General features: G+C 38.7%; 87 protein-coding genes and 2 tRNA genes (1 of these 89 running past the window's edge). 28 read left to right on the forward strand and 61 right to left on the reverse strand.

Annotation, left to right across the window (positions count from 1 at the left end; genetic code table 11):
* Positions 1 to 89 precede the first annotated feature (89 nt).
* Together AC04Q1_RS11345 and folK are read right to left on the reverse strand one after the other, a co-directional pair.
* Entirely contained in the window at positions 90 to 458 is a 369-nt protein-coding gene (locus tag AC04Q1_RS11345) for an Hpt domain-containing protein (protein ID WP_478364655.1), read from the reverse strand.
* 18 nt (positions 459 to 476) lie between these two features.
* A complete protein-coding gene (gene folK / locus AC04Q1_RS11350) occupies positions 477 to 983 on the reverse strand; it encodes a 2-amino-4-hydroxy-6-hydroxymethyldihydropteridine diphosphokinase (RefSeq protein ID WP_478364657.1) in 507 nt (168 codons plus the stop codon).
* A 40-nt stretch (positions 984 to 1023) separates the two neighbouring features.
* Between folK and sppA the strand changes: the two genes are divergently transcribed.
* The gene (gene sppA, locus AC04Q1_RS11355) at positions 1024 to 2790 is read left to right on the forward strand and encodes a signal peptide peptidase SppA (protein WP_478364659.1); all 1767 of its coding nucleotides are present in this window, start codon (positions 1024 to 1026) and stop codon (positions 2788 to 2790) included.
* Positions 2791 to 2869: 79 nt separating this feature from the next.
* On the opposite strand, the gene AC04Q1_RS11360 is transcribed toward sppA, so the two are convergent.
* A complete protein-coding gene (locus AC04Q1_RS11360) occupies positions 2870 to 3499 on the reverse strand; it encodes a hypothetical protein (protein WP_478364661.1) in 630 nt (209 codons plus the stop codon).
* 88 nt (positions 3500 to 3587) lie between these two features.
* Between AC04Q1_RS11360 and AC04Q1_RS11365 the strand changes: the two genes are divergently transcribed.
* From AC04Q1_RS11365 to murA, 6 genes are all read left to right on the forward strand, one after another.
* Entirely contained in the window at positions 3588 to 5264 is a 1677-nt protein-coding gene (locus AC04Q1_RS11365) for a helix-hairpin-helix domain-containing protein (RefSeq protein WP_478364662.1), read from the forward strand.
* Between the two features lie 208 nt (positions 5265 to 5472).
* Positions 5473 to 6075, forward strand: coding sequence for a DUF4254 domain-containing protein (locus tag AC04Q1_RS11370; protein WP_478364664.1), 603 nt, complete (start codon positions 5473 to 5475; stop codon positions 6073 to 6075).
* Between the two features lie 108 nt (positions 6076 to 6183).
* Positions 6184 to 7215, forward strand: coding sequence for a glycosyltransferase family 9 protein (locus tag AC04Q1_RS11375; protein WP_478364666.1), 1032 nt, complete (start codon positions 6184 to 6186; stop codon positions 7213 to 7215).
* Positions 7208 to 7705, forward strand: coding sequence for a SixA phosphatase family protein (locus AC04Q1_RS11380; protein WP_478364668.1), 498 nt, complete (start codon positions 7208 to 7210; stop codon positions 7703 to 7705). The genes AC04Q1_RS11375 and AC04Q1_RS11380 overlap by 8 nt, the downstream gene beginning before the upstream one ends.
* A gap of 349 nt (positions 7706 to 8054) precedes the next feature.
* Positions 8055 to 8741 (forward strand): DUF4290 domain-containing protein, encoded by a 687-nt coding sequence (locus AC04Q1_RS11385; RefSeq protein ID WP_478364670.1) that lies wholly within the window; start codon positions 8055 to 8057, stop codon positions 8739 to 8741.
* A 91-nt stretch (positions 8742 to 8832) separates the two neighbouring features.
* A complete protein-coding gene (gene murA / locus AC04Q1_RS11390) occupies positions 8833 to 10158 on the forward strand; it encodes a UDP-N-acetylglucosamine 1-carboxyvinyltransferase (RefSeq protein WP_478364672.1) in 1326 nt (441 codons plus the stop codon).
* A 169-nt stretch (positions 10159 to 10327) separates the two neighbouring features.
* On the opposite strand, the gene AC04Q1_RS11395 is transcribed toward murA, so the two are convergent.
* From AC04Q1_RS11395 to AC04Q1_RS11425, 7 genes are all read right to left on the reverse strand, one after another.
* Positions 10328 to 11689, reverse strand: coding sequence for a pyridoxal-phosphate dependent enzyme (locus AC04Q1_RS11395; RefSeq protein ID WP_478364674.1), 1362 nt, complete (start codon positions 11687 to 11689; stop codon positions 10328 to 10330).
* A gap of 156 nt (positions 11690 to 11845) precedes the next feature.
* Positions 11846 to 12940: a DNA-processing protein DprA gene (gene dprA, locus AC04Q1_RS11400; protein ID WP_478364676.1), complete on the reverse strand. Its 1095-nt coding sequence runs from the start codon at positions 12938 to 12940 to the stop codon at positions 11846 to 11848.
* A gap of 51 nt (positions 12941 to 12991) precedes the next feature.
* A complete protein-coding gene (locus AC04Q1_RS11405) occupies positions 12992 to 13258 on the reverse strand; it encodes a hypothetical protein (protein WP_316844574.1) in 267 nt (88 codons plus the stop codon).
* A 147-nt stretch (positions 13259 to 13405) separates the two neighbouring features.
* Positions 13406 to 14896 carry a S41 family peptidase gene (locus tag AC04Q1_RS11410; protein WP_478364679.1) on the reverse strand — a complete coding sequence of 497 codons (1491 nt, stop codon included), beginning with the start codon at positions 14894 to 14896 and terminating at the stop codon, positions 13406 to 13408.
* A gap of 2 nt (positions 14897 to 14898) precedes the next feature.
* Positions 14899 to 15507, reverse strand: coding sequence for an HAD family hydrolase (locus AC04Q1_RS11415; protein WP_478364681.1), 609 nt, complete (start codon positions 15505 to 15507; stop codon positions 14899 to 14901).
* 1 nt (position 15508) lies between these two features.
* Positions 15509 to 15988 (reverse strand): hypothetical protein, encoded by a 480-nt coding sequence (locus AC04Q1_RS11420; protein ID WP_478364683.1) that lies wholly within the window; start codon positions 15986 to 15988, stop codon positions 15509 to 15511.
* Between the two features lie 80 nt (positions 15989 to 16068).
* Positions 16069 to 16719 (reverse strand): ABC transporter ATP-binding protein, encoded by a 651-nt coding sequence (locus AC04Q1_RS11425; RefSeq protein ID WP_478364685.1) that lies wholly within the window; start codon positions 16717 to 16719, stop codon positions 16069 to 16071.
* Between the two features lie 376 nt (positions 16720 to 17095).
* Between AC04Q1_RS11425 and AC04Q1_RS11430 the strand changes: the two genes are divergently transcribed.
* The 9 genes from AC04Q1_RS11430 to sucC all read left to right on the forward strand — a co-directional run bounded on the left by AC04Q1_RS11430 (position 17096) and on the right by sucC (position 23408).
* Entirely contained in the window at positions 17096 to 17731 is a 636-nt protein-coding gene (locus AC04Q1_RS11430) for a hypothetical protein (protein WP_478364687.1), read from the forward strand.
* 2 nt (positions 17732 to 17733) lie between these two features.
* Positions 17734 to 18030, forward strand: a complete 297-nt coding sequence (locus AC04Q1_RS11435) for a winged helix-turn-helix domain-containing protein (protein ID WP_478364689.1) — start codon at positions 17734 to 17736, stop codon at positions 18028 to 18030.
* A 47-nt stretch (positions 18031 to 18077) separates the two neighbouring features.
* Positions 18078 to 18398, forward strand: a complete 321-nt coding sequence (locus tag AC04Q1_RS11440; protein ID WP_478364691.1) for a hypothetical protein — start codon at positions 18078 to 18080, stop codon at positions 18396 to 18398.
* 4 nt (positions 18399 to 18402) lie between these two features.
* Positions 18403 to 18894, forward strand: coding sequence for a hypothetical protein (locus tag AC04Q1_RS11445; RefSeq protein ID WP_478364693.1), 492 nt, complete (start codon positions 18403 to 18405; stop codon positions 18892 to 18894).
* Positions 18895 to 18899: 5 nt separating this feature from the next.
* Positions 18900 to 19970 (forward strand): DUF4153 domain-containing protein, encoded by a 1071-nt coding sequence (locus AC04Q1_RS11450; RefSeq protein ID WP_478364695.1) that lies wholly within the window; start codon positions 18900 to 18902, stop codon positions 19968 to 19970.
* A gap of 49 nt (positions 19971 to 20019) precedes the next feature.
* On the forward strand, positions 20020 to 20793 hold the full coding sequence (locus tag AC04Q1_RS11455) for a ferritin-like domain-containing protein (protein WP_478364697.1): 774 nt from the start codon (positions 20020 to 20022) through the stop codon (positions 20791 to 20793).
* A 116-nt stretch (positions 20794 to 20909) separates the two neighbouring features.
* A complete protein-coding gene (locus tag AC04Q1_RS11460; RefSeq protein ID WP_478364699.1) occupies positions 20910 to 21218 on the forward strand; it encodes a hypothetical protein in 309 nt (102 codons plus the stop codon).
* A 107-nt stretch (positions 21219 to 21325) separates the two neighbouring features.
* A complete protein-coding gene (locus AC04Q1_RS11465) occupies positions 21326 to 22021 on the forward strand; it encodes a hypothetical protein (RefSeq protein WP_478364701.1) in 696 nt (231 codons plus the stop codon).
* A 187-nt stretch (positions 22022 to 22208) separates the two neighbouring features.
* Complete coding sequence (sucC, locus tag AC04Q1_RS11470; RefSeq protein ID WP_316844564.1) at positions 22209 to 23408, forward strand: ADP-forming succinate--CoA ligase subunit beta; 1200 nt, start codon at positions 22209 to 22211, stop codon at positions 23406 to 23408.
* Between the two features lie 327 nt (positions 23409 to 23735).
* Here sucC and AC04Q1_RS11475 read toward each other — a convergent pair whose 3' ends face one another.
* From AC04Q1_RS11475 to AC04Q1_RS11490, 4 genes are read right to left on the reverse strand one after another with little or no spacing between them, the layout of a single operon-like run.
* On the reverse strand, positions 23736 to 23942 hold the full coding sequence (locus AC04Q1_RS11475; protein ID WP_478364703.1) for a helix-turn-helix domain-containing protein: 207 nt from the start codon (positions 23940 to 23942) through the stop codon (positions 23736 to 23738).
* A gap of 4 nt (positions 23943 to 23946) precedes the next feature.
* Complete coding sequence (locus tag AC04Q1_RS11480; RefSeq protein ID WP_478364705.1) at positions 23947 to 24558, reverse strand: DUF2975 domain-containing protein; 612 nt, start codon at positions 24556 to 24558, stop codon at positions 23947 to 23949.
* 2 nt (positions 24559 to 24560) lie between these two features.
* Positions 24561 to 25373 (reverse strand): DUF2975 domain-containing protein, encoded by an 813-nt coding sequence (locus AC04Q1_RS11485; RefSeq protein WP_478364707.1) that lies wholly within the window; start codon positions 25371 to 25373, stop codon positions 24561 to 24563.
* 2 nt (positions 25374 to 25375) lie between these two features.
* Positions 25376 to 25867, reverse strand: coding sequence for a DUF2975 domain-containing protein (locus AC04Q1_RS11490; protein WP_478364709.1), 492 nt, complete (start codon positions 25865 to 25867; stop codon positions 25376 to 25378).
* 790 nt (positions 25868 to 26657) lie between these two features.
* Between AC04Q1_RS11490 and AC04Q1_RS11495 the strand changes: the two genes are divergently transcribed.
* Together AC04Q1_RS11495 and AC04Q1_RS11500 are read left to right on the forward strand one after the other, a co-directional pair.
* Complete coding sequence (locus AC04Q1_RS11495; RefSeq protein WP_187070491.1) at positions 26658 to 27518, forward strand: sigma-70 family RNA polymerase sigma factor; 861 nt, start codon at positions 26658 to 26660, stop codon at positions 27516 to 27518.
* A gap of 403 nt (positions 27519 to 27921) precedes the next feature.
* Entirely contained in the window at positions 27922 to 28581 is a 660-nt protein-coding gene (locus AC04Q1_RS11500) for an ATP-binding cassette domain-containing protein (protein ID WP_478364712.1), read from the forward strand.
* Positions 28582 to 28663: 82 nt separating this feature from the next.
* Here the strand turns inward: AC04Q1_RS11500 and AC04Q1_RS11505 are convergent, their stop codons facing one another.
* From AC04Q1_RS11505 to AC04Q1_RS11595, 19 genes are all read right to left on the reverse strand, one after another.
* Positions 28664 to 29527, reverse strand: a complete 864-nt coding sequence (locus tag AC04Q1_RS11505; protein WP_478364714.1) for an AMP nucleosidase — start codon at positions 29525 to 29527, stop codon at positions 28664 to 28666.
* Positions 29528 to 29619: 92 nt separating this feature from the next.
* Complete coding sequence (gene clpX / locus AC04Q1_RS11510) at positions 29620 to 30858, reverse strand: ATP-dependent Clp protease ATP-binding subunit ClpX (protein WP_478364715.1); 1239 nt, start codon at positions 30856 to 30858, stop codon at positions 29620 to 29622.
* Entirely contained in the window at positions 30842 to 31549 is a 708-nt protein-coding gene (gene clpP / locus AC04Q1_RS11515) for an ATP-dependent Clp endopeptidase proteolytic subunit ClpP (protein WP_316844556.1), read from the reverse strand. Before clpP ends, clpX begins: the two co-directional genes overlap by 17 nt.
* Before the next feature lie 556 nt (positions 31550 to 32105).
* Positions 32106 to 33458, reverse strand: coding sequence for a trigger factor (gene tig, locus AC04Q1_RS11520; protein ID WP_478364718.1), 1353 nt, complete (start codon positions 33456 to 33458; stop codon positions 32106 to 32108).
* Between the two features lie 174 nt (positions 33459 to 33632).
* A tRNA-Leu gene (locus tag AC04Q1_RS11525) sits at positions 33633 to 33714 on the reverse strand.
* Between the two features lie 231 nt (positions 33715 to 33945).
* Positions 33946 to 34027: transfer RNA gene (locus tag AC04Q1_RS11530), tRNA-Leu, on the reverse strand.
* 171 nt (positions 34028 to 34198) lie between these two features.
* A complete protein-coding gene (locus tag AC04Q1_RS11535) occupies positions 34199 to 34501 on the reverse strand; it encodes a hypothetical protein (protein WP_478364720.1) in 303 nt (100 codons plus the stop codon).
* Between the two features lie 73 nt (positions 34502 to 34574).
* Complete coding sequence (locus AC04Q1_RS11540; RefSeq protein WP_478364722.1) at positions 34575 to 35372, reverse strand: helical backbone metal receptor; 798 nt, start codon at positions 35370 to 35372, stop codon at positions 34575 to 34577.
* A gap of 95 nt (positions 35373 to 35467) precedes the next feature.
* On the reverse strand, positions 35468 to 36151 hold the full coding sequence (locus AC04Q1_RS11545) for an ABC transporter ATP-binding protein (RefSeq protein WP_478364724.1): 684 nt from the start codon (positions 36149 to 36151) through the stop codon (positions 35468 to 35470).
* A gap of 67 nt (positions 36152 to 36218) precedes the next feature.
* Positions 36219 to 38639, reverse strand: a complete 2421-nt coding sequence (locus tag AC04Q1_RS11550; RefSeq protein WP_478364726.1) for an ABC transporter permease — start codon at positions 38637 to 38639, stop codon at positions 36219 to 36221.
* Between the two features lie 76 nt (positions 38640 to 38715).
* Complete coding sequence (locus AC04Q1_RS11555; RefSeq protein WP_478364728.1) at positions 38716 to 41115, reverse strand: ABC transporter permease; 2400 nt, start codon at positions 41113 to 41115, stop codon at positions 38716 to 38718.
* 221 nt (positions 41116 to 41336) lie between these two features.
* Positions 41337 to 43709 (reverse strand): ABC transporter permease, encoded by a 2373-nt coding sequence (locus AC04Q1_RS11560; RefSeq protein WP_478364730.1) that lies wholly within the window; start codon positions 43707 to 43709, stop codon positions 41337 to 41339.
* A gap of 77 nt (positions 43710 to 43786) precedes the next feature.
* Positions 43787 to 46168 (reverse strand): ABC transporter permease, encoded by a 2382-nt coding sequence (locus AC04Q1_RS11565; RefSeq protein ID WP_478364732.1) that lies wholly within the window; start codon positions 46166 to 46168, stop codon positions 43787 to 43789.
* A gap of 80 nt (positions 46169 to 46248) precedes the next feature.
* On the reverse strand, positions 46249 to 48621 hold the full coding sequence (locus tag AC04Q1_RS11570; protein ID WP_478364734.1) for an ABC transporter permease: 2373 nt from the start codon (positions 48619 to 48621) through the stop codon (positions 46249 to 46251).
* A 69-nt stretch (positions 48622 to 48690) separates the two neighbouring features.
* Positions 48691 to 51078: an ABC transporter permease gene (locus tag AC04Q1_RS11575; RefSeq protein ID WP_478364736.1), complete on the reverse strand. Its 2388-nt coding sequence runs from the start codon at positions 51076 to 51078 to the stop codon at positions 48691 to 48693.
* Between the two features lie 72 nt (positions 51079 to 51150).
* On the reverse strand, positions 51151 to 53511 hold the full coding sequence (locus tag AC04Q1_RS11580) for an ABC transporter permease (protein ID WP_478364738.1): 2361 nt from the start codon (positions 53509 to 53511) through the stop codon (positions 51151 to 51153).
* Between the two features lie 74 nt (positions 53512 to 53585).
* Positions 53586 to 55958: an ABC transporter permease gene (locus AC04Q1_RS11585; protein WP_478364740.1), complete on the reverse strand. Its 2373-nt coding sequence runs from the start codon at positions 55956 to 55958 to the stop codon at positions 53586 to 53588.
* Positions 55959 to 56250: 292 nt separating this feature from the next.
* Positions 56251 to 56949: an ABC transporter ATP-binding protein gene (locus AC04Q1_RS11590; RefSeq protein ID WP_478364742.1), complete on the reverse strand. Its 699-nt coding sequence runs from the start codon at positions 56947 to 56949 to the stop codon at positions 56251 to 56253.
* 118 nt (positions 56950 to 57067) lie between these two features.
* The gene (locus tag AC04Q1_RS11595; RefSeq protein ID WP_478364744.1) at positions 57068 to 58312 is read right to left on the reverse strand and encodes an efflux RND transporter periplasmic adaptor subunit; all 1245 of its coding nucleotides are present in this window, start codon (positions 58310 to 58312) and stop codon (positions 57068 to 57070) included.
* 181 nt (positions 58313 to 58493) lie between these two features.
* Here AC04Q1_RS11595 and AC04Q1_RS11600 point away from each other — a divergent pair, with 181 nt between their 5' ends.
* From AC04Q1_RS11600 to AC04Q1_RS11610, 3 genes are all read left to right on the forward strand, one after another.
* A complete protein-coding gene (locus AC04Q1_RS11600) occupies positions 58494 to 59864 on the forward strand; it encodes a sigma-54-dependent transcriptional regulator (protein ID WP_478364746.1) in 1371 nt (456 codons plus the stop codon).
* Between the two features lie 90 nt (positions 59865 to 59954).
* A complete protein-coding gene (locus AC04Q1_RS11605) occupies positions 59955 to 61310 on the forward strand; it encodes a sensor histidine kinase (RefSeq protein WP_478364748.1) in 1356 nt (451 codons plus the stop codon).
* A gap of 84 nt (positions 61311 to 61394) precedes the next feature.
* Positions 61395 to 63584 carry a bifunctional alpha,alpha-trehalose-phosphate synthase (UDP-forming)/trehalose-phosphatase gene (locus AC04Q1_RS11610; protein ID WP_478364750.1) on the forward strand — a complete coding sequence of 730 codons (2190 nt, stop codon included), beginning with the start codon at positions 61395 to 61397 and terminating at the stop codon, positions 63582 to 63584.
* A gap of 158 nt (positions 63585 to 63742) precedes the next feature.
* On the opposite strand, the gene AC04Q1_RS11615 is transcribed toward AC04Q1_RS11610, so the two are convergent.
* The 12 genes from AC04Q1_RS11615 to AC04Q1_RS11670 form a co-directional block, all read right to left on the reverse strand.
* Positions 63743 to 65527, reverse strand: a complete 1785-nt coding sequence (locus AC04Q1_RS11615) for a glycoside hydrolase family 15 protein (RefSeq protein ID WP_478364752.1) — start codon at positions 65525 to 65527, stop codon at positions 63743 to 63745.
* A 285-nt stretch (positions 65528 to 65812) separates the two neighbouring features.
* Positions 65813 to 67081, reverse strand: a complete 1269-nt coding sequence (locus AC04Q1_RS11620; RefSeq protein ID WP_478364754.1) for a glucose-1-phosphate adenylyltransferase — start codon at positions 67079 to 67081, stop codon at positions 65813 to 65815.
* Between the two features lie 8 nt (positions 67082 to 67089).
* The gene (locus AC04Q1_RS11625) at positions 67090 to 68502 is read right to left on the reverse strand and encodes a glycogen synthase (RefSeq protein WP_478364756.1); all 1413 of its coding nucleotides are present in this window, start codon (positions 68500 to 68502) and stop codon (positions 67090 to 67092) included.
* Positions 68503 to 68889: 387 nt separating this feature from the next.
* Positions 68890 to 69684, reverse strand: coding sequence for a uroporphyrinogen-III C-methyltransferase (gene cobA / locus AC04Q1_RS11630; RefSeq protein ID WP_478364758.1), 795 nt, complete (start codon positions 69682 to 69684; stop codon positions 68890 to 68892).
* 216 nt (positions 69685 to 69900) lie between these two features.
* Positions 69901 to 70365, reverse strand: a complete 465-nt coding sequence (locus AC04Q1_RS11635; RefSeq protein WP_478364760.1) for a hypothetical protein — start codon at positions 70363 to 70365, stop codon at positions 69901 to 69903.
* Positions 70366 to 70652: 287 nt separating this feature from the next.
* Positions 70653 to 71903 carry a sulfate adenylyltransferase subunit 1 gene (locus AC04Q1_RS11640; protein ID WP_478364762.1) on the reverse strand — a complete coding sequence of 417 codons (1251 nt, stop codon included), beginning with the start codon at positions 71901 to 71903 and terminating at the stop codon, positions 70653 to 70655.
* An 84-nt stretch (positions 71904 to 71987) separates the two neighbouring features.
* On the reverse strand, positions 71988 to 72893 hold the full coding sequence (gene cysD, locus AC04Q1_RS11645) for a sulfate adenylyltransferase subunit CysD (protein WP_025142980.1): 906 nt from the start codon (positions 72891 to 72893) through the stop codon (positions 71988 to 71990).
* Positions 72894 to 73101: 208 nt separating this feature from the next.
* Entirely contained in the window at positions 73102 to 73803 is a 702-nt protein-coding gene (locus AC04Q1_RS11650) for a phosphoadenylyl-sulfate reductase (protein ID WP_478364764.1), read from the reverse strand.
* Between the two features lie 7 nt (positions 73804 to 73810).
* Complete coding sequence (locus tag AC04Q1_RS11655; protein ID WP_478364765.1) at positions 73811 to 75316, reverse strand: TSUP family transporter; 1506 nt, start codon at positions 75314 to 75316, stop codon at positions 73811 to 73813.
* Entirely contained in the window at positions 75300 to 76076 is a 777-nt protein-coding gene (gene cobA / locus AC04Q1_RS11660; protein ID WP_478364767.1) for a uroporphyrinogen-III C-methyltransferase, read from the reverse strand. The genes AC04Q1_RS11655 and cobA (AC04Q1_RS11660) overlap by 17 nt, the downstream gene beginning before the upstream one ends.
* An 86-nt stretch (positions 76077 to 76162) precedes the next feature.
* Positions 76163 to 78253, reverse strand: a complete 2091-nt coding sequence (locus tag AC04Q1_RS11665) for a nitrite reductase (RefSeq protein ID WP_478364769.1) — start codon at positions 78251 to 78253, stop codon at positions 76163 to 76165.
* A 579-nt stretch (positions 78254 to 78832) separates the two neighbouring features.
* Positions 78833 to 79279 (reverse strand): RrF2 family transcriptional regulator, encoded by a 447-nt coding sequence (locus tag AC04Q1_RS11670; protein WP_086545362.1) that lies wholly within the window; start codon positions 79277 to 79279, stop codon positions 78833 to 78835.
* Positions 79280 to 79493: 214 nt separating this feature from the next.
* Here AC04Q1_RS11670 and AC04Q1_RS11675 point away from each other — a divergent pair, with 214 nt between their 5' ends.
* Positions 79494 to 80714, forward strand: coding sequence for a metallophosphoesterase (locus tag AC04Q1_RS11675; RefSeq protein WP_478364771.1), 1221 nt, complete (start codon positions 79494 to 79496; stop codon positions 80712 to 80714).
* 138 nt (positions 80715 to 80852) lie between these two features.
* On the opposite strand, the gene AC04Q1_RS11680 is transcribed toward AC04Q1_RS11675, so the two are convergent.
* The gene (locus tag AC04Q1_RS11680) at positions 80853 to 83288 is read right to left on the reverse strand and encodes a TonB-dependent receptor (RefSeq protein WP_478364773.1); all 2436 of its coding nucleotides are present in this window, start codon (positions 83286 to 83288) and stop codon (positions 80853 to 80855) included.
* A gap of 320 nt (positions 83289 to 83608) precedes the next feature.
* On the opposite strand from AC04Q1_RS11680, the gene AC04Q1_RS11685 reads away from it, so the two are divergent.
* The 6 genes from AC04Q1_RS11685 (at position 83609) to AC04Q1_RS11710 (ending at position 92785) form a co-directional block, all read left to right on the forward strand.
* Positions 83609 to 85150, forward strand: a complete 1542-nt coding sequence (locus AC04Q1_RS11685) for a pyridoxal phosphate-dependent decarboxylase family protein (protein ID WP_478364775.1) — start codon at positions 83609 to 83611, stop codon at positions 85148 to 85150.
* Positions 85095 to 87554 (forward strand): GNAT family N-acetyltransferase, encoded by a 2460-nt coding sequence (locus tag AC04Q1_RS11690; protein ID WP_478364777.1) that lies wholly within the window; start codon positions 85095 to 85097, stop codon positions 87552 to 87554. Before AC04Q1_RS11685 ends, AC04Q1_RS11690 begins: the two co-directional genes overlap by 56 nt.
* Entirely contained in the window at positions 87555 to 88895 is a 1341-nt protein-coding gene (locus AC04Q1_RS11695; protein WP_478364779.1) for a lysine N(6)-hydroxylase/L-ornithine N(5)-oxygenase family protein, read from the forward strand.
* A gap of 207 nt (positions 88896 to 89102) precedes the next feature.
* A complete protein-coding gene (locus AC04Q1_RS11700; RefSeq protein ID WP_478364781.1) occupies positions 89103 to 90914 on the forward strand; it encodes an IucA/IucC family protein in 1812 nt (603 codons plus the stop codon).
* Between the two features lie 154 nt (positions 90915 to 91068).
* Positions 91069 to 91695, forward strand: a complete 627-nt coding sequence (locus AC04Q1_RS11705; protein WP_478364783.1) for a M23 family metallopeptidase — start codon at positions 91069 to 91071, stop codon at positions 91693 to 91695.
* Between the two features lie 217 nt (positions 91696 to 91912).
* A complete protein-coding gene (locus AC04Q1_RS11710) occupies positions 91913 to 92785 on the forward strand; it encodes an NmrA family NAD(P)-binding protein (RefSeq protein WP_478364785.1) in 873 nt (290 codons plus the stop codon).
* A gap of 76 nt (positions 92786 to 92861) precedes the next feature.
* On the opposite strand, the gene AC04Q1_RS11715 is transcribed toward AC04Q1_RS11710, so the two are convergent.
* From AC04Q1_RS11715 to AC04Q1_RS11785, 15 genes are all read right to left on the reverse strand, one after another.
* On the reverse strand, positions 92862 to 93260 hold the full coding sequence (locus AC04Q1_RS11715; protein WP_478364787.1) for a hypothetical protein: 399 nt from the start codon (positions 93258 to 93260) through the stop codon (positions 92862 to 92864).
* A 144-nt stretch (positions 93261 to 93404) separates the two neighbouring features.
* A complete protein-coding gene (locus AC04Q1_RS11720; protein WP_478364789.1) occupies positions 93405 to 93722 on the reverse strand; it encodes a hypothetical protein in 318 nt (105 codons plus the stop codon).
* Between the two features lie 36 nt (positions 93723 to 93758).
* On the reverse strand, positions 93759 to 95267 hold the full coding sequence (locus AC04Q1_RS11725; protein ID WP_478364791.1) for a M60 family metallopeptidase: 1509 nt from the start codon (positions 95265 to 95267) through the stop codon (positions 93759 to 93761).
* A 27-nt stretch (positions 95268 to 95294) separates the two neighbouring features.
* Entirely contained in the window at positions 95295 to 96494 is a 1200-nt protein-coding gene (locus tag AC04Q1_RS11730; RefSeq protein ID WP_478364793.1) for a glycoside hydrolase family 27 protein, read from the reverse strand.
* A gap of 78 nt (positions 96495 to 96572) precedes the next feature.
* A complete protein-coding gene (gene lacZ, locus AC04Q1_RS11735; RefSeq protein WP_478364794.1) occupies positions 96573 to 99737 on the reverse strand; it encodes a beta-galactosidase, LacZ type in 3165 nt (1054 codons plus the stop codon).
* A gap of 224 nt (positions 99738 to 99961) precedes the next feature.
* Positions 99962 to 101665, reverse strand: a complete 1704-nt coding sequence (locus AC04Q1_RS11740; RefSeq protein ID WP_478364795.1) for an alkaline phosphatase family protein — start codon at positions 101663 to 101665, stop codon at positions 99962 to 99964.
* A gap of 12 nt (positions 101666 to 101677) precedes the next feature.
* A complete protein-coding gene (locus AC04Q1_RS11745; protein ID WP_478364796.1) occupies positions 101678 to 103636 on the reverse strand; it encodes a M60 family metallopeptidase in 1959 nt (652 codons plus the stop codon).
* A gap of 17 nt (positions 103637 to 103653) precedes the next feature.
* A complete protein-coding gene (locus tag AC04Q1_RS11750; RefSeq protein WP_478364797.1) occupies positions 103654 to 105387 on the reverse strand; it encodes a DUF4983 domain-containing protein in 1734 nt (577 codons plus the stop codon).
* A 27-nt stretch (positions 105388 to 105414) separates the two neighbouring features.
* A complete protein-coding gene (locus AC04Q1_RS11755; protein WP_478364798.1) occupies positions 105415 to 107097 on the reverse strand; it encodes a DUF5008 domain-containing protein in 1683 nt (560 codons plus the stop codon).
* Between the two features lie 30 nt (positions 107098 to 107127).
* Positions 107128 to 107793, reverse strand: a complete 666-nt coding sequence (locus AC04Q1_RS11760; RefSeq protein WP_478364799.1) for a fasciclin domain-containing protein — start codon at positions 107791 to 107793, stop codon at positions 107128 to 107130.
* Positions 107794 to 107879: 86 nt separating this feature from the next.
* Positions 107880 to 109421 (reverse strand): RagB/SusD family nutrient uptake outer membrane protein, encoded by a 1542-nt coding sequence (locus AC04Q1_RS11765; RefSeq protein WP_478364800.1) that lies wholly within the window; start codon positions 109419 to 109421, stop codon positions 107880 to 107882.
* Between the two features lie 12 nt (positions 109422 to 109433).
* Positions 109434 to 112592, reverse strand: a complete 3159-nt coding sequence (locus AC04Q1_RS11770) for a SusC/RagA family TonB-linked outer membrane protein (protein WP_478364801.1) — start codon at positions 112590 to 112592, stop codon at positions 109434 to 109436.
* A 35-nt stretch (positions 112593 to 112627) separates the two neighbouring features.
* The gene (locus AC04Q1_RS11775) at positions 112628 to 113668 is read right to left on the reverse strand and encodes a DUF5007 domain-containing protein (RefSeq protein ID WP_478364802.1); all 1041 of its coding nucleotides are present in this window, start codon (positions 113666 to 113668) and stop codon (positions 112628 to 112630) included.
* 10 nt (positions 113669 to 113678) lie between these two features.
* Positions 113679 to 114353, reverse strand: a complete 675-nt coding sequence (locus AC04Q1_RS11780) for a hypothetical protein (RefSeq protein WP_478364803.1) — start codon at positions 114351 to 114353, stop codon at positions 113679 to 113681.
* A 14-nt stretch (positions 114354 to 114367) separates the two neighbouring features.
* Positions 114368 to 115343, reverse strand: partial view of a RagB/SusD family nutrient uptake outer membrane protein gene (locus tag AC04Q1_RS11785; RefSeq protein WP_478364804.1) — the 3' portion only. The gene runs 623 nt beyond the window's last position; 976 of the gene's 1599 nt are visible here — the last part of the coding sequence; its start codon lies beyond the right edge, outside the window — the gene reads right to left on this strand; it ends in the stop codon at positions 114368 to 114370.

Raw genomic sequence — 115343 nt, forward strand, 5'->3', positions numbered from 1 at the left:
AGTAATGTAAAGCCCGATTCTTCATCGGCTTGAAATGTATAGCAGGACTATCGGGACCAATAATAACAGAACCTTGCTTTCCTACTCTTTTATAATCTGGTTTGATTTTCTTTTTTAGCTTCCTCCAACTGCTCGTAAATCTGTAATAACAAAAACTCAAGCCGGTGAATATCGATAGCAATTTTTTCTAAAAAAATCATATTCCTTGCATTGTGTTCAATCGTCTGCACAAACTCTTTTACATCATTGCGCCCTATATAACTGAATGTAGGCTTAATTTTATGTGCACAACTGGCTACTTTGCCCCAGTTCGAATGTAACAAAGCCTCATTCATCTCCCCAAGATAAATCGGCGTTTGTTTGATAAAGGTTTCGAAAAAATCGATTAAAAATGCAGGATCGTCACCAACCATTTCGATGAGATAGGAAAAATCAAGCGGCTGTTGGTGATCTTGCATATCATCAAATTTAATATGTTAAAGCTTTTTAACCTCGAGCGGGTCTTCAATAAGCTGAGAAATCGAAAGTATCGTTTTGCCCAATACAGGGTGTACCATCTCTGGTGCAATCTCGGCCAAAGGCTCCATCACAAATTTCCGATTCTGCATATGTGGGTGCGGTACCTGGAGTTTATCTGGGATATTGATGATTTCATCTCCAAAAAGAATAAGATCAATATCAATCAAACGTTCGCCCCACTTATCTTTTCTTACCCTACCCAATTCCTGTTCGATACTTAATGCAAGGTCCAAAACTGCTATTGCACTTAAATTAGTCTGTAAACCCACCGCCTGGTTTAAAAAAGCCGGTTGATCGGTTTTGCCCCAGGCCGCAGTTTCATAAAGAGAGGAAACCGCTGTTACTTCGCCAATTTTCTCGTTTAACAAGTCGATGGCCCGTTTTAAATTCCTTTCTCTATCCCCTAAATTCCCACCCAGTAACAAATAAGCCGTATGGTACTCTAAAGCTTTATTAAGCATCATGTATTTTTATATCTTTACTGCACAAAATTAAAACATTTAAATGAGAGAATTCTTTAAGTATTTATTTGCCTCCATATTGGGCTTTTTCATATCGATGATTATCATCTTTATCATCTGCTTTGTCATCGTAGTGGGTGCGATATCATCAATCGATAGCGATAAAACCGTTGTTGTATCCAACAACTCGGTACTGTTTTTAAATTTAGATCAGGCCATTACCGAGCGTACACCTAAAAATCCATTCGGAAACCTACCGATTGTTGGTGGTGAAGAAAAAGATGGTATTGGTTTAAACGACTTTTTAAAAGCGGTACAGAAAGCTAAAACAGACGATAATATAAAATGTATTTACCTGAATGTGAGCAGTCCGAATGCCGGTTATGCTACTTTGCGTGAGGTGAGAAATGCATTGATTGATTTCAAAAAATCACATAAAAAAATTATCGCCTATAGCGAGGTGTACACACAAGGGGCTTATTATCTGGCTTCGGTGGCCGATAAAGTATATTTAAATCCAGAGGGTGCTTTAGAATTTAAAGGATTTAGTTCAGAACTGACCTTCTTTAAAGGAACTTTAGAAAAAGTGGGCGTAGAAATGCAGGTGATCCGGGTAGGAAATTATAAAAGTGCAGTAGAGCCTTTTATTTTAGATAAAATGAGCGATTATAACCGCAAACAGGTTACTGCTTATGTTGGTGGTTTGTACAATACTTTCTTAACCGATATCGCACAAAGTAGAAATATCCAAAAAGACAGTCTTTACAGCATTGCCGATAATTATAAAGTACAACAGCCACAGGATGCGGTAAACTTTAAAATGATTGATGCCCTGAAATATAAAGATCAGATTTTAGAAGAGCTGAAAGGTTTATCCGGAAGGACCAGGGGTGAGAATATTCGTACGGTAAGCATTAATGATTACGCCAAAAACAACACCGATACCGGCGATGGAAAAGATAAAGTAGCCGTAATTTATGCCAATGGTGAAATTAATGGCGGTGAAGGTTCTGATAACCAGATCGGCTCGGAACGCATTTCGAGGGCCATTAGAAAAGCGCGTTTGGATGACGATATCAAAGCTGTTGTTTTGCGCGTAAACTCTCCTGGAGGCAGCGCATTGGCTTCTGATGTAATCTGGAGGGAAATTGTTTTAACCAAAAAAGAAAAACCGGTTATTGCCTCCTTCGGTGATGTGGCCGCATCTGGTGGTTATTATATTGGTTGTGCTGCGGATAGTATATTTGTTCAGCCGAATACCATTACAGGCTCTATCGGTGTGTTTGGTATCATACCGAACTTTCAAAACCTCATGACCAATAAACTGGGCATTACCTTTGATGGCGTTAAAACCGGTAAATATGCAGATATTATGGCCACTAACCGCCCTATGACTGCTGGCGAAAAATTCATTATCCAAAACGAATTAAACAGAATCTATAGCGGCTTTGTGAGTCGTGTAGCCGATGGCAGAAAGAAAAGCAAAGCTTATATTGATAGTATTGGCGGTGGCCACGTTTGGATCGGAACAGATGCCGTTCAGATTGGATTGGCGGATAGAATAGGGAGTTTTAACGATGCGATTAAAGCTGCCGCTAAAAAAGCTAAATTAAAGAAATATAAGGTGGTAGAATATCCTGATGTAATTGATCCATGGAAATCGTTAATGGAAGAAGGTACTGACAAGGTTAAAACCTATTATACCAAACAAGAACTTGGCGACAATTACATGCTCTACCAGCAAATGAAAAAGGTAATTGCAAGTTCAGGGATTCAGGCCAGAATGCCATTTGAGGCCGTTATTAAATAATAGTTAGTCCTCGCAGGTCCCGAAACCTGCGAGGACTATATAAAATTATCCATCTCACGACTCCAATCTCACATCTTCCTTACTCAATCAATTTCCATTCCGGATGCAGGGTTAAATAAGTCGCGTTAACCGGAATATTTATGGGATGAACGGTTAAAGAAATACTTTTCCCTTTTAAAAATTCAAAGCCAATTCCATCTTTTTTGGCATCATAAACCGTAATGGTATCTTTATCTTCATTTAGATAGGCAGAAAGTTTTTCAATAGCTGGGAATTTCTGTTTTGTTTCTTCCAAAGTGCTGCCCGTTGACAAACCTTCCTGTGTTTTAAACTTATTGGAAGTAATCCGGATCTGTTTTACATCCTTTATCCGCATACTGGTATCGCGATAGGATGAATATACCGCAATTTCGTTGCGGTGCTTTGCGGTAGAATCGTCGCTATACCAGATACCCCAGGCTTTGCCCATAGCGGCATCTCCTGCATTTGGCCGGCCCAGTTTTTTGCCAACCTGTTCCATATCTTCTCCAAGCGCAATTTCACCGACAGAATGACCAGCTACAACCAAAAACCGCTCATCAGTAGCTTGCACCGGGGCAGAACTTGTATCGGCTACCGAATCCGTTTGCTTATCCTCATTTTTTGTTGCGGATTGACAAGCCGCCAAACTTATAGTTAAGCTCAAAAGGGCAAATTTTATATTTTTCATGAGTGTAAAACAACGCTTTACTAAAATTGTGTTTTAATTTTATGAGCACGGCAAAAATTTGAGGCATTATTTCCTAATTTTACCCCTTATGGAAAATAAGACCATCGCCCGCACCTTACGCCTGTTATCGCAGCTCATGGAACTGCATGAAGAAAATCCCTTCAAGATTAAATCTGTTGCAAATGCCTATTTTAAAGTAGATAAATTGCCTTTTGCCTTAAAGGATAAACCCTTGGATGAACTGGATAAAATTGAAGGTATTGGTAAAGGACTGGCTTCCAAAATTATTGAGTTGCTCCATACGGGAGAATTAAAAGAGCTGAATGAAATTCTGGAGAAAACGCCTGAAGGTGTAGTAGACATGCTGGCCATAAAGGGCATCGGACCTAAAAAGATTTTTATTATCTGGCGTACCCTCGGAATAGAAAGTATAGGCGAGTTGTATTATGCCTGTAACGAAAATCGGTTAATTGAAGCCAAGGGTTTTGGTTTAAAAACACAGGAGGAAATTAAGAATGCCATCGAATTTAAACTGGCCGCCAATGGACGGTTTTTATATGCCCAGGTTGAAGGTTTTGCCAAAACCTTGTTTACACAACTTTCTGATTGGACTGCAAAGATTGATCAAAATGCGTTTTTAGGTTTCGCTGGTCAATACCGCCGTGCCTGTGAGATTATCGATGAGCTAGAACTGGTGATCGGTACTGAACAAATTGATGTACTAAAACAAAACTTACCCGCTTTCGCGCCACTTTCACTAATCGAAGCCGAAAATGCTTTCATCTGTACCACCGAAGCAGGTTTTAGAATAAAAATCCATGTGGTAGAAAAAGCTGGTTTCTACTTACAATGGTTCAAACTCACCGGGAATACCGAACATGTAGAAAAGGTTTTAGCCTTAGCCGGTAGTGGCCCCTTTCTAAATGAAGAAGAAATTTACAGCAAAGCAGGATTGTCTTTTGTTGCACCAGAGCTTCGTGAAGATTCTGATGAAATTGAACTGGCGAAAGCAAATAAACTCCCAACGTTAATCGAATACGAAGATTTGAAGGGTAGTTTACACAACCACTCTACCTGGAGTGATGGCGTGCATACGTTAGAACAAATGGCTATATATTGTAAAGAGAATCTAAACCTTCAATATTTAGGCATCTGCGACCACTCCAAAACAGCGGTTTATGCGAAGGGATTAAATGAACAACGTGTTTTTGGGCAGCACCAGGAAATTGACGAACTGAACAAAAAACTGGCGCCATTTAAAATTTTTAAAGGCATTGAGAGTGATATTTTAAGCGATGGTTCACTCGATTATTCAGACGATATTTTAAAAACATTTGATTTCGTGGTGGCCTCGGTACACAGTAACCTGCGCATGGACGAAGCCAAAGCAACTACGCGTTTGCTAAAAGCCATCGAAAATCCCTATACCACTATTTTAGGGCACCCAACTGGTCGCTTATTGTTAAGCAGGGCCGGATACCCGATCGATTATAAAAAAATTATTGATGCCTGTGCGGCAAACAAAGTGGTCATCGAAATCAATGCCAATCCCTTACGTTTAGATTTAGACTGGCGCTGGCACCGCTATGCATTAGAAAAGGGCGTTTTACTTTCCGTAAATCCCGATGCCCATCGCACCGAGGGTTTCCACGATATGCATTATGGTATTTTAGTTGCCCGTAAAGGCGGATTAAGCGCTGATAAATGTTTGAATGCTTTTTCATTGGAGGAGATCATGGAGTATTTTGAGCGTAAGAAGCGTTAGACGTTAGACGTTAGACGTTAGACGTTAGACGAAAACAGTCCTTCTAATACCTTGTTTCAATTTTATAAAAAATAAATCAGTGCAATCCATTAATCTGTGTAATCAAACCGCCAGGAAAAAATCTGTGTAATCTAACAAGCTGTGTAATCAAACCGAAGGAAATAATCAGTGTAATCACCCATAAAAATCTTTTAATATCTTTGCCCCTATGATAAGTGAAATTGCCAACCGTATATTTAATCAGGTTATTACAGACTACCATAAGTTTGATAATATTGACCATCCGGTTGAAAACCCATACGACGCCGAAAGTTTAGAGCATCTCTTATATGTTAAAAACTGGATTGATACTGCTCAATGGCACATGGAAGATGTAGTGCGTAATCCACAGATTGATCCTGTGGAAGGCTTGAGCTGGAAAAGACGCATTGACGCACAAAACCAGGTGCGTACCGATATGGTAGAGTTTATTGATGGTTATTTCTTAAATCTTTACCAGGGGATTTCAGCTTTACCCGATGCTAAAATCAATACGGAAAGTCCGGCCTGGGCGATAGACAGGCTTTCTATTTTGGCTTTGAAAATTTACCACATGCAGGAAGAAGCTGAACGCGAAAATGCATCAGCAGAACACCGCGCACAATGCCAGACTAAATTAAATGTTCTTTTGTCACAGCGTGCTGATCTATCGACCAGCATCGACGAATTATTGACAGATATCGAAGCCGGCAAAAAATATATGAAAGTGTACAAACAAATGAAAATGTACAACGACCCGAGTTTGAATCCAGTGTTGTATAATAAAGTTTAGTTACAAATCGTCAGTGCGAGACACGAAGCAATCCTACTACTTTAGCTATTCAAACCCATAGCTTTAAAATTGCTTCGTACCTTGCAATGACGAACTATTTAAAAACATATGGCCGCAATCAAAAGAATTATCGTTTTACGTTTTTCGGCAATGGGCGATGTGGCCATGGTAGCCTCCGTTTTACGCGAATTTTCTGAGCAAAACCCATCTGTTGAACTCATCATGGTAAGCAGACCTGCTTTTAAACCATTTTTTGATGGCATCCCAAAGCTCATCTTCCATCCTATTCAGCCTAAAACCATACACAAAGGAATTGATGGTTTATATAAACTCTATCAGGAACTTCGCCGCTATAAGCCGGATGCAATAGCCGATTTACATGATAATTTAAGAAGCAGAGCCATATCTACTTTCTTCCGTATAACAGGCCTAAAGATCAGGCGAATTGATAAAGGCAGGGCGGAGAAAAAAGCACTAACCCGTATACACAACAAGATTTTGAAGCCACTCCGCCAAACAGTAGAGCGTTATGCCGATGTTTTACGCGAATTGGGGCTGGACATTAAACTTAGCCATCAAATCAATAAATCGCCACTCGCCATCCCGGCTAAAGCACAAAGTTTATTTACAGGTAAAATCACAAAAAAAATAGGCATCTCGCCTTTCGCACAGCATGTTTACAAAGTATATGCTTTAGCAAAAATGGAAGAAGTAATCGCTGCCATAGCTCATCTTGGTTACGAGCTTTTTATTTTTGGCGGAGGTAAAACAGAACAGGTTATTGCTGAGCAATGGGCAGAAAGACATCTCAACACCCACAATTTAATTGGCAATTATAATTTAACAGAGGAACTCGCCATCATTTCGAACCTGGATGTGATGTTGAGCATGGATTCGTCAGGTATGCATATGGCATCGTTGATGGGGATACCTGTTGTTTCTGTTTGGGGACCAACACATCCCTGGGCGGGGTTTTTAGGCTATGGGCAATTGGAAAGTGATTGCATCCAGATTGATCACCCATCACGCCCAAATTCTATTTATGGAAACAAACCTTGCCTCTGTGGTGTTGAAAACTGTATAGACTTAATACAGCCTGAAACTATTGTAAACAAAATTAAGGAGAAACTAAATGGCTAAACAATTACTTCTGGTCCGCCACGGAAAATCGGACTGGGGAAATTTAGATTTGAAGGATTTCGACCGTCCGTTGAATAAACGCGGCAAGGAAAATGCCCCGGAAATGGCAGAGCGACTGGTAAATAAAGGTTTCAAACCGGATTTGATTGTGAGCAGTCCGGCAAAAAGAGCCAAATCTACCGCTAAGTATTTTGCTGAAGCTTACAATATCGACCAGATCCAATTCGAAGAATCTATTTACGAAGCCAATACCGCTGCCTTACTTAAAGTGATCAATAATCTGAATAATGGCGCAGACCGCATCGTGATGTTTGGCCATAACCCCGGTTTTACTGATTTTGCAAACGAACTGTGCGATGCAGATATTTACAATATCCCTACTGCAGGTATGGTATTAATCTCTTTTCCTTTTGACTCATGGCAGATGGTGAGTATGGGAACGGGAGAACTGGTATTTTTCGATTATCCGAAGAATAGTGATGAGGTATAATTAGCAATTCGCAACGGAAACACGTATTACACGGAAAAGGTTTCTCATAAAGCACAAATCTCAGTTGAATAAACCCGGTAGTAGCGGCAGCCCCCGATCCTTTATCGGGGCTATAGCGAATAACGGGGCTGAAGAAGCCAAGAACTACTGGCAGACGTTTCCATAAAAATAACAATTAAAAATATCACAATTTAGATAGGAATATCTCTAATCAAATAATTTTATTACCTTTGAATATATAAAAAACGAAAATCTGGCAATAGACATTTCGGTGAATTCATAACCTCATCTCCTCTGGTTATTTCATAATTCGTATCGCCAGAAAATTTATCCATTAATTTATCTGTACATGAATTTTGATTATAATACTACACGTAGCCATTTAATTTTATCGGAATATGGCCGTAACGTACAAAACATGGTGAAGTATATCTGCGAATTACCAACCATTGAAGAACGTAATAAATATGCCCAGGCGGTTATCGACCTGATGGGTTTTTTGCAACCACATTTACGTGATGTTGCCGATTTTAAGCACAAACTCTGGGATCACTTACACATTATTTCTGGCTACCAGATTGATGTAGACAGCCCATATCCAAAACCCTTATTGGAAAATGCTTATATCAAACCAGAGCCTTTGGCTTACCCTCAGCAACGGATTACTTATAAACATTATGGAAAAACGGTTGAGAATTTGATCGAGAAAGCCATGCGGGAAGAGAATCCTGAGCAGAAAAAAGCTATGGTTCAGGGTATTGCAAACTTTATGAAGATGGCTTATGTTACCTGGAACAAAGATAATGTGAGCGATGATACGATTATAAAAGACTTAAAATACCTGTCTGGCGGATTATTATCTCTTGATGAGGGTGTTAACCTGGCAAAAGTTGAGTTTAGGGCACAAAATCCGCGTCAAAACAATAATAACAATAATAATCGCGGCAGAAGCAATAACAACAACGGAAAAAACCGTCAAAACAATAACAACAACAATAATCGCAGGCCGAACAATAACAATAAACCTAAATATTAATAACCATACGTCATTCTGAACTTGATTCAGAATCTTTAATATAGATGCTGTAATACATTCAGCATGACAACTGGGTTAGCAAGAAAAGTATATGAACGCATTTGAAATAACAGGCGGAATTAAATTAAAAGGCGAAATCACCCCTCAGGGAGCCAAAAACGAAGCATTACAGATTTTATCGGCTGTGTTGCTTACCAAAGAGAAAGTTACCATCAGCAATATCCCGGATATTAAGGATGTAAACAAACTGATTGAACTGCTTGGCGATTTAGGTGTTACCGTTGAGCGCATCAATAAAGATACCTATACTTTTGAAGCTAAAAACATTGATTTAAACTTCTTCGAATCGGATACTTTTAAGGCCAAAGGTGGTGGCTTACGCGGTTCGATTATGATTGTTGGCCCATTATTGGCACGTTTTGGTAAAGCGGCAATCCCAAAACCAGGTGGCGATAAAATTGGCCGCAGAAGATTGGATACCCACTTTATCGGTTTCGAAAAGTTAGGGGCAAAATTCGTATACGATAGCAAAAAAGCTTTCTTTAATGTGGATGCAACCAATTTACAGGGTGCTTACATTCTATTAGATGAGGCATCGGTAACCGGTACGGCAAACATTGTAATGGCGGCTGTTTTAGCCAAAGGTACGACCACCATTTATAATGCTGCCTGTGAACCTTATTTACAACAACTTTGCAAAATGCTTAACCGCATGGGTGCAAAAATTTCGGGTATTGGATCGAATTTATTAACGATTGAAGGAGTTACCGTTTTAGGTGGAACTGAACATAGAATGTTGCCCGATATGATTGAGATCGGCTCTTTCATCGGGATGGCAGCGATGACCGAATCTGAAATCACCATCAAAAATGTTTGTTATGATGAACTTGGTGTAATACCTGAGGTTTTTAAAAAACTGGGTATAAAGTTGGAACGCCGTGGCGATGATATTTATGTTCCTTCACAAAAACACTATGAAATTGATACGTTTATTGATGGCTCGATTTTAACCATTGCCGATTCTCCCTGGCCAGGTTTTACGCCAGACTTATTGAGCATCGTGTTGGTCGTGGCCACACAAGCAAAAGGAAACGTGTTGATCCACCAGAAAATGTTCGAGAGCCGTTTATTCTTTGTGGATAAACTGATCGACATGGGTGCTCAGATCATTTTATGCGACCCACACCGCGCAACAGTTAATGGTATCGACAAAAAATATAAACTTCGCGGAATCAGCATGACTTCTCCCGACATCCGTGCCGGGGTTTCCTTACTAATTGCAGCTTTATCTGCTGAAGGAAAATCGACCATTTATAACATCGAACAGATTGAACGTGGCTATCAGGACATCGATACCCGCTTACGTGCCTTAGGCGCCCAGATTAAGCGTGTAAACGCTGATGCACCGAGCCACTAAGATTAGCTTAAAGAGAAATAACATATAGTAAAAACGCCCGGATAAAATTTTACCCGGGCGTTTTTTATGAATCTTGTCATCCTCTTTAAAAGATTTCTCGGCTGCGCTCGAAATGACGATAAAAATACTCCATCATCCATCCTACATCATCCATCTCACGTCTTCCATTCTAGCCCGATATCGCATTAATAATATCGTACTGGGTAATAATTTCAATTTTCCCGGTTTCATCTTCTACTAAAACAGCCGAGTTTTCTCTATTGATTAACGAAGAAATTTTATCAATCGATGTATTCAGATCAACAAACGGGAATGTTGCCGTCATGATTTCAGAAATCGGAGCAGATTTTAATCCCGGATTTTCCAGCAAAGCACTTAAAATATCACTTTCCGCAATTTTACCCACAATCATCCCCTGTTGTGTTACCGGAATTTGAGAGATATTCATGGATTTAATGGTATTGATTGCTTCCAGTACTGATTTTTGAGCATCTAAGGTTACAATTTCCGTGCTGTCTTTTTTAGCCAGGATAGATTTAGCCGTTAACTTTTCGTCCTGTAAAAACCCGCGTTCCCTTAACCAGTCTTCATTGTACATTTTACCCATGTAACGGCTCCCATGATCGTGAAAAATCACGACCACCACATCTTCAGGTTTTAATTTATCTTTTAACTGGATTAATCCACCTATAGCGGCACCTGCAGAGTTACCCACAAATATACCTTCTTTACGGGCGATATCACGCGTCATTAAAGCTGCGTCTTTATCAGTAACCTTTTCGAATAAATCGATTACATCAAAATTTACGTTCGCCGGAAGAAAATCTTCCCCAATACCTTCGGTGATGTATGGATAAATTTCATCTTTATCGAATATGCCTGTTTCCTTATATTTTTTAAAAACTGATCCATAGGTATCAATTCCCCAAACCTTAATATCTGGATTTTTCTCTTTCAGGTATTTTCCGGTTCCGGATATGGTACCACCTGTACCCACACCAACTACTAAATGTGTTATTTTGCCTTCAGTCTGTTCCCAAATTTCAGGTCCGGTTTGTTCGTAATGGGCTTGCGAATTGGCCAGATTATCATACTGGTTAGGCTTCCATGAATTTGGCACTTCACGCTCTAAACGCGAAGAAACCGAATAATAAGACCTGGGATCCTCAGGTTCCACATTTGTAGGACAAACAATTACTTCGGCACCAAAGGCACGTAAAGCATCAACCTTTTCTTTCGATTGTTTATCAGTGGTGGTAAAAATACACTTGTAACCTTTGATAATGGCAGCCATGGCCAAACCCATACCTGTATTACCTGATGTTCCTTCAATAATGGTTCCGCCTGGTTTAAGTTTGCCACTTTTCTCGGCGTCTTCAATCATTTTAACCGCCATACGGTCTTTAATCGAGTTGCCTGGATTGGTAGTCTCTATCTTGGCGAGTATTGTTCCCGGAACTCCTTTTGTTATCGTATTTAATTTAACCAATGGCGTATTGCCAATGGTTTCTAAAATATTATTGTACCACATTCCACAAAATTAAGCAAAGGCATTAAGTATTTTATAAACTAATATTTATTTGAAACATAATTTCGAAAATGAAATTTTTAAAGAATTTTATTGCATAATCTATTATTATGATAGGCATTATAGATTGATTATTGGGCGAATTACAATTTCAATATCTTATGCCAGCTTATAAATCTTTCCGGGTAAGGAAACAATAATACCCTGCATTTCCAGGGTAAGCACCACAATGGCTAATTTGCTTTGTTGGATATTCAATTGAATACAAAGTTCGTCGATAGAAAGCGGCCCGTTTTGTAAAGCGTTAACAACCTTATGTTCGTTCGGGGTGAGACTAAGCTGAAGGGTAGTTTGAGCTACTTTTTGCTTTTCCTTTACCTCGTCATCCCAACCCAGGTAATAAATCAGATCGTTGGCATTGTTGATCAATCCTGCCCTATTTGTTTTAATGAGAAAATTACAACCTTCAGAATAAACATCATTTGTTCTGCCCGGGAAAGCAAAAACATCTTTATTATATGAATTGGCAATTTCGGCAGTAATTAAGGCGCCTCCTTTTATAGAGGCTTCCACCACAATAGTGGCATCTGCTACACCTGCAATAATCCGGTTTCTTTGCGGAAAATTAGTCCGGTCGGGATTGGTCAGAATTGGAAATTCTGTGAGTAAACCACCATTAAGCACCATTTTCTGTGAAATCGGTTGATGGATTTTTGGATACAAGCGGTCTAAGCCATGGCCAAGAACTCCTACTGTGGGAATATGATTAACTAAACATTCTTTATGTGCAGTTACATCGATCCCGTATGCAAGGCCACTTACAATTAATACATTGTATGGCGCTAAAACTTCGCACAATTCCTTACAGAGGTTTTTACCATAGGATGTGGCATTTCTCGTTCCAACAATGCTAATAATGCGTTGATGGTTTAAATCAGCCGTACCTTTAGCATAAAGCAGTATGGGAGAATCAATACAGTTTTTTAGCCGTTTGGGGTATTTTTCATCGGAGAAAAACAGTACTTCTATTCCATGTTTTTCAACAAAATCCAATTCTTGCTGTGCCCTTACGAGGGCATCGGTACTTCGGATGGCTTCAATTGTTTTCTCTCCAACACCCGGAATTTCCAGAAGCTGCTTTTTGCGGGCTGAAAATATTTTTTCTGCACTTCCGCAATAAGCAAGAAGGTTTTTAGCCGTTACCGGGCCAATAGACTTAATAAATGTTAAGGCAATTTTGTGAAGCGTGCTCATAGTATGATCAGGTTAAATAAATGCGGGATGATTTATTTCCTTCAAGCAAGCTTAAAAATCAATATCGATTAAACTTTTTAATGGAATGTGAATGTTGTTTTTTAACTGTATATATTTCTCTGTAACGGCCCAAACTGTAGTATCAACACGCTTTGGACCAATGGTGGTATTAAAGGTGATCACGGCTTTCGATTTAAATTCGTTACCCAGCCGTTGTGCTTCATCAAGTTTTGTTTTTAATTCATTGGTGTGATCTTCTTTTGCATTGATGATGTTTAAATAGCTAATATGTTCCTTTTCTACAATTTCTATTGGCATGGTATCTCTCTAACGATTAATGTTAAACAAGCTTATCAATTTTTTAGAAAAAAAGCAACTCTTATTTATTCGATTTTTGTAATTAATATATAAAAAAGGCCAGTTTTGAAATACAAAACCAGCCTTTCTTGTAAAAACTATAGTTAATTACTTCAATTTCAGCTTCCTGGTTTCAATCATTCCTTTAAATCCGTGATCAAGCTTTTCATTTGCAGCGTCTATCTGAACCCTCGTAGCGCCTGAAGTGCTGCTTAAAACATTATCCTTTGCAAGTGCTGAGAAGTTATTGTTAGCAGAATAATATAAAGCCTGTGCCAACATTTTTTCGGCTGGATCGCCAAAGTCTTTTGTTAGATCATCTGCCACATCTTTATCAACGGTCATACCCGAAAAATAATCACCCTGGTCTAATTGGTTTTTCGTTTGGAACTGTGGAATGTATAAATCGTTTTTATCAATCCGAATAGAGAAAAAACCAACAGGTTTACCGTAAGTGGTTTTACCAATCAACTTCACATCCATAACGGGTTTTAAATTGTTGATCAACAATTCACTAGCAGAAGCAGTACCTCTCGTAACCAAAAAATAAACCCTTGTTAAACCATTTAAGGCACCTCTTTTAACAAATTTTTCCTGATTTCCGGCCGCTAGTGTTGGTTTATAAGATAAATCAGCGTAAGAATAAAGCCTGGTTACACCATCATTACCCTTTGCATAGAATTTCTGGTTTTCCAGAATAGTTGCAGCTCCATCCTGCATGGTTTTGGTCCAATAGGTGGTATACATTACTTTCCCATTCTGAATAGGCGGAGCGATTAGGTTTGTAAATGCTTCAGAAGTAGAAACTGAGCCACCGCCATTATACCTTAAATCTACCACCAATTCAGTTGCTCCATCAGTTGAAAACTTTGCAAAGGCCGCGTCCAAAGCAGGAAGTGCATTGCTGGTAAAACTGTTAAACACGATATAACCAACTTTTTTTGCACCAATGGTATAGGTATTACTGTATAAAACGGGGTTTATGTCATATTCAGCACGGTTAATCACAATATCTGCTGCAATATTGCCCGGTTTTAAAAAGGTTAATGAAATAGAAGGATTATTGCCAAATATTGAAGCATTTAAGTTGGCAATATCAGCACTGCTCGATCTGGAAGTTCCGCCACCATTCACTTTAGTAATCTGGTAACCTCTCTTCAATCCCTTTAAATCAGCAGGAGAACCTGGGTATACATACGTTACCCTTAATAGATCGGAAGCATCGAAATTAGCAGCAAAACCGTAGTCATCACCTTCACCACCTAGTTGACTGGCAACCGATCCATCGTCAATAAAAGAGTACTTATCTTTCCCGCCTGTGCTTGGCAAAGCTTTTAGTGCAGCTAAAATAGCATTATTTGAACCATACTGCCTTGGGTTAAACGATGCGTAACTTGGCATCCCTACATTCCAGAAGTAGGTTTGCTGTGCATACAGGTAAATCGAATCCTTGGTCAATTCTGCCCGGGTTCCAGATGTACCTTGTGGCACCCCGTTACCATCTGGATCACTATTCGATTTTTTACAAGATACTGTAAATCCAACCACAACAAGCAAAGCATACAAAAATGCATTTTGCGAAATAAATTTTCTAAGCATATTTATCTGTAAATTTCTAGTGACACAATATACGGCAAATTAATTAATTTGGATTGTTGCTCATCAAATTTATTTGCACCAACAACTAACGCCTGATTAGATGATAAATTGTTGTCGTTTAATATGTTCTGGAAAATTTCAGCTTTAGGTAAATTCAGTTCATCGGCAAAGAATACCCTAAGATATTGCTCAAGTCCGTTCCACTCGGTTTGTTTAATTTTATTCAATTGCTGCTCGGGATTTCCGGCAGTTACAATAAATATCTGTTTACGGTCTACTACAAGTTCCTGCATAAACTCAAGCATGTTTTTATAAAGCAAAAGCTTAAGCGGCAAACGGGCGTTTTGATGTAAAAGATCGAAATTGTATTCGTATTTTGTATCAATATGAAATTGAGATGCGGTTTTTTCGAAAAGTTTTTCTGTTCCTCTGTTCTCATATTCGGAACGCATAAATTCGATAATAGGCTGCGCGGCCTTTTGTTCGGTGTACTCTATAAATTGGGCAAACAGATAATACACCTGCAGTAAATAATCTTTTTCCGGAAAAAGTACATCGTCTAGCTCAAAAATTACGACCTGTTTGTCTTTAACGTATTGATATGCTTCCATATTAAAGGGTAAAAAGTTTTAAATCGTTGGCACCATTATAGCCGAATACCCCATTAAACGTGGGCGGTAGTTTTTTAGCAACCGGATTGCTTCCGCTCGAGAAAATACAATCGCCATGGATAAATACCGAAAAATTTTGATAACTGGCTTTTTCTTCGCCGATATAACCCGTAATTACATCGGCATCTGGCAGCAAAACCTGAATGCCATATTCTCCAAAAAGAACCGCTGATTTGGCTAAGGGCTCAACCTCATAATGGTGCAATGGAATGATGCAGTCTATACCTTCTGTGATGCAGAAATTTAGTAAAATATGCGCAATACTATCTTTGTTTAACTCACCTAATGAGGCAAAAGCATATTTTTCAGTAATAATGCCTGGTACGTCGCCATAATCGGCCAGCAAAATAAAATGGCTGGGAAAGGCTTTCATCAGTTTTAAAGCTTTGGCATTATTCCCCCCTGTGATGAGTATTTTCAAGATTTAATTATTTGAATGAATGATTGATTGAATTTTGAGTGATTGAATGATATTTCTTAAAATCATAAGATTTTTTAATCCTAGACAATTAGTCCATCTTTCATGCTTACCACGCGGTCGCTGGTTTTTGCCAGGTGTTCGTTGTGTGTTACAATAACAAAGGTTTGATGAAAATTATCGCGTAAGGTCAAAAACAATTGATGTAAGCCCGCGGCATTTTCAGAGTCTAAATTGCCTGAAGGTTCATCCGCTAAAATAATTGATGGATTATTGATCAAAGCCCTTGCAATGGCCACGCGCTGTTGCTCTCCACCTGATAACTGATTGGGTTTGTGTTGCGCTCTATCTTTCAACCCAAAAAGATCTAACAGTTCGAGTGCCCTGGTTTCGGCCTGTTTTTTATTGGTTTTAGCGATAAATGCCGGAATACAGATATTTTCAATCGCGCTAAATTCTGGTAATAAATGGTGAAACTGAAATACAAAACCGATATTCTGATTACGAAATGTACTCAACAGATCGCCACTCAACTTATTCATTACCGTGCCTTTTAACTCCACTGCACCATCATCAGGTTTATCCAAAGTACCCAAAATATGCAAAAGTGTACTCTTTCCGGCGCCAGATGGCCCAATAATACTTACGATCTCCCCCTTTTGTACTTCAAAATTTACGCCTTTTAAAATTTGTAGATTTCCGTACGATTTTCTTATTCCAGTGGCTTTTAACATGCGTCAAATTTAGTAAAATGGTTGGTTAGTTCAATAGTTCATTAGTCATTGGTACCTTGGTCAATCGGTGATTAATGTCATGTTCATGGTTGAAAGCCTAATCGTTCATTGTCCAGTAGTTCAACAGACTTTAGTCCGTTGAGTACTGCAATTAATTATTATTCTCAATTGATATAGTTCTTTAAGGATGGTTAAATAGGTAATAATCCTTTGGGAACTGATTATTGATTATCGATCATTAACTATCTCAGGAACACCAAGACTACCAATTATCATCCATTAACTATCCGATCTTAAACATCAAACCAATAAAAAACAAAAAAGATTTGCAGATATCAATTTTCTATTTAACTTTGAAAAACAAAGCACTTTCAAAATGAGCAATCAAGAAGAACAATTAAATGCCTTAAAGGATATCAGACAAATGATGGACCGATCGTCGAGATTTATCTCTTTAAGCGGTTTATCTGGTGTTTTTGCCGGTGTTACTGCTTTAATCGGTGCATATTTCGCTAACGATGAGATTGATAAGTTTGTGAATAAACGGGGGTATGGTTATGGGGTAGATGGCGAAATGGATCTCGAATTCAACCTCATCAAACTTGGCATTTTTGTGTTGATCATTGCTTTAGCGGGCGGTATTTTGTTCACTTACAGAAAAAGCCAGAAAAATAATCTTCCAATCTGGGATAAAACCTCGAAATCACTTTTGATCAACCTCATGATTCCTTTGGTTGCCGGCGGACTCTTCATTATTGCATTGCTGATCAATCACCCGAATACTTACAGCATTATTGCGCCCAGCTGTTTAATTTTTTATGGACTATCTCTCATCAATGCCAGTAAGTTTACCTATAGTGATATCCGGTATCTGGGTTTCTGCGAAGTAATACTTGGATTAATCTGTATGTTTTATATCGGTTATGGCTTAATTTTCTGGGCTTTCGGCTTTGGTGTGCTGCACATTGTTTACGGTCTTTTAATGTATTTTAAATATGAGAGAGGTCAGTAAGGATGAAGAACCCGATAGCAGATTTAAATAAAATATTCGATAGCCGGATCAGGCTGGGCGTAATGTCTATGCTGGTGGTTAACGATGAAATTGGTTTTAACGACCTGAAACAGATGCTCGAATTAACTGATGGCAACCTGGCCTCGCACCTGAATACTTTGGAGCAGGTAGAATTTATTAAGGTACATAAAGGTTTTATCGGTAGAAAAACCAGTACCACCTACTCGATTACAATTTTGGGCAAACAAGCCTTTAAAGCACATTTGGATGCACTTGAAAAAATGATCAAAAAAATATAAGCTATTTTTTTTAACTATTTACTTTGAAATTCAAAGCACTTTTAAGAATGAAAACAGAAGAAATAAAAAGACCTAAACTCATTGAAACCGGTAAGTGGATGGCAGCACTTTCTGCCGCAATCGGCACCATAATACTTTTAGCATACTTTGCGCTAAGAATTAACGAACTGATGTTCGTTGGACTATTTTACATTTATTTTGCGACCGTCATAAATGGCGTATTCTTTCTTGTTCTTCTCCTCGAATGCTTCAGGCAACAGAATCACTGGCGAAAAATTGCGGCCATCATGTTCTTCATGCTCCTAAACATTCCTCTAAGCATACTTTATTGCTTTTTAGCCCTAAACCTCAATCATCAAAACTTTTAAAAAAATGAAAACAAAATCCAACCTCTTATTGCTTTCTACCTTAATTGGTGGCCTGCTTTTTAGCTACATTTTCTGGAAAGAATGGTTAGCATTAAACCAATTGATTTACAGTATTTTTATCATTACAGTTACCATCTTTAATAGCGAGGTAATTAAAAGCACCAGGTTTAAAATATATGCACTGGCACATCTACTGGCGGCCATATTGGTGGTGGTAAATAATTCTGCACTAACCTCCGTAACGTATTACATCAGCTTAGTCCTGTTTGTCGGCTTCGCACACTACCAATCCATACGCACCATTTACATTGCAGGTATGGCTACTGTAATGCAGATGATCACAGTCCCTGCAAGTCTGCTAAAAAGATTGTCGGATATTCAAATTGGGAAATTCAATTTAAGACCGGTTTTCAGACCGGTTAAATACATTATACTCCCATTAATTATTTTGTTCATATTTACAGTGGTGCCAATGAAGTTTTTGCGCATTATCTAGATCTGGTGCTCACCAATATTTCCAACTTTTTAAACAATATTTTTGGATTTATATTTCAGGATTTAAGTCTGCCCCGCTTCTTTCACTTCTGTTTGGGCATATTTATAACTGCAGGTTTAGTGATCACTTTTTACAACAAAAGCATCGAAAAACTGGAAGCCGGTTGCAATGAAAAGCTTTTAAGGATAAGACGCAGCCAGAAAGCCAGAAGCATTTGGTATGAAGTTGCACACACCTTTACAAGTCAGATTATTACTAAAAAAATGGCTTTGAAAACGGAGTATATCATCGGGTTCATTTCTTTTATTTCTTTGAACCTCTTGCTACTCAGTGTAAACCTGATTGATATTTCTACACTTTGGTTTGGACACAAACCTGCCGGAAATTTCTCTGCCGACCTTCATGATGGCACAAATGCCTTAATTTTCAGCATCATACTGGCCATGGCCGTAATTCTATATTTTTTCCGCGGAAACTTGAATTTTTATAGTAAAAGCAAGACCCTTAAAATTTTGGCCTTTACCTGGATGGTTCAAAATTTCATCCTCATCATTTCTGTTTTCATCCGTGATGGTTATTATATCGAATTTCATGGTTTAACCCACAAACGGATCGGTGTATTGGTTTTTGCGATACTCTGTGTCATTGGACTTGCTACCGTGTATTTCAAAGTAGCTAAACAGCGAACCTTATTTTATCTATTTAAAGTAAACGGAAATATCTGGATTGCCCTGTTACTAGCTTTTAGTTTAATAAACTGGGATGTTTTTATAGTGAAATACAATTTAGCTAAAAGTGATCAGGTGGGTATTGATGCCGATTACCTGCTATCATTATCAGACAAAACCTTACCTCTTTTAGATCAAAACCGATCAAAACTGGCGTATAGTCCTTCAAAAGATCTATATGGAAAAGAGATTGCCAAAGCCCAAACAGCAGACTTTTACAGAGACCAGCTGGACAGGCGCATTGGTTATTTTAAAGACCGTTACAATGAAGTTAGCTGGTTATCATGGAATTTACAGGATTGGAATACAGCAGCATATTTTGGATTGAACAAGCACAGTAGGAGATAAAACAAGCCATATTAATATCAATCCATTTACGATTAAACCTATTCATCATATGAAAACGCATAGCTCCACACACTGGATAAATTATTTCAGAGAAAATGCCTCGATTAAAAGGATAGACTGGACATTAAAGCCAAACTTAACTGACAAAGAAAAAAATAATATTATGAAGTCGTTAAAGGCTTGGCAACTTGGCGAAACCTCAGAAGGTAAACATTTGATCCATGCATCAGAAAAATATGCTGGAGCAATAAACGACAATGAATACCTGATTGCTGTAAAACTCTTTATAAAGGAAGAACAAAAACACGGAAATAACCTGGGCATATATCTTGATTTAATTGAAGAAAAAAGAATTAAAAAAGATTGGGGCGATACCCTATTCCGAAAAATAAGATATTTCAACACAAACATGGAACTTTGGACCATCGCTGTAATTACCGTGGAAAGCGCGGCACAAATATTTTACCAGGCATTAAAAGATGCCACAAATTGTACTTTACTCAAACAGATTTGCACCGACATCTTAATTGATGAGGCTGCTCATATTACTTTCCAAAGAGAACGTTTATATATCATTTTTAATCAAAAAAATGCTTTCTCTAAGTGGATTGCTTACCATGCCTATTCTTGCTTCTTCATCTGCACAAGTATTGTGGTTTGGTTGGCACATCAAACATTATTTAAAGCTGGTAAGCTTAACTTTTATCGCTATTTAAACAAAATGAATTTTAAACTTGGTAAGATTGCGGGTAAATCCGTCCTATATAAAGAAGAAGAACGATTACCATTTTTATTTAAAGGATTAAATCAAAATATTTCATAATTAACCTCTCACCTTTGCTAAACTTTTGTTGGATTTAGTTTTCCCGGTGCATTACGCATCGGGGAGCAAAGGTTTAATCATTAACGATTTAACTGTAAAATTTAAATAATAAAATCATGAAAAATCAAACATCACTTAGTTCAGGTAGACTAAGAATTATCATCATTTTAAGTGTAACAGCTTTTATATTGGCCATTCCATTGGTTGCTATGCAATTTACAAATGAGGTGGTATGGACACTCTCCGATTTTGTAACTGCAGGAATTTTATTGCTCAGTACAGGTTTAGCCATAGAATTGGTGATCAGAAATCTAAAAACAGGCACTTTTAGGACGGTAGTGCTTGTTATGATATTATTGGCTTTATTTCTCATCTGGGCAGAACTAGCGGTCGGTATCTTCGGAACTCCCTTTGCAGGGAGTTAAAATTATGTTTTATCTGTTGTCTAATCATGTCCAACGTCCTGTGCATCAGAAGGTAGTTCCACAATACCCTTATTATAATTAAATTTCACTGACAAAAATTAACGACTATGAAAAAAGCAATCTCAATAGTATTAATAGGCATAATAATATTAGCCTCAGCCTGTACCGAAGAAAGCAAAACCCTTTCCACTGACGAAATAATCAGTACACAAACCAAGAAACAACCTAAAGTAGAATACGATTCTCCTGTTCTTGTTAACAAAACAGATATCGTTCTGTACCCATTGAAATTAAATGATGGTGACTTCGACAGTTATAAGAGGGGAGCAAACGTCAACTATTGGAATCTCATTTTTCATAATATCGTTTCAGGAAAAAGTGAACTGTTAACGAACGAAAAAATGATTATTAATTCATTCAACATTGGTCATTCAGAAAATGCTCCAAATCAAAAGGCAATGCTATCCGACCAATTTATCTATTATAACATTACCGATTCGGATGATGATGGAGATAAAAAATTAACGGCAAAAGATCCTAATAAACTTTACCTCTCTAATCTGGAAGGAAAATCTTTTACCAGAATATCTCTAAATAATTATCACCTGAGCAGATGGAAGATAGATGATAAACATGATTCAATATTAATGGATCTGATTAAAGATTCGAATGGCGATAAAGAATTTAACGACAAAGATGAAATTGAATATTTTGTTTACAACTTGAAAACCGGTGTTTTGAAAGCCGTTTTCGACCAAAAATTTAAAGATGAAATTAAAAATTTAGCCAAAAAAGTATTGTAGAACATTCACAAACCATGCTTTGATTTTTAAAAATTAAGCGTAATAAACGAGGTTCAAACAAAATAACCGCAGTACTCGTGTCGCGCTTTTTCCCGATTAACATAAAACGTTCATTTTCTGAAAAAATCGGCAATTTCTATTTGTTTAAAGGCTTTGAAATTGTAGCTTTGGGCAAATTTTGTAGCAAATGAATATTCACGAATACCAGGGTAAACAAATATTAAAAAGTTTCGGTGTTAACGTTCAAGAAGGAATAGTTGCCGATACTCCTGAGCAAGCTGTTGAAGCTGCTAAGCAACTGAAAATAGATTACAATTCTGATTGGGTTGTAATCAAAGCGCAAATCCATGCCGGTGGACGCGGTAAAGGTGGAGGTGTTAAATTAGCCAAAAACCTCGAAGAAGTGAAGCAACGTGCAACCGATATTATTGGTATGCAATTGGTTACCCCTCAAACCGGTCCTGAAGGTAAATTAGTGAGTAAAATTTTAGTGGCTCAAGATGTTTATTATCCAGGTGCTTCTGAAACCAAAGAATTCTACATTTCAGTATTGTTAGACCGTGCAAAAGGCCGTAACATCATCATGTACAGTACCGAAGGGGGTATGGATATTGAAGAAGTTGCCGAGCACACTCCACATTTAATTTTCAAAGAAGAAATTGATCCTAAAGTTGGTTTACAAGGTTTTCAGGCACGTAAAATTGCTTTCAAATTAGGCCTTAGTGGTGTTGCACATAAAGAAATGGTTAAATTCGTAAGCGCTTTATACAAAGCTTATGATGCAACTGATTCTTCAATGTTTGAAATTAACCCGGTGTTAAAAACAAGTGATGATAAAATTATCGCTGTTGATGCTAAAGTTGATTTAGATGAAAATGCATTATTCCGTCATCCTGATTACGCAGCAATGCGCGATACCATGGAAGAGGATCCAATGGAAGTTGAAGCAAGCGCTTCTAACCTCAACTTTGTGAACCTTGACGGTAACGTAGGTTGTATGGTTAACGGTGCTGGTTTGGCAATGGCTACCATGGATATCATTAAATTGGCTGGTGGTGAACCTGCTAACTTCTTAGACGTAGGTGGAACCGCAAATGCGCAAACCGTTAAAGCGGCTTTCAACATCATTTTAAAAGATAAAAATGTTAAAGCTATTTTGATTAATATTTTCGGCGGTATTGTTCGTTGTGATCGTGTTGCACAAGGTGTTATTGACGCTTACCAGGAAATTGGTAACATTCCGGTGCCGATTATCTGCCGTTTACAAGGTACAAATGCAGTAGAAGCTAAAAAATTAATTGACGAGTCTGGCCTTCAGGTTTATTCGGCAATTGCTTTAAAAGAAGCTGCCGATTTAGTAACTAAAGTATTGGCTGAACAAGCATAGTTTAAGCTTAAAGCAAAATCATATTCAAAGCCTTTCAGTTAAAACTGGAAGGCTTCTCTTTTAGAGGGGTGTCCGCAGGGACGGGATGTTTATTACAAGAACCCTATCAGGTTTGAAATAGGCGAACAATATAATTTTGAAAATGGGTGGTTCTGTTATTATAGCGGCCTCCTCTCCTGCTATCTCTTCAATCTTTTTGTGTTCGTCAGTCTGAATGGAGTCGAAGGCCCTGCAGCAAAAAGTATTTCCGTTCTATCAGTTTTATTAACCGGGGATTGTGGCTCCTGGTTTTGAACAAACCTTGAATGTTGCTAAAACCTGCGAGGTTTATTCTGCACGGAATTCTAAAATATCACCCGGCTGGCACTCTAAAACTGCACAGATAGACTCCAAAGTCTCTAAACGAATTGCTTTCGCTTTACCGGTTTTTAATATCGATAAATTAGACATCGTAATCCCTACCCGCTCACTCAATTCGGTAAGCGACATTTTGCGACGGGCAAGCATGACATCTAAATTTATAATTATGGGCATGGGCTTATATCGTTAAATCGTTTTCTCGCTGCAAATCCTTTGCTCTATTTAACATAAAAGCAAAGTAACCAATAAGCAGCACCCAAATATTAAATCCTAAATTCGGCTGAATTGAATATACTCCTGTATAGTTATCATCCGTTAACATTTCAATTGCCAGGCTACATAAAAGTGGTTTTAAGTAGATTAAGAGAAAAGGGTATATCAATATAAAAAAGCCAATAATCCTTAGTTTACCTATACTCTTTGAAGAAAAAATAGCATCATCGCCAACATTATTAAAGAGGATAATAGCTAATATTACAACAATAAAAAAATAAGCTAAATCAACTATAATGGATCTTTCACTATCTGCTAACATCAGAAGAAAGATTTCTCTTTTATTCTTGGGCTTCCACTGTAATCTTCCAATATCTTGTTTGACCAATGTATTACCGTCGCTTAATTTCACCAAATTGGATTTATCGTTCACATTAAATACCGGTTTTACACTCATATGGCCTACAAATCTATCGGTTAAAAACCTAGGTACTGTTAAAAAAGAATATAAAATAATAAAAGTCAATGCCATCCAAAATTTTACTTTTATACCAAAAAAAGAACTAGAGTTATTCATCGCTATATCGTTAAGTCGTTTTCTTGTTTAATTAACACCGCATCTTTAATAACTTTTGATAGGATGATAATGATGATGCCTACTCCAACATTAGAAAAACTAACCGTGGATCCTCCACTATTAAAACTCATTTCAACATTGTCTATCACCTGATTTCCAATTAAGGATTTTGTGTTTAATGATACATTATTTACAATTGCACCAGCCGTGTAAACATAAATTATTTCAATTACCTCACGCAAAACAAACAGTATCCCAAGCCATGTTATTAACCTAAAACTTCTAACAACCAAAAAGTTGCCTTTTAAATAAACATTGATGAGCTTAATTAATATTACAAACAAAGTAAATATGAATACCCCTCTAACTAAGGCAAACAATGCCCATAAAAACGTATAAGTACTTTGATTAGAATTAACTTTTAAAAGCGCATAGCCATTTAACGTTATATTATTTGATATATCCACGTTGTAATCGGCGGGTCCATTCACTAGCTTATTTACGAATTTATTTATAACAGTAGAATCGTGATATTTTTTATAGGAAGTTTGATCAGCAACCTTAAAAATTCTTAAATCTTCTATTGTTTTACCATTTTTATATCGAACAACTGTATCCGGAATACTTGTACGGAAATACATAGGCACTAAATACCCTTTCTCTTTATCTCCAAACTGCCCACTTCCAGGTATTTTTATGTAGCTGGGGAAGTTAAAGATATTGCTTCCAACCTGGAGAATTATCGAGAAGCTAAAAAGAATGAGTAATAACATTAAAAAGGCCTTAATAATTCTGGCAAGTATTCTATATTTCATGATTATATCGTTAAATCGTTTTCTTGTTGCAACTGAATTCCTTTTCTAAATACAAATGCTATTGTTAAAAGGGTTAGACCAAAAATCAACAACCAGATCTGAAAATCAACATTTTCAATTATCTTAAATACTAAATCCTGGCGATTGTTTAATTGATTTGCATATATCATAGCGTTGTAAATAAACAGCAGAAATGGAATCATAGTACAATACCATCCCATATGCGTAAGTCGCCCTACATTTTCAGCACTGAAAACATTGCCCATCTCTATCGAATTAATAAAACGATATAGATAAACTAATACCCTTGAACTAAAGAACATAATTGTCAATATAAATAAACCCTCTACCAGACCCAACAGACCGCCTCTACTTCCATCTGTATATCCTTCTTCAAAGCTCTTGGATGCGTCTTTAAGCGAAAACAGTATTACGATTAAAAGTGTTGCCACATAACCTATTTTAATCAGTTTAATTTGATTCTGCGTTTTCATATTAAATCGTTAAATCGTTTTCCTCTTTTAGCTGCTTATTCCTAACGAGTATCGCTGAAGCATAAAAAATTAGCAGGGTGATAATGATAAAACTTAAATTTGGGATAAAAACCATTGGCCACACCCGGGTGTAAGAATAAATTACATATTCAACAGTTTCTTTTGGCCAGATAAAGGAGTTAAGTTTCGCCGTTAAACATACTAAGATCACTGTAAGACAAAGTGGAACCCATTTTAAAATATTAAGCCATTTAAGCACCTCATTCTTTTGATCATTTTTTAATGAAGCTTTTAAATACCATTCTAGAAACACAAAAAATAGTGCATAAAAAATTGTAGAAATTAAGTTATAGAGATACTTTGTCCCATTCGCTCTTTCAGAATCCAAGCAGACCAAAAAGTAAAAAACGGTTATTACGCCGAGTAATCTGACAAAAAATCTTAAGGCCAAAATCACCCAATAATTGACAGGCACATTTTTTAACCTGAAAAATAGAAATTTAAGAAACGTCATATTTATTTAATTATTTACAAGACAAACATAAAAAAATATTTATTACAAATCAAAACATATTTATTGATTTACAATAAATAAATATTGATATACAGCTACACCGTGTTGTATCGGAAGAAATATGCCAAAAACTTTCTTGGAATGATTTTTGTTGTAAGTAAAAGTGTAAAAAACATGTGCAAACAGTAACATTTTCAGCATTTTATCCTTTCGGATTGCCATACAATTTCGTAACTTTGCACACTTCAATAATTAAAGAGCACACAAAACGTATAAATGAGACAACTCAAGATAACGCAATCCATAACCAACCGTGAAAGTCAGTCGTTAGATAAATACCTACACGAAATTGGTAAAGTAGATTTAATCACAGCAGAAGAAGAAGTAATTTTAGCAAGGAAAATCCGTGAAGGCGATCAGGCCGCATTAGAGCGCTTAACTAAAACCAACTTACGTTTCGTTGTGTCTGTTGCAAAACAATATCAAAATCAAGGTTTAACTCTAGGAGATTTAATTAACGAAGGTAACTTAGGCTTAATTAAAGCAGCAAAACGTTTTGATGAAACCAAAGGTTTCAAATTCATTTCCTATGCCGTTTGGTGGATCCGTCAGTCTATTTTGCAGGCAATTGCCGAGCAAAGCCGTATTGTTCGTTTGCCTTTAAACCAGGTAGGTTCGTTAAGTAAAATCAGTAAGGCCTTCTCTAAATTAGAGCAGGAATTTGAACGTGAGCCATCTCCTGAAGAATTAGCAGATATTTTAGAAACCACGGTAGATAAGATATCAGATACCTTAAGTAACTCTGGCCGCCATGTATCAATGGATGCTCCTTTTGTTCAAGGCGAAGAAAATACGTTGTTGGATGTACTGGAAAACCATGAGCCAAATACCGATAGCTCATTGATCAACGAGTCTTTATCTGAAGAAATCAAACGTTCTTTATCTACTTTAACGGAAAGAGAAAGAGAAATTATCGTTTTATTCTTTGGTTTAGGTTCTAACCACCCACTTTCTTTAGAGGAAATTGGCGAGAAATTTAACTTAACACGCGAGCGCGTTCGTCAGATTAAAGATAAAGCGCTACAACGCTTACGTCATACTTCAAGAAGTAAAATCTTAAAATCTTATTTAGGATAGAAAATTATCTTCACACAAATATTAAAAGACCGGCTAATGCCGGTCTTTTTTTTTCATAAACAACTAAGTTTATCGTTATGATTTCATATCTTTAAATCATGTCGATTAACCTGCTCAAGAAATCCATATCTATTTACAAACCCATTTTCATATGGAACATATTGGTGAGCATTTTAACATCAGTATTTTTCATTTTAAATGGCTTTAAACAACCAGGTATATATTCTTTTGCCATATTCCTCAAACTTATAGGCTGGTTATTTTCAATAGGGATCTACTTTATGTTTTATTTACCTACCTCCTACTTCTTCAAGAACCAGGGTATAAGCTTAAAAAAAATCATCACAAACTTAGTGCTGTATGATTTAATTATATTTATCGGAATCTTAATCATATCATGGATATGCAAGGACTTTTTATTGATAGCGTTAACCAATCTTTTGCAGACCGGGAAGTATTAAGCAGCGTTTACCTCAATTGTGAAGTTGGTGAGGTAGTGGGCTTACTGGGCAGAAACGGATCGGGCAAATCAACCTTGCTGAAAATCATTTTCGGAAGCGTAAAAGCAAACTTCAAGTACCTCAATATCAATAATAAGATCTATAACAAAGGTTACTTATCAAAGAACTTGTCTTACCTACCTCAAGACAGATTTATTCCGGACCAGATCAATGTAGCGCAGGCGATCGATATTTTTTGTAAAAAGCACCAGTCCGAATTACATCAAATTGAGTTTATTGCTCATCATCTGCATTCGAAGTTTTATAATTTGTCAGGTGGTGAATGCCGTTTTATTGAATGCCTGTTGATGATTTATAGCGATGCCGAATTTGTACTGTTAGACGAGCCGTTTTCACAATTGTCGCCTTTATGGGTAGAGGAATTGAAGAGCCATATTAACCGGGTAAAAGCCTATAAAGGATTTATCATCACCGATCATTATTATAAATCAATCCTAGCTGTTTCTGATCGGATTGTGCTCTTGCACAATAGATGCAATTATAACATTAAGACTGAAGATGATTTGGTCTTGCATGGATACTTACCAGGATTTACAGCTTAACGCAGCATTTTACCACCAAGACACGAAGGCACGAAGAAATATCCTGGTACGCTTTGAGTCTTGTGGCCTGCCTGATGATAGGTTAAAACAACAAATGTTTAACCGTTAATCCGTTATTGATAAGTTGTTTCAGCGAATCGATACCGATACGTAAATGTGTTTCCACATATTTCTCCGTAACAGCGCTATCACTTTCTGCCGTTTTAACACCTTCAGGAATCATTGGTTGATCTGAAACCAAAAGCAATGCGCCAGCCGGAATTTTATTTGCAAATGCTGTAGTAAAGATGGTAGCGGTTTCCATATCTACCGCCATGGCCCTTAAAGATTTCAAATATCTCTTAAATTCTTTATCGTGCTCCCAAACCCTGCGGTTAGTGGTATAACAGGTTCCGGTCCAGTAATCTCTACCGTGATCGCGTATGGTGGTTGAAATCGCTTTCTGCAAGGCAAAGGCTGGCAATGCGGGCACTTCAGCCGGAAGGTAATCATTTGATGTCCCTTCGCCTCTGATGGCCGCAATCGGCAGGATTAAATCGCCCAATTGATTCTTCTTTTTCAAACCGCCACATTTACCCAAAAACAAAACTGCCTTAGGTTTAATCGCGGTTAATAAATCCATCATGGTTGCCGCCAACGGACTGCCCATACCAAAGTTAATAATGGTGATGCCATTTGCCGTTACACTCTGCATGGGCTTGTCTAAGCCCATAATCGGGGCATTATCATTCCATTCAGAAAACATGGTTACATACTTGCTGAAATTGGTTAACAGAATATAATCGCCAAATTGATCTAAAGATCTGCCTGTATAACGCGGCAACCAATTTTTAACAATTTCATCTTTCGATTTTAATCCAGATTTGACCGGACTTTCTACTTCTTTTACTTTTTTTGATTTCTCTACAATGGCCTCGTCTTTTTTTACGTCTTTTTCTTCGTTCATATTCTTTTAGTTTTGAGCATAGCGCAGGGCGCTTAGCGTTAATAAATATTATAAAAAAAAATCCCCCCGCTTTCGCGAGAGGATTTGAATTTTTATGCGGCCTGCAACTTTTTAAAGTCGGCCTTTTCAAATTTTTCTATCGCATAATCGAGGTTGATGTGCAATTCCTTGACATCCGTCTGCGTTGGTGTATCAAACATCGCATCCAACATAATCGCTTCACAGATCGATCTTAATCCACGTGCCCCGAGTTTATATTCCATTGCCTTATCCACAATAAAATCCAAAACATCATCTTCAAAAACCAATTTAACATCTTCGTAAGCAAAAAGCTTAATATATTGTTTGATCAATGAATTTTTAGGTGCGGTTAAAATGTTTCTTAAAGATTCTTTATCTAGCGGATTTAAGTGAGAAAGAACTGGTATACGGCCAATTAATTCTGGAATCAATCCGAAAGATTTTAAATCCTGAGGTGTAATATACTTATAAAGATTTTTAAGATCCAATACGGTCTCATCTTTCTTTACCCTATACCCTACAGCCTGTGTGCGTAAACGGTTTGCAATTTTGCGTTCAATACCATCAAATGCACCACCACAGATAAACAGGATATTGTTGGTGTTTACCGGGATCATTTTTTGATCAGGATGCTTACGTCCGCCCTGAGGTGGAACATTAACCACTGTTCCTTCTAAAATCTTCAATAAAGCCTGCTGAACACCTTCTCCTGATACATCGCGTGTAATGGAAGGGTTATCACTTTTACGCGCCACCTTATCCACTTCATCGATATATACAATACCGCGTTCTGCAGCTGCTACATCATAATCTGCAGCCTGAAGCAAACGGGTTAAAATGCTTTCAACATCTTCACCTACATAGCCAGCTTCTGTTAAAACAGTTGCATCGCAGATACAGAAAGGCACATGCAAAATTTTTGCAATGGTTTTGGCCAGAAGCGTTTTACCGGTTCCGGTTTCACCCACCAACATGATGTTCGATTTTTCAATCTCGATCTCGTCTTTATCAACTTTTTGATTTAAACGTTTATAGTGGTTGTAAACAGCAACAGCCAATACTTTTTTAGCATCATCCTGACCGATTACATACTGATCGATGTGCTGTTTAATTTCAAGAGGCTTTAATAAATTAATCGCCTCCTGAATATTTTTTGTCCCTTTGGTTCCTAATTCTTGTGCAAGCAATTGGTTGGCCTGGGTTACACACTTATCACAGATAAATGCATCCATCCCTTCAATCAACATTAAAGTTTCATGCTTGCCAGAATGGCAGAATGAGCAACGGGATTCTTTATTTTGTTTCGCCATTTTTTCTTGCGTTTCTCGATAACACTTCATCAATCATACCAAAGCCTTTGGCTTCTTCAGCACTCATCCAGTAATCACGATCTGAAGCTTTCTCAACCCAATCGTAAGTTTGACCAGAGTGCTCTGAAATGATATCGTATAATTCTTTTTTCAATTTCAACATTTCTCTCAAGTTGATCTCCATATCAGATGCCACACCTTGTGCACCTCCTGATGGCTGGTGAATCATTACCCTTGAGTGAGGTAAGGCAGAACGTTTTCCTTCTGCACCAGCAACCAATAAAACAGCACCCATTGATGCGGCCATACCTGTACAGATGGTGGCTACATCTGGCTGAATATATTGCATGGTATCATAAATACCTAAACCAGCATAAACTGAGCCTCCTGGCGAGTTAATATAGATCTGAATGTCTCTTTCAGCATCTGTTGATTGCAAAAACAACAACTGCGCCTGAATGATATTTGCATTCTGATCGTAAATCGCATCTCCTAAAAAGATGATCCGGTCCATCATTAACCTTGAAAAAACATCCATCTGCGCTACGTTCATCTGGCGTTCTTCAATAATATATGGCGTCATAGATTGCGGCGAAAGATTAGCCTGTGCAATAAATTTATCTACGTGTAAACCGCCAATCCCCTGATGTTTAACGGCAAATTTTCTGAATTCTTGTGAATCTATGTTCATTATGTGAGTTTTTAGCAGGGAATAGAGTTTTAAGCTCCTGTTCCCCATCGTTTCGTGAATAATAAAAAAACCAAAATATAAATAATATTTCAATTATGTAATGATTAGACAAAGAGCATACCATATCAAAATCTATGACAATATAGCACGCCCTCTATTTCAAACTTTTTGAAAAGCTAGAAATCATCATCGCTAAAATATCTAAATCTTCTAACAAACCTGCCAAATCCTTGTCAGAAACTAGTAATCTTAATTTTAACACCAAAAGAGTATTGGCATTTTTAAAAGCAGATCGGTGTGCAAAATTGCAGAATCTTCGAAAGTCGGCTGAGGATTGGAGCCGGAACCTTATACAATATTATTTAGATACGCTAAGAGCAGCCCTCGAAGCTGCTCTTAGCGTATCTAAACTTTTTTATTTCTTCTAATTACTCAGAAATATCAATCAATTTATTACCTACAATTATCGCTCTCTGCCAAATTAGCAAATCTAAATTTTGCCATACAGTAAAATAAGATTTTATATCATGACATTAAAATCGCTTGGCGCTATGCCCTATGCCTTTTTATCCAGCGCAATAAACTTATCGTAATCAATATCTTTCTGATCTAAAGTAACGATAGATTTAATCTGTTCGAAAGTTTTTAAAGCTTTTACCTCTTCAAAAACACGGTTGGCATTTTCTTTTTCCTGTAAAAACTGAACGGCATATTGTGCCAATTGATCTTCAGGAAGCGGGCTTGGGCTGTACATTCTAAATTGAGCATCTAATTTGGCTTTAGCTGCCTGAACTACATCCTCATATTTAATTTCGATAGCATTGTCTTTAATGATTTTGTTTTCGATTAAAGTCCATTTAAGGTTTTTGGCAAAATCATCATAACCTTCAGCCAATTCTTCGTCGGTTAATTTTTCGTTTGTGGCTTTTAACCAGCGACGTAAAAATTCATCCGGCAATTCGAAGTTGTGTTTAACTAAAAGCGCTTCGTAAATATCGTTTGATAATTTACGTTCAGCATCTTGTTTAAACATGCTTTCTACCTCTTCAGTAATTTTTGCTTTAAAACCAGCTTCGTCGGTCACTACACCTTCACCAAATATTTTATCAAAAAACTCCTGGTTTAAATCTGATTCTTCTAAACGGTTCACATTTTTAACCTGAAGTTTGAAGTTCGCTTTCAACTCAGCCGCTTCTTCTTCCGAAATGTTTAAAGCTTTAGCGATTACCGCAGCATCTTCAAATGCTTTTTGGATATCGATCGTCACTTCATCATCTTTCTTTAAACCGATTAGCGATTTAAGGATTTTTTTATCTTTTATCTGGTCCAAACGCACACTTCCTGTACTGGTAATACCACCTTCTACTGCAGTACCATCTGCAGCTACCTGGGTTAATTCTGCATAAAGCACGTCGTCATCAGCCGAAATTTCAGGGTTGGTCATTTTACCGTAGCTACGACGGATGTTTTTAATGCGGCTTTCTAAAGTTTCTTTATCAGCCTTAACTACGTATTCGGTAAATTTATCTTTAGATGAAACGTTTACATCAAAGGCAGGTGCTAAACCCAACTCATAATCAAATTCGAAATCATCTGTATTGTCCCATTTAAATTCGCGCTCATCATCCATTTTAGGAAGTGGTTGACCTAAAATTTCTAATTTTTGCTCAGCGATATAATTAGATAAAGTATCGTTTAACAAATTGTTCACTTCCTCTACCAAAATACTTTTGCCATACATTTTTTTAATGTGGGCAGCAGGAACCATTCCTTTACGGAAACCAGGTAATTGTGCTTTTTTAGCTTGATCTTTAATGGCTTTATCTACTTTTCCACTATAATCAGCAGGTGCGATTTTGATTTTTACAACAGCATTTAAGTTGCCGGTTTTTTCCTGTGTAATATTCATTTTTTTGAGATATGAGTATTGAGATGTGCAATTAGCTTTGAGTATCGAGACATGGGATTTTAGAAAAATAGCACATATCGTTTCAATTAAAACAGCACATCAATTTTTATTAATCAATGTTTTTAAAAACAAAACCGTTCCGATGTTTAAATCGAAACGGCCTTTATCTTGTTGTGCGGAAGAAGGGACTCGAACCCCCACGCCGTGAAGCGCCAGATCCTAAGTCTGGTGCGGCTACCAATTACGCCACTTCCGCAGTTAGGATGTTGTAAGGACTGCAAAGATAGAAACAAGATTGAATAATCAAAAGGCATCCGCAATTTTTTATTGATTATTTTGATCAATAAACGCTAACTCTTTAATTTTTAAGGAGAAAAACTTAAACAAGAATCAATTTACGCAATATTTAGTGGCGATACGGATGATGAGATGAAGGTATAGCGCACAAAAAAGCCGTTCTGATATCATCGGAACGGCTTTATTATTGTGCGGAAGAAGGGACTCGAACCCCCACGCCGTGAAGCGCCAGATCCTAAGTCTGGTGCGGCTACCAATTACGCCACTTCCGCAGTTAGGATGTTGTAAGGACTGCAAAGATAGAAACTAAATTGATTAATCAAATTTTTGAGATGCTTTGTTGAAGCACAAAATTGATTAATTTATGATGGCCTGTGACACACAGGACATTAGAGAAATAGAAAATTCAACATGATCTGCTTTAACATCATCCGTTTTATATCTTAAAATTTCACAAGCGTCACATCAACCAGTTCCGGTCCACCGTCAACAGGGTAACCCGCAACCTTTTTTCCTTTAATGGTAACTTTTTTATCTAAATAGGTATCAAGATTTATAGAACCACTTTTTAAAGCATAGGTTTTATTGTCGGCTTTTAACAGATGTGTGCCATACTGAAAGGTGCTCATACCTATTTTTTCTATTGTTCCGCTTGCCGTAACAGCAGCGCCTCTGTTTGCATTGTTCATGGAGCTACAGCCTGAAATTACGGAAACAAATAGGGATAATATTAATATTTTTTTCATCGGTGATTAATTTTATGGGTAACGGAATGATTTAGCTTTATGCTACAAATTACCAAAATTTAATTACCAAAAGCTAATAAAGTTCTTTCTGGAATTCGAAAAAATATTGAACGGCCTTAACCAATCTGCTTCCGTACCAGCTAAACATCTCTCCATCAACCAACATAATTTTTGCATCAGGAATAACCGTCTGTATTTCTTCAATGTGTTTTTCACCAAAAGGATAAGGCTCAGATGAAAGTAATATCAGTTCGCAGTTTAAAGTTTTCAGTTGATGCAGTGTTACAGACGGATAGCGCGCTTCCTTAATTACATTTGTCATACCATTAGTCAACAGAATATCATCAATAAAAGTATTCTTTCCGGCCGCCATATAAGGCTTACGCCAGATCAGATAAGCAATCTTTTTATCAATACCATGTTGGAGCGCGAGAGTTTTGAGGTCGTTAAAGCCGGCAGAAATCAAATGGTTAAGATAACTTGCTTCAGGCTCACGGTCTACCAGCGCGCCTATCTCAGCGATGGTTTTCATCGCATCATCCAAAGTAAAAATATCGCTCATCCAAATCGGGAAATGTTCAGAAAGCTCTTCAATATCACTTTGTGTATTCTCCTCTTTGTTGCCAATGATCAGATCAGGCTTTAAATCTTTAATTAAGTCTATATTGAGTTTCTTTGTTCCACCAACCTTGGTTCTTTCTGCAAATTTTTCTATCGGATGGATGCAAAACTTGGTCAATCCGATAATTTCCTGATCCAGTCCTAAATCAAATAACAATTCAGTCTGTGATGGAACGATGGAAACAATCCTTTTCGGTGGAAAATTAATAGTGATTTCCCTTCCCATCTGATCAGTAAATGATTTTTGCATGAAGCAAAGATAATTTAACCACAGTCAAAAAAGGTAAATACAGATAGAAATTGTTGAATTCCAAAACCGCATTTACCTCATTTTTTCATATGGGTCTAACTTAATACCGCTACATCCTCCTTTACCACGCCATCGGCAATATGTAAAATCCGGTTTCCGTACTGCGCATTTTTCTCTGAGTGCGTTACCTGGATAATGGTAATTCCATCTTCCTGGTTTAACTTTTTAAACAGCGTCATTATTTCTTCGGCCTGGGCAGATTGCAGGTTGCCGGTTGGTTCATCTGCCAAGATAATTGACGGTTGGGCCGCTAATGCCCTTGCAATGCCAACCAATTGCTGTTGTCCGCCAGAAAGCTGGTTTGGAAACAGATCTTTTTTGGCCACAATGTTAAAACGGTCTAAAAGATCGGCTATTCTGCTTGCACGTTCTGAGCTACCCACTTTTTTGTACAACAATGGTGCTTCTATATTTTCGTAAACCGTCATTTCATCAATTAAATGATAGGCCTGAAATACAAAGCCGATATGGTTGCGGTAGAGCTCTATACGCTTACGTTCATTTAGTGAAGTTACGTCCTCGCCCAGAAACTCATAAGTTCCATAGGTTGGCTCTTCCAGCATACCAATAATGTTCAGCAGGGTCGATTTTCCGGCTCCGGAAGGCCCCATGATGGAAACAAATTCTCCCTGCTTAATGGTTGTGGTGACCAAACGCAGTACATAATTTTTAATGCCTTTGTTTGCGTAGTATTTTTCGATGTTGGTTAATTGTATCATATTTTTGGGTTTAGCGAAACGCGATTTGCGCGAGGCGTGAATTTCGCCAAACGCTATCCGCAGGTCTTTATTCATATTTAAGTGCATTTACGGGATCGCCTATAGCTGCCTTACGGGCCTGAATGCTTACCGTTAAAACTGCTATTATGATTGAAACAATGGTTGCAATAAAGAAAGGAAAAACGGGCATTTCTATTCTGTAGGCAAAACCTTCGAGCCATCTTTTAACTAAAATGTAGGCGATGGGCCAACTGATTAAATTGGCCACTATGACCAAAATTAAGAATGATTTATTTAAAAGATTTACAATCTGGATATTTGATGCACCCAAGATTTTTCTCACGGCAATCTCTTTGGTGCGGCGTTTGGCAATAAAAGTAGATAACGCAAAGAGGCCTAATAGCGATAAAGAAACAGAAACCATGCTGAATAGGATAATCATGTTCATAAAGCGATTGTTTTCCTCTAGAATTTCCGAAAATGCTTCATCCATAGACTGGTAGCGAAAAGGAAAATCAGGATAAAGTTTTTTCCACTCAGTTTCTATATTATCGATAATTCCTTTATAGTTTTTTGTGTCGAAACGCACTAACAGATTGTTTGTATTAGATGTTCCGCCTAAACCTGTTACTTTATACACTGTTGGCAACACCGTTTTGTCAAAACCCTCATTATGGTAATTTTTGATCACGCCAACAATTTGAAAAGTATTGACTTTACCTTCATAATCAACTTTACCATAGGTTTTCCCAACCATATTTTTACCGAGTAAATTTGCTGCAGCTTCGTTAAGTATAACTGAGTTAATGGTATCTTGTTTATACTCTTTAGCAAACAGGCGGCCTGAAATTAACTTAACGCCCAGGGTTTGTAAGGCATCCATAGTAACGGTTACGCCGTTGAAGTTGAAGTTATTACCTTTATAAACGATTTCACTCTTATTATTAAATGCATTCCCCATTACCTGGGTAGTTGTAGATACGTATTGAACACCTGGAATACGTTTTATCTTATCTGCAAAATTTTGATCGTAGCCAGTTTGAAGGTTGATCAGCCGATCGCGTTCAAAACCCAAATCTTTATTACTGATGTATTTAGTCTGCATCTGCATTACGCCAATTGCAATAATAAAGGTTACCGAAATAATAAACTGAAAAACAACGAGCACATTGCGTAGTGCAAGGCCTTTTAAACTGTTTCCGTAATTGCCCTTAAGAACATCAACCGGATTATAGTTCGAAAGGATCCACGCTGGATAGAAACCGGCCAAAAGGGTAACAAAAGCAAAAAGCCCCAAAAGCTGGGCAATTAAAACGGGTAAATGCTCGTTGTGCCAGAAACTTAATTCTACATGAAACTGCTGGTTGAAAGCAGGCAATAAAATTTCGATTAAAATAACACTTAAAAACAACGAAATGATACTCTGCAAAGCTGATTCTATTAAAAACTGGGCCATAAGCTGTTTTTTATATGAACCTAGTACTTTCCGGACCCCAACCTCTTTGGCTCTTTGCACAGACTGTGCAGTTGCGAGATTAACAAAATTGATAATGGATACAAGTAGTAAAAAGATGGAGATCCCGATAACAGGTTTAAGTTTTGTTAACCAGTTAATCGCAAAAGGAGGATTGGCATGAACATCTTTTAATGCAATGGCTTTGAGCCCCGGCATTTTTCCATTTTTGTAAACGTCTTTAAAATTAATTTTCTGCTCAGCAAATGATTTTTTCTTATATGCCACATACACTTTTTGTAAACTGTTATTCGCTGATAAGGTGTCTATTTTTCTAGTTGATTTTGCGTAAATCTGGTTATAATGCGAACTGCCAGGCTGATCGGGGTCGTGATCCTGATCGCCGGTATGGCTTATTGCATTAAAGTTTACACTCTGTGGTGTGTTCGCATCGGCAACCACTCCGGTTATTTTCATTGGTGTGCCCTTATCTTCCCTCCATCTCACCAACTTAAATTGTTTACCTAAAACCTGATCGGTTCCGTAAAGTTTAACAGCTAAACTTTGCTTCAAAACGATAGTATTAGGCTCTTTTAAGGCTCTTTCCTGGTCTCCTTGAATAAATTTATAGGGGAAAACATTAAAAAAAGCTGAGTCGGCATCTTTAATTGCCTTTATCAGTATTGGATCGGCATGATCTATCTTAACAGAAAATCCATTTCCCCATTCCGAATCTACTTTTGTAATTGCGGTAAATTGGGGAACATTTTGTTTAATAAGCGCTGCAACACGCGAATTGCTGATGTCTTGCCAATGGTCTCGATTATCGGGCGTAAAGAAATCATGCTTTTCTCTGATCTGATAAACATGCTGCAGATCAGGTGACCAGGTATCGTAACTTTCTTCGTAGTTAATATACAAAAGCATCAGCAGGAATGCTGTTAAACCCAAAGCCAAGCCACCAATATTAATGGCTGCATAGGTTTTATTTTTCCAGAGGTTTCGCCACGCGATTTTTAAATTCAGTTTAAACATCGTTTTTAGGTTTAGCGCAAAGCGTTTAGCGCATGGCGTGGATTTACTGCCAAGCACCAAACGCTATCCGCAGGTATTATTCGTATTTAAGCGCATCAATGGTATTGGCAACCGCAGCTTTATAAGAGCGGATGCTTACAGTTATTAATGTAATTACCATCGAAATGATCATCGCAAATACAAATGGCCAGATATTCAAATCAATACGATAGGTAAAAGTGGCCAGCCATTTGGCCACGAATAAATAGGCAAGCGGCCAGGCCACCAAATTGGCCAGAAAAACCATTAACAGGAAAGAACCATTTAACATTTTAACCAATTCTAGTGTTGAAGCGCCTAAAACCTTTCTGATGGCTACTTCACGGGTTCTTTGGGTGGCCACAAAAGAGATTAATCCAAAAAGTCCGATAAAGGAAATAAAGATAATTACCCCGGCAAACACTTTAAACAGGGCGCCCATTATTTTTTCGGTCTGATAATATTCACTGATTTTATCATCCATAAAAGTAGAACCATATACATACTCGGGCAGCACATTGTTCCAGGTACTTTCTATAGCCTGCATGGCAGGTAAAATAAGTTTGCTATCGAGCTTAACGGCAATGGTGGTATAGGATTCTTTATCACTGCTGATTACAATCGGTGAAATCGCTTCATGCAGACTCTTATTGTTAAAATCTTTAACCACGCCGATAATATTGCCTATTTTACCATGAATTCTGATCGGTTTCCCAAGTGCATCGTTATAGTTTACTACATTGAGTTTTTTTAGTATGGTTTCATTTACCACAAACTCTTTGAGTGTATCGCTTTTTGATAAACCTTTACCCGCTATAATTTCCAGGCCAAATGTTTTAAAATAGTTTTCGTCTCCGGTTTTGGTATTGGCCTGAAAAGTGGATTGTACCGTTCCATTGTACCTGAAATTACTTTCATTATTAAAATCAGAAGAAGGTGCTGCACCACAATAACTGCTTGATATAACCCCTGGAATTTTATTGATCCGATCCTGCAAAGTATGATACCGGGTAATTGCCATGCTATCAGAAGGAACATCAATCAGGGCAATTGCTGTAGGGATAAAACCAAGAGGTTTTTCACGCATATAACTCATCTGCCTCAGCACAACCAAAGTGCCTATAATCAGTATAATGGTAATGGCAAACTGCACTACCACAAGAATTTTCCTCAAACTTAAACCTGCAGCATTTGCGGTGATTTTATTTTTGATCGCTAATGCAGGACTATAACCCGACATCACCATTGCCGGATAAAAACCGGCCAAAAAGCTCACCACCAACACCAAAAGAACCATAAATACAAATATGATCGGGTGTTCGATAATGCTAAATGAAATATGATCCTTAAACAGGCTTTGCATCCCTGGTAAGGCCACTTCTGTTAACACGCAACCTACCAACAGCGATATCACGGTTATTGTTAGTGTCTCGGTTAAAAATTGTACAATTAATTGCCTGCGCAAACTGCCCATCACTTTACGCACACCAACTTCTTTCCCACGGCTTACTGCCTGTGCAGTAGCAAGGTTGATAAAATTGATACAGGCGGTTAACAGTAAAAAAGCACCAATGATGGCCAATCCGTAAAGTTCTTTTTTAGGCATCACTTTATTTGCAAAATTGCCGAGATCTGCATTATAATGAATATCTCTTAGCGGTTGAAAACGATGCCCTTCCTTCGAAACCGCGTCTCTCTGATAGTATTTATTGATAAACTGAGGGAGGTTTTTACTCGCATCATCAATAGAAGTACCTTCCTTTAATAACACATAACATTCGGAAGTAGAAGAAACTGTTCCCCAGGTGGCCGACTCTGGTCTGTTCTGATTTAGATAAGTTTTATATGAGATGATTACCTTTAGTGGAAAAGAACTGTTATCAGGTGTTTTTGCTATGATACCCGTAACTTTAAGGTCTTCTTTATTCTGAAAATTAATGCTCTGTCCTACTGCCTTGTGCCAGTCTCCGAAAAGTTTATCAGCCATTTCATCTGATAACACAACCGTATTGGGCTGACTGAGTGATTGACGTGGATTTCCCTCTAGCCATTTAAAGCTCAGGATTTCAAAAAAATCGGGCTCTGCATAATGCACGCTTTCAGAAGTTTTAATTTTTTCTTTTCCGGATGCATCTTTTACTTTAATAATGCCACCACCCGCCTGAATGGCCGCAACTTTATCAAACTGTTGCTTAAAATCATTCCGCATGGCTGCAGGAAGCGGACGTGGCGTGCCTGCCGATTCGAAATAACTGTCAGGAGTAGTCCAACCACTGATCACCCGGTATATACGGCTTTCGTTTTTAAAGTTTTCGTCAAAACTGAGCTGGTAACGGATGAAAATAAAGATGAGGATGCAACTCGCCATTCCGATAGAAAGGCCCAAGATATTGATGAAGGTATAACCTTTGTTCTTCCAAAGGTTTCGCCAGGCAATTTTCAAATTTAATTTAAACATGTATCGAATAATTAATTGAATGAAATCTGCAGATCCTTATGCTAATTTTATACCAAGAGCAAAACAAAACGCAATCAACTCAATATCAACAATATACAAATAAGCGAAAAGAAAAAATGTCCGTTTATGAACAGTAGCTGTACGCTACCGAACGGAGAATAGCACTGAGCGTTTGGCGTTAAGTGATACATCCACAAAATTGCCAAACGCCTCCGCTGGTCTTACTCGTATTTAAGCGCGTCAACAGGATTAGCCTTTACAGCACCGTTGGCCTGAATACTTACTGTAATTATCGTTAATAAAATGGTCAATGCAGCACTTAGCATAAATGGTAAAAAGGGCAGATCAATACGGTAAGCAAAGGTTTCGAGCCATTTTTTGGTTAAAATATAAGCCAATGGCCATGAAATGAGGTTGGCGATAACCACTAAAATAAAAAACGAGCTATTGATCAGCTTAAAGATTTGGAGATTACTTGCACCTAAAATTTTTCTTACAGCAATCTCTTTAATCCTGCCAGTGGTAATGTATTTTGCAAAGGCAAAAAGACCAAGTACAGCAATAAAGATCGTAAGTATAGCTGCTGCAAAAAATACGGATTGTAATTGTTCTTGTTTTTTGAAAAGCTTCCCATACAGCTCATCCAAAAACTCATATCTAAAATCTTCACCATCGAGGGGATTTATTTGCGGCCATTGCGCTTTCAGGGTAGCCAAAGCATCTGCCATTCTGTTTTCCTCAATTTTGAGCATAATTTGCGTTTTAAAACCTCCGCAAGGATTTTTAATCGCATATACGGTGGGCTGAACAGGGCTTTCAAATCCTTGTGTTTTAAAATCTTTAATTACACCAATTATTTTATAGTCGATATTGCAGCCCCGAATCGTCTCTCCGATAGGATTTTTAATACCATATTTAATTGCGGCACTTTCATTTATGACCGCAGCATTTGCAGTATCTGTTTTAAATTCATTCGAAAAAAACCGACCTTCCTTTAGTTTAATACCTAAGGTTTTAAGATAGTCAAAATCTACATCTACAAAATCAATATTTGCCTTTAAGCCATTAGCAGCGTAGCTATTCACTCCGTTTTGTCCACCAGGTATAAAAGTTGCCACAGTGGCTGATTTAATTCCCGGTATTTTTAAAATTTTATCCCGGACAGGTTCAAATTTTTCCGGTTTGTTAAAAAGGGTAAGGTTTTTAATGTAAACCACCTGGTTGGCGGTAAAACCTAAATCCTGATGATGCATGTATTTCAATTGCGAACTAATAATAAACAGACCAATAATGAAGATCACCGCAATGCTGAACTGAAAAACCAATAATCCATTTCTCAGCCATGAAATTTGCCTGCTGGTAGAAAAATTTCCCTTAAGTACCCTTGCTGGTTTAAACCCTGATAATACCAAAGCTGGATAGATACCGGCAATAATGGTAATCAGGCATAATATTGATGGCAATTGCCAAAACAAAGCGTTATCGAGATGCCAGATTAATAAGTTAACCTGAAAGAGACTATTAAAACTCGGAAGCGCTAACTCAGCCAAAATTAACGCCAATATTGTCGCTACAACACATTGTATAAATATTTCGGTAAGAAACTGAAAGGTAAGTTGTGAACGATAGGCACCCATCACCTTTTTGATCCCAACCTCTTTGGCTCTTTTTGCGGCTTGTGCAATACTTAAATTGGTAAAGTTGATGCAGGCAATAACCAGGATTAAAATTCCAAGCACTGAAAGGGCGATCAATATTTTGTATGGTGCATCATTCCCTGCTTTTGGCCTTAAATGCTGATTGGATAACGGATCTAAAAATGTAGAAACACCCTTTAGTTCATCAATTGCTTTTTTATCGGTTTTACTTTTTAATAATTCTGTTCTATATAAACCCGTAATTTTCCGCTCAAGATTCTCCACATCTGTCCCTTGTTTTAACTGAAGATAGATGCTGTAGTCGTTCATATCATAATTATCTCCCGTGCCTAACTCGCCAGCAATAGAAACACCATCAAAGGTAAAGTTTGAATGCAAATCGTTCTTGACCGAACCCGCTATAATTCCCGTGATCCCCGAATTGCTCGGCCCATACCCCACCATTTCCGGCTTGTTGTCTGTTTTTTTTGGGAATAGCGTTTTTATGCTTTCCTTGCTCAAGTAATTTAGCCTTTCAACATCCCCCGCTGGTTTTACAAGGCCATTTTCAGGTTTTATATTGAGTATTTTGGCAGCATTATAATCAACCGCCAGAATCCTCTTGGTAAAAAGGGTGTTCTTGCCATTTTTAATGGTTAGTTCAAAGGAACCTTCCTTGATAAGACCCACCGATTCGACCTCAGGAAAATTTTGTTTGATGGCTTTCGCAAATGGAGCAGCGATGTAATTGGTTTTAAATTCTGGATAAGATACACCAACAACATAAACCTTCTTGTAATTAGGATTGGTCTTATCAAAACCTGTTTCATAGGTAAAATACATGGTAACCAAAATAAACGCGGCCAAAGCAATAGCCAGTCCACCAATATTAATCGAGGTGATTACCTTGTTTCTCCAAAGGTTACGTAGTGCGATTTTTAAGTTTAATTTAAACATAAGGCTTAGGTTTTGGCGTAGGGGGTTAGGTTTTAAGCGATAAATCCGGTCTGATTGCCTAATGCGCTACGCAGGTCTTATTCATATTTTAGTGCATCCACAGCATTTGCTTTGGCTACTTTAAAGGTTTGCAGGCTCACCGTTAAAATGGCTATAATTACTGAAGTTAAAAGCGCGAGCAAAAATGGCCATGGATTAATGCTAATCTTATAATCGTATTTCTCCAGCCATTTGGCAACAAGAATGTAAGCTACAGGAATGGCAATAACGTTGGATATGATCACCAGTTTCATAAAATCTTTATTCAACAATACCAGGATATCGGAAAGATTGGCACCCAGTACTTTACGGATACTGATTTCTTTGCTGCGCTGCTCAGCGGTATATAACGCTAAACCCAATAAACCTAAGCAGGAAATGAAAATGGCAAAGCCACCAAAAATATTCGAAAGCGCACTGAGCAATCTCTCGCTCCGAAGTTTTTCGGCCATGCCCTGACTAACAAGTTTCACTTCGATCGGATAAGCAGGATTTAAACGTTGACTTACTGATTTTATCGCGTCAATCGAATTGGAAAGCGATTGTTTTGGATTGAGTTTAAGCAATAAAACACGGCTTGTTTTAACGTTATAGTAATAAACTGTGGGTTGTATTTTTGAAGCCAGGGATTCGTTGGAATAGTCCTGCACCACGCCTACCACTTTAAGCGGGGGATTATCGCCCCAATGGAGAATGGTACCTATGGGATTTTTTAGTCCCATTATTTTAACAGCAGTTTGATTGAGTAATAACGATGTTGAGGTATCAGCCGGAAATTTAGCATCAAAATCCCTACCGGCAATAATCTTTACACCAGTTGTTTTGGCAAAATCGAAACCTGTACTTCTGTAATTAATGATCGAAACATCATTTTTAGGCTTTCCTGGCCACTGGATGTCACTGGTAATTGAACCGGAATTCGTAAAGGAACCTGCATATTCTGTTGTGGCAATTGTAGCTCCTGCCCTTTCTAGTTCATTTTTAAACGTTTTTAGTTTTTCCGGCTTTGTCCATTCTCCTTCTAAATCGATCTGTGCCAGCGCAGCCTGATCAAAGCCCAGGGGCTTATTCTTTAAATGTTGAATCTGGCTGTAAATGACAATTGCAGAAATGATCATACAGATAGAAAGGCTAAACTGTACCACCACCAAAGTTTTACGGATAGACAATGAACCTGTTGAACCTTTAAAGCCTTTTAACACCTTTACGGGTATGAAAGAGGAAAGATAAAATGCGGGATAACTCCCTGCGAGTAAACCGGTGATCAGCACCATTGCAAGCAATACACTCCAAAACTGATAGGCATTATAATCGATACTAATTGAAATATTAAGCAGGTTATTAAAATAAGGTAAAGATACTTCGAGCAGTGTAAAGGCAATTAACATAGCTAAAAACGACAACAGCAACGATTCTATCATGAACTGCCCCATAATGGTATTGCGCGTAGAACCTAATGCTTTCCTTACCCCTACTTCTCTCGCTCTTTTCTCTGATTTGGCGGTAGAAAGATTCATGTAGTTGATACAGGCGATAAACAGCACGCAAATGGCCAGAAACACGAACAGCCTTAACTGATCGATTTTACCCCCTACCGCTTTTCCGTTTTCAAAATCGTCGTATAAGTGAAGTTTGCTTAACGGAAAAAGGAAAGGTTCATAGGTCATTTCTTTTAGGTTAGGCTCCTTGTTGACGATGAAATGTTTTAATGCCGCATTGGTTGCTTCTAGAGAAGCATGATCTTTTAGCTGAAATAAGGTTAAACAGGTAATTGCACCCCATCCATTTTCTTTTTCAGAAGGATTTTCCTGTTCGAAAAATGCCCAGGGCTGTAAAACATCGTACTGCATACTTTGATTTTTTGGCAGGTCTTGTATTACGGCAGTCACTTTTAAAGTTACCCTGTTATCGTATTTAATACTTTGTCCGATCGGGTCCTGATCACCAAATAATTTCTTAGCCGTAGATTCGCTGATCAGTACATTATTCGGTTCGGATAATGCCGTATTGCGATCGCCGTAGATAAATTTATGGTCAAGGATTTTTAAAAAATCGGGATCTACATTAAGGGCAACGAATTTAAAATGATTTTCATTATGGCTATACAATTTTTGTCCATTGTTCATTGAGATGCGGGCGGCGCTTTTAATACCCGGTAATTCTGAAACCCCGGCTTTGGCCAGCTTATTAGGAACTGCCATTGTGGTAGCCAGTTTACCGTTAAACTTTAAATTTAATGCTGCCAGATATACTTTATCTGCATCTTTATAGTGTTTATCGAAACTCCACTCGTAGTTTACATAAAGAAGCAACATTAAACAACAGGCCATGCCGATTGCAAGGCCACCAACATTGATCAGTGTAAAACCTTTGTTTTTCCAAAGGTTACGCAGTGCTATTTTTAGGTTTAATCTGAACATTTTTGGAGGTTTAGGTGTAGAGGGTATGGCATTAGGTGTTAGCGTTTCAAACGCTTAGCACCACACGCCTTTCGCAGGTTTTATTCGTATTTAAGTGCATCAACAGGATTAGCATGAGCCGTTTTATAGGCTTGTAAACTTACGGTAATCAGGGCCATCATCAAGGTTCCAAACCCGGCAACTGGCATAATCCACCATGATATTTCGGTGTGGAATTCGAACTTCATCAGCCATTTATTCATCAGCAAATAACTCAAGGGAATAGCGATGACGATAGAAACCACGATCATTTTCACAAAAGAGAGCGATAACAATTGCATCAGATTAAACAATGATGCCCCTAATACCTTGCGCACGCCAAATTCTTTTGTTCGTTGCTCTGCACTATAGGTAACCAACCCAAATAAGCCTAAACAGGAAACGAAAATGGCCAAGCCACCGAAAAGATTGGAAAGTATGCCCAAAGTTTTTTCAGCATTGTACTTTTCAGAGTATACGTTATTCAAAAAATTAATCTCTAACGGATATGCTGGATTTAAAGCTTTTGTAATCTTGCTGATGGTTTCCATATTGCTTTGAATACTGTTCTTTTCGTTCAAACGCATCGTAATATTTCCTGTTTGTTTCTTATCGAAGAATATTACCATTGGATTATTTGATTTGTAAGGCGAATCCCAAACATAATCATCAAAAACACCTATAATATTGAACTTATCATCATTAATGGTGACCGTTTTTCCAATCGGATTTTTATAACCAAAAATCTCAACAGCCGAAGCGCTCACCATCACCGCACTGCTATCTGAAGCGAAATTTTCTGAAAAGTCTCTTCCACTGGTTAATTTGATGCCATTGGTTTTGATAAAATCGTAGGTGGTAATGACCTGGTTAAACAATTGGTTGTTTGTAGCTTTCAACATCCCTTCCCATTCTATGCCTGAAAAATTACGGCCATGATGAGATAAGCTCACCGACGATTGAAACATCGACGTAACCGCACCTGATTTTAACAGCTGCGAACGCAACAACTCATATTTTGTTTTCAATTCGCCATCTTGCGGCATTTCTACCAAAGCGTTCACATCAAAGCCTACAAACCTGTTTTTAATGTACTGAATCTGTTTGTAAATAACCAATGTGGAGATAATCAGAATAATGGCAAAACAGAATTGCCCTACGACCAATACTTGCCTTAAACTAATTGAAAAGAAACCTTTCGCCTTAATTTTTCTTTTTAAGGTTTGGATCGGGTTAAAAGATGAAAGGTAAAATGCAGGATAACTACCTGCAATTAGCCCTGTAGCAATCACAATTCCTAAAATACCTCCCCAGCTGGTACTGTTGAAGTACGACATATTTAGCTTGATGTTCAAAAGATGATTAAAGGTTGGAAGAAATAATTCGAGGATGGCAATGGAAAAAACCACTGCAATAAATGTCAACATCATCGATTCGGTTAAGAACTGTATAATCAGCGAACTTCTATTGGCACCAATGGTCTTTTTTATACCCACCTCCTTTGCACGTTTTTCTGATTTGGCCGTGGCCATGTTCATAAAATTAATGCAGGCGATCAACAGGATGCCGAAAGCGAGTCCAACAAACAGATAAATTTGCTCTATTGCCCCGCCAACACTTTTACCGTCTTCAAACTTGCCATATAAATGTAATTTGGCCAAAGGAAATAATACTTCAGATTGCTGATTGTTGGTATTATTTTTTTTCTCTATCTGATTTATTTTTTGGTTAACCAGGTCTAAATTTACACCGCTTTTTAGCATTACAAGTGTTATAAAACTATAATTGCTCCAGTTGAGGTCCTTAGCACTTTGATCAATCGTTTCGTAAAAAGCCCAGGGCATCAGGTAATCAAATTTATTTGAGCTGTTGTCGTGCTGATCTTTAACTACACCGGTAATATTCAAATCGAAGCGGTCTTTGAAACGTACGGATTTATTCAGAACATCAGTGGTTCCAAATAGTAATTTAGCGGTAGATTCGTTTAAAATAACCGAGTTCGGATTACTTAAAGCAGTATTCGCATTTCCCTGAACAAATTCATAATCGTACATTTTCAGGATGTCGGGCTCAGCGAATTTAGATTGACGCTTAAATGCGTTTTGTCCGTTGGCAATTAAATTCCTGCCACCGTAATCCATCCTTGCCATATACTTAAGCTCGGGAAGGCCCTGTTTAATTGCAGGACCAAATGCGGTAGTGGAGCCTTCAAAAGTTCCGGAAATTTTGCCATTATCGCCGGGTATATTGGTCATGGTGGTATATACATCGGCCGAATTTTTAGCCTGCTTATCAAAATTCCATTCGTAGGTAACATACAGCAGTAACGTTAAACAGGCAGCCAAACCAATAGCCAGGCCAATAACATTAATAAATGAGCTTACCTTATTCTTCCAAAGGTTGCGCAGTGCTATTTTTAAGTTTAATTTAAACATCGTTTGGGGAACTGTATAAATTGTTAAACTGGTTAACTGTTAAATTTTAATTTAAAACCTATCAATGCCCTATTCGTATTTTAAGGCCTCAACAGGATTAGTATGTGCAACTCTATACGACTGTAAACTCACAATAATAACCGTAAGGAAAAGCGTAATCAATCCTGACAAAACAAAAGGCAAAACAGGCATGGCTATTCTAAAGGCAAAACCGTCAAGCCATTCTTTTAATATTAAATAGGCAATGGGCCAGGCAATTAAGTTTGCCAGAATAATAAGCTTGGCGAATCCTTTATTTAATAAACCCAGGATATCAAAAACTGAGGCTCCAAGAACTTTTCTGATGTTAATCTCTTTACTTCTGCGCTGGGTGGTAAATGTTGCAATGGCAAAAATTCCCATCAAAGCAAGCGCAACAGTAATGATCGATAAAAATGCTACAACACTTCGGAGCTGCACCTGTTTTTGCAATAGCTTTTCGAACGATTTATCGAGCAAGCTATATTTAATCGGAAAATCGGGCTCAAGTTTTGTCCATTCTTTTTCTATCTGTGCAATAACCGCTGCCGATTTTTGCGCGGAAATATTGAGCAGAACATATCGGAGTGGATTTCCTTTAATATATTGGAAAACAATCGGCTGATAAGCTTTTTCAGGACTATAATGATTAAAATCTTTGACCAGGCCAATTACTTTCACATCCCTCTCATGGAATTTAAGCATTTTGCCAACAGGATTTTGAAGGTTAAAAATTTTAGCAGCAGTTTCAGTCAGGATCAGCGAATTTAACGTATCTGTTGTTATGGCAGCACTAAATGGCCTTCCATCTACAATTTTCATCCCCATCGTATTAAAATAATCAACATCAATAGAGATAAAACTGGCGTTGTAGGTTTTTCCCTGGTTGGTATAACTATTTCCACCCATATCCTCACCCGGAATATGATCGGCCCTGCTAATGCTGTTTACACCACTGATGCTTTTTAATGTATTTTTTACTTTCTGGTAATGTGCCTCACTATTGTCCTGTAAATTGATGGCCATTACCTGTTGTGGCTTATAGCCCAGATCCCGTTGCTGCATATAGTTCAACTGATTATTGATGATCCAAATGCCCGAAATAAATAAAACCGCAATGGCAAACTGAAGTACGATCAACCCGTTTCTAATCCAGTAACCATTATTGCTGTTCGCAAAATTCCCTTTTAATACCTTAGCAGGAATGATATTGCTAATAAGTAATGCCGGATAAAGCCCAACAATTAAGGTTACGGTTAATAGCAATAATAAAACCTGACCAGCTATCTGGCCATAATCAGAAAAATTATTGAGTTGAATAGACGATCCAATGGTATTATTGAAGCCAGGCAAAAAGAGTTCCACCATGATAACCGCCATAATCAGACTTAACAGGCACTGAAAGCCTGTTTCTAAAATAAACTGTATGCCAATCTGCATTTTATGTGCACCTAAAACTTTCCTTACCCCAGTTTCTTTGGCCCTTCTTGTGGCAATAGTAATAGATAAATTGGTAAAATTAACAGCGGCAATAATCAAAACGAGTGTAGCTACAATAAACATCAGATACATATAACGGCCCATTCCATTACCTGTAAATTCGTACTCTACGCTGGATTTGGTTAAATGTATCTCTTTTATCGGCTGCAGATAAAGTTTATTTTGGGTGATGAATTCAGAAAAGCTGTTTTTCTCTTCGTTCGGTAATTTGGCTAGTTCCGCATTTAATATTTCTGTGCGGTTCTTATTCAATAAATCTGTTGTTTGCGCAACATTGCTATTTGCATTTAATTTAACATAAGTGTAAAAATTATTGCTGTAATACTCAGCATTGGCACTCTTTTTAAATCTCCGTATAAGTTTAAAATGAAAATGTGAGGGAAATTTGGCTTCATCTATTACAGCTGCTACGGTACAAGGCAGGATTTGATCAAGCACAATAGTTTCACCAACCGGATTTACCCCTATCCCAAAAAGCGTTTCACTCATTGTTTTGCTTAAGATCAGCGTCTGTGGTTTGCTAAATGCTGTCTCCGAATTGCCGTAAACCAATGGGTAATTAAATACCTTTAAAAAGTTACTATCGGCAAGTAAAACATCATTTACGTATAAACTCTTTGTTTTTGTTTTAAGCAACAGATCTCCAAACCAATAATCCTGTATCCGCGTTGCGGCTTCAACCGCAGGAATTTTCTCCTTACTTACGGTTGCCATATTACCAGGGCTTAAAGCAACATTTTCGGTTGATGACTTATAATTTACGCGATAAATATGCTCATAACCCGGATTCCATGAATCATATCCTTTTTCATAATCCGCATATAACATGGTTAAAATAAAGATGGTTAAGGCCACTGCCAAACCGAATATGCTGATCATTGCATAGCTTTTATTCTTCCAAAGGTTACGCAGTGCTATTTTTAAGTTTAATCTGAACATCTTTTTATGGTTTGGCGTTAAGCGTTTGGAGTTGAGCGTTATCCGCCGAACACCATTTGCTTAACACAGGTGCTATTCATATTTAAGTGCATCAACAGGGTTTGCTTTCGCTACTTTAACCGATTGTATACTTACGGTAAGTACCGCAATAATAACTGATAAACTAATGGCGGCAATAAAAGGCAACATAGAAATCGAAATGCGGTATTCGTAACCTGAAAGCCATTTGTTAATCATAATATAGGCCAGTGGAAATGCAATTACATTTGCTATTGCCACCAGTTTGATAAAATCTTTATTTAATAAAGTAAGGATGTTGGCTGTAGTGGCTCCCAAAACTTTGCGGATGCTGATTTCCTTTTTACGTTGCTCGGCCATAAACAAAGCTAATCCCAATAAGCCCAAACACGAAATAAAGATAGCGAAGCCACTAAACCAGTTTGATAGTGTTCCCAAAAGTTTTTCATTCTTGAATTTGAGCTCAAAATTATCATCAACAAATCTGATCGTTGCCGGATAAGCCGGATTTAATTTTTTGGCCACTTCATTGACCTGGTTAACCGAAGTTGTAATGTTATTTTTATCATTCAAACGCATGATTATTGTGGTAGCGCGACTTGGATTTTGCGCAATAAGCAATGGCTTTGCTTTCTGATAAGGCGATTCCATTACGTAATCCTTTACCACTCCGATAATCCTGATCGGCTGGTCCCAACTGATCATTTTACCTACAGGATCTTTCATACCCATTACCTTTACCAAAGCTTCGTTAACCAGCACATTGGCGGTATCTACGAAATCTTTCGAAAAATCGCGGCCCTTTAAAATTTCCATTCCAGTGGTTTTGGTGAGATCGAGATTGGTAAACCTAAAATTGACCAGGATTTTGTCCTGCTCATTTTTACCAGGCCAACTGATACCATAAGTATTGTTTCCGCCACCCGTTAACGACATGCTATACTCTGTAAAGGCCGTTATGGCACCCGATTTCATCAATTCGTCTTTCAGTATTGCTCTTTTTTCTGGTTTCGAAAATTCGCCTTCGGTAGAAATCTGAACCAGATTTGCCTTGTTGTAGCCGATCGGTTTATTTTTGATATAATTTAACTGCTGATAAATTACTGCTGTACAAACAATTAAACAGGCAGCAAAAACAAATTGAAACACAACCAAAAATTTACGGATCGATAGAGAAGACCCTCCAGATATTTTAAATCCTTTTAATACTTTAACCGGATCGAAGGAGGAGAGATAAAACGCGGGATAACTGCCAGCCATTAGGGCCGTAAAAAAAGTTAAACCTAAAAATACAGACCAAAATTTATAATCTTTATAATCAATACCCAAGGTAATGCCCAACAGATTATTAAAATATGGCAAGCTCACCTCAATCAATACAAAAGCCACTAACATACTTAAAGTGGTGAGCAGAACAGACTCGAACATAAACTGACCTACAAGGTTATTTCTGGAAGATCCAATGGCCTTGCGTACACCAACTTCACGTGCTCTCTTTTCTGACTTGGCTGTAGAAAGGTTCATAAAATTAACACAGGCAATTAAAAGAATACAGAATGCAAGCAGGAAAAATATCCTCAGCTGATCGATTTTTCCGCCTACATTTTTTCCATTTTCAAATCTATCGTACAGATGCCATTTAGAAAGCGGATGCATAAAAGGTTCTCCATTCACCTCTTTATCATGTGCCTTGATCATCCCTTTTAACTGGTGATTGGCCTGGTCAAAAAATGAATTGTTCTGAAGTTGCATAAACAGCATACAATAATTATTGCCCCATCCGCTGTTTTTTGTCCAGGTATTCAACTTCTCATACAGCTTCCACGACAGGATATAATCCAGCTCTAAAGTCGAATTTCTAGGACGGTCTGCAATAATACCTTCCACTTTTAAGTTTTCATTGTTATCCAGTTTAACAACTTTATTGATCGGGTCCTCATTTCCAAAAAGATTTTTGGCCAGCGTTTCTGTTAAAATAACTCCATCAACACTGTTCAGAAATGTATTTGAATTTCCCTTCAAAACTTTATAATCGAACATGTTAAGAAAATCCGGATCACCAAAAACGGCGTTCATCTTAAAATTATTCTGATGATAAGAGATTAGTGTTGGTTCGGGATATGATAATCGGCTTACTTTGGCTACACCGGGAACTTTCTCTTTAATTTCGTCCTTTAACTGACCGGGAAAAGCCATAAAACTAAAAGTTTCTGAAGCTGTTTTCTGGTTATTGTAAAGCACATAGGTTTTATCGTAATCCGTAAACTGTTTATCGTAACCATATTCGTAGGCTACATAAAGCAAAAGGATCATACAGCTGGCCAAACCAATGGCCAATCCTCCAAGGTTAATCAGGGTGAAGCCTTTGTTGCGCCACAGGTTGCGTAATGCTATTTTTAGGTTTAATTTTAACATCGTTTTATAGTTTAGCCCTAAGCGTTTGGAGTTGAGCGGTTTCTACACCAAACGCCATTTGCTTTCCGCAGGTATTATTCGTATTTAAGTGCATCAATAGGGTTTGCTTTCGCTACTTTGACTGATTGTAAGCTGACTGTTAAAACCGCAATAATTACCGATATGCCTACAGCGGCAACAAATGGCAATGCCGAAATGGAAACCCGGTACTCAAAACCAGATAGCCATTTGTTTATGATAATATAAGCCAGGGGAAAGGCAATAATATTGGCGATGGCCACCAGTTTTATAAAATCTTTATTTAATAAAGTGAGGATGTTGGCTGTACTGGCACCCAGAACCTTGCGGATACTAATTTCTTTTTTACGTTGCTCGGCCATAAACAGGGCTAAGCCCAACAAACCCAGACAGGAAATAAAGATGGCAAAACCTCCAAACCAGTTGGAAAGTGTGCCTAAAAGTTTCTCATTTTTAAATTTTATTTCAAAAGATTCGTTAACAAATTTGCGGTTAACAGGATAATTAGGTTCGATCTGCTTTACTAAATCATCAATTTTAGCCAGTGATGAACTGATGTTCTGATTTGGATTTAAACGTCCAATGATAACCCTTGCATCGTCCTTTCCATTTACCCTAAAAATCATTGGGGCCACTCTTTGGTAAACACTTTCTACCACAAAATCTTTTACAATACCAACTATAGTTAGTTTTTTATCTCCCCAGAAAGTAATTACTTTGCCAATTGGATTTTTCAGCTGCATCATTCTCACAGCCGCCTCATTTAGCAGTACGCTCGCTGTATCATTAGGAAATTTCGCAGAAAATTCCCTACCACTGATCATTTTAGTGCCAATGGTTTCAACAAAATCATATCCTATACTTCTATGGTTGAATGAAATTTTCTCATTCGGATTTTTACCTTCCCACTCTATACCGGTAGTATTATCTCCTCCTTCGGTAAAATCGGTACTAAAAGTAGTAACATTACTTGTTGCTCCAGCTGCCATGAGTTGTGTTTTAAGCAATTCTATTTTGGCTGCATCGTTCATTCTGCCCACTACTGCGATCTGGATTAAATTGGATTGATCGTACCCAATAGGCTTGTTTTTTACATAGTTAAGCTGCTGATAAATTACTGCGGTACAAATAATTAAACCCGCAGCAAAAACGAATTGGCCAACCACTAATACTTTCCTCACCGAAGCGGATGAATCTGTTTTAAGGGTGAAACCTTTTAATACTTTAATCGGCTCGAAAGAAGATAAATAAAGTGCCGGATAACTACCTGCTAACAAGCCAGTTAAGACCATTAGCCCCACAAGCGTTAACCAAAACGGGCCATTATGGTAATCGATTGTTAATTTAATATCCAACAAATTATTAAAATATGGTAAACTAACCTCAATTAAGATAAAAGCTAAAACGGTGGCGATAAACGTGATGAGCAGGGATTCTAAAAAAAACTGGTTGATCAACGATTTGCGTGTTGATCCGATTGCTTTACGGACGCCTACTTCTTTTGCTCTTCGCTCTGAGCGTGCCGTAGATAAATTCATAAAATTTACACAGGCAATAAGCAAGATGCAAAAGGCCAGAAGTAAAAATATTCTAAGCTGATCTATTTTTCCACCTACCGATTTACCGTTTTGAAAATCGTCGTACAAGTGCCATTTGGTTAGAGGATGTAATAAAGCTACTGATGTATTATCTTTTTGATTGCGTTTGTAAATACCATGCATCAAATCATTTGCAGTAGTGAAAAAGTTATTATCCTTTAACTGAACAAGGGTTAAACACATGTTATTGCCCCAATTGCCTTCTTTTACCCAGGATTGATGCTTTTCAAACAATGCCCAAGGCATAATACATTCAAAAATTAAGCTGCTGTTTGCTGGTACATCTTCTATTATCGCTTCAACTTTTAATACTTCTTCGTTTTCGAATTTTACTGTTTTATTAATAGGATTTTCATTTCCAAATAGTTTTTTCGCAAAAGATCTGGTCAGAATAATGGTATTTACATTTTGTAAAACTGTGGCCGCATTACCTTCAATAAATTTATAATCCAATATTTTAATAAAATTCTGATCGGCAAATACGGCATTGCTATTGATCTTATTGTCGCCAACTGTAACGAGTTGTTTTCTTGGATAAGTAGTATGAGAAGCATATTTAACGCCAGGGATTTTTTCTTGCACTTCTTTAGCCATAACATTTGGTGTCCACGCCCAGCTAAAAGTTTTACCACTTGCCTCCATATTTTGATAAACCACATAAGTTTTATCGTGATTTGAAAACTGTTTATCATAGCTCCATTCGTAAGCAACATACAGCAACAAAACCATACAACTGGCCAAACCAATGGCCAATCCCCCAATGTTAATTAAGGAGAAGCCCTTGTTTTTCCAAAGGTTACGTAAGGCTATTTTTAGGTTTAATTTGAACATTTTCGTCGTGTTAGGTAATTGGTTTCGGTATCAAGAGGTTAGGATTAGGTATCAAGACGCTAGTATCAAGCATTAAGAGTATTTGCTATCAAAATTTCTGGCCAAATGTTTAAGCCTTGATTTAACTTTTCTTTGCGCCAATCCCAAATCTCCCCATCCGGGAAGATTGTTGGGCGGCTATCATTAACTAAACTAAAATTTCATTAGCGGTTGAAGGAGGCAAGGTGGAGAGTTAAAGATTGATAAAACTCAACCTTCCACCTTAAAATCTTTGACCTTCTCCCTTATACCCTTATATCAGTTCCTCGTTCCGGCTTTTGTTGACCTTTTCAGAAATCACATGTCCATCCTTCAGGTTGATGATTCTGTTCGAAAAACTGGCGTCATGGCTGGAGTGGGTAACCATCACAATGGTGGTTCCGGTTTCATTCAGTTCGCAAAGCAGTTCCATTACCTCGTTACCATGTGAGCTATCCAAGTTTCCGGTGGGCTCATCGGCTAAAACCAGTTTAGGTTTCGTAACCAATGCCCTTGCCACCGCTACACGTTGTTGTTGTCCACCTGATAATTGTTGCGGGAAGTGCCCACTACGGTTTACAATATTCATTCTCTCAATAATTTCATTCACCAGTTTTTTACGTTCACCAGCTGCAATCTTATTGTAGATTAATGGCAGTTCAATGTTTTCGAAAACGGTTAATTCATCAATTAAATTGAAATTCTGGAAAACAAAACCCATATTCCGCTTACGGAAATTTGAGCGTTCTCTATCGTTAAGCGTTAAAAGCTCGGTATCGATAAATTTATAACTTCCACTTTCGGGCTTATCCAACAAACCCATTACATTTAATAAAGTAGACTTTCCACAGCCAGAAGGCCCCATAATGGAAACAAACTCTCCCGCCGCAACATGAAGGTTAATTCCGTTAAGTGCAGTGGTTTCTACTTCTTCAGTTTTGTAAACTTTTTCCAGATTTTCTATTTTAATCATAGTATCAAGTGTTATTCTAGTATCAAGTATTTAGTATCAAGTATTTGGTATCAAGTATCAAGACCTGATTGTATTAATTTCTAACTTTAGAGCTTATTTTTCCTAAACGCCAAACGCTCTACTTATTAATCTCCACCTGATCGTATTGGTTAAACTGATCATAAGAAGAGGTAATTACTTCGTCGCCTTTCTGCAAACCATCCAATATTTCATAGTACAGATAATTTTTTCTGCCAATTTTCACATTTTTCTTGATCGCTTTGCCATTGTTTACCACAAACACCCACGATCCGCCTGTACTTTGGAAAAACTGTCCCTGAGCTAAAAGCAGCGATTTGCTGTTATCCGACAAGGTTAACTTAGTTTGCAACGATAAACCTCGGCGTAAACCTTCGGGTGCTGCGCCTTTAAAGACCATTTCTACCTGAAATTGTCCGGCTGTAACCTCTGGAATCACTTTACTTACTGTTAAATTATAGGTTTTACCATTAAATTCGCAGTTAGCTGTTTGTCCTTCTTTAACCCTATTGATATAATATTCGTCTACACCAGCCTGAAGTTTATAACCTTGCAGCACGTCGATTTTTCCAATCATTTCATTAGAATTGTAAGATTTTCCAATTACAGGATCGTAAGAAGACAATTTACCTGAAACAGGCGCTTTAATGGTCATATTTTCAATGTTTTTACGGATCATTTCTAAACTTTCGTTCATCTGTCCCATCGATTGATCGATCTGCGCCAACTGCATTTTCCTGCTCTGGTTTTCCTGTTTAACAGCCTGACGCACAATTTTAAGTTTACCCTGATAGTATTCAAAATCCTGACTCGATTTATTAAATTCCTGTAGTGTAATTACTTTTTTGGCAAACAACGAACTGTCTAATCTATATTGACGGGTGGCGGTTCTTAAACTGTTTTCTACATCTAAAACATCCTGATTTAAAACCCTTTGATTTTGCTCCAGGTCTAGCCTCGATTTACGCAGCTGATTGATCTGCTCGGTGGCTGCCGTTTGACTTGAGGTATAACTCAACATGGCATTTGAATTAGAGATTCTTAACAAAGGTGTTCCTTTTACAACAGAAGCGCCGTTTTCGGTAAAAATTTCTGCAACAGTACCGCCTTCTGATGAACTTACAATTACCGAAGTTAATGGCACAACACTGGCATTTAACAAAACGACATCCTCAAAATCCCCATATTCTACTTTACTGATGGTTAATTTATCGGCATCTGCACTATAAACTTTTTTTAGTGATAAAGTATAGCCATAAATTACAACTGCTACAAAAGCAATTGCTCCACCTATAATTAACAAGGTTTTAGTGCTAAATCTTTTTTTCTCTATTTTCTTATCCATGTGTTCGGTTGTACTGTTCGGTTTCTCTAATAACCAAGCTTGTGCCAAAAGCGCAAACACAACCTAAAATACTAAATAACAGATAATTAAATATTAATATCATTTCAATATGTTCATTATCGAACAGTTTATGTGCGGGAACGGACAGTTTTGTTAAATTAGCGGATCAAAATTTCAATTTATGCTTGATGCCACAGTTTTAATTATCGATGACGACGACGACATTCTGCTCAGTGCCCGTTTGTTTCTAAAGCAACAGGTTAAGCAGGTCATTACCTGTAAGTCGCCAAAGGAAATCAATGTATTGCTGAGTAAAAATGAAATAGACATCATTTTACTCGACATGAATTATCAGAAAGGGGCCAGCGATGGTCGCGAAGGATTATATTGGCTTGAACATATCTTATCAATTGATAAAGATTATGTAGTAATCTTAATGACGGCTTTCGGCAATGTTGAACTGGCCGTTAAAGCAATCAAAAAGGGAGCGACCGATTTTATTTTGAAGCCCTGGGAAAATGAAAAGCTTTTCGCTACCATTTCTGCTGCTTCTAAACTACGCGAATCGACCAGAAAGGTAAAGAAACTCGAGAAAATACATTCATCCTTACAAAAAGACCTGACAAGAGGCTTTGAGAACATTGTTGGGCAAGCCGATGGCATAAAACAATTACAATCTACTTTATTAAAAGTTGCACCGACTGATGCAAACGTCCTTATTTTAGGCGAAAACGGTACCGGAAAGCAGGTTTTTGCTTATGAAATCCACGGAAATTCGCAACGCAAAAATCAGGTTTTTATGCATGTTGATTTAGGTTCTCTAAACGAAAATCTATTCGAGAGTGAACTCTTCGGTTATGCCAAAGGTGCTTTTACCGATGCGAAGGAAGATAAACCCGGTCGTTTTGAGCTAGCCGATGGCGGAACGATCTTTTTAGATGAGATTGGCAACTTAACGCTACCCCTACAGGCTAAACTGCTTAGTGTTTTGCAAAACCGCACGGTTACCCGCTTAGGAGAAAGTAAAGAGCGAAAAATAAATGTCCGCTTAATTACCGCTACAAACATGCCGCTAAATGAAATGGTGGCTAAAAATACCTTTAGGCAGGATTTACTTTTCCGGATTAATACTGTCGAGCTTTTATTGCCGCCTTTACGTAAACGTGGAAGTGATATCTTACTGCTGGCCAATCATTTTATGCAGGTTTTCAGTTCAAAATACCATAAAGAGATCAGAAACATAAACAATAAGGCACAAGATGTACTTTTAAATTATAAATGGCCCGGTAACGTGCGTGAATTGCAGCATGTTTTGGAACGGGCTGTGATCATGAGCGATGGGAATGATATTTCTGAAGAAGATTTGCAGTTAAGTCCACAGCGTTTTGCCCAGAACAACTCTATCCCTGATGAAATGGCATTAGAGGATATGGAAAAAATGATGGTGCAGAAAGCAATAGATAAACACAAAGGAAACATATCAAAAGCAGCAGCAGAACTTGGCTTAACCAGGGCCGCATTGTACAGAAGAATCGAGAAATTTGGAATCTAACAGAGGTGTACGGTATAAGGTTTAAGGCATAAGGTTATAAACACCTCTCATCAACCCTAAACCCTAAACCTTAAGCCCTAAACCTTAAACATGTTTTATCAACGCTTTACTTTCCGTTTAATATCCCGCCTGCTGATTATCAATCTGCTGGGTTATCTTTTATTTTACCTGATCAAAAACACGCAACTTTGGTTTACCATTATCGGCGTGGCATTAATCTTTTTGGGTACGGTGGTTTCCCTTTACTACTATATCAATCAAATCCGCTCTGATATTAACCGCTTCATTTTAGCCGTTAAAACGCGGGATCATACCTTAAATTTTAAAAACAAGGTAACTAAAGGCAGTTTTCCAGAACTGTACGAATCCTTTAGCGATATTTTACAGGTACATAAACAGATTAGGTTAGAACAGGAAGCAATGTTTCAACTGATCAAAACCATTTTGGAGCAGGTTCCTGTTGGTGTAATTGTGGTAAACAATACCGAAAAGGAACAGGGCGAGGAGGTGGCATTTTTTAATCAGGCCGCTTCAAACCTTTTGGCTGTTCCGGCTTATAAATATTGGCACAGGCTAAAACAACATCTTCCAGCGTTTGGAACAGAAATAGAGCAGATTTTATCTGGAGGGAAAAGGTTTTTAGAATTAAAGATCCAGGATAAACTGATCCAGCTTTCAACCGAAGTGATTCCATTAAATCTTTATGGGAACAACTATACTATTATCAGTTTCCAAAACATCAAAGATGAAATTGAGCAAAAAGAAACAGAAGCATGGAACAGATTAATTGGTGTGATTTCGCACGAGATTTTAAACTCCATTACACCTATCAGTTCATTGTCGGATACGATCAACCGGATGGTAACCGATAAAGAGAACCTCACAGAAGATGAAATGGACGATCTGAAGACAGCACTACAAACCATTCAAAGACGATCTTCCGGTTTGCTCGATTTTGTTAAGGACTACCGATTAATCGCTGAATTGCCCACGCCAAATCTCGAATCGCACACCATTGGTGAAATACTGAAACACATTAAAGTATTGATGCAGCCTTTTGCCAAAGTTAAAAACGTGGTACTGGATGTAGAACAAACCTCTTCAAAAATCACCATTCAGCTCGATCTGAAATTGGTTGAACAAGTGTTGATTAACCTGATTACCAATAGCATTTACGCTGTAGAAAATAGAGAGCTCCCATACATTAACGTAAATTACCGCTTAGAAAACACCAAACTTTATATCGATGTTACCGACAATGGAAAAGGTATCGATCCAAGTGAACTGGAGAAAATTTTCGTTCCATTTTATACCACCAGAAAAACCGGATCCGGAATAGGTTTAACCATTAGCCGCAATATTATGAAAATGCACAGAGGCAGTATTGAGGTAATCTCTACTCCTGGTGAAGGCGCTACTTTTTCATTGGTATTTAACTATATTTAATCATTTCAATGTTTTTTTGACCTAAAAAATCAAACAAAACCTACCTGATATGCTTTTAATGATGTGGATACATCAAATACAAGCATGAAGACAGTTATAATATCGAACAGACTACCCGTTAAAATCATCGAAGAAAATGACGAATACACATTTATACCGAGTGAAGGCGGCTTAGCCACCGGACTAGGGGATGTGTATAAATCAGGTAATTCCATCTGGATAGGATGGCCAGGAATAGAAGTGCCTGAAGGACGTCAGCAAGAAGTTACACAAAAACTCGCCGAGTTAAATCTCTACCCCGTTTTCCTTACCCAAAACGAAATCAACTTATATTACGAAGGCTTTTCCAATGAAGTATTATGGCCTGTTTTTCATTACGTAGTTACCTACGCCCATTACGAACAAAGTTATTGGGACTGCTACCAATCTGTTAATGAGAAGTTTGCCAAAAGCGCCATGCAAGTGCTGGGCAGAAAGGATAAAATTTGGATTCAAGATTACCAATTACTCCTTTTACCGGGCATTCTAAGAGAAAAACTTCCCGCTGCAACCATCGGTTTTTTCCAGCATATCCCCTTTCCATCATACGAAATATTCAGGCTGATTCCCTGGCGTGAAGAATTATTAAATGGATTAATCGGCGCAGATTTAATCGGTTTCCATACCTATGACGATGTCCGGCATTTTATTAGCACCGCAACCCGCCTGCTCCCTGTAAATTCATCGTCGAACGTACTTAACAGCAACGAAAGGCAAATTGTAGTAGAAGCTTTCCCGATGGGAATCGATTTTGATAAATTTTCGGATTTAACTGCTACGGAAGCGGTAAAAAAAGAAATCGATTATTTCAGGACAGGGAAAGAAGAGATGAAGGTAATCCTTTCTATCGACCGCCTGGATTATAGTAAAGGTATCTTGGAAAGATTAAAAGCTTTGGAGCTCTTGTTACAGCTTCATCCAGAATATATTGGCAAAATAGAACTTTTTATGATCGTGGTTCCTTCTCGCGATACAGTACCCCAATACAGCGAATTAAGAGATCAGATCGATCAGTTTGTGGGGAATTTAAATGCACGGTACCGCTCGATGAACTGGATCCCGGTAAATTATTTTTACCGCTCCTTCCCTATCGAAGTACTTTCTGCACTCTATTCTACTGCTGATATCTGTTTAGTTACGCCTATGCGGGATGGAATGAACCTGGTAAGTAAGGAATATATTGCCAGTAGGAACAATAATGATGGGGTACTTATTTTAAGTGAAATGGCTGGTGCATCTAAAGAATTAACAGATGCTGTAATTGTAAACCCAAATAACCTGGGCGACATTATGGAAGCCATTGTAACCGCACTTAAAATGCCTATTGAAGAACAACAGCAACGCATGAAAGCCATGCGTGCAATTGTAGAAAAATTCAATGTAAAACATTGGGTAAATAATTTTATTTTAAGATTAAACGAAGTGAAAGATTCTCAAAAATCGCTGTTAACAAAACATGCAGTAAATGCCATCAATGAAATAATTGCCACCAAATATGCCAAAACGACTGATCGGGTCCTATTTTTAGATTATGATGGAACACTGGTGGATTTTACCGGAAATATTGACGATGCCTCTCCTGATGCAGAGCTTTACGACCTGATTGAAAACCTTACGATCGATCATGCCAACAAAGTGGTTATTATTAGTGGCAGAAGACACGAAACCTTAGAACAATGGTTTGGACATTTAAAAGTTGATCTGATCGCTGAACATGGTGCCTGGCAGAAATCATTTGGCGATAAATGGAACAGTCTGCCCCTGCTTACAGATCAGTGGAAACAGGAAATAAAGACTTTATTGGAAACCTACACAGACCGCACACCCGGATCATTTATTGAGGAAAAAAGTTACTCATTAGTTTGGCACTACAGAAAAGCTGAAGAAGGTCTTGGCGATTTAAGGGCAAATGAAATCATCAGTCACATGAAAATTTTAGCTGCAGATAAGGGTTTACAACTGATGCCGGGTAATAAAGTAATCGAATTTAAAAACATGGAGGTAAATAAAGGTAAAGCAGCATTAAACTGGCTATACGATAAACATCCTGACTTTATTTTGGCACTCGGCGACGATCATACTGATGAAGATATTTTTAAGGTATTGCCCGATGAGGCTTTCACCATTAAAGTTGGCAACAACATTTCGGAAGCTAAATATTACCTGAATGATTTTAAAGAAGTGAGGAAATTGCTTTGGAGTTTGATTAAGGAGGAGTTTGTAGCGCGGAGTTAAATATATCATCATTTCGCGGAGTGCAACGCAGTCGAGAAATCTAAAACAAGAATCCTAGCTTTGACAACATTAATGTGTATTAATGTTGTCAAAGCTTTTTAGTTGGTAGGGATTTGCAATTCCGACCTCTGAGTTGTGGATTTTTAACCCACACATCCTTATAAAAATATCGGTCTGTCCAATTTAATCGCAATGCGATAAGCCGCATTCATTAAACCAACATGGCTATAAGCCTGAGGAAAATTACCCCATTGGCTACCCGTTTTAGCATCAACATCTTCACTGAACAAAAGCAGGTGATTACAATATTTAATAATGTTCTCAAATTCCTTAATCGCCTCATCGGTCCGGCCAACGCAGGCTAAGGCTTCCACGTACCAAAAAGCACAGATTAAAAAGGTCGTTTTGGGTTTGCCAAAATCATCGGCGTGCAGGTAGCGATAAAACAAGCCGTCTTCTGTTTTCAACTCCTTTTCCAAAGCAATTAAATGATCTTTTGCCCGATCAGAAGCCGGATCAAGGTAATTCATCATAATCAATTGCAAAGTACTGGCGTCTAAATGTGGACTTCCTACAGCATTGGTAAATACTTTTCTTTCCGGGTCGTAGCAAGCTTCTATATGTGCCGCCGCTTTGTCGATTAAAATCTGTGCCCGCTGTTCGAAATCTTTATTACCAATCGTTTTAGCCATTTTTAAGGCTGCTTGTGCACCTGCCCATTGAAACAGATTACTGTAACAATGCATGTTGGCAATGTTCCTAAATTCCCAAATTCCAGCATCTTTTTCATCGATAGTTCTTTCAATTTTAGAAAGTACGCTTTCTATCCATTTTATCGAATCGCTGCGCTCAGAAAAAACAAAACGGTGATCAGTATAAAGGGGCAGCATCGAAATTAAAACCTGACCATAAATGTCGTTCTGAATATGCTCATAAGCCTGGTTCCCTATTCTAATCGGCTGCTCGCCTTTGTATCCTTCTAAATGATCTAAAGTACGTTCAGTGATTTCCCTTTCACCAGCAATGCCATACAAAGGTTGGTAGCGTGTATCTTCAGCATGTGAAATGTCGGATAAGTAATTAAAATACTTTTCCATCTCTTCAAAATGCCCGATATGGTTTAAAGAAGTAAGTACATAATGCGAATCGCGTAACCAGCAATACCTATAATCCCAGTTCCTCGTACTGCCTGGCGATTCGGGCAAACTTGTAGTACTGGCTGCTATAATTGCGCCGGTATCTTCGTATTGATGGATTTTTAAAACCAAAGCCGAGCGGATCACAAAAGGTTGATAAAAGCCGGCTATCGAAGAGTGTTTAATCCATAAACGCCAATACCCAATGGTTTCGCGGAGAAAATTTTCAGCTGTACTTACGACAGGCGCCTCCAGGTTCTGTCCATAAGTCATGATGAGATATTTGGCTTCGTTGAGTACGAAAGCCTTTTCATCAATGATATAGGTAAGCGATACATTGGTGCTTAAACGGATATTTTCCTCACAGCCCAAATAATCAATGTGATTGCTACCACGGCTTGATTTCATCTTACCCTTTCCGTAGTCGCAAACCGGCTCACATTTGATTGTAATGCGTGGGTTTCCTGCTAAGGGTTCAATCTTTCTGATAAACATTAATGGCTTAAAATAGCGTTCGTAGAGCCGAAAGCGGGGCGCGAAATCCGTAATGCGGTATTTTCCGTCTTCTGCGGTAATTTCAGTTCTTAAAACGTTGGTATTTTCGATGTAATATTGAGTAGAAGTATACTCGCCTTGTGGTAAAATCGAAAACTCTCCTCCTTTTTCCTTGTCCAATAAACTCCCAAAAACAAATGGACTATCGAAACGTGGCCAGCAAAGCCATGATATATCAGTATTTTTATTTACATGTGCAATAAAAGCGCAATTTCCTATAATTCCTGTTTGATAGAGGTGCTGTTCGGCCATAAAATATATTTTTGTTTATGTACTAACAAGCTTAGGGGGAAAATGTTGGATGGAAAGGTTAAAAAGAGATTGTGTAAATATTTTTCAATTTATTGTTCTTCCAAAGCGTCATGCTGATCCGATAGCAATCGGATTCATTTCAGCATCTTTCCTGCAAGATAAACCCTGAGATAAATCAGATAGCTATCCGATCAGGGTGAGGTATGGATTAAACCTGTGAATCTCAAAACAAAAAAACCAGCCACGAAAAATCGCGGCTGGCCTAGTTAATGATCAATGATTATCTTAAATAACGGTTCCACTAGGTACTACTGCACCTTTTTTGATGACCACGATACCGTCTTTAACAGCATAGAGTTCGAAATCTCCATCCTCTAAATGGTCGCCCCCATTAATCTTTACATCATTACCGATACGGCAGTTCTTATCGATGATGGCATTATTGATGAAACAACGGTCGCCTATGCCGATCAATGAATTTCCCCTGCCCGTTTCATCCTGTATCTCTTCAAGTGTTTGATACCTGTCGCTACCCATAATATAAGCATTCGTAATTACAGTATCCTTTCCAATTCTCGACCGGATGCCCAAAACCGCATGTTCTACCTTACTCGCCTGAATGATACAGCCTTCTGCAATAATCGTTTTATCTAAAGTAGTACCCGAAATTTTAGATGGCGGTAACATCCTTGCCCTGGTAAAAATGGCATGATTGCTATCAAACATATTAAATTTGGGAATCTCGTCTGTTAAGCCCAGATTAGCCTCGAAAAACGATGAAATATTACCAATATCTGTCCAATAACCTTCGTATTGATAACTGAGAACCCTACTCTGCGTAATCGCCCTTGGCAGAATTTCCTTACCAAAATCTTTTTCTTCTTCGTTCTCGTTCAGGATATTGATCAGATACTCACGATTGAAAACATAAATACCCATTGATGCCAAAAAGTTTCGACCTTCACCTTGCATCTCTTCACCGGTATCAGATACCCAATCTTCCAAACCTGTTTTAGGTTTTTCGATAAAAGAGGTAATCATGTTTTCCTCATCGGCTTTTAAAATACCAAAATCGGTCGCGTCTTTCGCTGTAACCGGAATGGTCGCAATGGTAATTTCCGCATCGGCCTCGATATGTTTTTCGATCATATCCTTAAAATCCATCTGATACAACTGATCGCCAGACAAGATTAAGATGTAATCAAACTCATGCGAAACAATGTGATGCATACACTGACGAACCGCATCTGCCGTACCCTGAAACCAACCTGAGTTTTGTACAGTTTGTTCAGCCGCCAAAATATCAACAAAAGCCGTACTAAAATGGCTAAAGTGATACGTGTTTTTAATGTGTTTGTTTAGGGATGCCGAATTAAACTGTGTTAACACAAACATACGGTGGATACCCGAATTGAGGCAATTCGAGATTGGGATATCTACCAAACGGTATTTACCAGCAATTGGAACTGCCGGTTTAGAACGTGTTTGTGTTAGTGGCGATAATCTAGAGCCCTGGCCACCGCCAAGGATAACGCCTAAAACTTTGTCAGTCATGTTTAAGCTTATTTTAATATTTGGTATAATTCTATATAATTTGATGCTGCCCGATCCCACGAATGGTCTATCTTCATCATTGTTTTTCTAACCGCTTTAAAAGCCTTCTTATCATTGTATAATTCTACAGCCCGGCTAATGGCATGGGTAACATCCCAAATACTGGTTTGATCATGGCAGATGCCAAAACCACCGTCCCCTATATCAATCACCGTATCTTTTAAGCCACCAACCCTGCGTACGATAGGAACGGTTCCATATCGTAAAGCGTAGAGCTGATTTAAACCACATGGTTCAACTCTTGATGGCATAACCAGGAAATCTGCTCCTGCATACATCTCATGCGAAACCTGCTCGTTATAACCAATATAAACATTATATCTTCCACCAAAAATATCTTTTAACTGATTTAAACGTCCTTCAACCCAATTGTCTCCGGATCCCAAAACCAGGATATTAATGTTATCGCCATGTTGTTGTAAAGCAGTATAAAAAATGTCTGGCAGTAAATCGGCACCTTTTTCATCAACCAATCTACCGATAAAAGTAAATAGAGGTTTAGAAGCATCCAATTGAAAAACATCACAAAGGGCTGTTTTGTTTGCCAGTTTACCAGCTTCCACTGTTTTTAAATTGTAACCTTTTCCCAGCATGGGGTCGGTTTCAGGGTTCCAAACTTCGCTATCAATCCCATTTAAGATCCCTACCGATTTCCAGCGCTCCTGTCTGAGCAAGCTTTCCAGTCCCCGGGCATTGCTCATCATCTCATCCAGGTAACTTGGCGATACCGTAGTAACCTTCCAGGCACATTTAATGGCCGACGCCAACGGATTGATCGCATCATCCCAGCCCAGCAAACCACCTTTCCATAAATCGAAAGCTGGGATATAATATAATTTATTCCACCCAAACTGGCCTTGATATTGTGCATTGTGAATGGTTAAAACAGTTGGCACACCGCTAATGGGCTTGTATTTTATTGAATTTGAAACCATAAATGGAATCAAACCTGTATGGTGGTCATGACAGTGGATTACATCAGGGCGATGCTCCCATTGTACAATCCAATCGAGCGTAGCAATCTGGAAAGCCACAAAACGTTCGGTATCATCATTATATCCATACACATTCGGGCGGTCGGTTAAACCCTGAATATGAACAATGTATAAATCGAAACCAAGCTTATTCGTCCTTTCTTTTAAAATGCGGTATTGAAAATGATTGTTGCCATAATTTGCCCAGGCATCGTACGTCACTTCAAATTCGCTTTCGCGGATAAATTTTGTATCGTAGGCGGGCACCACCACTTTGGCAATGTGGCCCAGTTTATTTTGGTACTTTGGTAGGGCCCCTACTACATCGGCTAAACCACCAACTTTTGCAACAGGGTAACACTCGGCGCTTATATGTATAATTTCCATCAAATATTTGGTGTAGATAACCTAAGTAAGTTACTAATTGTTTTGAGTTTTGCAAATAATGAAAATTATATTTTTAGTTGGTTATTTAGAGAAAGCAACGCGGAATGGAGAGATCTAACTTATAATTTAGGTTGTTTTTTATTGGAAGCGTATGCTCAGTTCCTTGTGGCGGGCTACAGCCCTGCTTTTCGTTGCAAGTCCTCGCTACGCTCCGGGCTTTGCACTACAATCAGGCTTAAAAACAAAGGGCTGTTCCTGTTAAGTGCAAAAAGCGTCCAAATTTATCAGGGGTATCTTTTTAGTCTGCGGGACATAAAAACGAAAAAACCGCTTAAATGCATAAGCGGTTTAACAACAAAACAAATATATTTTTGGTTTAAAAATATCTTAATACTCCTCGGCGATAATTTCGTAGAAATCGCGGATAGGCTGAAATTGGGGGTGTAGTGAAACTACATCTCCAAAAACCAATAATGCCGGTGCTTCTATTCTTTTATCTTCAACGATTTCGGCAATCGTATCAACTATACCAATGGCAATTTTTTCTTCAGGTGTAGAACCATTTTGGATGACCGCAACAGGCAATAAATTTTTATTTTCTGCCTGAAATATAGCTGCGATTTCCTTTACCTTTTCAATTCCGTTTAAAACAACAATGGTTGCTTTGGTTTTTGCGGCAATATATAGGTCTTCCGAAATTTCTCCTTTAGCATTTGTTCCGGTTACTGCCCAAAAACTTTCGCTCAGGTCTTTATAAATCATCGGGATTTTTTGCAAACTTGGCGCACCAGTCGCGCTCGAAATACCAGGGATAATTTCGGTAGGAATACTGTATGATTCTGCGGCATCAATTTCTTCGTAACCTTTTGCAAAGAAAAATGGGTCACCACTTTTTAAACGCACCACGTGACCGTAGTTTAAAGCATAATCAATAATCAATTTGTTTATGGCATCCTGAGAAAATGATTCATCATCTGAACGTTTGCCAACGTAAAGTTTCGGAATACCATCTGGCGCATGACACAATAAAGCTTCGTTCACATTTGCATCATATAAAACAACGTCAGCTGTTTTTAATGCTTTAACACCTTTTAAACTAAATAAATCCGGATCGCCAGGACCTGCACCTATTAAAGTAATTCTTGGTTCAATGTTCGCTTTTTCTACTTTATTCAAAATCATAACAGATAATTTATGCGCGTTATACGTTTGTTAATTATACAAATATATAAAGTCTATGGGAATAGTAGTAATTTATTTTAAAATATTTTTTTTATAGTCATTCTGAACGTGGTGAAGGATCAATAAGCCATGAAACGCAGCAATCAAATATTCTTTACTGCGTTCGGGATGAGACTAATAAAGAAAAGCTCCGTGTCAAAAAAATAAATGAATACCTTATTTACAGTTAACTTCCTTAAAAGTAAATTTCCCGGCTTCGTAATTGATCGGTTTACCTTTAACAAAATACGATCTGCCCAAAGTAGTTTCAATTTGTGCTACACCCATTATCAATTTCCCATCTTTCTTTAAAAATGCTAAGGGGTTGGTAAAGGCTTTGGTGGTATCTTTACCCGTGTTAAAGCGGTAATCGACCATCAAGGTATCTCCATTGAATTTACCACTGATTTTACCATTGTTTTCTGGTTTATCTGCGTATTTAACCAATAATGAACCTGTAACTTTTCCTGAAGACATTGTTTTCAGAATCATGGCGGCACTGTCTTTTTCGAAAATAGCCGCATAACAAGTTTCACTGATCACCGAATCCTTTTTTGCTGTATCCGCCTTTTTTTCAGATTGATTACAGGCAAAAACAAACGGAACAGCGGCAAAAACGAAGTATAAAAGATTTTTTTTCATGTTTTAATTTTTGAGTTAATATTGGAGAGATGAAAATTTTTCAACATTTCCATAATAAATATACAAAAAACCTTAGAACGAAAAATGGGGTAACCATTTGGCACCCCACTGAAATTGCTTTCACTTCAGATTAATCTAAAGCTTTCATTATTATATTTGGTTGTGGTTCTCTACTGCAGGATTTTTAAGATCAATGAGTTATTTCATTATGCCTCATAAAGTTGTCACTATTGATCATTGAAAATTGGTCATTGATCTATTCCATTTTCCATCCCCCATCATACATTTTATTCAACCGCCGCTCTGAACATTAAGGCACCAACAGTTAAATTGGTACGGGTATCGACCAAAATGGCAGAACCATTTGCACGGTTATCATCATATAAGTCGAAAGCCAAAGCATCAGCAGTTTTAACAATCACACGCCCGATATCATTCAGTTTAAACTCATCAACAGCGTGTTTTTCGAGCGTATTAATATCCACCTTATGTAATATCTCGCTGATTTTGCAGCGGGTAATTTTACTATTGTGCTGAATATTATACATAATTGATGTATCTAAAGCCCGGGTATCCATCCAGCAAAGATCGGCCTCAATCAATTTTGATTCTTGCGGCAATGCCGAAGCATTTACAATCGTATCACCACGGCTGATATCTACATCATCCTTTAAATGGATAATAACGGATTGACCTGCATGTGCAGCAACAGGGGTTTGGTCAAAAAATTCGATACGCTCAATGGTAGAACTGGCTCCTGAAGGTAATACGGTAACTTTATCGTTCAATTTAAAAGTTCCGCTTAACACTCTTCCAGCGTAACCCCGGTAATCGTGCAATTCTTCCGTTTGTGGACGCACAACCCATTGTACCGGCATACGTGCCAATTGAGATTTATCTAAGTTATCGGTATCAACTTTCTCTAAGAAATGTAACAGACTCTCCCCTTCGTACCAATCCATGTGTTCAGAAGTTTGTACAATATTATCACCTTTCAATGCACTAACCGGGATATAAGTAACATCGGATAATTTTAGCTGTTGGGCCAAAATTTTATACTTTTCGATAATGGCGCTATAAACAGTTTCGCTATAATCAACCATGTCCATTTTATTGATACAAACCACTACGTGTTTAATCCCCAATAAAGAAACAATATAGGAATGACGGATGGTTTGCTCCACCACCCCGTTACGGGCATCGATCAAAATAATAGCCAGGTTCGCTGTAGAAGCACCCGTAACCATATTTCTGGTATATTGAATATGGCCTGGAGTATCTGCTATAATGAACTTCCGTTTTTCGGTCTGAAAGTATTTATAGGCCACATCAATGGTAATCCCCTGTTCGCGCTCTGCTCTTAAACCATCTGTCAAAATGGCTAAATCTATTGTTCCGTCATCATTTTTGCGGTTAGAGCTCTGTAAAGCTTCCAATTGATCAGCTAAAATAGAATCTGTATCGTATAACAAACGGCCGATTAAGGTACTTTTACCATCATCAACACTGCCTGCCGTGAAAAATTTTAATATGTTCATTTTTTTTAGATTTGAGATAATAGATATGAGATATTAGACAGATGCAAGGTTCTCAAATCTCACATCTCAATACTCAAATCTCCCTTAAAAATATCCTCCTTTTTTTCTGTCTTCCATTGCGGCTTCAGAAACTTTATCATCCAAACGGGCGCCACGCTCCGAAATTTTAGAGGCGCTGATTTCCGAAATAATATCATCGATCAAAGTAGCGTCTGATTCTACCGCAGCAGTGCACGACATATCGCCTACTGTACGGAAACGAACCTGTTTACGTTCTACAACATCCTCATCATCCATATTTAAAAATGGAGAAGCAGCCATCAGCTGTCCGTTTCTGGTGATACAATCGCGCTCGTGCGAGAAGTAGATGCTTGGCAGATCTATTTTCTCCCTGCGGATATAGTTCCACACATCAAGCTCCGTCCAGTTACTGATCGGAAATACACGGATATTTTCTCCTTTGTGGATTTTACCATTATAGATGTTCCAAAGTTCTGGGCGCTGGCGTTTCGGATCCCACTGACCGAATTCATCACGAACAGAGAAAATGCGCTCCTTTGCCCTTGCTTTTTCTTCATCTCTGCGGGCACCGCCGATACAGGCGTCAAACTGGTATTTTGCAATAGTATCAAGCAAGGTCACGGTTTGCAAAGCATTTCTACTGGCGTTTTTACCGGTCTGCTCTACAACTTTTCCCTGATCAATAGATTCCTGAACGGAACCGATGATTAATTTTTCGCCGATTCTTTCAACCATCTGATCACGATAGGTAATGGTTTCCTCAAAATTATGCCCTGTATCAATGTGCACCAAAGGAAAAGGAAATTTTCCCGGACGGAAAGCTTTTTCTGCCAAACGAACTAGCGTAATTGAATCCTTTCCCCCTGAAAATAACAGGGCCGGTTTTTCAAACTGCCCGGCTACTTCACGTAAAATATGAATGGCCTCTGCCTCCAGCTCATCTAAATAATCAAAATTATATGTACTCATTATCAAATGTTGAATGATTGAATAATTGAATGTAATCAATATTCAAGGTTATATTTGTTGTTGTTGTTTGCGTCAATACGAGAAGTTTTTTTCAACCGCTCAAGCAATCTACCTTGAATTTCGTAATGACATTTACTTTTATTCTATTTATCAAAAAGACTGCTTCGGCTAGCTCCTACCCAGCCTCGCAATGATGGCTTATGAGCCATCAAGAAGCTGCATGCAAGCCACATTCTTTTTTGCTCTGGTCTTCCCACCACCATCTTCCGGCCCTAAAATCTTCGCCTGGCTGTACTGCTCTTGTACATGGGGCACAACCAATGCTCGGGAAACCTTTATCGTGCAAAGTATTGTAAACAATATTGTTTTCTTTAATGTATGCTTTCACATCCTCTAAAGTCCAATCGAAAATAGGATGGAATTTAATCAGTTGATTGCCTTCGTCCCATTCTAAATCGTGCATATCTTCCCGGTTGGCACTTTGATCGGCCCTGATGCCTGTTACCCAGATTTCATTGCCTTTTAATGCTCTTTTTAAAGGTTCGATTTTACGGATATAACAGCATTCTTTTCTGTTTTCTACCGATTCGTAAAAGCTGCTCGGGCCTTTTGTATTGACCATATCCTGCAATAATTCGTTTTTAGGGTAGTAGGCATGAATCGGTTTGTTATAAATTTCTAAAGTACGGTTCCAAACATAATAGGTTTCCGGGAACAAACGTCCGGTTTCTAAAGTAAAAACCTTAATTGGAATATTATTGGCAAAAATTAAATGGGTAATCGCCTGGTCTTCCCAACCAAAGCTGGTCGAGAATATAATACGGTCGGCATATTGATCTGCCAAAAACTTCAATTTATCAATTGTACTTAAACCTGCCAGTGCTGCTTTTATCTCTTCTAGGTTGTCCATCACTAAATTATTTTAAAATAAACATAATCACACTGCGCAAACTCACGATCATTACGATAATCCCAACAGCCACCATGATAGTTTTTGCCGAAATTTTGTTCGATACTTTTGCTGCAATTGGCGACGCAATGGCGCTACCAATAATTAAGCCTACAACGGCTTCCCAGTGTTTGCCACCTAACATGGTAAAAAATGTTAGCGAGCTTAAAGTGGCAATAAAAAAACGGCTGATTTTTACAGTTCCCAATGAAAACAGGGGGTGTCTGCCTCCAGCAATCAAACTCGATAACACGATCGATCCCCAGCCACCGCCAAATGCTGCATCGATAAAACCACCGACGAAACCCAATAAACCAATTTTCTTGATTTTTTGATCGGCTTTTTTACGTTTGATATTGAAGGCCTTCATTAAGATAATCGCCCCTAAAATTAAGGTATAAACGGCTACGATAGGCTTTACATAGGCACTATAGTGCTCTAATGAAGACAGGATATAAGCGCCTAAAACAGCGCCAACTATTGCAGGAAGAATTAATATTTTAAATAACTTCCAGTTTACGTTGCCCATTCTATAGTGCATCCAGCCAGCTATCCCATTACTCATTACCTCAGAAATGTGGATGGCCATACTTGCCGATGCAGGAGGTAGGCCCATGGCCAGTGAGAAAGAGGCAGTGGTAACACCGTACGACATTCCGATTGCCCCGTCAATGAGTGCGAATAAAAATCCAGCACCTAAAAACCAGTAAAATAATGGATCGATATTGATTAAAAATGCCTGAAATTCCGGTTCAGTATTCCACAAAGAAAAACCGATTGCGCCAATGAGTAAAACGGCAGCAGTCCAGATCAGCCATTTAATATTTCGCTCTGCAAAACTTTTCTTAGGATTAATTAGATTTTGGGTAACCTTATTCAACTTTTTAACCTTCGCCGAAAAGTCGCCGTTTAAGGTCTGCCGCAAAGCACTCATATTCTGTAAGGTTTCATCCAGCTCTGCCGGTAACCCTTCATTTAAAATCTGCTTTAAACGTTTGGCGATAGTGGGAGATTTACCATTTGTAGAAATCGCAATCTTTAAATCACCTTTCTGAACAATCGATCCCAAATAAAAATCGCATAGTTCTGGCTTATCAGCCACATTGATCAACAGGCCACGCTCATGCGTCACCCTTCTGATCTCTTCATTTAAAATGTTGTTATTGGTTGCCGCGAAAACGATATCAATATCGGTTAGATCATCCACATCAAAACTTTTCTGTTTCACTTTGATCAGCGGATAATTGACGATAAGTGCATAAACTTCTGGCGATACGATTTCTGCAACGATGGTAATGGTAGCCTGATGGCTATTATTTACGATTGCCGTTAATTTTTCGAGCCCAATATTCCCTGCTCCAATTAATAATGTACGCAGCTTGTTCAGCTTTACAAAAACTGGAAAGAGCTGGTTACCTTTTTCTTCTTCCGAAAAAGGTGCTGCATTATCAGGTTGGTTAGGCAATACTTGCATATTGTTTAATTAACTTCTTAAATGATGGATGTAATGATACAACTTCTCCAAAAATTAATAAAGCCGGAGCTTTAATATTTTCCTGTCGCACAAAACTTTCTATGGTTTCTACCACACCAACAACCAATCTTTCATCTTCTGCCGATCCGTTCTGAACCACTGCAGTTGGTAAATTCTGTTTGCCTGCCGCTTTAAAAATTTCCACAATTTTCGGCAATTTTTTAAGTCCCATGAGCACTACTACTGTTGCATTTGATTGTGCTGCCTGGTAAATATCCCCCGAAACTTCTCCAGAAGTGGTCGTTCCGGTAATGACCCAAAAACTTTCGCTCATGCCACGGTGCGTAACCGGAATCTGTTGCAAACCGGGTACACCGATCGAACTCGAAATACCAGGAATCACACTTACCGGGATGCTATAAGATGCTGCATAATCCAGCTCTTCATATCCCCTGCCAAAAACAAATGGATCGCCACCTTTTAAACGCACAACATGTCCATAATTTAAGGCATAGTCAATCATTAATTTATTGATGGTATCCTGCGGATAAGAATGCTCACCCGAACGTTTTCCTACATAAACTTTAATGGCTTCTGCCGGGGCATGTTCCAGTAAAGCTTCGTTGGTTAAAGCATCGTACAATACCACATCTGCAGTTTGCAATGCTTTTACACCTTTTAAAGTCAGTAAATCAGGATCGCCTGGACCTGCACCTAAAAGGGTAATTCTTGATTCTATATTTAATTTCTGATCGCTCATCTTTGTATTTAATTTTGAATGACTGAATGAAGAGTTGTTGGCGCATGGCGCTTAGCGTCTGCGGTTCTCAAATCTCATATCTAATCTCATTTCACTAATACGGCCCTTTTCTCCTTAATCTGATTTAAAAATTGATTGGCTTCTTCAAAGTATTTCTGTGCAAATTCGGCTGTTGGTTCGTTTTTATTTATCTGTAAAACCAGGTCAGAGAAATTGGTCGGCAAATTAAATTCGCCAGTTTCAACATAATGGTTATCAAATTCACGGATCACGCCAACTTGCGTGCTGCTGTTTACTCCTTTATCCAACAATAACGATTTTGCGGCGCTTACAAAAGTGCTGTACGTATGGTAAATGGCATCGGCATAAGCTGCTTTATCTAAATTTTGCTTTGCCCAGCCAAATTTTTCATCGGCCTCTAATAACAAAGTAGCTACCAGATCGATTACAACACCAGCACACTCGCCAACACCAATCGCCGTTACAAATTGCTCTACATGCCCCCAATCTACAAATTCTTCAGTTTGCAGGTTGGTCAAATCGGCCAATGGTTTCAACAACTGATAAAAATGGTCTTTGCCTTTTCTATCATAATATTGATGGAAGTTTTCGTCTTCCAGGTTATTGGCTTTAAAATCATTTAAGATGAAATGTAAAACACTGGTTGCTCTTTTCGAAGGTACTTTAATCACACGTTCGGCCACTCTGCCCACACCATTCCCTACCGTTCCACCACCCAACATCACCTGTACAGCCGGAACAACTTTCCCTTCTGCTTTAACCGAACTTCCATGGAAACCAATCTCTGCCAAACCATGCTGACCACAAGAATTCATACAGCCACTGATTTTGATTTTAATGTTTTTCTCATAAATAAATTCAGGGAAATCAGTATAAATCACCTCTTCCAAAACTTCGGCCAAAGTCATTGAATTGGAAATACCAAGATTACAGGTATCGGTACCCGGACAAGTGGTAATATCAGCTAAACTATCAAAACCCGCGGTAGTAAAACCAATTTTATTCAAAGCTGAATATAATGAAGGCAACGCTTCCTTACGGACAAACTTTAACAGCAATCCCTGGTTTTGGGTGATCCTGATTTCATCCGCAACATATAATCTGATAGCATCTACAAAAGCCCTGGCTTTATCCGTTTTGATATCGCCTACCTGAACTTTTACATATACACCATAAAATCCTTCCTGTTTTTGCTCAATTACGTTTGTGGCTAACCAATGTTTGTAATGGCTTTCATTCAATATTTCAACTGCAGGATATTCCTGTTCCAAAGGCAAAAGCGGCTGAGGTACGGTATTGATATCTATTTTAAAGGTTTTTACTTTATTGGCAATGCGCTCTTCGGCAACCAAACGTAAAACTTCTTCCAAGCCCAATTTCTGAACTAAATATTTTAAACGGGCTTTGTTACGGTTGGTCCGTTCGCCATAACGGTCGAACACGCGAAGTACTGATTCAGTAAATGGAATCAGTTGGTCTTCAGGTAAAAATTCGTGAACGGCATTGGCCAAAAACGGCTGAGCGCCCAAACCACCGGCAAACATAACTTTAAACCCTCGTTCACCATTTTCGTTAATTTTTGGAATAAACCCTAAATCGTGAATATAACTAAATGCCGTATCCCTATCGCTCGAAGAAAAGGAGATTTTAATCTTTCTCCCCATTTCCTGACAGATCGGGTTACGCAAAAAGTAAGCGAATACCGCTTGTGCGTAAGGCGAAACATCAAATGGCTCATCAGCGTCGATTCCAGAGTTTGGAGAAGCGGTTACATTACGTACCGTATTTCCACAAGCTTCGCGCAGCGTAATATCATCCTGCTCTAATTTAGCCCAAAGCTCCGGAGTACGGTCTAAACTCACATAGTGGATCTGAATATCCTGACGTGTGGTTAAGTGTAAGTTTCCACTTCCATACTCATCAGCGATATCGGCAATACGCAATAGCTGTTTAAAAGTAACCTTACCAAAAGGTAATTTAATGCGCACCATTTGTACGCCAGGCTGTCTCTGTCCGTAAACACCACGGGCTAAACGGAGGCTTCTAAACTTTTCATCGTGGATGGTACCATCTCTAAAAGCTTTAATCTTATTCTCTAAATCGATAATGTCCTGCTCGACAATCGGATTTTCGAGTTCTGTTCTGAAACTTTGCATATGTGTTGTTAGCTTTATTCAAAAAATGCTTCCCTGTTACCGAGAAGCATTCAATATTTTATACATAAAATTATCTGTAGGCTCCTATTATTGCGTTTTACAACAGCACATCATTTGCATAGTGATAAATTGATTAGGTATAAAATTGAAGTTCATACGCCAAATATATAAAGTATATAGAAATAGTCGTAATTTATTATAAAAAAATTTACTCTATTTTGTTAAAACTTTGCTGGGTTTTCTTTTTTAGCTTCATCCTGAACATGTTTCAGGATCTATTTCGTACCTCTGGTTTAATAACTGAAGATTGCCAATTGATTTCGGCGTTACCCTGGGGGTCGGGCCTTGCAGGGCTGCGCTGCGCTCCGGTACCGATGAAAGATCGGTACTGAACCCTTATAATCCCTAACGCGGAGTTATCGCGTATCATCCGACTTCATAAAAAACAGCCCTCGTTTGCAATGAAGATTTGTGAGGCGTGTATTTTTAATGCATTTATAAATTAACAGTGGCGATAAATCGCCTCTCTCACCTATCCTCGTTGCAAACGAGGACAACAGTTTATGCTTAAAATAAAATTTATAAATTAATAACCCCGATTTTCAGGTTATCTTCCCTACCGATCACATCTGCAATGCTTGTTTCGGTTAAAACCTTAAGCGTAGCATCTCTCACATCGATAAATGCACTCCTGATTCCGCAGGTTTTCTCGTCTACACATTCATCACATTTGTGGTAAAAATTTAAACTTGCACAGGGAACCATTGCGATTGGGCCATCGGTAACACGCATTACGTGAACCAATAAAATCTCTTCTGGTTTTTTGTTGAGACTATAACCGCCGCCTGCGCCTTTTTTACTGTATAAAAAGCCAGCATTACGCAGATCGAGCAGAATTTGCTCTAAGAATTTTTTCGGGATATGCTCCTCCTCAGCGATTTTCGAAATCTGCATTGGTGGTTTATCTAAATTTTTACCAAGCGCAACAAGCGCTTTTATGGCATATTTTGTTTTTTTGGACAGCATATTCGCACAAAGCTAATAAAAGAAAGTAAATTATAAAATATGCAACAGGAAGTTGATTTTAATTCAACAAACTATCATATTGATAAATATAACGCATAATAACGATAATTGCTTTAATCAAATGAGCGTAAAAATAATTGGCAACCGTAACAGTAGCTTGTAACCAGCGTTTAAATTCTATTTTTACCCTATATTCTGATTACAGATTTTTAACATGAGAAGAAAACTCAATCTCTTGCCGCTTATTATAGTTGCAATTATATTTTTTACCCTAAATGCCTATGTTTTATCGGGCCTGGGCACCCTTAATCAATCTACCTGGCTCAGTCCTATTTTCTGGGTGTTTATGGTAGGCCTCACTTTCGCATTATTGTATGCTATCCAGCAAATGCGGATTCAGGGCATCAATAAATTCTTCCAGATCGTCAGTCATGCCTTTTTGATCATTTTTGCAGCAGAAATTGTATTTGCGTTTTTTCTGCTCCTCGGCGATATTTACCGCTTGCTGCTGGGTTTAGCGACTAACTTTGAGCCTGGAGGGTTCCATATTGCAGGCCGTAGCAATTACTGGGTAAATTTTGCTTTTTTGATGTTCTGTTTAACCATTGCTCTATTCGCATATGGCATTACCCAGGGGAAGTATGCCTACCGTGTGATTAAGCATACTTTGTATTTTGATGATCTGCCAGCCAGTTTTGATGGTTTTACCTTAACACAAATCTCTGATGTACACGCCGGAAGTTTTACCAATCCTAAAGCGGTACAAAAAGGTATCGACATGATCAATGCCCAAAAAAGTGATCTGTTTGTTTTTACTGGTGATCTGGTGAATAATGCTTCTTCGGAAATTGTGCCTTATATCGGCCACTTTTCGCAAATTAAAGCACCATTTGGACAATTTTCAATTTTGGGCAATCACGATTATGGCGACTATATCATGTGGCCAACCGAAGCAGATAAAATACAGAACTTGAATCAACTGAAAGCTTACCATAAAGAACTTGGCTTTAAACTGTTGTTAGACGAACATGTTGAATTGCACAAAAACGGGGAAAAAATTATACTCGCCGGGATCGAAAACTGGGGAGTTGGATTTGGAGAACGTGGTGATTTAAACAAAGCGCTACAAAATACTTCAGTGAATGATTTCAAAATTCTTTTATCACACGATCCTTCTCACTGGGATGCGCAGGTAAAAAACTATCCTTCAAAAATTCAGCTGTCGCTGGCCGGACATACCCACGGTATGCAGTTTGGCATAGAAGCTTTTGGTATTAAATGGAGTCCGGTAAAATATCGCTACACACACTGGGCGGGCATTAAAACCGAAAACGGCAGATATTTAAATGTAAACCGCGGTTTTGGTTTCCTTGGCTTTTCGGGCCGGATTGGGATCTGGCCGGAGATTACGGTGATAGAATTGAAAAGGAAGTAAAAATCGTCATTGCCTACTATTCTTTCTAACAAAAAGGTCGTCATCTCGACTGAAACGCAGTGGAATGGAGAGATCTACCTAGATAGATTTCTCGACTTCGTTGCACTTCGCTCGAAATGACGACCTATAAGAGCAAAGTTAATAATTAAGCGTATACGTTAAATTATACGTACGCCCACGGCCGGCATAATAAAAAGTTTCCTTTTTAGCCAGGGCTTGGTACAAATACTGCGAACGTTGACTCCAAACGGTTTGATAGTTTTTGTTCAGCAGGTTTTGTACACCAAATGATAGGCTTCCGGTAAATAACTTAACCGATCCCAATACATCTACGGTAGTAAAGCCTTTTATTTCATATTCTACCGGTTTAGTCTGTACAACTGAAATACCCTTAGCATCAAACGAGTGGAAAATCTGAGCTTTTAGTCCAAATATTTTACGGTTATATCCGAGGTAACCCGTCAATTTTGAAGGACTGGCAACAGTTACATCCTGTAGCGACCAGGTACCGTCGGTATTTTGTTTCTGCGTTTTGATATATAAACCACTTGCTCCCGCTTCGAAACCATTTTTTAGGTTTAATGACAATGAACCCTCAGCACCCAAGTTTCTTACATTTTCATCATATACCTCAATGTTAAATGTGCTGTTGGTTCTTACGTTTTTATCCGATAAGGCATAAAAAGCGGCTACCTGTGCATTAAATACACCTGTACGGTAACGGTAACCTGCTTCGTACTGTTCTGTTTTGATACCCGTTAAAGGAGAACCTCCAACATTAATCGAATTACCTAAATTCCAGTTTGTGCCAGCCAGAGTGTAGGTACCCTGCCCATAATATTTAGCCGGATCGGCCAGGTTAAATCCTTGAGAGAAGTTGAACCAAGCCTGTTGAGGTGCACTGATTTTAAATACCAAACCACCGTTTAGTAAGTTTACATCATAATGGTTTTCTCCTCCAGCAATGGCCGTTGCCGTTTTACCTACTCCATAGGCCAAAGGAACGGCAGCGGTTGTACCCACAAAATCGCCAACCTTAACAAACATGCGTTGCTGACGGACACCTCCTGATAAGGTTAAAAAATCAGCTACCTTAACCTGGGCCTGTAAAAAACCAGATAAGCCATTTACCCTAAAGTTCGGATAACGGGCGATGGTAGCTACTGTAGTATTGTTTAAACCACCAGAAGTAAAGGCTTTTGATCGATCAAACAGAGCTTGTTGCGCGTTAAAGTTTTCGTTATCGGCATCAATGCCATAAGTCAGGTTCAACCGGTTCCAATCTTTGTTCAATACCAGTTTTAAAGCACTATAATTTGTATTTTGGATCGACGATCCGCTGTAAAGCGCACCAGGTAGTAAAGCCTGCCCAGGAAATGGGTGAAAGCTGAACTGTTCGTTTCGGGCAGCAGCCTGAACATAAAGCGTTTGTCCGCCTAAAATATCGCTGGCCTGGTAATTCGCATTGATATTGGCCCTGCTTGTTTTCGGATCTACGTCTGACGAATAGCCATTTCTCATTTCCAAAAGATTAGCATTTGATAACAAACCTGCATAATTTGTTCCTAAAAATAAATCTTTATCACCACGGTAGCCTGAATTGTAGTATTGTGCGTTTACAGACAATTTTTGGTATTCAGTCAGTTTAAATTCGGTACTTCCAAAAAAATCGAACGATTGGTTATACTGTAAATCGGTTTGGGTGATATCCGTAAAAATCTGCTTTCCATCTGCGCCATAAGCTGCATTGTTTTTTTGAAAAGCCATACCGATACGGCCGTTCCAATCTTTGCTCCCGCCCGAAATGGCCTGCGCCACACGTACATCATGATCGCTTTTTTCTTTCAAACCGCTCCGCACACCAACTTCTGTAGTGAAACTTGGCTGACTGTCCTGACCTTTTTTAGTGATGATGTTGATGATACCACCAGTTGCGCCACCACCATAAACAGCACTTGCACCAGATAACACCTCGATACGCTCGATGTTGAAAGGATCAATCGATTCGAACTGACGGCTTACGCCACGGGTACTGTTTAACGACACCCCATCAATCATCACCAAGGCATCTCTACCACGTTGATTTTGACCATAGTTGGTACGTCCTTCCGGCCCAGCATCCAAACTTGGGATCAGTTGTGCCAGGGTTTGTTTTAAAGGAATACCTGCCCTGGCCTGTTCCTGGATTTTAGCACCATCCACTACCCAAACCGTACCTGGTATTTCGCTGATTTTAGTCGGCTTACGTGACGATACCACTACTACCTCCTGCATATTTGATGTAGGACTTAGATTGATGGTTAAATTAACCGTCTGATCTTTGGCCAGATTTACCTTTTGCAATACCGTAGTATAACCAACATAACTCACCTGTAATTTGTAAGTTCCTTCTGATAATTTCAATTCGAAGCTACCATCAGCGCTTGTTGTAGCTGAGGCATTTTTACCCTCCACCTTGATATTTGCTCCCGCGAGTGGAGCCGTTTCTCCGATTACCTTTCCGGTAACAGTTTGTGCCTTACCTGTAAAGATAAACACACAGATTAAGATTGCAATTAAGTATAGATTTTTCATCAATGATTATTATTTTTTTCGCAAAGCAATCATTTATTTAGATCAAATCCAAATAAAATTAATTAAAAATTTATATTAGTGCAGGTTAAAATATTTAATAACTAATTCATAATACACTTATTAACAATATGTTAAAAATATTTTAAATATTATTTTTAATCAATCTAAATAAAAATATACCTTAGCAGTCGGAATTATCATTAAAAAATAGCTCCCTTAAATCGCTCCGCTAACCAATTAATGAATAAAAAATATCGGCTTAAAATGCCTGGTATTTTATTGCCTTTTACCAATAAACTTTTTGAAAAATTGAGAAACTAATGTTTACATCAAACCTAGAAAAACATGAATTAATCGATTTCCTCACGGAAAGTCCGACGAAGGAAATCTTTCACCACGAAAACGAACAAGAATACCTGCATGCCGTGGGAAAAGTTACCCAGGCAGTTAAGAAATTCTTGAACAAAAACCAACAGCCCTTCAGCGGTGTGTCGCCCGCCCAGTTAAAACCATTGTTCGATGTGGTTGAATTTGAAAAAACGCACGACAATTATGATGCATTGCTTAAAGAGGTTGAGCAGCTTTACACCAACCATGCGGTTGCATTCCACCATCCCGCCTATATTGCCCACTTAAACTGCCCGGTTGTGATTCCGGCCGTAGCTGCCGAGGTGATGATTTCGGCCATTAACTCATCGATCGATACCTGGGACCAAAGTGCCGGCGGTACAATGATCGAACAAAAACTGATCGAGTGGACCTGCGACCAGATCGGTTACAGCAAAATTGCTGACGGCATTTTTACCAGTGGAGGTACCCAAAGTAATTTGATGGGACTTTTATTGGCCCGAGATCATTATGCGATTACAGCCCTTAACCACAACATCAAAGTAAATGGTCTTCCTCATGAGGCCTCCCGCTTCAGGATTTTTGTTTCTGAAAAAGCGCATTTCAGCATTCAGAAAAATGCTTCACTTCTAGGTTTAGGCGAAAAATCAGTGATCAAAATCAAAACCGACCGCAGTTTTAGGATGAATACCGTTTTACTGGAAGATGCCATTAAACGGGAAATTGCCCAGGGCAATATTCCTATTGCAATAGTGGGCACCGCTGGCACAACCGATTTCGGAAATGTTGATCCATTAAAAGAACTGGCTTTCATCAGCAAAAAATATAATACCTGGTTTCACATCGACGCGGCATACGGATGCGGATTATTGTTGACGGATAAATACCGGAGCCTGCTTAATGGTATCGAACTGGCGCATTCTGTTACGGTAGATTATCATAAATCTTTTTTCCAGCCCGTAAGCAGCAGTGGTTTTCTAGTCCGGGATAAAAACTTTTTTAACCTGATTACGCACCATGCAGATTACTTAAATCCGAAAGATCATGATGAAGATGGCTTACCCAATCAGGTGAACAAATCGATCCAGACCACCCGCCGGTTTGATGCTCTAAAACTCTGGTTTACGCTCAGGATGATGGGCCGGAACAAACTAGGAGGCTATTTTGATACGATTATCGAAACCGCAGCCAAAATTGCAGACCTGTTACATTTCGACAGTGATTTTGAGCTGATGAACGAATCAGATATCAGTGCACTGGTTTTCCGCTACCGGCCAAAAAATGTGCGTTTAGATATCTGTTCCATGAATCAGTACATTAAAAAAGCCATGTTTAACCAAGGAAAGGCTTTGGTTGCCGGTACCAAGATTAACCAGCAATTCTATCTCAAATTTACCCTACTTAACCCGCTAACTACCATCAGCGATATTGAAAACATCATTAAAATCATTAAAAAACATGGAAACGAATACGTTAGACTCAACCAAGCTTCTGCAGATTTCAGAAGAAACTAACTTTAATGCCCTCTTAAACAGCTATTGCAGAGAATTTACCAACTGGAGCCGCTATGTAGGCATCCCGAAATACGACGAGTCTTTAGCGAATTATCTTTTTACCACAACCGATCGTTTACACCTTAGGTTCGATTTTACCACCATTGGTTTCGAAGTATATGCACCTTTAAAATTTTATGCCGATAGTGGCCGGCACGTATTCAATTTCCCTGTTATTGAAAGAAATGTTGATACAGATACCATCAATTCCATCAGTATTTACCGGTTTATGGAACTGGCGATTCAGTTCAGCGCAGAAGAATTCCCGGATGTTGATGCCAACCTGGTAAAACAGCGTTTGGCCAATAGTGTAGAAAACCTAGAAGCATTTTTATCCTTCTTTAAACAAAATGGCAAGCCTGCAAATTTTGCCAAAATGAGCTTCATTGAAGCAGAACAATCTTTATTTTTAGGCCACAATGCCCATCCCCTACCGAAAGGGAGGTTAGGTTTTAACAGTAAGGAAGAACTTTTTAAATTTTCACCAGAAACGCAGGGCCGCTTTCAAATTGCCTATTTTTTGATCTCCGCTGATAATATCGTAGAAAAAAATGCAGAAGGTTTTGATATGACTGATCTTTTCAGGATTGAACTTTTAGAGAGGGGAAATACGGAGACCATTGCTTTACTAGATCAACATCCTAAGCATAAGGTAGTACCCATGCACCCTTGGGAGGCAGATTATTTGCTTACTTTACCGGCGGTAAAAGCCATGGAAGATGAAAATTTATTGTTCTATTTAGGCCATTTTGGAGAATATTATACCCCAACCTCATCAGTAAGAACAGTTTACAATGTATTGAGCGATTGGATGTTAAAATTCTCCCTACATGTAAAAATAACCAACTCAGAAAGGGTTAACCTGGTGAGAGAGCTTCACCGGGGTTACGATGTGAGCAAACTGTTAAAAACTGAATACGGCAAGGCAGCCAAAGCCGAATTCCCCGAAATTGAATTTATTACCGACCCTGCATTTATCACCGTTAATTACAAAGGCGAAACCATTGATGGCTTTAACATCAGCATCCGGCATAATCCATTTAAAGGCGAGGGAGCAGAAAAAAATGTAAGCTTATTGGCTGCACTTTGCCAGGATGGATTATCGGGCCAAAAACCCAGAATTGTACATGTAATAGAGGAAGCATCGATCAGTAAAAATAAAACAGTTGCGCATACTGCAGTAAACTGGTTTAAACAATACCTGCATCTTTGCGTGGCGCCAATTGTTGGCCTATATAATAATTTTGGGATGGCATTTGAGTTCCATCAGCAAAATGTGATCTTAGAGCTGGATAAAGATTTTTATCCAGCTAAATTTTATTTCAGGGATAACCAGGGTTATTTTTTTAGTGATGCAAAAGCTGAGGCACTTAGAGCAGTTTATCCAGGCATCGCCGCGGAAAGCGGATCGATTGTACCCAACGCATACATTATTCCTAAACTCACCTATTACCTGCTTATCAACAATATATTAGGTATTGTAAATGCCATTGCGAGCAATGATTTGGCAGATGAAAAAACATTGATCGATCTGGTTTACCTGGAATTTAAACAATTCGAAAACAGTGATACCACAGGCCTTGTAGATTATATTATCAATCGCCGAAGCTGGGAAGTTAAAGGAAATTTATTGACCAATCTTTGCAATATCGATGAAGCCAGTGCCCCGATCGATAATCCGGCTATTTACCGGGAGTTTCCGAATCCCTTGCCGAAGTATTTCTTCTCCGAAAACCTGATCAAGCCGCAAACCAAAGAAGCGTTATACAGCAGGTTTTTTCCAAAAGAAAATGTAACGATCAATATCCGTCCCTTTAATATTGAGCGCGATCTGGAAATGGTTCACGATTGGTTTAACCAGGAACATGCCAAACCGATCTGGAAAATGGATGGCCCAATTAAAGGGCTGGAATTATTTTACAGGACTTTATTACCAGGCGATTCATCACACAGTTTTATAGGCGAAATAAATGGCGAACCAACCTTTACCATCGAACCTTATTGGCCCATGCGCGATGGTGTAGGTGCTTGTTACGAGGCTTTAACGACTGATTATGGTGCCCACTTACTCATTGCCCCTACAGACAAGGATAAAAAATTCAGTTTTGAAACCGGACAGGCTCTAATGGATTTCATTTTTGAACAGCCCGAAGTGGGTAAATGCATTGGCGAAGCAGCCGTGGAGAGCCGTGCGATGCACATTTTTGTTACACGATTGGGCTTCAAATTGGAAAAAGTGATCCAGATGCCTTATAAAATGGCCAACCTTACCTTTTGCTACCGCGATTGGTACTGGGATAAATTTCCCGAAGCTAAGGCGCATGCCATGATGAAGTTAGCACAATTTGAAACGGAGGAAATATAAATGCAGAACCAAAAAATATACGACATTGTAGGGATTGGCATAGGCCCATTTAATTTGGGTCTGGCAGCCCTATGTGCACCAATAAATAGCTTATCCACTATATTTTTGGATCAGTCAAGTGAATTTAACTGGCACCCAGGCATGATGTTAAGTGATGCTACTCTACAGGTTCCCTTTATGGCCGATCTGGTTACCATGGCCGATCCAACAAGTTCATACAGCTTTTTAAACTATTTAAAGCAGACTGACCGCCTTTACAAATTTTATATCCGCGAAGATTTTTTTGTGCTGCGCAAAGAGTATAACGCCTATTGTAAATGGGCCATAACCCATCTGCAAAACTGTAAATTCGGTCAAAAGGTTAACACCGTAAATTATGTCGATGGCCTTTATCAGATAGAAAAAGTTGACCAGGTATCTGGAGCAAGCGAAACCATCTTAACGAAGAAAATTGTGCTTGGCACTGGAACTGCACCAAAAGTACCCAACTTTATTGCGCCTGCCGTTCATAAAAACGCGATACACTCTTCTGAATATTTAAAGTTTAAGCCTACTTTACTGAAGCAAAAAACAGTAACGGTTATCGGTTCAGGACAAAGTGCTGCCGAAATTTTCTACGATCTTTTGCCTGAAACGGAGAATGGTTTAAAATTGAAGTGGTTTACCCGGCCTGACCGGTTTTTTCCGATGGAATATTCGAAATTAACCCTGGAACTGACCTCGCCAGAGTATGTAGATCACTTTTACAATTTGAGCGATGCCAAACGTAAACAACTCTTAAGCAAGCAAAATTCGTTGTTTAAAGGCATAAATTTCGAACTAATTAACCAGATTTTCGATAAACTTTACGAATTGAGTGTTGATAATGAAAAAATCAATGCCGAATTGATGCCCAACTGCCAGCTGAATAATTTAACGGTAAAGGCTGATGGAAAATATCAACTCGATTTTTACCATACCGAAAGCGAAAAGGATTTTACCGTTGATACAGATTTTGTGGTGTTGGCTACAGGCTATAAATACAATGAACCAGGCTTTCTATCGGGAATTTCTGACCGGATAGCGCGCAACAACGACGGACTTTTTCAGGTACACCGCAATTATGCCATAGATGTAAACGGGAACGAAATTTTTGTTCAAAACGCCGAACTGCATACCCATGGTTTTGTAACACCCGACCTGGGTATGGGGGCTTACCGCAATGCATCCATTATCAATGCCATTTTGGGTTTTGAAATCTACCATGTGGAAAAACGGATTGCCTTTCAGCAGTTTAGTGTCGTAGATGAAATACAGGAAAATCAATTGTCTAACGCTGAACTGCAATTATCTGAAGATTAAACTGCTGGTACGGGGCTGGATTTGTAATCCAGAGTACTGAAAAGCGGATTTGCAATCCAGAGTACTGAAAAGCGGATTTGCAATCTGAAGTGTACAAGTCCGGATCGCAAATCCGGACTAACGAAAAAGTGTGGGTCGGGATTTGTAATCACGATCACTGAGAACCGGATTTGAAATCCGGACAAACAAAAACATAAAAGTTAAACCATGAACTACAACAATTTCAACCACATAAAACCTTTAAAAAAAGAAGTTTGGGATAAGGTAAACCTAAACTATATCGCAAAATCGATCGTGGAATTAATGCACGAAAAATTAGCGGAACCCACGCTGATCAATATAGATGAGCAAGGAAATTCCCATTTTAAGCTAGCTACTGATACAGAAGCTATCTATTATACCTTTTCAGGTCAACAGCGCGCTTTAGATTACCTGCATATTGATAAAAAGAGCATTAAAAAATTTGTAAATGGCAAGAATGTCGCAGTAAACAATGCGCCTGCTTTTTATACCGAGCTTCAGCAAACTTTTGGAATTAAACCCTTTACCCTCGCCCATTTTGTTGAAGAAACCTTGAATACCTTATATGCTGATGCTTATATTCACGAAAAAGGCAGATTAACAGCCAATGAACTGGCCAATGCTGATTATCAGACCATAGAACACCAGATGGACGGGCATCCCTGGGCAACCATTAATAAAGGACGCATCGGCTTTAACCATAGCGATCAAGGTAAATATGCACCGGAATCAGCTCAAAAAATCCAATTGGCCTGGTTAGCTGTACACAAATCGAGGGCAGCGTTTAAAAGTATCGAGAGCATTTCACCATTCTCTTTTTATAATGAAGAGTTAAGTTTAAAACAGGTTCACGATTTTAATCAGGTATTAATCCAGCAAGAATTGCAGCCAGAGGATTATTTCTTTATTCCTGTGCACGAATGGCAATGGAACAATAAAATTGTATTACAGCTGGCACACGATATTGCCCACCAGTTGATTGTACCTGTTGGACTTGGAAACGATGAATACATGTGCCAGAACAGCATCCGTACCTTTTTTAATGTGAGTGCGCCTAAAAAGCACTATGTAAAGACGGCCATTTCGATTTTGAACACTTCTATTTTCAGGGGACTATCTCCTAAAAAACTGGCCATCGCACCAAAGGTTACCCAATGGGCAAAAGACATGTTACAGGGTGATGAATACTTAAAACAAACACGCGTAGTACTTTTGGGCGAGGTGGCGACAGTAGCTTACACCCATCCGCAGTACAGTGAAATACCGGGATCACCCTATCAGTATCAGGAATTTTTAGGTGCCATTTGGCGTGAAAGTGCAGAAAACTACCTTTTAGAAGGCGAAAACATCATGACGATGGCCAGCTTACTTTATGTAGATGACAACGGTAAAAGTATGGTACAGGCCTTGATCGAAAAATCCGGATTGGATGCCGGAACCTGGTTAAACGCCTATTTATCTGCATATTTAAAACCTGTATTGAGAATTTTCTACAAACATGCCTTTTTCTTTAGTCCACATGGCGAAAACACCATTTTAGTGATGAAAAACGGTGTACCGGAACGGATTATCATTAAGGATTTTGTGGAAGAAATTGTATTAACAGAGGAATCGAAGGCTAAATTACCAAACGATCTGGTAGATGTTTTGAGAGAAATTAATGATGAGCTGGCGCCTTTATTTATCCTCTCCGGGATCTTTGACGCCGTATTCAGATACCTCAGCAATATTTTCCACAGTTATGTAGGAATGGATGAAAAACAGTTCTGGCGTCAGGTGGCAGATGTAATCTTGGAATTCCAGCAAGACAATCCGGAGTTATCTTCGAAATTCGAAAAATTCGACCTGTTTGTACCCGAATTTATCAGGGTTTGCATTAATAGAGTAAGATTACTGACCCATGGTTATAGCGAAAGTACAGATGTTCCTGTTCCGGAGTTAATTGGCACCCTGATTAATCCGGCAGCAGAAGCTTTAAAAGAAGATGTAATGGCTTAATGTGAAAGTCAGATGGTAACATCCAACACCTCCAAAAACGTTTTTATCAAGTTTGTCAACTTTCCTAGCACATCTGCTAAAAAGTTGACAACTTATAACTATAAAAATAGTTTATGTTAATAAAATCATTATCTTGCGATATAAACATCCCAAGATGAGAACACTATTATTGATCTTGTTATCCAGCCTTTCATTCGAAACACCAACCATTGAGAAAGACCGTGACCGTTGGAGACCTTATTATACCGACACTGCTCCGGCAAAAACAGCCGATAACTGGTTCCTTCCCTTTGATGTAGTCAACCGAAAAAAAGTTAGCAACATCAAAATCATCAGCATTTTTGGCGATCACCGTGATAGTTATGTTAAAGGACATATCCATACAGCAATTGATATTAATCCAGCCCAAACCAAGACCAAGCTGGTTAATGTTTACGCCATGGCAAATGGAATTGTCTGTTCTGTACATTTGGGCGAAAACCAACGTACAGTGGTGCTAAAACATAAACTGCCAAATGGTTCAACCATATTTACCACTTACAAACATCTGAAAGAAGTTTATGTAAGCAATGGCCAGAATGTTGATCAGAACACCAAACTGGCCAGATTGTTCACACCCCAGGAAAGTAAAAAATATGGCGGTGATTATCATCATCTTCATTTGGAAATCAGAAAAAAATTTGATGACTATGGCTGTGCCAGCTGGTTAACTTTTAACCGTACGCAGCTAAATCAACGGTTCTATAATCCGCAGTTGTTTATTAAAGAACACATTAAATAGGATAGATTTTTTTGGTAAAACCAATAAATTCCGCTCAAAGCAATCAAGTTTGATAGCTTCTATGCCCACAAATCTTTAAGAATATATGAAATCAAGCAAGTTTTAGTCAGTACGCCACCATCCGATAGAAGACTCAACACCAAATTCAAAAAAACTGAAACCAAGTTTATTTCTTTCTTGTTAAATAAGCAAACGCTCGTAACCAAATTATTTTGTTATGTACGTAATCTTAGGCGCATCTGGTCAGGTTGGATCAGCAATTGTAGAACATCTACTGGCTAAAAAACTAGCCGTTAAAGCCGTAGTCCATAATCCTGAAAAAGCCTCAGCAATTAAGGCAAAAGGAGCTGAAGTGGCTATTGCCGATGCGATGGATTTAAATTCACTAATTGCGGCTTTCAAAGATGGGGATACCCTCTTTGCACTAACGCCCGAAACCTTTAAAAATGAAGATGTATTGGGCGAAACCAAAACTATACTCGAAAATTATAATAAAGCCATCAAAGCATCGGGAATTAAAAAACTTGTCGGACTGTCATCCATTGGCGCACAGTACAGTAAAGGAACAGGTAATTTGTTAATGTCATATCTGCTGGAACATGCTTTTCAGGATATAGATGTTCCCCAGGTTTTCATCCGCCCTGCCTATTATTACAGTAACTGGCTGGCTCAACTGCCAGAAGTTAAAAAGAGCGCTATACTTCCTACCTTTTACCCAATAGATCTGGCTTTACCGATGATTTCTCCGATGGATGTAGCGGCATTTGTAGCAGATGTTTTGGTAAAAGACAAGACGTCTAAAATTTATGAGATTGTTGGACCTGAAAAATTAAATTCAGATAATGTTGCCGGGGCATTTGCAGATGTCTTAAATAAAACGGTTAAAGCAAAACAGATTCCACGTGAAGAATGGGATGCGACATTAGAAAAAATAGGCTTTTCCCCCGATGCAAGGAAAAATTTTATTGAAATGACGGAAACTACTGTAAATGGGAATACGGATCCCGAAAACAATGGAACAACTGTTGTTAAACTAAAAACGCGCATCTCCGAATACATCGAAAACGCGCTACGAGACAATAAAAAATAAAATTCGTTTTCAATTTCGGTCGGTATGTAGCAACCGACAGCACAAGACTTAGTTTCAGATAGTAATATCTGACGCCTTAAGCGCGATCAATAATTAAGTTTAAACCTCCTGTTATAACGGGTAGACCTTTTGACTGCATTCTTAGTGAACAATTCGAAAATACACCATATTTTTTATTGTAATCGTCCTGTAGTTTGGTAAATTGCTCTACTTTTTTCAAAAAATGACCTTCGTCGATTTTTACCGAATAAGGAGTAAAACTTGAAGCACCTCCACAAGCTTTAGATCCTATAGCTGTAAATTTCCACGATCCAGTTTTGGTGGAGAATTGATTGGCAGTTTTTTCAATGTCTTTGTAAAGATTTTCCAATCTTGCCTGATCTGCATCTTGCATAGGTTGGTCGCGATCGGCGTAAACCCATGTTAAACTAATGATCAGTACAATTGAAGTCAAAATAAATAACGTCTGTATCATGCTTGTCTAGTTTTTAAGCTAAAACGTAGATTAAAATAAAAACGCTACATCCTTCAGGATTTTCGAAGTTTCTCAACAAAGACCTATAAGGTTTAAACAGAGAGTTGCCCAAAACCTCATAGCTCTATAGAAGCTTGCCTACAATTAAAACTTAATTTTCAAAGTACATTTTTTTCGGGTTTCATCATTAATCAGTCCATCAGGCAAGGTAATACGTAAACCTTTGGCACTTTGTTTCCACTTAATGGTAAACGCTTCATTTTCCATCATCAATGCTTTCACTTTTAAAATGGCAGTCGACAGCGATTTAATAATGAGTTCACCATAATTGAATTCTAGAAGCTCGATAATGAGCTCATCTGCTTCACCAGAGTAAAAGATAATCGGGTTAACTTCATAAATATGGAGTTGATTGCCACTTTGCTCATTGGATTTTAAAGCAATTTTTCTGCTTACTGCCATTGTAATTTGATTTGGGTTAATTTAAAAAGGTTGATCCTAATTTACAGGAGGAAAGTTATAAGGTTTCCAGGCTGGAAGAACAGCCAGTTCTTTCTGTGTATGTTCACTTATCCCCACTCCCCAGATATTAAAAAATGGCGCCAGATTTCGCTTCACCACATTCGAATAGGTCTTTACCCATAAGTCGCGTTTTTCCTGATCATTTAGATCGCCTATACTTGGCCCGATTTTTTGATATTCTTTAAAGAAAGCTTTAAAACTTTCCCAGCCAAAGCCTTCCTGCATCTGACGGAACATGATCAAGCCCAAAAAAGGATCATTCTTCCATTTTTCGTAGCTTGCTCCTTCCGCAAAATATTTTTTCATCATTTTTTGTGTATTAGCGCTCGAAACAGCAGCATGCGAATCGTCCCTACCTGCCATTAACCTATCGAACATATAAAGTGAGAAAAAATTGTTGCTTACCTCGGTGGTACCACCGAAAACCCAGTTTAAATTCTGCATGTTGTGACCAATTTCGTGGAAAAAGCCCCAATTGGCACCACCTTTACTCGGCTTCATCAACAATTCGGGGTTAGCCATAATTTCATTTGAAAGCATTTTTCTGGTTGGTGAGTGGTGGATCATGATCGGATAACCGCTGTGCATGTATCCACCTCCGATGTGCTCATCAGGTACCATGCGCTGTGCCCTGTAAAATGGCGCAGGCATATTGGCGAGATCTAACTCCCCAAGTACAACCAGATCCCATAATTTTAATACCTCTTCAGGATTTTTAATCGTTTGCAGCACACTGTCTGGCAAAGTTAAAATCACATTTTCGGTAGCCATTTCGCCCCATGGTGCTTTATTATCTTTCAACTGCTTTTCCCAATCACTCTGTGTGCTTTTACCCAATACAAAAAGCGGCGCTGCAATGGCATGGCTGATTTTGAAGTCAATTTTTCTACTTTCTGCCTTGGGTTTGATATCGATATAAATTAATCCACCAAATGGTGATGCCAGTCTGTTTTTACCGGTGACCAATTTCTGTTTTTTGGTAATAATTGGCATCCTGCGCCAATCTTCCTTGCCTGCCACCCAATAGTTCAGCCGGTCGCTATGTGCACCGATCTGAACTTCAAGATCATTTACATTCGTATTTTTAGGCACTTCAATTTCGATGTACTCCCCTGCTTTAGCGTATAATCCGGTACTGTACATCGTAGCGTTATCGTAGCCTGAGTAGCCCAGGGTTGATACGATTGATACTAAACTATCGGCCATTTTTTTATGTTCGATACTTACCGTTTTATTTACAAATTGAAAGCCCGTTTTTACTGTTCCGGGAAAAATATCGGCAGAGGGCTGTGCCTTGATGTTTTTATAATCGGTATTTTTTAAGGTTTCATCACTCCATTTGGCGATGGCTTTTCTAAAAACCGTGTCGTTTTTTGAAAGGGTGTGCTGAGGCGAGATCAGTATCGTTGCAGGATTTTTTGCTGCATCCTGAGCAAAGCTGGTTAGGCCTGTAGCGATTAATGCGAGGGATAATAATGATTTCATTTGTGTGTTTGGCTTGTTGTTGTTTTGTTATACTTTTTTTAAACGAAAAACTTTGGTTTCGTGAGCAGTTACTTCACCTGTCCATTTGTTGTTTTTACCAATTGCTTTGTGTTGCCATAAATCTTTGATTTCATATTTATCGGCAAGGCCCAGTTCGGCAAAATTTATTTTGGCATTTTGTTTCGATGCTGATTTATTTAAAATGGCTATTGCAAAATCGCCATTGGCCAAAGGGCGAACAAAAACATCCCAAATATCCGTTTTGATTTTTCTTTCGGCCTGTTTACCCAAAGCATCCTGGTTTAAAGCAATTACTTCTTCATTAGTAAAGATGGCTTTTGCTTCATTGTCCATTTTACGGATATCGCAACTTGCATATAAAGGTGAATTAAGCATACTGTATAAGCTCATCTGGCTCTGGTATTCGGCCTGGGTACAGCCCTTGCCATTAAAGGCTGATGAAGGGCCTTTTGTTCCATGTAAACCCGCTACCAGCATATCTCCATCATTCCATTTACCCAGACCAGAAAAATTAGCCAAACCGGCTATTTTATCAACCACATTATAAATACCTACACCGCCCTTACCCTCTACATCATTCCATTTATCTCTGATATCGTAAGTGGCCCGCCAGCTTTGTCCACCAACTTCTGCGCCCCAGTTCCAGGGTTCGCGTGGCCCCCATTCGCAAATGCCTAATACAATCGCTCTACCTGATTTACGTAAGGCCTGTGCGATTGTACCATATCGTTTCTTTGCGGTTTCAACATCTTCAGGTGCATTACAATAATCATATTTTAAATAATCGATACCCCATGAAGCGAAAGTTTTGGCATCCTGGTCTTCGAAATTTAAACTTGCAGTATAACCACCACAGGTTAAAGGAGCTGCGTCAGAATATATACCCAGTTTCATACCTTTACTGTGCAGGTAATCGGCCAGGACTTTAATGCCTGAAGGAAATTTCTTTGGGTCGGCAATGATGTTGTTTTTATTGTCGCGACCGCCCTGCCAGCAGTCGTCTAAAAAGATATACTGGTAACCGGCTTTAACCATTCCACTGCTTGCCATGGCGTCGGCCATTTCTTTAATATCCTTTTCGTTTGGATTTTCTGACATGATATTCCAGCTCATCCAGCCCATGGGCGGCGTTGCAGCTAGTTTTGGTTCCTGTGCAAATGCAGTGAAACCAATTAAAAATACAAGTAAAGTGGTTCTCAATTTCATAAATTTTAATCATTTAAAATGCTGGAGATGTAAACAGATAACTATTTATTCCATCATCCGTTTTACCCCGTCCATTATTTATTTAACTGGTTTAATATAATAACTGTACTGGTAATCCTTAAAAGGAATCTGATACTGGATTAATGGCATAGAACCCCAGCTATCAATCCCCTGCACGCCCAGTTGTTGCATATCCATGTGCACATAAATCTGGTTACGTTTTACCAGCTCACCGGAGTGATATTGTTTTTTCTCAGCCTCTGGATCTAAATCCTCTACCGAATAAGGCAATGCATTAAAACTCAACAGCTGATCTGCGAATTCGAAACGCAAACCCTTACCTGCTTTATTGGTAAAAGCGACCCAGCGCACATCGGTTTTATTGCCACTTTCCTGTGGACGGGCATAAGCAAAATACTGGTCAGCAACATTTGATTTATAAATACCAATTAGCGAAGCTGTTTTCCGGTCTACATAATTTTCGCCCGGACCGCGGCCATACCATTGAATGTTGCTGTAATCGTTTTTCAGCTGCAGATCGTTACCCATACGCATTAAACTTTTGTAATTGCCTGTTACCGCTTTAAATTGATTGTTTACTTTAATTGTTCCATCGGCCAATACATTAAATTCTTGTGTGGTTTCTGCATCGCCTTTAAGCAAAGTCGATTTAATGCTTAAGGTAAAACCATCGGGAGTTGAATTTACGGTAGATTTAATGTGAGCTGCATCATTATCCTGGTACACATTACGCCACATACGCAACCTGGTATTTAAACCTGCGCCTATATCGTTATCGGTAGGGGCACGGTAAAAGCCGGGTTGTGGGCCTGATGCCAATAATTCCTGTCCTTTTGAAATGTAACTGGTTAATGTTCCTTTGGTTAAATCGAAAGTGATGGTAAAATCACTTCCTTTAACCACTGCTTTTTCGGCAGTTTGCTCTACCTTTAAAGTTTTCTTATTACTGGCATAAGCATTGGCCTTTGGTTTACCTGCTAAAGCAATCTGTTCGTAAGCAACCTCATAAGCCTTTTCTAAAAATGGTTCGGCTGTTTTTAAGCGGTAATGCACATTTAAAAAATATTCTTTTCCGGCTGTATAGTTCGTTTTAAAGGGAAGTGATATCATTTGCGTTTGGCGTGGTCCTACATTAAGATTGCTTACCACTCCGCTTTGAATCACTTTACCATCTTCTACCAGTTCCCAGTTAAGTTGCACATTGCTAATATTTTTAAAGAAATAGCTGTTATTTACATTGATCTGGTTAGTGCCATTAAAGGCAGTTTTGATGTATTGATGTACTTTTTTCAATTCAACAGCCATTGGCGTCATGCCACGGTAGGCGGTAACTACACCTTTCACACAGAAATCATTATCACTAAAGTTTTCGTCAACCGGACCACTTAAAGGAAAATCGCCACCGTAGGCCATAATGCGTTTGCCGTTTTTAACGGTATCAATAGACTGATCGATCCATTCCCAAACAAAGCCACCTTGGAGTTTAGGATTATTTTCGATGGCATCCCAGTATTCTTTAAAGTTACCCAAACTGTTGCCCATAATGTGTGCATATTCGCTCATAATAAATGGACGGGTTTCTTTTTCCTGTTTCGAATAACGAGGCAGATAATTTGGTGAAGGATATTGCGGAACAATCATATCGGTATTAAAATCGTTCTCAGCCCTTTCGTACTGCACCGGGCGAAAATCTTTTGCTTTAAGCCATTGGTAAGCTTCGTAAAAGTTAACACCATTACCAGCTTCGTTACCTAACGACCAGGTAATTACCGATGCGTGGTTTTTATCCCGCTCATACATTCTGGTAATGCGCTCAAGATGTGGAACACGCCATTGTTTATCATTGGCAAATGAGGTTTCCAAACTGTAGTAACGGCCATGTGATTCGATATTGGCTTCATCTATTACATACAAGCCGTATTCATCACATAGCTCCATCCAATAAGGATCTGGCGGATAGTGCGAATGACGGACTGCATTTACATTCAGTTTTTTCATCATTTCCATATCTTTTTCCATGTCGGCATGGGTTAAAGTATGACCTTGTGTAGCATTATGTTCGTGCCTGTTTACACCTTTTAAAAATACACGCTTGCCGTTAACCAGTAAATCGCTTCCTTTAATTTCTACCGAACGAAAACCTACGCGTTGTGGGATCACTTCGATGACCTTATTGTTTTTATCTTTTAAAGTAATGTATAAGGTATATAAATAAGGTATTTCTGCCGACCAGTTTTTTACATTACTGATCTGCGTTTTAAAAGAAAGGCTGGTTTTATAGTTGCCCAACACTTTTTGCATTGTAGTGGCATCTTTCCAGATGTTATTTCCTTTGGCATCAACCAGATCGAGTGCTACATAAAAACTGTCGGGGTGGCTATGGTTGGTGTGCTGATCTATTTTATAATTTTCGACAGCCAAATCTACATTCAGCAAACCGTTGGTGTAAGTGCCATCTAATCCACCCACCACTTTAAAATCGCGAATGTCTAATTTTGGTGTCGAATACAAGTAAACTTCCCGTTCTATTCCCGAAATGCGCCACATGTCCTGGCATTCTAAATAACTGCCGTCACTCCATCTGTATACCTGTAAAGCAATGGTATTTTCTCCCGGTTTAACATATTTGGTAATGTCAAATTCAGCTGCCAGTTTGCTATCTTCACTATAACCTACTTTTTTACCATTTACCCAGATGTAAAAGGCCGATTTAACGGCGCCTAAACTGATAAACACCTGTCTACCATCCCAATTGGATGGGATATTGATTTTTTTTCGGTAAGAACCTACAGGATTGTTATCTACAGGAATATCGAACGGTGGGTTCATCCGTGCACCTGTTAACTGTCTACCAGCAAATTCATAAGGCTGGTTTACATAAATTGGCAACCCATAACCGTTAACTTCCCAGTTGGCAGGTACTTTAAAGTTATCCCAGGTTTGATCGTCAAAATCTACTTTATAAAAATCAGTAGGCCTTTTGCGTGGATCTTTTACCCAGTTGAACTTCCAGGAGCCATTTAATGACAAAAAGTATGTTGATTTCTCTTTAGCTCTTTTACTGGCTAAATCCTGGTTTTCGAAAGCAAAACCCGAGGCCCGCATGGGCAAACGATTAAGTGAAACCACTTCTGGCGTCTGCAGTTCGGAAGGCAGATCCTGCGCGCTGATTTGCCCTACTGTAAATAATAGTATAAATAAAACGGTTAATTTTCTTTTCATTTTGTGTGATAATATTGGTCTTGTTGGCCCAAATTACTGATGATTAGTGTATGATGCTGAAATTGTTTTTGCGCAAACGTTTGAGTTTTAAAGATGTTACCGAGAGGTTGAATAATTGAATTGGTCCATTGAGATAAGAGAACCTTACCTTTCTAAATCATCTTAAAATCTAAAAAACCCTTTGCCACCTCCGGTGGCAAGGGTTTCACTAACTAAACTAACTACTATTTTAAAAATTCTATTTCGAAGTTTTTAAGGTAGGGTTTACCATCAAAACCAAAATCGGGAAGGATATTAATGTTCATCCAGTACAGTGCCAGAGCCGATATATCGCTTACGGTAGAAGGGATCGACAATGATGAGGTAATTGGCTCTGCTGTTGTTCCAGGAGGATATAAAGCACCTAAACTTGCCCAGCTATATACGCCTGAAAGCGTCATATTGTAACCTCCAGGTGCCTTATTAAAAAAGGTACCCTCAGTTCCCTCGTCCATTGGCCAAAAGCCGATCAGGTTGGCATAGTTGGGGTGTTTGGTAATATCTTTTAAGCCAACATTTTCTTTTATAACGGCATCGCTTAAAGCTACATTATAAAATGCCAGGTTAGCACCATAAAATGGTGTGGGTGTATCGGTATCACCCTTTCTGTGCCCAATTCTGAGTAACTCATCTGTGCTTAAACTTTTTCTGCTCAATATGTCACTTGTGGTTTCCAGATTACCGTCGATATAGAGTTTAAGTGATCTTGCCGTTGCCGCGCCCGCCCCGTTAACTGTTGTACTAATACTCATGGTTAAGGTATGCCAATCGGTACCTGGCGCAGTTGCTGCATTGATCTGGAGTTTTCCGGAACCACCATTTGCCGATCCCCCTATAGTTACCGACCATTGATTACCATAGTGGCCCCATTGCCAGCCAGTGATGGTACTCCCGCTCAAATTCGTACTCTTACCAAAAAACGTTGGGTAATTAATGTTTGTACTATTAAATTTAGTATCCATCTGTACCGTAATGCTTTTGGTACTTCCCACATCGTAAAGGCCATTATCATTTGGCGTAACTGCCCTTGATGTTGTAGTTGCAAAAAGTACGGGATTAAAACCCGTTTTCTTTAATTCGAAAGATTTAAAGGCAGGATTATAAACCAATGTAAAACCATTTGTAGGGTTCGCACTGCTACCGCCATGGTTACTGGTTACAATAACCAACCAATCTTCGTTGGCATAATTTTTCCTGGCTTTTAAAGCAGTTAAAATATTGCCTACATACTCATCTGCTTTAACAATGGCATTTTTGTAGTTGGCGTTGGTAGCTAAATAACCGCCGTTAGCGCCAGCGGCTTCTACTTCCCTAAAATTAACAAACATGGTACCCAGGCCAGTTTGAGTGTTCAGAATATTTACGGTACTGTCTTTAACGGCTAAATCGGTAGATACTACGGGTGCAAAATCTGCATTTCTCATATAATTTCGCAAATTAGCCCATGGCGTAACTAAAGCTGTTTTTACTGATTTATACTGGGTAATATAGTCGAATACATTGCGGTAAGATACAATGGGTGCATGTTCATCAGTACTTGAACCAGCTGTGCGTTCGAAATTGTCTGTACTGATCTGATGTTTCACGAAACTGGTACCCGTAAGCATTGAAACCCATCCGGCTGCATCAGAAGCCGTTTTTAATGTATTATACGAATACTTCGAGTTCTTTTGTAGCATTGTCATATTGGTTGGGGCAACAGTTTGCAATTCTGTACCTGTTAATCCATCAATGCTGATAACCAAAATTTTACGTTGCCCGGCAGATAGGGGTTTGAGATCTTCATATATAGCCGGCGGATTAGCATATTTTTTGCAGCTCGCAAAGCCCAATATGCCTATTGCGCAAACACCAATGATGATATGATATATTTTATTGTTCGTTTTCATAATAAAGCGTCATTAAGGTTTAATAAGGTTACACTCTGATAAATTGGCATATACAGCATCCTTGCCGCTTTTGATTACCACTTTTATAAACTTGGTACTTACATTACCTCCAGGGAAATTAAAGTTGTAAACCGCAGTTGTTTGTGGTAAAGTTGTAGTTCCTACACTTACAAAATTCACATTATCGGTACTGGCAAATATTTCTACATCTTTTACATAACCAGCGCTGTTATTTTGTCGTTGTGCAAAAGTTACCCCCTTAACCGCGATAGGAACAGGTGATCCGGTACCCAGAACAATATTGATTGGGAAACCCAGTGTATTGGTTGATGTAGCCGTACCATAGTTAGAATGCCAGAATGATGATGACGATACAATGCCATCCACAAGCGCTTCAGGTGTGCCATCGCCGGATTGGCTTGAACTTACGGAAACCACTGTGGTGTTGTAGGTAATTGTGCCCGTACCTCCGGTTTTATTTAGTGGGTTATATGTCCATATTGGGGTTTTAAGGAGCGGATATTTGGCATTAACCTTTGCTACAACCGCATCGCTGATCAGAATACCCCATGCGCCGAAAAATGGCGACAAGTCTGTTTTGGTGTAATCGGATAGTTTTTCGTAAACAAAATTGTGTTTGGTAATGTCGTTGGTATTTAAACGTTCGGCATGACGGGCCTCTGTATACAAATAAGTCATTGCACCGTAGCCGTATTTCTCAAAAATTTGCACAAAAGGTAACATTTTCATAAATGGCGCTTCATCAACAGTATTCATTGCAGCATCCTGATCAAAATTCTTGGCACCAGCAGCGTTCGCATAAGCAATTGCTTTAGGGAAACCACTTGATACTGCCGGATGCAGGATATTGTAGTCGGCACCAATCCTGTTGGCCACTTTAAAGCTGAAAAGGTTGTTGGTAGTTTCGCCAAGGGTACTCCAGCTCCAGATACTTCCCTGTTGACAGTTGTGCCCAAATTCGTGGTAAGTACCCCATTGACCAGAGCTGGTGGTAATTGAATTTAAACTGGTAAAACTGGCAAACCAATAAGAATCGTTTAAACCCACAAAAGGGAAACCAGAGTGTCCGTATCCGGCTGAAAGCTGGATATCCAGTATTCCACGCCACTGACTTTGAGGACTTCTGTCTCTGATATCGGCTGCATTATCCGATAAACCCATCCATTCATTGTAATCCAGATCAAAAACATCGTTCCATCTGGTAAATACAGCAGTTGGATTGGTAAAAGGTTCGCTAGAATTAAAAGTAGCTATTACTTTATCCCTTGGGATAGTGAAAATAACACTTTTAGCCCTTAGCTCTAGCCAGGGCACTTGTGAGGCTTTTACCTTGGCCACCCAATCAGCATCGCTGGTTTGACCTAAAATAAAATCGGGCGATACCACCGCACCAGTGATGGTGAAAGTAACAGGATTAGGATAAGCAAAGGAGGCCAGGATGTAAATATGTCCACCGTAAAGGTTACGGATATAATTAACGCCTGAAACCAATTGCTTCCTGTTATAAATAACAGGATCGCGTAGTAATGGTGATTTACCGGCAAGGTTATCGGTATGTGCCCCGATCTGTACGGTTAGTCCATCAACCCCTGCTGGCACCACAATTTTGATCAGTTCTCCCGGAGCGGCATAATAACCCGTGCTATATTGGGGTGATGGTGCAACCGAAATTCTTAAATTTTGTGCCGTTTGATCGGTAAAGTTAAGATTAAGTGTAAACTGGGTATCTTTTACCCTGGGTTCGGATTGATCTACCAGACCTGGAAATACCCTCGCCTTGGCATACATCGATTTATCGATCAATTTCATATTGGTATCGATTGTGCCGTCGGCTACATTCTGCGAATCATCCGGATAACCATCCGGAACCTCATAGCCGTACTTTTTACAGGCAGTAAATGCCAATAAAAGAAATAGGCCGAATATTTTAGTTAACTGATTAAATTTCATGTTATCTATATTTAAAATTAATTAGTTGGTAATGACACACTTGGACTGTACACTCTACCAGTTAAACCCCACTCACTTGAAACTGCAATATTTAACCAGTTGTAAATCAACACTGGAATATCAATACCATTTGGAACAGCGGTATAAGCAGCCGGCGAAATGTCGGGTGAGATATTAGGTGAAATTTCTTCGAAGTTGGCAAATGCGACATTACTACTGTAGGTAAAGTCGTTTCCATTGCCCGATTGATCTAACATAACGGTACCGCTGGTCTCATTTCCTGGCCAAAAGCCTAATAAATTGCTAAAAAACGGCGTACTGGGTTTAATCTGGGTTCTCATGATCGCAGCCACATCAGTAGCCGACATCGCTACATTGAACAAGGCTACATCCCGGATTAAAAGATTGCTTTGGCTGTTGCCATCAGTTCCAATATCGCCACCTAATCTAAGCGGAATGGTATTGTCGATGTTTCTTCCATTGATTGATCCTGAGTATCTGGTTAATCCATCCACATATAAAGTAAGTGTTCTTACATTATTTAACAAGCCTATGGTAAAGGCTACAGTATGCCAGCGCCCGTCACGTATATCAATACCAAAACCCGGACGTGGACTACCACCCCAATCCAGCTGTGCAGAATTTGCGCCAAACAAGAAACCCCAGCCAGTAGAAGATACCGAATTAAAAGCGTTTCTTTTTGCCAGAAACATAGGGTAATAATTTCCTTGACCATAGTCATCTCTGAATTTAAACATGAAGGTAAAATTTCCAGTAGTACCAAAATTACCTAATGAAGTGTTGTTTTGTATGGCTGTAACATTTGAAGAAGTAGTAGCCACAAAACGTGGAGCTGTACCTACAAATGGGTAACTACTTGGATCCGGTTGCGTAATCTGTACAGACAAAAACCTTGGGTTATAAAAAGCGATATAAGCATTCCGGGAAGCATCGTTAAAAATATTCGAGCCCGGAGTTCCGCCAGATGGCCCTCCTCCTTTGTTAGATGCGATAATTACCAGCCAGTTTTCACCAGAGTAGCCCTTTCTGGCTTTTAGCGCGGTTAATATCTCACCAATATAACCATCAATACTTTTAATTGCAGCCGCATAAGCAGGTGTAGCCGCGGTATAGCCATTGGCAGCACCCGCAATTTCGGCACTGTGAAACTGTGCAACTACCATCGATGGGCTGTTGGTACTTAACTCGGTTACTACGCCTGTTTTTACTGCAGCATCATCAGCAACAGTCTGTTTTACAGTTGCATCGGCTGCCAGTTTATCGTTAAAAACTGAAGTTGATGCAATCGAAACCGTTCTTGCACTGATAATCGAACTTTTAATCCGGGTAAAAATGGTAGGCGTAGTTTGCACATTTAAACCTGCAAAATCTTCGGTGGTTACATGGTGTTGGGTATAATCATAACCTGTTAACATCGTTGTCCAGGCAGATGCATTGGTAATCACATTGTATTTGTTATCGGCCAAACCATCATAGGTATAGGTAGCTTTTGCATTAATCTGTGCCAAATTGGTAGGTGCAAGTGTTTTTATTGCTGCACCCGTTACCCCATCTAAAACAATATAAAGCACCTTTTTTCCTGCTCCTAAGCCCAAGGTATCATTCCGGAAGTTTTTTGGCAATGTATTTTCAAAATCCTTATTACAGCCCGTACCCGTAAGAATTAGCCCAAATACCAGGGCAAGGCCAAAATATTTTAAGGTTGCAGTTAATGTAAATCCTTTTTTCATCTGTTATTATATTTGAAACTATATTGATCAATTAGAAAAATTAAGGCGCATGAGGTTATGGGGCAATGTTCCATTGAAGCGCAGAATATTGCCCACCAAGATTACCTGCGAACCTGTAGAGATTGTGGTTTCTACCATATCGTAAATAAAACCTTGGAAACCACCGGTATTGTTATAGCCAACCGCCAACTGCCCATTGGCTTCCAGCACCATAAAACCCTGACGTAAATAATCGCCATATTTATTAAAAGTACCTGCAACAATTATTTTCCCGTTGTTAAGCTGGCCAACAAAACTAGTGATGCCCCCTGTTACAGCAAGGCCATTAAAGGTAGTAACGTTAGAACCATCGGCATTTAACAGGTTAAGACCTGAGGCTGCTTTACCATTAAAACTTGTAAATGAACCTCCTATCACAATCTTATTGGTGACGGCATTATATCTAATGGAAATGATATCGCTATTGGCCCCCGAACCTACGTTAAAACTATTGTCAACACTGCCATCCAGATTGATCCTTACAATTCTATTGGCCTGCACCCCATTAAAGGTGCTGAAAGTACCTACTAAGATCAATTTCCCATCCGTTTGCATGATGGCATCGAAAATAATACCGTTCGCACCGATGGCACTCTGACGCGTAGATTTATTGTAGTGGAAGGTAGAATCCATCGAACCATCCATATTTACCCTAACCATCTGACGCATGCGTGTGTTATCATAGACTTTCTCATCGTAACTGGAATTTGGCAGATACATACGGCGGTAGTTATTAAAATTGCCTACCAGATAAACCTGTTCGTTAAATACAAAGGTTTTTCTCACCACACCATCCACACCTGCATTAAAGGCACTCACGGTATCGCCATTCTTATAGGTTTCTTGAGGTTTTGGGTTAATTACATCTCTGAGGATCAAACTATCAAGAGTTCCATTGGTATTTAACCTGGCCACATTATTCAATGTTTGGCGATTAGTACGGGTAGAATTAAAGCTGGTAAAACTTCCCCCGATAATATATTTACCGGCCTGGGCTCCGGTTTGGATACGGCTAATGGAGTTGATATATTTCTCCGCACCACCAACTCCTTTACCAAAATTAACTCCACTGGTTGAGTATGCACCATCTCCCAAAATTTGGGCTATGCCCCCAATGGGCAGCTTTTCGGTTCCATTTAATTCAAAATCATTAAACGCGCCACCCAGAAAATAGTTACCCCCTGGTAATGCCTCAATATCATATATGGAGCTATTGCCAAAACCATTCGTATTATTTGTTGCACCATTCACTACTTTCCAGTTGGGATCAACACTCAGTTTCCCTCCTACTGTAACTATTGGGCCAAAAAAACTTTGCCCCTGGGCGGTAATCCACATACTGCCTGTACTGGCTGTTAGCGGAACTTTGAAGGTTAAGGTACTGTCGTTTGTAGATGCAGGAACCACTTCGGCTTCAATTTCATTTACAAACACCTTAAAATCGTTGATGTATTTATTGAGTCCTTTTACCTTAACGCTTAAAACATCACCGGGATTTACCACATCAGGTTCGATTGTTTTAGAAATAAAGGTAAGATCAAGTGGTTTCTTCCCACCTGCATAAGGATCTTCTGTAAGTCCCTTTTCTTTTTGGCAGGAAACAATAGCCGTGGTTAAGCCGATGGCTCCAAACAAAAACAGCTTAAATTTATATTTGATGTTAGTTAACATTTTATTCAATTTGCGGATGAGATAATAGACCTATAGAGTTGGTGGATTAATACCTGCGGATATGGCCTGTTCGATAAAAACATCTGTATTGAAGCCGAAATTATGCTGAAATTTATTTAACACATGTAAAACACCGTTGGTGGGCTGTATATCAGACGTAGCGATTGGAATATTGACCAATGATACCTGTGGATTTGACAGATCGGGAATATAGGCCAGATACAATTGACGGTAACCTGCATAAGCCACCCGCGAAAGTACTTCTCCCTTATCACTGAGCACCAAGGCATCATTAAAGATCACCCCTACATTCATGATCCTGCCACCATAGGAAGTATAACCCTGGCCCGGAAAAGCGAGATAAGATAAGGTATCACGTTGTGGGTAATCTTTTAAGCGGTTAGCGCCTTTAAAAATATATTGCGAAAGTATATTCTTCCATACCGCAGGTTTAATTTGCGATAATTGAGAAACGGTATCTTTGCCCGTTACCCTTAATTCGATATTTAAACGCCTGATGGATTTAAAAATAGATCCGCTTGGCGGCGCAAAAAATGTAATGTTCTCTTTACTGACCACATCTGCCAAACCGGCCAATTTAATAATGGTTAAGGTCGAATCGAAAAACGGTTTCTTTTCTTCCATGTATTGCATGATATTGCCATTGTATTTTGCATCATGAACCCCCGTTTCCATATAGTATTTTTTACAGCCTGTTAGAACTGATAATACACAGATTAGTGAAAGTAGCAGTGTTTTATAATTTTTCATCATCATATCTATTAATTCCAAAAATTATTACCAATTAAATTTGGGTTCGCGCTACGCTCTGCAGCAGTAATGGTTAATGGCCATGTCCAGGCGCCCGCATTTAAGTTGGCTACCGACATTGGCGATCCCGTGAAATCGGAACTTAATACCCTTTTTGTTCTTACCAGATCAAAATAGAACTGGCCTTCACCAATCAATTCTCTACATCTTTCTCTATAGATTTCGTCCTTCAAATCCTGTCCATCCTGAATAATAAGCGGTGCATTTGCAGCTATAGTTACTCTATTTGCAAAATCTCTTGCTCCACTTTCATCACCAAGTTCGGCCAGGGCTTCGGCAGTTAACAAATAACAATCGGGCAACCTGAAAATAATAGCGCTATCATCGCTTGTTACCGATATGGCAGTCCCCGAGCCTGTTGTGTATGTATTGGCGAATTTTTTGAACTGGAATGACCCAGATTGCGAATCATAATTTTCGAACCAGGTGGTAATCCTGGCATCAGGAGAACCCGGAGGATAAAGCTTACGCATATACGTGCTCGAGTAATACATTGAACTTGAAGTTTTGGTTACATTACCCTGATAAGGATAGTGTGAAAAATAATAAGAGTATCCTGCTGTTAAAGAAAAGCCTTCTCCATAGTTAAACTCCTGTAAAATACCGAACAGGTTTTCACTGCTCCTTCCTTTAAAAATCTTCAGTGTATTTGCAGGCGTAATGGGCAATATCTTGTAATTGCTGTAGGTATCCAGTTCGGCGGCCAATGTTTTTACTGCTTCGTAATATTTTGTTTTAGTACCAGCATCCCAGGCAGCGGCCCACATATTTAAATGCATTAAAAGTGCAACTGCCGATGCTTTGGTAGGCCTGAAACCGTTAGAAGTGGCATCATTGTAAGCAGTGGGCAAATCAGCTTTTGCCGCAGTCATATCTGCAATACATTTATTCATTACCTCTACCTGTGGTGTTCTGCCCAACGGACTGCTATGGTAAGCATCAGTATAATAAACGGCATCGCCAAACAACTTGCAGATAAATAGGTAACTCAGGTTACGCAAGAATACAGCCTCTGCTTTATATCTTTTTTTATCCGCATCCGGCAAACTAGATGATGGCACCTTATCCACTTCGAAGTACAGAATGTTTGATGCTGCAACCACATCGTACCACTCTTTCCAGTTCATGATATTTTTCATCATACCGCTAAACCTTCCACTACTGGCAACAATGGCTTTCATGTTGTTGTTAGCCAATGAAGTGAAAATGGTCGAACCATCATTACCTACACTACCTATACCTATATTATTACCCCGAATTTCCAATGCCGGGAAAAATGCTCGATCGTCCTCATTAAAGAAAGTAGGTGTACCTGCCACTTTCGCTTTTAACCTTGAATATATGCCGTTTGTAAATCCTTCTACATCTTCGCGTGTTTTCCAAAAATTGTTCCCACTTTGTGCTTCAATGGGTGTTACGTTCAGAAATTTTTTGCAACCAACAGTGGTAAATACCAGTGCGGCAAACAGGATTATATATTTTGTATTTTTCATCTGTCTATTTTTTTAAAACTCAATATTTAAGCCCAGGGTAAACTGTCGTGGAGAAGGATAACCTCCCGAATCATCTCTACCCAAACTGGTTACATTTTCGGGATTTGGTCCGGAATAGCGTGTAATAAAACCAAGGTTAGCGGCAGTAGCGTTTAAACTCACCCTGTTCATCCCTAATTTGCTGGTGAATTTTTTATCAAAGATGTAATACACTTTAACCGAGTTCAACTTAAAATAGGAACCATCTTCCTGAAATGCGGTTTGATTTAATCTGAAAGGATCGATAATAGCTGCACGAACAAAATCTAAAGGATTGGCATAAGTTGCAGCATCACCGGCAGAACTCCAGTAATTAAGCTGTTCTAAAGGCACCAAACTACCGAAGTTTTTAAAATCACTATAGTTTTTTAATTGTTTGCCCAGTGGGTTATTGATAATATCGCGGATTAACGTAAAGGAAGTATTGACCTCCAAACTCCAGTTTTTCCATTGCAGGTAGGAAGTGAACCCCCCGGTTATCTGCGGCTGCGAATTACCGGCAATAACGCGGTCGTTGCCATCAAGTACGTAATTTCCATCCAGATCGGTAAAAACCGGATCGCCTGCCTTAAAATAATTTAAGCGGCCGGTACCACCCACGCGATAAGGCAAACCTGTATTCGGATCAACAGGAACCTGTGCATTGGTAGAATATACACCTTTGGTATTGTACAGATAATTAGATAATGAGTTGATACCTAAACGGTAATAAATATCCTGTTGCAGATCTTTATCATAATAAATATAATCTCTTAAACCATCAGGCAATTGTGCCAAAACTTCTCTGTTGATGGCTAAGTTTGCCGATATTGTCCACTTAAAAGGACTTGTAGAACTTAATGGGCGGGCAGTGGTTTGAAACTCCCAGCCATAATTTACGTTACTGATTTCATTTGAAGCGATGCTTCCAAATGAATTGGTACTCGAAATATCCTTATACTTAAAAATATTATCATTTTGCTTGTAATAAGTATCAAAAACGAATGAAAAACGGTTTTGAAACAAGCTAAAATCAACACCAGCGTTGTAAGTAGTTGCTTTGGTAGGCTGCAAATCTAAATTTGGTAGTCTCCCCAGGTCTAATATCACCGAGTTTGCGTTATTGTAGCGGTTTCCACCTACATATTTACCATATCCATCAAAAATACCGCCTACAGGTTGGATGTTAGAACCATAACTTAAACGGATATCGGCATAATCAACCCATTTGATGTTTTCCATAAACTTTTCTTTGTTAAAGTTCCACTTTAAAGCTATGGATGGATTAGCAATGTATTTTGCATTTTCGCCATTGGCCGAGTTGGCATCTAAACGGTAATTAAGGTCTAATACATATTTTTGTCTGTAGTTATACGAAAATGCTCCGGCAAAAGCAACGCTTCTCACGTCCGTATAATCAATTGTTCCGCCCAACGAAGTCAGGTAATTGGTCATATTGGTTAAAGGCCCCCTTAACTGATCATTAACACCTCTTTCGTTCAAAATAGCATCGGCTTTAAAAAAGCTGGAGTTTATTTCTGTAAAGGCAAACAAATTGAAGTTATGCGCATCTTCTCCGGCAGCATCCTTTAAACTATATACATAAGAGAACTGATTACGGTTATATAACTTGGTGGCGCGGTCGTTGTAGGTATAATATTTCGATTGGTTGCCATTTAATGCTGCCGGCGAAAAATTATCTTTTGTACCTGTACTATTGGTATAATTTAAAAATGTTGAAATCCTAAAATTCCTAAAAACCTCGTATTCTGCATTAATGGTTGCAAAAGTTTGTAATGACTTATTGTCGTTATCGGTTTGAAGTTGTGCCAACACCCCGCTTTGCGACGAATACAAGGAAGGTGAAGGCAATAAGCTCGATGCGGAGCCTGTAGTAGCCAAACCACTATTCAGCAAGCCGTTACCGCTACCTGTTTGTTGTTTTTGTATTGAATTTTGCAACTGACCAACCAATTTAAATTTGGGAGTTGGATTATACTGCATGTTCATATTCAGGTTGTACCTGGAGTAACCTGTATTCTCCTGAATCCCGGTTTCATCGTAAGCACCCACACCCACCTTATAGTTGAAAGCCACATCACCACCCGAAATACTCACATTGTGGGTTTGGTTAAAGGTATTCCTGTAAAAATAAGATTGCCAATCTGTTGAGTTATTAAAATAAGCATTTAAACTATCCGATAAAATTGGTGATGAATTGATCATGTCTATTGCATGGTTATAACTGGTATCATTCTGCAAAATCTGCCAGATACGCAAATCCCTTTCACCCTTACCTCCAATAACACTACGCAGCTGAGGTACCATCGAAAAGAATGATGCACCATTATAACGTACAACAGGAACTTTTGAATTACCACGTTTGGTGGTCACCAAAATTACCCCATAAGCTCCCCTCGATCCATATAAAGCTGTTGCTGCTGCATCTTTTAATACTGTAAGGTCTTCTATATCTTCTGGTGGTATCTGCGAAATAGGTGATACACCTGGTCCGGCCTGTTGAAAACCATAAGAATAGTTGGTATTGTCATCAACGGGTACACCATCAATTACAAACAGTGGCGAAGTTGGCGTTAAGAAACTAGAACTTCCTGAACCTGATACATTGATATTAGAAATACCGCGTAAGGTAATAGACCCCCTGAAACCTGGTGCACCAGTACTGTTCTGAATATTAAGACCGGCAACCTTACCCTGTAAAAGCGACATCACATCACTTGCGGGCTGGCCCTGGATATCTTTACCCGAAATCGTTACCGTAGATCCTGTACTTAAGGTTCTTGTTTTGGTCTGATAACCTGCCGTAACCTGCACCTCTTTAAGTGTAGTGTTATCGCCCTGCAAAGTGAGGTTAATAACAGCACGGTTATTTACTTTTACCGTTTGCGTGATGTAACTTAAATATTTAAAGGTAATCTCGGCATTTGATGCAACAGTTACCCTAAAGCGACCATCGCCATCGGTTTGACCTAAAACCTTGCCGTTGCTTATAATGCTCACACCTGGCATGGTTTCCTTCTTTTTCGATTCGCCGTCATAAACCGTACCCGAAACCGCAATTTGCTGTTGAGCGAAGGCAAGATTGTGCAAACCAAAAATCAATAAAATTACTATGCTGTAAAAATACTTCATTGGAAATATATTTTGTTTTGATTTAGTTAGTTTCATCAGTCGTTATCAAATTTTGGTTTATCAGTTTTAAACTGGAAAATAATTTCCCAATCACCCTCCTCATAGATTTTGAAGTTTAAAGCCAGATAACAGTGAAGTAAAACAGCGCCAAATGCCTGCCTGTCGAACCTGAACACTACCCTTGCCGCACCACCATCGGCTGTGGTAAATTTGGTAGGGTATGCGGTTAACGGAACTGGGTAGGCCACATCGAATTTTACTTTAGAGGCATCTTTTACCATATTAAAACCGTGCACCAAATTGCCCCAATCGGTTAAGGCAAACTTATTTGGATCGATAACCTGGGCAAGCGTATCGATAAATTTGAAACTGATGCTGTGCCCTGAATAACCAGGTAAACCTTTAGGCAGCTTATTGAATACTACCTGTACATCGCGGGAAGTTAAATATTGATTGGTCCGGGTTCCTATAATGAACATATCGGATGGACTAACTGAAGTAGATGTTCCCTGCCCTGTTACCGGATCTAGCGGTGATGGCTCATATGGCCGTTCACGTAGCGGACTTAAACGAAAGTTTTGAAAATATTTCCTTCCTCCGGTATTCGACATTTCCACATCAAAAACATAACCCGAATCTGGCTGAGCCTTAATCATATTGGAATTGGCCTCTGCCCACATCAAAAACTCGCCAGAATGAGGGCGGACTTCGAACAAAGGATGGTTTTCGATTACGCGTTTAGCCTCGATTGCCGCCAAAGATTTTTCTGTACCATCATAAGCTGTTTTCCACACTTTTACAGGGTACAACTTAGTAAGTTCGGGGGCGGGTTCGCCACCAAATGTTCGCATGTTTACAATTTTAAAATCTAAAGGCCTGCTCGAATTGCCATAAGTAAAATTGTTTGTAAATAAAGTATTTCTACCCAATGTAGGTTGATAGATAAACTGCGTATATTGGCTATCGCCGGAGATAGACAATCTGTTGTCAGGTAAATTTTTCTTACACGCCCCCAATAAGAGTACCATGCTGGAAAGCATAATTCCAATGGTCAGGATGTATTTATTCGTTTTCATCTTCATAAGGCTATTGGTCTAATCTGTATGTAAATTCATCAAACCCGAAATTGTGCAGTGGGGTTAAGATGTTAATGGTCGCATTATTGGTTTTGATATTGATGGCGTTGGTACTGGTGGTAACCCAATTGGTTTGAATTGTCGAATCATACATATCGCTGTACTCCAGTGTTGTGGCACCCCCACCTACAAAACCAGAAGCATTTGATTTTATGGCTTTAATGTGCATAGGATAGTTAGTCCCTATTGTATTTAGCGAAATACCATCTATCGTACCGGCATAGGCATCAGCCGTTTGATTCCCCCTAATGATATACTTGCTAAGCATGTACAATAATTCGTCGGGATCTGCCGTCTTTAAATAAATTGGCGCTCTTCCTTCTGCTTTTCTGTATTGGTTTAAATATTTAACCGATGCCACAAAATTTTCATTTACAGGTGCAAACAGGGTGACCTGCTGATTGGTTAAAGAATCTTTCAGAAAAGGGAAACGATCCAATACCAATAACAGCGAATCGAAAGTATTGGGCTTTGACTTTAAATAATCCAATGCCGATCCCTTAAAGGTTTGTATGGTATTGGTATAATCGTAATAAGCCGAGTCGTTTTTTTTGCAACCACTTAAGTAAGTGCCTATAACCGCTAGTAGCATAAAAACGCTACACTTATATAATTTCTTTTTCATGATCTTCTAGTTGATTATTGCCAATATGCATTTTGGGTAACCAATGGATTTGCATTGATTACATCTTGTGATACGGGCCAGTAAATACCACCCATACTTTCAAATTGCCTGAATGTAAGTGGTGTACCATTTCTCTTGATAAAGGTTCCGGTAGGATTTTTAAGCCGGTTAAAACGCACAATATCATACCATCTCCAGCCTTCTCCCATTAACTCCCTTCTGCGTTCCTCAAAAATGGCATCAACCAAATTTTTACCCGACGACGGATCATAAGGATCGGTACCTCTTAAATTAGATGCTTTATTCAGTGCTGCAATGGCTTCGTCGCGTTGGCCTAACGCGGCACAGGCTTCGGCCCTCAACAGGGTAACTTCCTCTATCCGGCTAAACAGCATGGTAGAACTAAAAAGGGTTAAGTTACCTGAGGTTTGAGCAGTATAAATTACTTTGATTTTATTAAAAATAGGTTGTTCAGAAGTGAAGTTGTAAAAGTAATTTGTCCTGTATAAGCCATTTACAGGATTAACACTAAATCTTAAATCAGTCGGATCGGTGAATATTTTAAGGATACTGTCTTTCGGTACAAACATTTCCGGCTGTGCTTTCGGAATAAAAGGTGATGCCAGGGTTAATTGTTCGATATGACCATTTGCAGTTGATAAACCGTTACCTGCCTCGAATGGAAAGCCAACCAATACCGTTGCACGTTTAAAAGCGAATGGACTATAGTAGTTTACATTCTCCGTTAAGGCATCCATATCTAAATAAACAATACCGTTTGAACCACTTCCGTTTGATTTGGTATAGTTATCAAGCACAAATTTTGTATACGTCGCAGCATCCAGATAATTACCTTGCCAGGCAGCAATATGGCCTAAAATAATATAAGCTGATAAACGCGTAAAGATATTTCCGTTCCAGCTTGACCAGCCCTCACCATAATAAAGGCCCGGAAGAATTGGGTCGTCCCCTCCATATTTAAAAGGTACC

This window comes from Pedobacter humicola (assembly GCF_056490705.1).

Coding starts and splice junctions, on each gene's coding strand:
- AC04Q1_RS11710 (WP_478364785.1), top strand. CDS start 91,913: ATGTACGTAATCTTAGGCGCATCTGGTCAGGTTGGATCAGCAATTGTA.
- AC04Q1_RS11615 (WP_478364752.1), bottom strand. CDS start 65,527: ATGGCCGAACAGCACCTCTATCAAACAGGAATTATAGGAAATTGCGCT.
- clpP (WP_316844556.1), bottom strand. CDS start 31,549: ATGAACATAGATTCACAAGAATTCAGAAAATTTGCCGTTAAACATCAG.
- AC04Q1_RS11465 (WP_478364701.1), top strand. CDS start 21,326: ATGAAAAAAGCAATCTCAATAGTATTAATAGGCATAATAATATTAGCC.
- AC04Q1_RS11575 (WP_478364736.1), bottom strand. CDS start 51,078: ATGTTCAGATTAAACTTAAAAATAGCACTGCGTAACCTTTGGAAGAAT.
- AC04Q1_RS11580 (WP_478364738.1), bottom strand. CDS start 53,511: ATGTTAAAATTAAACCTAAAAATAGCATTACGCAACCTGTGGCGCAAC.
- cysD (WP_025142980.1), bottom strand. CDS start 72,893: ATGAGTACATATAATTTTGATTATTTAGATGAGCTGGAGGCAGAGGCC.
- AC04Q1_RS11695 (WP_478364779.1), top strand. CDS start 87,555: ATGCAGAACCAAAAAATATACGACATTGTAGGGATTGGCATAGGCCCA.
- cobA (WP_478364758.1), bottom strand. CDS start 69,684: ATGATTTTGAATAAAGTAGAAAAAGCGAACATTGAACCAAGAATTACT.
- lacZ (WP_478364794.1), bottom strand. CDS start 99,737: ATGAAAAGAAAATTAACCGTTTTATTTATACTATTATTTACAGTAGGG.
- AC04Q1_RS11780 (WP_478364803.1), bottom strand. CDS start 114,353: ATGAAAAAGAAATTATATAAGTGTAGCGTTTTTATGCTACTAGCGGTT.
- AC04Q1_RS11730 (WP_478364793.1), bottom strand. CDS start 96,494: ATGAAATTGAGAACCACTTTACTTGTATTTTTAATTGGTTTCACTGCA.
- AC04Q1_RS11560 (WP_478364730.1), bottom strand. CDS start 43,709: ATGTTTAAATTAAACTTAAAAATCGCACTACGTAACCTTTGGAGAAAC.
- AC04Q1_RS11665 (WP_478364769.1), bottom strand. CDS start 78,253: ATGCAAAGTTTCAGAACAGAACTCGAAAATCCGATTGTCGAGCAGGAC.
- AC04Q1_RS11750 (WP_478364797.1), bottom strand. CDS start 105,387: ATGAAAAAAGGATTTACATTAACTGCAACCTTAAAATATTTTGGCCTT.
- AC04Q1_RS11675 (WP_478364771.1), top strand. CDS start 79,494: ATGAGAAGAAAACTCAATCTCTTGCCGCTTATTATAGTTGCAATTATA.
- AC04Q1_RS11755 (WP_478364798.1), bottom strand. CDS start 107,097: ATGTTAACTAACATCAAATATAAATTTAAGCTGTTTTTGTTTGGAGCC.
- AC04Q1_RS11775 (WP_478364802.1), bottom strand. CDS start 113,668: ATGAAAACGAATAAATACATCCTGACCATTGGAATTATGCTTTCCAGC.
- AC04Q1_RS11635 (WP_478364760.1), bottom strand. CDS start 70,365: ATGAAAAAAAATCTTTTATACTTCGTTTTTGCCGCTGTTCCGTTTGTT.
- AC04Q1_RS11485 (WP_478364707.1), bottom strand. CDS start 25,373: ATGAAATATAGAATACTTGCCAGAATTATTAAGGCCTTTTTAATGTTA.
- AC04Q1_RS11455 (WP_478364697.1), top strand. CDS start 20,020: ATGAAAACGCATAGCTCCACACACTGGATAAATTATTTCAGAGAAAAT.
- AC04Q1_RS11670 (WP_086545362.1), bottom strand. CDS start 79,279: ATGCTGTCCAAAAAAACAAAATATGCCATAAAAGCGCTTGTTGCGCTT.
- AC04Q1_RS11395 (WP_478364674.1), bottom strand. CDS start 11,689: ATGTGGTACAATAATATTTTAGAAACCATTGGCAATACGCCATTGGTT.
- AC04Q1_RS11545 (WP_478364724.1), bottom strand. CDS start 36,151: ATGATACAATTAACCAACATCGAAAAATACTACGCAAACAAAGGCATT.
- AC04Q1_RS11405 (WP_316844574.1), bottom strand. CDS start 13,258: ATGCCAATAGAAATTGTAGAAAAGGAACATATTAGCTATTTAAACATC.
- AC04Q1_RS11410 (WP_478364679.1), bottom strand. CDS start 14,896: ATGCTTAGAAAATTTATTTCGCAAAATGCATTTTTGTATGCTTTGCTT.
- AC04Q1_RS11480 (WP_478364705.1), bottom strand. CDS start 24,558: ATGAATAACTCTAGTTCTTTTTTTGGTATAAAAGTAAAATTTTGGATG.
- sucC (WP_316844564.1), top strand. CDS start 22,209: ATGAATATTCACGAATACCAGGGTAAACAAATATTAAAAAGTTTCGGT.
- AC04Q1_RS11595 (WP_478364744.1), bottom strand. CDS start 58,312: ATGGATAAGAAAATAGAGAAAAAAAGATTTAGCACTAAAACCTTGTTA.
- AC04Q1_RS11475 (WP_478364703.1), bottom strand. CDS start 23,942: ATGCCCATAATTATAAATTTAGATGTCATGCTTGCCCGTCGCAAAATG.
- cobA (WP_478364767.1), bottom strand. CDS start 76,076: ATGAGCGATCAGAAATTAAATATAGAATCAAGAATTACCCTTTTAGGT.
- folK (WP_478364657.1), bottom strand. CDS start 983: ATGATGCTTAATAAAGCTTTAGAGTACCATACGGCTTATTTGTTACTG.
- AC04Q1_RS11500 (WP_478364712.1), top strand. CDS start 27,922: ATGCAAGGACTTTTTATTGATAGCGTTAACCAATCTTTTGCAGACCGG.
- AC04Q1_RS11535 (WP_478364720.1), bottom strand. CDS start 34,501: ATGAAAAAAATATTAATATTATCCCTATTTGTTTCCGTAATTTCAGGC.
- AC04Q1_RS11640 (WP_478364762.1), bottom strand. CDS start 71,903: ATGAACATATTAAAATTTTTCACGGCAGGCAGTGTTGATGATGGTAAA.
- AC04Q1_RS11725 (WP_478364791.1), bottom strand. CDS start 95,267: ATGAAATCATTATTATCCCTCGCATTAATCGCTACAGGCCTAACCAGC.
- AC04Q1_RS11370 (WP_478364664.1), top strand. CDS start 5,473: ATGATAAGTGAAATTGCCAACCGTATATTTAATCAGGTTATTACAGAC.
- AC04Q1_RS11715 (WP_478364787.1), bottom strand. CDS start 93,260: ATGATACAGACGTTATTTATTTTGACTTCAATTGTACTGATCATTAGT.
- AC04Q1_RS11445 (WP_478364693.1), top strand. CDS start 18,403: ATGAAAACAAAATCCAACCTCTTATTGCTTTCTACCTTAATTGGTGGC.
- AC04Q1_RS11360 (WP_478364661.1), bottom strand. CDS start 3,499: ATGAAAAATATAAAATTTGCCCTTTTGAGCTTAACTATAAGTTTGGCG.
- AC04Q1_RS11345 (WP_478364655.1), bottom strand. CDS start 458: ATGCAAGATCACCAACAGCCGCTTGATTTTTCCTATCTCATCGAAATG.
- AC04Q1_RS11690 (WP_478364777.1), top strand. CDS start 85,095: ATGGAAACGAATACGTTAGACTCAACCAAGCTTCTGCAGATTTCAGAA.
- clpX (WP_478364715.1), bottom strand. CDS start 30,858: ATGGCGAAACAAAATAAAGAATCCCGTTGCTCATTCTGCCATTCTGGC.
- AC04Q1_RS11685 (WP_478364775.1), top strand. CDS start 83,609: ATGTTTACATCAAACCTAGAAAAACATGAATTAATCGATTTCCTCACG.
- AC04Q1_RS11460 (WP_478364699.1), top strand. CDS start 20,910: ATGAAAAATCAAACATCACTTAGTTCAGGTAGACTAAGAATTATCATC.
- tig (WP_478364718.1), bottom strand. CDS start 33,458: ATGAATATTACACAGGAAAAAACCGGCAACTTAAATGCTGTTGTAAAA.
- AC04Q1_RS11765 (WP_478364800.1), bottom strand. CDS start 109,421: ATGAAAAATACAAAATATATAATCCTGTTTGCCGCACTGGTATTTACC.
- AC04Q1_RS11365 (WP_478364662.1), top strand. CDS start 3,588: ATGGAAAATAAGACCATCGCCCGCACCTTACGCCTGTTATCGCAGCTC.
- AC04Q1_RS11570 (WP_478364734.1), bottom strand. CDS start 48,621: ATGTTTAAATTAAACTTAAAAATAGCACTGCGCAACCTTTGGAAGAAT.
- AC04Q1_RS11720 (WP_478364789.1), bottom strand. CDS start 93,722: ATGGCAGTAAGCAGAAAAATTGCTTTAAAATCCAATGAGCAAAGTGGC.
- AC04Q1_RS11680 (WP_478364773.1), bottom strand. CDS start 83,288: ATGAAAAATCTATACTTAATTGCAATCTTAATCTGTGTGTTTATCTTT.
- AC04Q1_RS11700 (WP_478364781.1), top strand. CDS start 89,103: ATGAACTACAACAATTTCAACCACATAAAACCTTTAAAAAAAGAAGTT.
- sppA (WP_478364659.1), top strand. CDS start 1,024: ATGAGAGAATTCTTTAAGTATTTATTTGCCTCCATATTGGGCTTTTTC.
- AC04Q1_RS11440 (WP_478364691.1), top strand. CDS start 18,078: ATGAAAACAGAAGAAATAAAAAGACCTAAACTCATTGAAACCGGTAAG.
- AC04Q1_RS11610 (WP_478364750.1), top strand. CDS start 61,395: ATGAAGACAGTTATAATATCGAACAGACTACCCGTTAAAATCATCGAA.
- AC04Q1_RS11740 (WP_478364795.1), bottom strand. CDS start 101,665: ATGAAAACGAACAATAAAATATATCATATCATCATTGGTGTTTGCGCA.
- AC04Q1_RS11425 (WP_478364685.1), bottom strand. CDS start 16,719: ATGTTAAAAGCCACTGGAATAAGAAAATCGTACGGAAATCTACAAATT.
- AC04Q1_RS11415 (WP_478364681.1), bottom strand. CDS start 15,507: ATGGAAGCATATCAATACGTTAAAGACAAACAGGTCGTAATTTTTGAG.
- AC04Q1_RS11555 (WP_478364728.1), bottom strand. CDS start 41,115: ATGTTTAAATTAAATTTGAAAATTGCCTGGCGAAACCTTTGGAAGAAC.
- AC04Q1_RS11435 (WP_478364689.1), top strand. CDS start 17,734: ATGAAGAACCCGATAGCAGATTTAAATAAAATATTCGATAGCCGGATC.
- AC04Q1_RS11620 (WP_478364754.1), bottom strand. CDS start 67,081: ATGACTGACAAAGTTTTAGGCGTTATCCTTGGCGGTGGCCAGGGCTCT.
- AC04Q1_RS11585 (WP_478364740.1), bottom strand. CDS start 55,958: ATGTTCAAATTAAACCTAAAAATAGCCTTACGTAACCTTTGGAAAAAC.
- AC04Q1_RS11385 (WP_478364670.1), top strand. CDS start 8,055: ATGAATTTTGATTATAATACTACACGTAGCCATTTAATTTTATCGGAA.
- AC04Q1_RS11705 (WP_478364783.1), top strand. CDS start 91,069: ATGAGAACACTATTATTGATCTTGTTATCCAGCCTTTCATTCGAAACA.
- AC04Q1_RS11495 (WP_187070491.1), top strand. CDS start 26,658: ATGAGACAACTCAAGATAACGCAATCCATAACCAACCGTGAAAGTCAG.
- AC04Q1_RS11625 (WP_478364756.1), bottom strand. CDS start 68,502: ATGGAAATTATACATATAAGCGCCGAGTGTTACCCTGTTGCAAAAGTT.
- AC04Q1_RS11745 (WP_478364796.1), bottom strand. CDS start 103,636: ATGAAATTTAATCAGTTAACTAAAATATTCGGCCTATTTCTTTTATTG.
- AC04Q1_RS11590 (WP_478364742.1), bottom strand. CDS start 56,949: ATGATTAAAATAGAAAATCTGGAAAAAGTTTACAAAACTGAAGAAGTA.
- AC04Q1_RS11505 (WP_478364714.1), bottom strand. CDS start 29,527: ATGAACGAAGAAAAAGACGTAAAAAAAGACGAGGCCATTGTAGAGAAA.
- dprA (WP_478364676.1), bottom strand. CDS start 12,940: ATGAGCACGCTTCACAAAATTGCCTTAACATTTATTAAGTCTATTGGC.
- AC04Q1_RS11375 (WP_478364666.1), top strand. CDS start 6,184: ATGGCCGCAATCAAAAGAATTATCGTTTTACGTTTTTCGGCAATGGGC.
- AC04Q1_RS11650 (WP_478364764.1), bottom strand. CDS start 73,803: ATGGACAACCTAGAAGAGATAAAAGCAGCACTGGCAGGTTTAAGTACA.
- AC04Q1_RS11490 (WP_478364709.1), bottom strand. CDS start 25,867: ATGAAAACGCAGAATCAAATTAAACTGATTAAAATAGGTTATGTGGCA.
- AC04Q1_RS11770 (WP_478364801.1), bottom strand. CDS start 112,592: ATGAAGTATTTTTACAGCATAGTAATTTTATTGATTTTTGGTTTGCAC.
- AC04Q1_RS11655 (WP_478364765.1), bottom strand. CDS start 75,316: ATGCAAGTATTGCCTAACCAACCTGATAATGCAGCACCTTTTTCGGAA.
- AC04Q1_RS11605 (WP_478364748.1), top strand. CDS start 59,955: ATGTTTTATCAACGCTTTACTTTCCGTTTAATATCCCGCCTGCTGATT.
- murA (WP_478364672.1), top strand. CDS start 8,833: ATGAACGCATTTGAAATAACAGGCGGAATTAAATTAAAAGGCGAAATC.
- AC04Q1_RS11760 (WP_478364799.1), bottom strand. CDS start 107,793: ATGGAAACGGGGGTTCATGATGCAAAATACAATGGCAATATCATGCAA.
- AC04Q1_RS11430 (WP_478364687.1), top strand. CDS start 17,096: ATGAGCAATCAAGAAGAACAATTAAATGCCTTAAAGGATATCAGACAA.
- AC04Q1_RS11380 (WP_478364668.1), top strand. CDS start 7,208: ATGGCTAAACAATTACTTCTGGTCCGCCACGGAAAATCGGACTGGGGA.
- AC04Q1_RS11550 (WP_478364726.1), bottom strand. CDS start 38,639: ATGTTTAAACTGAATTTAAAAATCGCGTGGCGAAACCTCTGGAAAAAT.
- AC04Q1_RS11565 (WP_478364732.1), bottom strand. CDS start 46,168: ATGTTCAGATTAAACCTAAAAATAGCACTGCGTAACCTTTGGAAAAAC.
- AC04Q1_RS11600 (WP_478364746.1), top strand. CDS start 58,494: ATGCTTGATGCCACAGTTTTAATTATCGATGACGACGACGACATTCTG.
- AC04Q1_RS11540 (WP_478364722.1), bottom strand. CDS start 35,372: ATGCAAAAATCATTTACTGATCAGATGGGAAGGGAAATCACTATTAAT.